This is a genomic window from Silvania confinis (assembly GCF_025564085.1).
GTDB lineage: Bacteria > Pseudomonadota > Gammaproteobacteria > Enterobacterales > Enterobacteriaceae > Enterobacter > Enterobacter confinis.
On the sequence record NZ_JAMGZJ010000078.1, the window covers coordinates 624942 to 738883 of the forward strand.

General features: G+C 56.0%; 112 protein-coding genes, 1 other RNA gene, 3 pseudogenes and 1 other annotated feature (2 of these 117 cut by a window edge). Of the genes and pseudogenes, 66 read left to right on the forward strand and 50 right to left on the reverse strand.

Annotation, left to right across the window (positions count from 1 at the left end):
* From M8013_RS20840 to M8013_RS20865, 6 genes are all read left to right on the forward strand, one after another.
* Positions 1–2082: the 3' portion of a TipJ family phage tail tip protein gene (locus M8013_RS20840; RefSeq protein ID WP_271269675.1), read on the forward strand. Its footprint begins 1302 nt before the window's first position; only the last 2082 of its 3384 coding nucleotides appear in the window; its start codon lies off the left edge, out of view; the stop codon is at positions 2080–2082.
* Positions 2082–2384, forward strand: a complete 303-nt coding sequence (locus M8013_RS20845) for a hypothetical protein (RefSeq protein ID WP_271269676.1) — start codon at positions 2082–2084, stop codon at positions 2382–2384. Before M8013_RS20840 ends, M8013_RS20845 begins: the two co-directional genes overlap by 1 nt.
* The gene (locus M8013_RS20850; RefSeq protein WP_271269677.1) at positions 2384–3052 is read left to right on the forward strand and encodes a hypothetical protein; all 669 of its coding nucleotides are present in this window, start codon (positions 2384–2386) and stop codon (positions 3050–3052) included. The genes M8013_RS20845 and M8013_RS20850 overlap by 1 nt, the downstream gene beginning before the upstream one ends.
* Before the next feature lie 78 nt (positions 3053–3130).
* Entirely contained in the window at positions 3131–5380 is a 2250-nt protein-coding gene (locus M8013_RS20855) for a pyocin knob domain-containing S74 family peptidase (RefSeq protein WP_271269678.1), read from the forward strand.
* Between the two features lie 190 nt (positions 5381–5570).
* Positions 5571–5810 (forward strand): hypothetical protein, encoded by a 240-nt coding sequence (locus tag M8013_RS20860; RefSeq protein ID WP_271269679.1) that lies wholly within the window; start codon positions 5571–5573, stop codon positions 5808–5810.
* Entirely contained in the window at positions 5810–6124 is a 315-nt protein-coding gene (locus M8013_RS20865; protein WP_271269680.1) for a hypothetical protein, read from the forward strand. The genes M8013_RS20860 and M8013_RS20865 overlap by 1 nt, the downstream gene beginning before the upstream one ends.
* A 120-nt stretch (positions 6125–6244) precedes the next feature.
* Here the strand turns inward: M8013_RS20865 and arsC are convergent, their stop codons facing one another.
* From arsC to M8013_RS20880, 3 genes are read right to left on the reverse strand one after another with little or no spacing between them, the layout of a single operon-like run.
* Positions 6245–6670 carry a glutaredoxin-dependent arsenate reductase gene (gene arsC, locus M8013_RS20870; RefSeq protein WP_271269681.1) on the reverse strand — a complete coding sequence of 142 codons (426 nt, stop codon included), beginning with the start codon at positions 6668–6670 and terminating at the stop codon, positions 6245–6247.
* A gap of 12 nt (positions 6671–6682) precedes the next feature.
* The gene (locus M8013_RS20875) at positions 6683–7972 is read right to left on the reverse strand and encodes an arsenic transporter (protein WP_271269682.1); all 1290 of its coding nucleotides are present in this window, start codon (positions 7970–7972) and stop codon (positions 6683–6685) included.
* Positions 7973–8016: 44 nt separating this feature from the next.
* Positions 8017–8337, reverse strand: coding sequence for a transcriptional regulator (locus M8013_RS20880; protein ID WP_271269683.1), 321 nt, complete (start codon positions 8335–8337; stop codon positions 8017–8019).
* An 85-nt stretch (positions 8338–8422) separates the two neighbouring features.
* Between M8013_RS20880 and arsH the strand changes: the two genes are divergently transcribed.
* Positions 8423–9121, forward strand: a complete 699-nt coding sequence (arsH, locus tag M8013_RS20885; RefSeq protein ID WP_271269684.1) for an arsenical resistance protein ArsH — start codon at positions 8423–8425, stop codon at positions 9119–9121.
* A gap of 326 nt (positions 9122–9447) precedes the next feature.
* Positions 9448–9627: pseudogene (locus M8013_RS20890) on the forward strand (isocitrate/isopropylmalate family dehydrogenase); the annotation flags it as partial.
* Between the two features lie 100 nt (positions 9628–9727).
* Here M8013_RS20890 and M8013_RS23705 read toward each other — a convergent pair.
* From M8013_RS23705 to M8013_RS20910, 3 genes and pseudogenes are all read right to left on the reverse strand, one after another.
* Positions 9728–10236, reverse strand: a pseudogene (locus M8013_RS23705) (IS1 family transposase); the annotation flags it as partial.
* 150 nt (positions 10237–10386) lie between these two features.
* Positions 10387–10770, reverse strand: coding sequence for a hypothetical protein (locus M8013_RS20905; RefSeq protein ID WP_271269685.1), 384 nt, complete (start codon positions 10768–10770; stop codon positions 10387–10389).
* A 597-nt stretch (positions 10771–11367) separates the two neighbouring features.
* Positions 11368–11667, reverse strand: coding sequence for a GFA family protein (locus M8013_RS20910; RefSeq protein ID WP_336264406.1), 300 nt, complete (start codon positions 11665–11667; stop codon positions 11368–11370).
* Between the two features lie 78 nt (positions 11668–11745).
* Here M8013_RS20910 and M8013_RS20915 point away from each other — a divergent pair, with 78 nt between their 5' ends.
* Positions 11746–12000, forward strand: a complete 255-nt coding sequence (locus M8013_RS20915; protein WP_271269686.1) for a hypothetical protein — start codon at positions 11746–11748, stop codon at positions 11998–12000.
* A gap of 36 nt (positions 12001–12036) precedes the next feature.
* On the opposite strand, the gene yncL (M8013_RS20920) is transcribed toward M8013_RS20915, so the two are convergent.
* The gene (gene yncL / locus M8013_RS20920; protein WP_271269687.1) at positions 12037–12129 is read right to left on the reverse strand and encodes a stress response membrane protein YncL; all 93 of its coding nucleotides are present in this window, start codon (positions 12127–12129) and stop codon (positions 12037–12039) included.
* A gap of 362 nt (positions 12130–12491) precedes the next feature.
* Here yncL (M8013_RS20920) and M8013_RS20925 point away from each other — a divergent pair, with 362 nt between their 5' ends.
* Entirely contained in the window at positions 12492–12740 is a 249-nt protein-coding gene (locus M8013_RS20925) for a GlsB/YeaQ/YmgE family stress response membrane protein (RefSeq protein ID WP_271269688.1), read from the forward strand.
* Positions 12741–12869: 129 nt separating this feature from the next.
* Here the strand turns inward: M8013_RS20925 and M8013_RS20930 are convergent, their stop codons facing one another.
* Together M8013_RS20930 and M8013_RS20935 are read right to left on the reverse strand one after the other, a co-directional pair.
* A complete protein-coding gene (locus tag M8013_RS20930) occupies positions 12870–12968 on the reverse strand; it encodes a YoaK family small membrane protein (RefSeq protein WP_271269689.1) in 99 nt (32 codons plus the stop codon).
* A gap of 44 nt (positions 12969–13012) precedes the next feature.
* Positions 13013–14041 carry a sensor domain-containing diguanylate cyclase gene (locus M8013_RS20935; RefSeq protein ID WP_271269690.1) on the reverse strand — a complete coding sequence of 343 codons (1029 nt, stop codon included), beginning with the start codon at positions 14039–14041 and terminating at the stop codon, positions 13013–13015.
* 251 nt (positions 14042–14292) lie between these two features.
* Here M8013_RS20935 and M8013_RS20940 point away from each other — a divergent pair, with 251 nt between their 5' ends.
* Positions 14293–14598, forward strand: coding sequence for a hypothetical protein (locus M8013_RS20940; protein ID WP_271269691.1), 306 nt, complete (start codon positions 14293–14295; stop codon positions 14596–14598).
* 1 nt (position 14599) lies between these two features.
* Here M8013_RS20940 and M8013_RS20945 read toward each other — a convergent pair whose 3' ends face one another.
* Together M8013_RS20945 and M8013_RS20950 are read right to left on the reverse strand one after the other, a co-directional pair.
* Entirely contained in the window at positions 14600–14944 is a 345-nt protein-coding gene (locus M8013_RS20945) for a DUF488 domain-containing protein (RefSeq protein ID WP_271269692.1), read from the reverse strand.
* Positions 14919–15434 carry a 2-thiouracil desulfurase family protein gene (locus tag M8013_RS20950; protein WP_271269693.1) on the reverse strand — a complete coding sequence of 172 codons (516 nt, stop codon included), beginning with the start codon at positions 15432–15434 and terminating at the stop codon, positions 14919–14921. The genes M8013_RS20945 and M8013_RS20950 overlap by 26 nt, the downstream gene beginning before the upstream one ends.
* 157 nt (positions 15435–15591) lie before the next feature.
* On the opposite strand from M8013_RS20950, the gene M8013_RS20955 reads away from it, so the two are divergent.
* A complete protein-coding gene (locus M8013_RS20955; protein ID WP_271269694.1) occupies positions 15592–16299 on the forward strand; it encodes a CTP synthase C-terminal region-related (seleno)protein in 708 nt (235 codons plus the stop codon).
* 12 nt (positions 16300–16311) lie between these two features.
* On the opposite strand, the gene M8013_RS20960 is transcribed toward M8013_RS20955, so the two are convergent.
* Entirely contained in the window at positions 16312–17499 is a 1188-nt protein-coding gene (locus M8013_RS20960) for a CynX/NimT family MFS transporter (protein ID WP_271269695.1), read from the reverse strand.
* A 96-nt stretch (positions 17500–17595) separates the two neighbouring features.
* Here M8013_RS20960 and M8013_RS20965 point away from each other — a divergent pair.
* Positions 17596–18387: pseudogene (locus M8013_RS20965) on the forward strand (AraC family transcriptional regulator).
* On the opposite strand, the gene M8013_RS20970 reads toward M8013_RS20965, so the two are convergent.
* Positions 18371–18817: a DUF441 domain-containing protein gene (locus M8013_RS20970; protein ID WP_250589005.1), complete on the reverse strand. Its 447-nt coding sequence runs from the start codon at positions 18815–18817 to the stop codon at positions 18371–18373. The pseudogene M8013_RS20965 and the gene M8013_RS20970 overlap by 17 nt on opposite strands.
* 336 nt (positions 18818–19153) lie before the next feature.
* Here M8013_RS20970 and M8013_RS20975 point away from each other — a divergent pair, with 336 nt between their 5' ends.
* On the forward strand, positions 19154–21181 hold the full coding sequence (locus tag M8013_RS20975; RefSeq protein WP_271269696.1) for a TonB-dependent copper receptor: 2028 nt from the start codon (positions 19154–19156) through the stop codon (positions 21179–21181).
* Between the two features lie 37 nt (positions 21182–21218).
* On the opposite strand, the gene M8013_RS20980 is transcribed toward M8013_RS20975, so the two are convergent.
* Together M8013_RS20980 and yeaG are read right to left on the reverse strand one after the other, a co-directional pair.
* Positions 21219–22502 (reverse strand): YeaH/YhbH family protein, encoded by a 1284-nt coding sequence (locus M8013_RS20980; protein WP_271269697.1) that lies wholly within the window; start codon positions 22500–22502, stop codon positions 21219–21221.
* A 123-nt stretch (positions 22503–22625) separates the two neighbouring features.
* Positions 22626–24560 carry a protein kinase YeaG gene (yeaG, locus tag M8013_RS20985; RefSeq protein WP_271269698.1) on the reverse strand — a complete coding sequence of 645 codons (1935 nt, stop codon included), beginning with the start codon at positions 24558–24560 and terminating at the stop codon, positions 22626–22628.
* Between the two features lie 432 nt (positions 24561–24992).
* On the opposite strand from yeaG, the gene M8013_RS20990 reads away from it, so the two are divergent.
* Complete coding sequence (locus M8013_RS20990; protein WP_271269699.1) at positions 24993–25739, forward strand: MipA/OmpV family protein; 747 nt, start codon at positions 24993–24995, stop codon at positions 25737–25739.
* A 91-nt stretch (positions 25740–25830) separates the two neighbouring features.
* On the forward strand, positions 25831–26685 hold the full coding sequence (locus M8013_RS20995) for an aldo/keto reductase (RefSeq protein ID WP_271269700.1): 855 nt from the start codon (positions 25831–25833) through the stop codon (positions 26683–26685).
* A gap of 47 nt (positions 26686–26732) precedes the next feature.
* Here the strand turns inward: M8013_RS20995 and M8013_RS21000 are convergent, their stop codons facing one another.
* Positions 26733–27617, reverse strand: a complete 885-nt coding sequence (locus M8013_RS21000; RefSeq protein ID WP_271269701.1) for a D-hexose-6-phosphate mutarotase — start codon at positions 27615–27617, stop codon at positions 26733–26735.
* A gap of 77 nt (positions 27618–27694) precedes the next feature.
* Positions 27695–28690 (reverse strand): glyceraldehyde-3-phosphate dehydrogenase, encoded by a 996-nt coding sequence (gene gapA / locus M8013_RS21005; protein ID WP_271269702.1) that lies wholly within the window; start codon positions 28688–28690, stop codon positions 27695–27697.
* Between the two features lie 341 nt (positions 28691–29031).
* Between gapA and msrB the strand changes: the two genes are divergently transcribed.
* Both msrB and M8013_RS21015 read left to right on the forward strand, forming a co-directional pair.
* Positions 29032–29445: a peptide-methionine (R)-S-oxide reductase MsrB gene (gene msrB / locus M8013_RS21010; protein WP_271269703.1), complete on the forward strand. Its 414-nt coding sequence runs from the start codon at positions 29032–29034 to the stop codon at positions 29443–29445.
* Between the two features lie 42 nt (positions 29446–29487).
* Positions 29488–29766 (forward strand): YeaC family protein, encoded by a 279-nt coding sequence (locus tag M8013_RS21015; protein WP_271270173.1) that lies wholly within the window; start codon positions 29488–29490, stop codon positions 29764–29766.
* Positions 29767–29821: 55 nt separating this feature from the next.
* Here M8013_RS21015 and chiD read toward each other — a convergent pair whose 3' ends face one another.
* From chiD to sppA, 4 genes are all read right to left on the reverse strand, one after another.
* Complete coding sequence (chiD, locus tag M8013_RS21020; RefSeq protein WP_271269704.1) at positions 29822–31075, reverse strand: chitinase ChiD; 1254 nt, start codon at positions 31073–31075, stop codon at positions 29822–29824.
* A 222-nt stretch (positions 31076–31297) separates the two neighbouring features.
* Positions 31298–31939: a bifunctional nicotinamidase/pyrazinamidase gene (pncA, locus tag M8013_RS21025; RefSeq protein ID WP_271269705.1), complete on the reverse strand. Its 642-nt coding sequence runs from the start codon at positions 31937–31939 to the stop codon at positions 31298–31300.
* A 9-nt stretch (positions 31940–31948) separates the two neighbouring features.
* On the reverse strand, positions 31949–32965 hold the full coding sequence (gene ansA / locus M8013_RS21030; protein ID WP_271269706.1) for an asparaginase: 1017 nt from the start codon (positions 32963–32965) through the stop codon (positions 31949–31951).
* Between the two features lie 59 nt (positions 32966–33024).
* Positions 33025–34881 (reverse strand): signal peptide peptidase SppA, encoded by a 1857-nt coding sequence (sppA, locus tag M8013_RS21035; protein WP_271269707.1) that lies wholly within the window; start codon positions 34879–34881, stop codon positions 33025–33027.
* Positions 34882–35046: 165 nt separating this feature from the next.
* Here sppA and M8013_RS21040 point away from each other — a divergent pair, with 165 nt between their 5' ends.
* The 3 genes from M8013_RS21040 (at position 35047) to M8013_RS21050 (ending at position 38675) form a co-directional block, all read left to right on the forward strand.
* Positions 35047–35601, forward strand: coding sequence for an NAD(P)H nitroreductase (locus tag M8013_RS21040; RefSeq protein WP_271269708.1), 555 nt, complete (start codon positions 35047–35049; stop codon positions 35599–35601).
* 118 nt (positions 35602–35719) lie between these two features.
* The gene (gene selD, locus M8013_RS21045; protein ID WP_271269709.1) at positions 35720–36763 is read left to right on the forward strand and encodes a selenide, water dikinase SelD; all 1044 of its coding nucleotides are present in this window, start codon (positions 35720–35722) and stop codon (positions 36761–36763) included.
* 4 nt (positions 36764–36767) lie between these two features.
* A complete protein-coding gene (locus M8013_RS21050) occupies positions 36768–38675 on the forward strand; it encodes a DNA topoisomerase III (protein WP_271269710.1) in 1908 nt (635 codons plus the stop codon).
* Positions 38676–38746: 71 nt separating this feature from the next.
* On the opposite strand, the gene gdhA is transcribed toward M8013_RS21050, so the two are convergent.
* Positions 38747–40090, reverse strand: a complete 1344-nt coding sequence (gene gdhA, locus M8013_RS21055; RefSeq protein ID WP_271269711.1) for an NADP-specific glutamate dehydrogenase — start codon at positions 40088–40090, stop codon at positions 38747–38749.
* A 235-nt stretch (positions 40091–40325) separates the two neighbouring features.
* Here gdhA and M8013_RS21060 point away from each other — a divergent pair, with 235 nt between their 5' ends.
* A complete protein-coding gene (locus M8013_RS21060; RefSeq protein WP_271269712.1) occupies positions 40326–40601 on the forward strand; it encodes a YnjH family protein in 276 nt (91 codons plus the stop codon).
* Here the strand turns inward: M8013_RS21060 and M8013_RS21065 are convergent.
* On the reverse strand, positions 40561–40977 hold the full coding sequence (locus tag M8013_RS21065; RefSeq protein WP_271269713.1) for a pyrimidine (deoxy)nucleoside triphosphate diphosphatase: 417 nt from the start codon (positions 40975–40977) through the stop codon (positions 40561–40563). The two genes, M8013_RS21060 and M8013_RS21065, sit on opposite strands and share 41 nt — an antisense overlap.
* Before the next feature lie 69 nt (positions 40978–41046).
* On the opposite strand from M8013_RS21065, the gene M8013_RS21070 reads away from it, so the two are divergent.
* Together M8013_RS21070 and M8013_RS21075 are read left to right on the forward strand one after the other, a co-directional pair.
* On the forward strand, positions 41047–41619 hold the full coding sequence (locus M8013_RS21070; protein ID WP_271269714.1) for a carboxymuconolactone decarboxylase family protein: 573 nt from the start codon (positions 41047–41049) through the stop codon (positions 41617–41619).
* The gene (locus M8013_RS21075; RefSeq protein ID WP_271269715.1) at positions 41612–42229 is read left to right on the forward strand and encodes a CDP-alcohol phosphatidyltransferase family protein; all 618 of its coding nucleotides are present in this window, start codon (positions 41612–41614) and stop codon (positions 42227–42229) included. The genes M8013_RS21070 and M8013_RS21075 overlap by 8 nt, the downstream gene beginning before the upstream one ends.
* Before the next feature lie 11 nt (positions 42230–42240).
* On the opposite strand, the gene M8013_RS21080 is transcribed toward M8013_RS21075, so the two are convergent.
* The 6 genes from M8013_RS21080 to xthA all read right to left on the reverse strand — a co-directional run bounded on the left by M8013_RS21080 (position 42241) and on the right by xthA (position 48456).
* Positions 42241–43548, reverse strand: coding sequence for a sulfurtransferase (locus tag M8013_RS21080; RefSeq protein WP_271269716.1), 1308 nt, complete (start codon positions 43546–43548; stop codon positions 42241–42243).
* A gap of 87 nt (positions 43549–43635) precedes the next feature.
* Positions 43636–44268 carry an ATP-binding cassette domain-containing protein gene (locus M8013_RS21085; RefSeq protein ID WP_271269717.1) on the reverse strand — a complete coding sequence of 211 codons (633 nt, stop codon included), beginning with the start codon at positions 44266–44268 and terminating at the stop codon, positions 43636–43638.
* Positions 44268–45803 (reverse strand): ABC transporter permease family protein, encoded by a 1536-nt coding sequence (locus M8013_RS21090; RefSeq protein ID WP_271269718.1) that lies wholly within the window; start codon positions 45801–45803, stop codon positions 44268–44270. Before M8013_RS21090 ends, M8013_RS21085 begins: the two co-directional genes overlap by 1 nt.
* The gene (locus M8013_RS21095; RefSeq protein ID WP_418939553.1) at positions 45776–46939 is read right to left on the reverse strand and encodes an ABC transporter substrate-binding protein; all 1164 of its coding nucleotides are present in this window, start codon (positions 46937–46939) and stop codon (positions 45776–45778) included. The genes M8013_RS21090 and M8013_RS21095 overlap by 28 nt, the downstream gene beginning before the upstream one ends.
* Positions 46940–46959: 20 nt before the next feature.
* Positions 46960–47646 carry a TVP38/TMEM64 family protein gene (locus tag M8013_RS21100; RefSeq protein WP_271269719.1) on the reverse strand — a complete coding sequence of 229 codons (687 nt, stop codon included), beginning with the start codon at positions 47644–47646 and terminating at the stop codon, positions 46960–46962.
* A 3-nt stretch (positions 47647–47649) separates the two neighbouring features.
* On the reverse strand, positions 47650–48456 hold the full coding sequence (xthA, locus tag M8013_RS21105) for an exodeoxyribonuclease III (RefSeq protein WP_271269720.1): 807 nt from the start codon (positions 48454–48456) through the stop codon (positions 47650–47652).
* A gap of 445 nt (positions 48457–48901) precedes the next feature.
* On the opposite strand from xthA, the gene astC reads away from it, so the two are divergent.
* The 7 genes from astC to ves all read left to right on the forward strand — a co-directional run bounded on the left by astC (position 48902) and on the right by ves (position 56612).
* Positions 48902–50122 carry a succinylornithine/acetylornithine transaminase gene (astC, locus tag M8013_RS21110; RefSeq protein ID WP_271269721.1) on the forward strand — a complete coding sequence of 407 codons (1221 nt, stop codon included), beginning with the start codon at positions 48902–48904 and terminating at the stop codon, positions 50120–50122.
* Positions 50119–51153 (forward strand): arginine N-succinyltransferase, encoded by a 1035-nt coding sequence (astA, locus tag M8013_RS21115; RefSeq protein WP_271269722.1) that lies wholly within the window; start codon positions 50119–50121, stop codon positions 51151–51153. Before astC ends, astA begins: the two co-directional genes overlap by 4 nt.
* Complete coding sequence (gene astD, locus M8013_RS21120; protein ID WP_271269723.1) at positions 51150–52637, forward strand: succinylglutamate-semialdehyde dehydrogenase; 1488 nt, start codon at positions 51150–51152, stop codon at positions 52635–52637. Before astA ends, astD begins: the two co-directional genes overlap by 4 nt.
* On the forward strand, positions 52624–53949 hold the full coding sequence (astB, locus tag M8013_RS21125) for an N-succinylarginine dihydrolase (RefSeq protein WP_271269724.1): 1326 nt from the start codon (positions 52624–52626) through the stop codon (positions 53947–53949). Before astD ends, astB begins: the two co-directional genes overlap by 14 nt.
* A gap of 10 nt (positions 53950–53959) precedes the next feature.
* On the forward strand, positions 53960–54928 hold the full coding sequence (gene astE, locus M8013_RS21130; protein WP_271269725.1) for a succinylglutamate desuccinylase: 969 nt from the start codon (positions 53960–53962) through the stop codon (positions 54926–54928).
* Between the two features lie 335 nt (positions 54929–55263).
* Entirely contained in the window at positions 55264–55755 is a 492-nt protein-coding gene (gene spy, locus M8013_RS21135) for an ATP-independent periplasmic protein-refolding chaperone Spy (protein ID WP_271269726.1), read from the forward strand.
* Between the two features lie 299 nt (positions 55756–56054).
* Entirely contained in the window at positions 56055–56612 is a 558-nt protein-coding gene (ves, locus tag M8013_RS21140) for an environmental stress-induced protein Ves (RefSeq protein WP_271270175.1), read from the forward strand.
* Here the strand turns inward: ves and cho are convergent.
* Positions 56581–57468 carry an excinuclease Cho gene (cho, locus tag M8013_RS21145; RefSeq protein ID WP_271269727.1) on the reverse strand — a complete coding sequence of 296 codons (888 nt, stop codon included), beginning with the start codon at positions 57466–57468 and terminating at the stop codon, positions 56581–56583. The genes ves and cho overlap by 32 nt on opposite strands.
* 85 nt (positions 57469–57553) lie before the next feature.
* On the reverse strand, positions 57554–58381 hold the full coding sequence (nadE, locus tag M8013_RS21150; RefSeq protein WP_271269728.1) for an ammonia-dependent NAD(+) synthetase: 828 nt from the start codon (positions 58379–58381) through the stop codon (positions 57554–57556).
* Positions 58382–58613: 232 nt separating this feature from the next.
* On the opposite strand from nadE, the gene osmE reads away from it, so the two are divergent.
* From osmE to chbG, 7 genes are all read left to right on the forward strand, one after another.
* Positions 58614–58955: an osmotically-inducible lipoprotein OsmE gene (gene osmE / locus M8013_RS21155; protein ID WP_271269729.1), complete on the forward strand. Its 342-nt coding sequence runs from the start codon at positions 58614–58616 to the stop codon at positions 58953–58955.
* A 271-nt stretch (positions 58956–59226) separates the two neighbouring features.
* Positions 59227–59544 carry a PTS N,N'-diacetylchitobiose transporter subunit IIB gene (gene chbB, locus M8013_RS21160; protein WP_271269730.1) on the forward strand — a complete coding sequence of 106 codons (318 nt, stop codon included), beginning with the start codon at positions 59227–59229 and terminating at the stop codon, positions 59542–59544.
* Positions 59545–59627: 83 nt separating this feature from the next.
* Positions 59628–60986 carry a PTS N,N'-diacetylchitobiose transporter subunit IIC gene (chbC, locus tag M8013_RS21165; protein ID WP_271269731.1) on the forward strand — a complete coding sequence of 453 codons (1359 nt, stop codon included), beginning with the start codon at positions 59628–59630 and terminating at the stop codon, positions 60984–60986.
* Between the two features lie 46 nt (positions 60987–61032).
* On the forward strand, positions 61033–61380 hold the full coding sequence (chbA, locus tag M8013_RS21170; RefSeq protein ID WP_271269732.1) for a PTS N,N'-diacetylchitobiose transporter subunit IIA: 348 nt from the start codon (positions 61033–61035) through the stop codon (positions 61378–61380).
* Positions 61381–61406: 26 nt separating this feature from the next.
* A complete protein-coding gene (gene chbR, locus M8013_RS21175) occupies positions 61407–62225 on the forward strand; it encodes a transcriptional regulator ChbR (RefSeq protein WP_271269733.1) in 819 nt (272 codons plus the stop codon).
* Between the two features lie 102 nt (positions 62226–62327).
* Positions 62328–63683: a 6-phospho-beta-glucosidase gene (locus tag M8013_RS21180; protein ID WP_271269734.1), complete on the forward strand. Its 1356-nt coding sequence runs from the start codon at positions 62328–62330 to the stop codon at positions 63681–63683.
* Between the two features lie 11 nt (positions 63684–63694).
* Positions 63695–64450: a chitin disaccharide deacetylase gene (chbG, locus tag M8013_RS21185; RefSeq protein WP_271269735.1), complete on the forward strand. Its 756-nt coding sequence runs from the start codon at positions 63695–63697 to the stop codon at positions 64448–64450.
* An 88-nt stretch (positions 64451–64538) separates the two neighbouring features.
* Here the strand turns inward: chbG and katE are convergent, their stop codons facing one another.
* Positions 64539–66797 (reverse strand): catalase HPII, encoded by a 2259-nt coding sequence (gene katE / locus M8013_RS21190; RefSeq protein WP_271269736.1) that lies wholly within the window; start codon positions 66795–66797, stop codon positions 64539–64541.
* Positions 66798–66995: 198 nt separating this feature from the next.
* Between katE and cedA the strand changes: the two genes are divergently transcribed.
* Positions 66996–67250 carry a cell division activator CedA gene (cedA, locus tag M8013_RS21195; RefSeq protein WP_271269737.1) on the forward strand — a complete coding sequence of 85 codons (255 nt, stop codon included), beginning with the start codon at positions 66996–66998 and terminating at the stop codon, positions 67248–67250.
* 57 nt (positions 67251–67307) lie between these two features.
* Here cedA and M8013_RS21200 read toward each other — a convergent pair whose 3' ends face one another.
* From M8013_RS21200 to hxpB, 4 genes are all read right to left on the reverse strand, one after another.
* The gene (locus M8013_RS21200; RefSeq protein ID WP_271269738.1) at positions 67308–68699 is read right to left on the reverse strand and encodes an L-cystine transporter; all 1392 of its coding nucleotides are present in this window, start codon (positions 68697–68699) and stop codon (positions 67308–67310) included.
* A gap of 129 nt (positions 68700–68828) precedes the next feature.
* Positions 68829–69419 carry a metal-dependent hydrolase gene (locus tag M8013_RS21205; RefSeq protein ID WP_271269739.1) on the reverse strand — a complete coding sequence of 197 codons (591 nt, stop codon included), beginning with the start codon at positions 69417–69419 and terminating at the stop codon, positions 68829–68831.
* A gap of 94 nt (positions 69420–69513) precedes the next feature.
* Positions 69514–70275 (reverse strand): 2-dehydro-3-deoxy-D-gluconate 5-dehydrogenase KduD, encoded by a 762-nt coding sequence (gene kduD, locus M8013_RS21210; protein ID WP_271269740.1) that lies wholly within the window; start codon positions 70273–70275, stop codon positions 69514–69516.
* Between the two features lie 145 nt (positions 70276–70420).
* Positions 70421–71089 (reverse strand): hexitol phosphatase HxpB, encoded by a 669-nt coding sequence (hxpB, locus tag M8013_RS21215; protein ID WP_271269741.1) that lies wholly within the window; start codon positions 71087–71089, stop codon positions 70421–70423.
* Positions 71090–71236: 147 nt separating this feature from the next.
* On the opposite strand from hxpB, the gene M8013_RS21220 reads away from it, so the two are divergent.
* The gene (locus M8013_RS21220) at positions 71237–71773 is read left to right on the forward strand and encodes a YniB family protein (protein WP_271269742.1); all 537 of its coding nucleotides are present in this window, start codon (positions 71237–71239) and stop codon (positions 71771–71773) included.
* 39 nt (positions 71774–71812) lie between these two features.
* On the opposite strand, the gene M8013_RS21225 is transcribed toward M8013_RS21220, so the two are convergent.
* Both M8013_RS21225 and ghoS read right to left on the reverse strand, forming a co-directional pair.
* Positions 71813–72673: a fructosamine kinase family protein gene (locus M8013_RS21225; protein WP_271269743.1), complete on the reverse strand. Its 861-nt coding sequence runs from the start codon at positions 72671–72673 to the stop codon at positions 71813–71815.
* A gap of 105 nt (positions 72674–72778) precedes the next feature.
* Entirely contained in the window at positions 72779–73069 is a 291-nt protein-coding gene (gene ghoS, locus M8013_RS21230) for a type V toxin-antitoxin system endoribonuclease antitoxin GhoS (RefSeq protein WP_271269744.1), read from the reverse strand.
* 468 nt (positions 73070–73537) lie between these two features.
* Between ghoS and M8013_RS21235 the strand changes: the two genes are divergently transcribed.
* A complete protein-coding gene (locus M8013_RS21235) occupies positions 73538–74296 on the forward strand; it encodes a DUF481 domain-containing protein (protein ID WP_271269745.1) in 759 nt (252 codons plus the stop codon).
* A gap of 255 nt (positions 74297–74551) precedes the next feature.
* Positions 74552–74773, forward strand: coding sequence for a hypothetical protein (locus tag M8013_RS21240; RefSeq protein ID WP_271269746.1), 222 nt, complete (start codon positions 74552–74554; stop codon positions 74771–74773).
* Positions 74774–74971: 198 nt separating this feature from the next.
* On the opposite strand, the gene yncL (M8013_RS21245) is transcribed toward M8013_RS21240, so the two are convergent.
* On the reverse strand, positions 74972–75064 hold the full coding sequence (yncL, locus tag M8013_RS21245) for a stress response membrane protein YncL (protein ID WP_271269747.1): 93 nt from the start codon (positions 75062–75064) through the stop codon (positions 74972–74974).
* Between the two features lie 335 nt (positions 75065–75399).
* Between yncL (M8013_RS21245) and thrS the strand changes: the two genes are divergently transcribed.
* From thrS to selO, 14 genes are all read left to right on the forward strand, one after another.
* Positions 75400–77328: a threonine--tRNA ligase gene (thrS, locus tag M8013_RS21250; RefSeq protein WP_271269748.1), complete on the forward strand. Its 1929-nt coding sequence runs from the start codon at positions 75400–75402 to the stop codon at positions 77326–77328.
* A 3-nt stretch (positions 77329–77331) separates the two neighbouring features.
* Positions 77332–77874 (forward strand): translation initiation factor IF-3, encoded by a 543-nt coding sequence (gene infC, locus M8013_RS21255; RefSeq protein WP_106993634.1) that lies wholly within the window; start codon positions 77332–77334, stop codon positions 77872–77874.
* Between the two features lie 96 nt (positions 77875–77970).
* Positions 77971–78168 (forward strand): 50S ribosomal protein L35, encoded by a 198-nt coding sequence (gene rpmI, locus M8013_RS21260; RefSeq protein WP_003030583.1) that lies wholly within the window; start codon positions 77971–77973, stop codon positions 78166–78168.
* Positions 78169–78219: 51 nt separating this feature from the next.
* A complete protein-coding gene (gene rplT, locus M8013_RS21265) occupies positions 78220–78576 on the forward strand; it encodes a 50S ribosomal protein L20 (protein ID WP_012017122.1) in 357 nt (118 codons plus the stop codon).
* Positions 78577–78692: 116 nt separating this feature from the next.
* Positions 78693–78816: a sequence feature (Phe leader region), on the forward strand.
* Positions 78698–78742 (forward strand): pheST operon leader peptide PheM, encoded by a 45-nt coding sequence (gene pheM / locus M8013_RS21270; RefSeq protein WP_001386830.1) that lies wholly within the window; start codon positions 78698–78700, stop codon positions 78740–78742. Its footprint overlaps the feature before it by 45 nt.
* Before the next feature lie 40 nt (positions 78817–78856).
* Complete coding sequence (pheS, locus tag M8013_RS21275; RefSeq protein ID WP_039029074.1) at positions 78857–79840, forward strand: phenylalanine--tRNA ligase subunit alpha; 984 nt, start codon at positions 78857–78859, stop codon at positions 79838–79840.
* Positions 79841–79855: 15 nt separating this feature from the next.
* Complete coding sequence (gene pheT / locus M8013_RS21280; RefSeq protein WP_271269749.1) at positions 79856–82243, forward strand: phenylalanine--tRNA ligase subunit beta; 2388 nt, start codon at positions 79856–79858, stop codon at positions 82241–82243.
* 4 nt (positions 82244–82247) lie between these two features.
* Positions 82248–82547 carry an integration host factor subunit alpha gene (gene ihfA, locus M8013_RS21285; RefSeq protein WP_006820203.1) on the forward strand — a complete coding sequence of 100 codons (300 nt, stop codon included), beginning with the start codon at positions 82248–82250 and terminating at the stop codon, positions 82545–82547.
* A 101-nt stretch (positions 82548–82648) separates the two neighbouring features.
* The gene (btuC, locus tag M8013_RS21290; protein ID WP_271269750.1) at positions 82649–83629 is read left to right on the forward strand and encodes a vitamin B12 ABC transporter permease BtuC; all 981 of its coding nucleotides are present in this window, start codon (positions 82649–82651) and stop codon (positions 83627–83629) included.
* A gap of 35 nt (positions 83630–83664) precedes the next feature.
* Positions 83665–84216, forward strand: coding sequence for a glutathione peroxidase (locus tag M8013_RS21295; protein WP_271269751.1), 552 nt, complete (start codon positions 83665–83667; stop codon positions 84214–84216).
* Entirely contained in the window at positions 84216–84971 is a 756-nt protein-coding gene (btuD, locus tag M8013_RS21300; RefSeq protein WP_271269752.1) for a vitamin B12 ABC transporter ATP-binding protein BtuD, read from the forward strand. Before M8013_RS21295 ends, btuD begins: the two co-directional genes overlap by 1 nt.
* Before the next feature lie 72 nt (positions 84972–85043).
* A complete protein-coding gene (locus M8013_RS21305) occupies positions 85044–85508 on the forward strand; it encodes an NlpC/P60 family protein (protein WP_271269753.1) in 465 nt (154 codons plus the stop codon).
* A 291-nt stretch (positions 85509–85799) separates the two neighbouring features.
* Positions 85800–86513: an EAL domain-containing protein gene (locus tag M8013_RS21310; protein ID WP_271269754.1), complete on the forward strand. Its 714-nt coding sequence runs from the start codon at positions 85800–85802 to the stop codon at positions 86511–86513.
* A 61-nt stretch (positions 86514–86574) separates the two neighbouring features.
* Positions 86575–88017, forward strand: a complete 1443-nt coding sequence (gene selO, locus M8013_RS21315; RefSeq protein WP_271269755.1) for a protein adenylyltransferase SelO — start codon at positions 86575–86577, stop codon at positions 88015–88017.
* Here the strand turns inward: selO and M8013_RS21320 are convergent.
* The 8 genes from M8013_RS21320 to ppsR all read right to left on the reverse strand — a co-directional run bounded on the left by M8013_RS21320 (position 88014) and on the right by ppsR (position 96175).
* On the reverse strand, positions 88014–88793 hold the full coding sequence (locus M8013_RS21320; RefSeq protein WP_271269756.1) for a heme ABC transporter ATP-binding protein: 780 nt from the start codon (positions 88791–88793) through the stop codon (positions 88014–88016). The genes selO and M8013_RS21320 overlap by 4 nt on opposite strands.
* On the reverse strand, positions 88786–89778 hold the full coding sequence (locus M8013_RS21325; RefSeq protein ID WP_271269757.1) for a FecCD family ABC transporter permease: 993 nt from the start codon (positions 89776–89778) through the stop codon (positions 88786–88788). The genes M8013_RS21320 and M8013_RS21325 overlap by 8 nt, the downstream gene beginning before the upstream one ends.
* Positions 89778–90599 carry a heme/hemin ABC transporter substrate-binding protein gene (locus M8013_RS21330; RefSeq protein WP_271269758.1) on the reverse strand — a complete coding sequence of 274 codons (822 nt, stop codon included), beginning with the start codon at positions 90597–90599 and terminating at the stop codon, positions 89778–89780. The genes M8013_RS21325 and M8013_RS21330 overlap by 1 nt, the downstream gene beginning before the upstream one ends.
* Positions 90596–91624, reverse strand: coding sequence for a hematinate-forming heme oxygenase ChuS (chuS, locus tag M8013_RS21335; RefSeq protein ID WP_271269759.1), 1029 nt, complete (start codon positions 91622–91624; stop codon positions 90596–90598). The genes M8013_RS21330 and chuS overlap by 4 nt, the downstream gene beginning before the upstream one ends.
* Before the next feature lie 48 nt (positions 91625–91672).
* A complete protein-coding gene (locus tag M8013_RS21340) occupies positions 91673–93658 on the reverse strand; it encodes a TonB-dependent hemoglobin/transferrin/lactoferrin family receptor (protein WP_271269760.1) in 1986 nt (661 codons plus the stop codon).
* 72 nt (positions 93659–93730) lie between these two features.
* Positions 93731–93967: a hemin uptake protein HemP gene (gene hemP / locus M8013_RS21345; RefSeq protein ID WP_271269761.1), complete on the reverse strand. Its 237-nt coding sequence runs from the start codon at positions 93965–93967 to the stop codon at positions 93731–93733.
* A gap of 176 nt (positions 93968–94143) precedes the next feature.
* The gene (gene aroH / locus M8013_RS21350; RefSeq protein WP_271270176.1) at positions 94144–95190 is read right to left on the reverse strand and encodes a 3-deoxy-7-phosphoheptulonate synthase AroH; all 1047 of its coding nucleotides are present in this window, start codon (positions 95188–95190) and stop codon (positions 94144–94146) included.
* A gap of 151 nt (positions 95191–95341) precedes the next feature.
* The gene (gene ppsR, locus M8013_RS21355; RefSeq protein ID WP_271269762.1) at positions 95342–96175 is read right to left on the reverse strand and encodes a posphoenolpyruvate synthetase regulatory kinase/phosphorylase PpsR; all 834 of its coding nucleotides are present in this window, start codon (positions 96173–96175) and stop codon (positions 95342–95344) included.
* A gap of 338 nt (positions 96176–96513) precedes the next feature.
* Here ppsR and ppsA point away from each other — a divergent pair, with 338 nt between their 5' ends.
* The 3 genes from ppsA (at position 96514) to M8013_RS21370 (ending at position 102898) form a co-directional block, all read left to right on the forward strand.
* On the forward strand, positions 96514–98892 hold the full coding sequence (gene ppsA, locus M8013_RS21360) for a phosphoenolpyruvate synthase (RefSeq protein ID WP_271269763.1): 2379 nt from the start codon (positions 96514–96516) through the stop codon (positions 98890–98892).
* A gap of 238 nt (positions 98893–99130) precedes the next feature.
* On the forward strand, positions 99131–100531 hold the full coding sequence (locus M8013_RS21365; protein ID WP_271269764.1) for an MFS transporter: 1401 nt from the start codon (positions 99131–99133) through the stop codon (positions 100529–100531).
* A gap of 3 nt (positions 100532–100534) precedes the next feature.
* Complete coding sequence (locus M8013_RS21370) at positions 100535–102898, forward strand: glycoside hydrolase family 3 N-terminal domain-containing protein (RefSeq protein ID WP_271269765.1); 2364 nt, start codon at positions 100535–100537, stop codon at positions 102896–102898.
* 48 nt (positions 102899–102946) lie between these two features.
* Here M8013_RS21370 and rprA read toward each other — a convergent pair.
* Together rprA and ydiK are read right to left on the reverse strand one after the other, a co-directional pair.
* An RNA gene (rprA, locus tag M8013_RS21375) (antisense sRNA RprA) lies at positions 102947–103057 on the reverse strand.
* A 189-nt stretch (positions 103058–103246) separates the two neighbouring features.
* Positions 103247–104359: an AI-2E family transporter YdiK gene (gene ydiK / locus M8013_RS21380; protein ID WP_271269766.1), complete on the reverse strand. Its 1113-nt coding sequence runs from the start codon at positions 104357–104359 to the stop codon at positions 103247–103249.
* A 207-nt stretch (positions 104360–104566) separates the two neighbouring features.
* Here ydiK and ydiJ point away from each other — a divergent pair, with 207 nt between their 5' ends.
* Together ydiJ and menI are read left to right on the forward strand one after the other, a co-directional pair.
* A complete protein-coding gene (ydiJ, locus tag M8013_RS21385; RefSeq protein ID WP_271269767.1) occupies positions 104567–107623 on the forward strand; it encodes a D-2-hydroxyglutarate dehydrogenase YdiJ in 3057 nt (1018 codons plus the stop codon).
* Positions 107620–108030, forward strand: a complete 411-nt coding sequence (gene menI / locus M8013_RS21390; RefSeq protein ID WP_271269768.1) for a 1,4-dihydroxy-2-naphthoyl-CoA hydrolase — start codon at positions 107620–107622, stop codon at positions 108028–108030. Before ydiJ ends, menI begins: the two co-directional genes overlap by 4 nt.
* Before the next feature lie 170 nt (positions 108031–108200).
* On the opposite strand, the gene M8013_RS21395 is transcribed toward menI, so the two are convergent.
* Positions 108201–108446 (reverse strand): Lrp/AsnC ligand binding domain-containing protein, encoded by a 246-nt coding sequence (locus M8013_RS21395; RefSeq protein WP_336264455.1) that lies wholly within the window; start codon positions 108444–108446, stop codon positions 108201–108203.
* A gap of 493 nt (positions 108447–108939) precedes the next feature.
* Here M8013_RS21395 and sufA point away from each other — a divergent pair, with 493 nt between their 5' ends.
* The 5 genes in view from sufA to sufS are tightly spaced (at most 16 nt apart) and all read left to right on the forward strand, a layout consistent with a single transcriptional unit that may run on beyond the window.
* Positions 108940–109308 (forward strand): Fe-S cluster assembly scaffold SufA, encoded by a 369-nt coding sequence (gene sufA, locus M8013_RS21400; protein ID WP_271269769.1) that lies wholly within the window; start codon positions 108940–108942, stop codon positions 109306–109308.
* An 8-nt stretch (positions 109309–109316) separates the two neighbouring features.
* Complete coding sequence (gene sufB / locus M8013_RS21405) at positions 109317–110804, forward strand: Fe-S cluster assembly protein SufB (protein WP_271269770.1); 1488 nt, start codon at positions 109317–109319, stop codon at positions 110802–110804.
* A 16-nt stretch (positions 110805–110820) separates the two neighbouring features.
* Positions 110821–111567, forward strand: coding sequence for a Fe-S cluster assembly ATPase SufC (gene sufC, locus M8013_RS21410; protein WP_271269771.1), 747 nt, complete (start codon positions 110821–110823; stop codon positions 111565–111567).
* Entirely contained in the window at positions 111542–112813 is a 1272-nt protein-coding gene (gene sufD / locus M8013_RS21415) for a Fe-S cluster assembly protein SufD (protein WP_271269772.1), read from the forward strand. Before sufC ends, sufD begins: the two co-directional genes overlap by 26 nt.
* A protein-coding gene (gene sufS, locus M8013_RS21420; protein ID WP_271269773.1) for a cysteine desulfurase SufS crosses the window boundary here: on the forward strand, positions 112810–113942 show its 5' portion. 88 nt of this gene lie beyond the right edge of the window; only the first 1133 of its 1221 coding nucleotides appear in the window; the start codon lies at positions 112810–112812; the stop codon falls past the right edge of the window. The genes sufD and sufS overlap by 4 nt, the downstream gene beginning before the upstream one ends.

The window sequence follows — 113942 nt, forward strand, 5'->3', positions numbered from 1 at the left end:
GGGTTTAACCAGCTTGAAATGACAGCCATAGGCTGCACCCGCCAGTCGGAGGCTAATCGTAAAGGCCGCTGGGGCATTCTGACCAACAACAAGGATCGTGTCGTATCGTTTGACGTCGGTCTGGATGGCAACATTCCTCAACCCGGATACATCATCGCCGTTGCTGATGAAATGTTGTCCGGTAAGGTCACCGGCGGGCGCATCAGTGCAGTGAATGGCCGGGTGATCACCCTTGACCGCGCGCCGGATGCGAAGGCAGGTCACCGCCTTATTCTCAACCTCCCGTCTGGCGCATCGCAGGCACGCACAATCCAGGCAGTTAACGGAAAAGCAGTAACTGTCAGCACCGCCTATAGCGAAACGCCGCAGGCGGAAAGCGTGTGGGTTGTGGAATCCAACGAGCTTTATGCCCAGCAATATCGGGTGATCAGCATCAGCGACAATAACGATGGGACGTTCACTGTTACCGGCGCGTCTCACGATCCTGATAAGTATGCCCGCATAGATACGGGAGCCATTGTTGACCAGCGCCCGGTGAGCGTCATACCTCCCGGTAACCAGTCGCCACCGGCTAATATTGTGATCAGCTCGTTTTCAGTGGTTCAGCAGAATATCAGTGTCGAAACCATGCGTGTGAGCTGGGATCAGGTACAGAACGCCATCGCCTATGAAGCCCAGTGGCGACGCAACGATGGGAACTGGGTCAACGTGCCGCGCAGTTCTACCACGTCTTTCGACGTGCCGGGGATTTATACCGGACGATACCTGGTACGTGTTCGCGCCATCAACGCCGCCGAGATTTCATCCGGGTGGGGATATTCAGCAGAGAAAACACTTACGGGCAAAGTGGGCAATCCGCCAAAGCCAGTGGGGTTTGCAGCCTCTGACAACGTTCTTTTCGGGATTGAGCTGAACTGGGGGTTCCCGGCCAATACGGACGATACGCTGAAAACGGAAATCCAGTACAGCCCAACCGGGAGCGCGGATAATGCGCTGTTGTTGGCTGATGTGCCATATCCCCAGCACAGATACCAGCAGATGGGGCTTAAGGCGGGACAGATATTCTGGTACCGCGCGCAGCTGGTTGATCGGACGGGTAACGAATCTGGCTACACCAACTGGGTGCGCGGGATGTCGAGCGATCAGGCCAGCGATTATCTGGACGCCATTAAAGACCAGGTACTACTGGCAGAAGATGGCAAGGCATTAACGGGGCAAATCGACTTCAACATCGCAGGCATTCTGCAGAACACCCTGGCTGGCATTCAGGGGGCGAAAATCACTTTCCAGCAGTTCGGTACAGCGTATGCGGAAATCTCAAACGCACAGATACTAATTGCAGATGCAAACCAGGCGTTTGCGCAGTTCCAGGAGCTGGTTGCTGTTCAGTTTGCTGATAATGCAGCAGAAATTTATGAGGTTAAAACAGCTCAGGCAACGGCTGATCAGGCTTTTGCTGAATATAAAGTTACAGTGGCGGCCGACTTTAAAGGCGTGAACAGCAGCATCACCACCATTCAACAAGCTCAGGCAAGCGCAGACCAGGCTTTCGCGCAGTACCAGCAGCAGGTAACGGCTAAGTTTTCGGATCAGCAGTCAGCTATCAACGAGAAGATGACCGCATACGCTGATGCTAACAGCGCCAATGCAATTTATACCCTGAAGGCTGGGGTGAAATATAACGGCAATTACTATGATGCCGGGATAAGCGTTGCAGTCATTGCGAATGGAAACGCCATTACCACCCGTGTGGCGATTAATGCCAATGAGTTCGTGATGCTGTCCGGCAACGGAACCGCAAATATGTACTCACCGTTCGCTATTGTTGGTGGCCAGGTGTTCCTGAACAGTGCATTCATCCAGGAAGGAACAATCACCAGCGCTATGATTGCGGGCTATATCCAATCAACCAACTACGTTCCCGGCTCGGTTGGCTGGCGACTGGATAAAGGAGGGGTTTTCGAAAACAACGGGGCAGTGGCCGGACAGGGTTCGATGCGGCAGACAAACCAGAAAATCAGCGTGCGTGATGCCAATGGCGTCTTGCGAGTCCAGATCGGTTATCTCGACGGGGTATTCTGATGGCATTCGGTATTCAGACCTGGGGCGCTAATGGTGCCCCTAATAACTACGGCATCAAGCCGGTTTCCGTTGTCGGTCGTATTCCACTGAACGAGGGGCAGACTTCCGGCAACTGGTCGTTCACCATTCCTGCTGGTATGAAAGTTGGATTTGCTGTGTCTCTGGATAAAGGAGCGGTTTCGGTTGGCCGCCGGATTGTTGCGAACGGTAATACCATTACCCTCAGCGCAGCCAGTAGTGTCGGAGTTGGTAACTATCCTGCTTCTGAGTGCGAGCTCATTGTTTTCATGGAGAAAGCGTAATGGCAGGTTTTGGCGCGCTGATTGTTCTGGAGAACGGCAATCCCTTTATCACCCCTAATTCAACCCCGTTCTGCCTGTACCAAAAGGTCACGGTAAATTCGGCCAATACAGGCGGGAACTATCAGGGGGCCAGCGTCGATATCCCCATTGATGCAAGCTACCCGGCGATAGTGTTTTGCAAAACCTCCAACGCGGCGACGGTAGGGGCTACCAGAGTTGGTAACGTAATCAAGGTAGGTTCGAGTAGTCCGAGTGGGCTGGTCCACACGCTCACAGCATATGTGTTCGCTATTTTCCCGCAGAATCTGCCTGCCTGGGGTATGGCGATATGGGACGAGAATAGAAAACTTGTTCTCACCAATGAAAGCCGGGTACTGAGTGACCTCGTTACCATTGGAACACCGGGGAATAATGGGGGGATTAATATAGACCAGACACTATCTGGCTCTTATGCCATTGCCCCGGCCATTCTTGGATCTTCGCTGTATCAGATAATGGTGCAGGGCCAGCCTGTCATAGTTAACGTAACGGCGTACGCCGGTGCTTTGTTTAATGGCTCGATAACACGGATATCACCGGTGGGTAACCAAATCGGGCAGGGCAGTCCTGCTGGAGGAACCAATACCGGTATCGCGATTACCGCCATTAACACCGCAGCATACGATTAAGCCAAAACAGTAATCCTCTCCCGAAATTTATCTGAATTACATAACCCAGCTCAGGCTGGGTTTTTCTATGGAGCAAATATGTCCGCAGGCACAATCAGGCTTACTAACGGCTCTACTGCAGTTGTCGGTACCGGCACTGCATTCACCTCCGATCTGAAATCAGGTGACGTTATTACCGCAACAGTCGGAGGGATATTCTTCACGCTGTTTGTTGACGTCGTGACGAGTAACACAGCTCTCACCTTGTCCGATCCATTCACCGGGCCAACAACTTCCGGGCTGGCCTGGGTTGCCGTTCCGCAACTGGCGCTTAACCGCATTACCGCTGCCCTGGCTGCGCAAACTGCTGAGTCGGTGCGACGGGTGCTGCAGGAGAATGCGAACTGGCAGGCTTTTTATTCTGGCACTGGTGATATTACTGTTACGCTCCCTGACGGTTCGCCAGCGGGGCGTCCGTTAAACGGGCCTTCATGGGCAAAGATTGCTGGGCTTACCACGGCTGCCCAGCAATGGCGTGGGCTTTTGCCTACGGCTGCAAACATCAATAACTATGGGCCAACGGCTGATTATATTGGAAAATGGGGTAAATTTTCATCGGTTAATGCGACGATTGCCTTTGGTTTCCCGGAGGATAGTGCTGTCGGCGACCTTGAGGTAATCCCATACAATCAGTTTGGTGGAGCCCAGCGCTATGTGGTTCGCGGAGGGAGAATGTATCTCCGCAACCTCACTGCCGCCTGGAATGGTGTTGATGGCCCGTGGTCTGATTGGTACGAGATTGGTGGACTGAGTTCTAACAAACCCCTTTCCAGTGCTGTGACGAGCCTGTCAGACCCTGTTGCTTTCGCGCAGAACACAACGTACGTGTTATCCGGCACGCGCACAGATAGCCCGGCAGGGCTGACATCCGGTCAGAACAATGCGATCATTATGTCTGTGCGTCGGGCTGGCGGGACGATCATGGGCCTGCATCAGACGCTCTTCACCACCGTCGGCACTTACGAGCGCTACGGCTCACCTAACACAGCCACAGGATGGACATCAGTAACATGGTATAACGGCGGCGATGCCAATGGCTGGCGCTTAGTCGGTGCTGATGCTATGGCGGCGATTGGGCTGGGGGTGGCAACTCAGGTGACTGCGCCCTCTGCTTTTGACTGGCAACAGGCTGATTTTGTCTCTGGTCAAAACCAGTTGGTAAACGTTACCGGATGGCTTAATCCTCCATCAGGAATGAGCAACCCAGCAGGTGATGTGGTGAGTGTTTTTTGCGTCCTGGCACGAAATACTTCAAATCGATTTGTTGTTCGCGTTACATCTCAATCCACTACGGCAATATATAAATATGATTACACCATTGTCATTGCTGGCGCGAAAGGATCAAGAGTATTCACTCTAACGCAGAACTATACCAGTGACCCTACAACTGTCATCCCCATCAACAATGGCGGCACTGGCGGCAAAACAGCTGCTGAGGCGCGAACCAACATTGGCGTAGCATATGGCGATGTAGCTGGTACAGTGGTTCAGGGTAACGACTCAAGGCTCAATAACCTTGGCCTCTATACCTTTGGAACTAACGTAGCGCAATCGCCTGGAGGATGGTCTGTAAAGGCAACTACTCTCATTGGGTGGGGCGCGCTTCTTAACGCTAAGGGCGCTTATTCCCTTGATGACGTTAACGCTGGAAACACCGGGAGTTTCTACTCTCTTCTTAGTTCAAAATCGAGCAATGGCACACTGGCAACCGCCACTTATCATCTCGGGGTCGCTGGGCCAACTGCCGGGCAGTATGCCGAAATGTACATGGCTGGTATTTCTGACTCCGGTACGATTGCCAGGCTTTCAGTTAAATGTAGCCGCAGTGATGTTTATTTCTACGTTGGAACAAATTCAGCTACTGATACTTACGCTTTAAACAAAACCATCGTTTCAGACCGCGAATTAAAAGACGATATTGTATACACCGAAGATGCAGCAGATGAAGCGCTGAGTAACATTGATGCGATGCTGCCAACCAAATTCGTGTTTAAGACTGACGATCAGAAGCGTGAGCGTCGAGGAGTCATCGCTCAGGATCTGCAAGAAATCAGCGCTGAGTACGTCAAGAAAATGGAGTGGACCGGTGATGATGGTGAGCAGCGTGAGCAGTTGCGACTTGATAACAATGCCCTACTGGTCGATGCTCTGCTGGCTATCCACGCCCTAAGCGCCAGGGTTAAGGAGCTTGAGGCGAAGCTCCCAGATAATTATCCAGAGGCAGCGGGGTCGGAGGCAGTAGAGTCAGGGGTGGAAGATTCCACTCAAGACAGTCATAAGACCGAGTGATAAGAAAGAGCTTAATTAGCCCATTTTTACTCACTCAGTTCGTGGGTGCTCATCTCTTATGGCAGGATTCAACTTGTGAGTCAGAAGATCACCCGGATGTTCAGCCGGAATTATCAATAGGCATAGCCGCCTTGATCTGCACCCCTTTTAAAACTGCTGTATATAAAAACAGTGAAAGGGAGTGCAGATCATGCCCCGCCCATACGAAATACGTGCCGCCTTTGTGGCGGCCATCCAGCTCAACCCGAAAGGGTATCAGTGCTTACACACAGCAGACTTCATCTGCGAACTGGCGAAGGTGAACTGGCACTTCTCCTTGGCAGACGGCAACGAGTGGATCGAGCGTTATCAGCCAGATTTCGTGGACAAGACACCTGATTTCAGCGAGAACCGTTACTGGATGCTACGCAATATGGGGAGGGTCAACTAGTGGGCTTCCCTTCACCGGCAACCGACTATATCGAACAGCGGCTTACACCAGCTAGTATCTGCATGACGCCTGACAGCCGTATCCTTGAGACGTCGGCTGGCTACGCGATCATCGTACCTGTCACCAAGCTGGCGCAGGGTGATGCTCTGCTAATCCTCAGCGGCGGGCGGAAACAGTTCGCAAAGCTCATGGGGCAGTCACTAATTTGCGACGACGGCGAAGCGATCGAGGGCGTGGCGCTGACAGAGGTCGATGTCCTAGGGCGGGTCACGTACTTCATTACTCAGATTTATGATGATGGCAGGGTGGTTTAAGACACGGTGCGCATTAAGTGTAGCTGGTGAGGTTTCCTCTTAAAGTTTAACGTCCGCTGTGAGCGAAAAGCGGACGCCCGCATAGCGTGAACAGGCGTCCGATATTTTGATGTGGGCAGATTACTTAACTCGCTTCCCCGTTTCGTCAATGACCTTCTCGCCATCCTCTTTGGTAAACGCTCCTTTCTGACCTTCCGGTAGAATATCCAACACTATTTCTGAAGGGCGGCAAAGACGAGTGCCAAGCGGCGTAACGACTATCGGCCGATTAATCAGGATCGGATGTTGAAGCATGGAATCAATCAACTGCTCATCACTAAATTTCTCTTCATCAAGACCCAGGTGTTCATAAGGTTCAACATTCTTACGCAGTAACGCACGCACCGTAATTCCCATATCTGAAATAAGTTTAATCAGCTCATTACGGGTCGGTGGCGTATCGAGATAATAAATTATCGTCGGTTCGTTGCCACTGTTACGGATCATCTCCAGCGTGTTGCGAGAAGTGCCGCAGGCAGGGTTGTGATAGATGGTAATGTTGCTCATATCTGTGTCTCATTACAAAGTGATGGAGAGCCGCACTGCCAGCGCGGCCAAAGTGACAAACAGCACGGGCAGAGTCATGATAATGCCGGTGCGGAAGTAATATCCCCAGGTAATCGTTATATTTTTCTGGGCAAGCACATGCAGCCAAAGCAGGGTTGCCAGGCTGCCAATCGGGGTAATTTTCGGGCCTAAATCGCAGCCAATCACGTTGGCGTAAATCATAGCCTCTTTGACGACGCCAGTCGCCGTACTCCCGTCAATCGACAGTGCGCCAATCAGCACCGTCGGCATATTGTTCATCACCGACGAGAGGAACGCGGTCAGGAAGCCGGTGCCGAACGTTGCTGCCCATAACCCCTTTTCTGCCAGTAGGTTCAGCACGTCAGACAGAGACTCCGTGAGTCCTGCATTGCGCAGGCCATAGACCACCAGGTACATGCCCAGCGAGAAAATAACGATCTGCCATGGCGCACCACGCAGGACTTTTCCGGTATTGATGGCATGACCTCTTTTCGCCACTATAAACAGTACTGCTGCGCCTGTAGCCGCTATCGCACTGACCGGGATCCCCAGAGGCTCCAGAACAAAGAAACCGACAAGCAGCAATAACAGAACAATCCAGCCCGCCCTGAACGTTGCCGGATCTTTTATCACACTGACAGGCGTCTTCAGCAGCGAAACGTCATACGTCGCCGGAATGTCCCTGCGGAAGAAGAGATGCAGCATGGCCAGCGTGGCCGCAATCGCTGCCACATCTACGGGGATCATAACGGAGGCATACTGCGTAAAGCCCAGACCGAAAAAGTCCGCCGAGACGATATTCACCAGGTTAGAAACAATGAGCGGCAGGCTGGCCGTATCTGCAATAAATCCTGCGGCCATGACAAAGGCCAGTGTCGTGCTCTGGCTGAATCCCAGTGCGAGCAGCATCGCAATTACAATCGGCGTCAGGATCAGCGCGGCGCCGTCATTGGCAAACAACGCAGCAACAGCGGCACCAAGCAAGACTATCCAGGTAAACAAAAGGCGGCCACGTCCGTTACCCCAGCGGGAGACGTGCAGTGCGGCCCATTCAAAGAACCCGGACTCATCGAGCAGCAGGCTGATGATGATGACCGCAATAAATGCCGCTGTCGCGTTCCAGACGATATTCCAGACAACGGGAATATCAGCGATATGGATGACTCCGGTTCCCAGCGCCAGCGCAGCTCCGATACTCGCGCTCCAGCCAATACTCAGACCTTTGGGTTGCCAAATCACCAGTACCAGCGTCAGTAAAAATATACTCCCTGCCAAAAACATTTCAGACTCCATTATATATGATTATGTGAATGTGTTTTTCTGCCTCAGCAGGAGGTGCAGGCCGACTTTGCCAACCATTCCCGCACATCCTCCCGAAGGCATTGCCAGGACGTCGTGATTGTCTCAGCAGCCCACGCAGGAATATGAGGTGACAGACGATAGTGGATCCATTTGCCTTCCCGACGATCAAGAACAAGCTTAGCCTCGCGCAGAACAGCCATGTGGCGTGATATTTTGGGCTGTGATTCAGCAGTGGCTGCACAGATATCGCACACACACATTTCTCCGGACTCCCGCAGAAGCATGACAATGGCGAGCCGTGTTTCATCCGACAGGATTTTGAAAAGCTGAACAGGTTGTAGCATTTCCCTCTCCGTTCCCTTTAGAATATACATATGGTAAATCATATGCATTGATTTTGAAATCATCTGCTCTCTCTGGAGGATAAAAATGGAACAATTTCCTGCCCTGAATACTGAATGCTTTGATCAACACATCGCTGAACGCCTGCACCTGCAGGAGCCACCACGGATTCTGATCCTGTATGGTTCAGTAAGAGAGCGCTCCTACAGCCGCTTAGCCGCGGAGGAAGCAGATCGCCTGTTGACGGCAATGGGCGCTGAGGTGAAACTCTTTAACCCCTCGGGTTTACCCCTGCCGGATGATGCGCCGGACACGCATCCCAAAGTCACCGAGCTGCGCGGTCTGGTCAGATGGTGTGACGGGATGGTGTGGAGTTCTCCGGAACGGCACGGTGCTATGAGCGCAGTTATGAAGGCGCAGATTGACTGGATACCCTTAAGTGAAGGCGCGGTTCGTCCTTCGCAGGGCAAAACTCTTGCGGTAATGCAGGTCTGCGGCGGTTCACAGTCCTTCAATGCCGTGAACCAGATGCGTATTCTGGGTCGCTGGATGCGGATGTTTACGATCCCCAACCAGTCCTCTGTAGCCAAGGCATGGCAAGAGTTCGACGAAAACGGACGAATGAAACCTTCTTCATGGTATGACCGCATCGTCGATGTAGCGGAGGAGCTGTTTAAAATCACGATGCTGCTTAAGGGACAAACCGGTTATCTTGCAGATCGTTACAGCGAGCGAAAAGAGAGCCATCAGGAGCTTTCATCCCGTGTCAATCAGGACAAAATATAACGTATGTTCTTCGTGAATCCATACTGCATGAGCTTAACAACGTCCGCTATTGGCACAAAGCGGCCTTGAGTGTAAGAGGTGGGGTGCACAAAAGTCTTACAACGAAGCGGTAGTGATTTTGCATAGAGAGATGTGCTGGGTAAAGCATGAGGATGCGTTTCTGTAAGGAGCTACGCAAAAGTTGTAAACCATGATTCAATTCCTGCAAAAGCGGTTATCAAAACTCTAAGCCTATTGCGCAAAAACAAGAGGTTAGAATGATGACCAGCCGAGCCGTTAAAATTGATTCTGTGATATCAATTTGATGCAAAACAAGGCATTGCAGCCTATCCTTGAAACTACTGCTGCGTCACATGGAATGGTTCGAAGCGGCAGACCTGATCGTTAAAGGTATGAGCGGCGCGATTAACGCCAAAACCGTAACTTACGATTTCGAACGCCTGATGGAAGGCGCTAAACTGCTGAAATGTTCAGAGTTTGGTGACGCGATCATCGAAAACATGTAATCCAGATTCTGGGTTGTATGCGAACGGGAGCCGAAGGGTTCCCGTTTTTTATGCCACGTCGAAAATCTTCCCCAAAACGTTTCCCCAAAACCCTCTCAGTTCACTCTGTTTTTGAATCGATAACCACCCAATCCTTACCCCTATCATCGTTATATTTGTCGGTTTGCTTCCTGGTTTCATGTCCCAACAATTTTTGTGTATCTATACCCTGTTCTCTGTATATACGCTCGGAAAGAGAACGCCGTTCATGGAAGGTTGGGGCGGTCCGTTTTTCCCAATCTATCCCGCACTTGTTCCTGGCTTTGTTAAAGATTGTGGTCAAACTGCTCGATGAGACACAGTCATCTCTAGCATGCGCAATAATACGTTTGAGACGAGGTTCCCATGCATACGACAGCCAGCGCTGTTGTTTTTTGTTGCTAACAAATGACCACATTTCATCCACTTCACAGATGAACTTTATTTGCAGGTTATCCAGCGGCAGCATTGTTACGCATTGTGGCAAGAGTTTTTTAGCGTGCCCACAGCGGCATTAATGCTGATATGCAGCGCCCGTGCGGTATCACGGATACCCGCATTGTTCATGACAAGATCAATAATTTGCTCTTTCGAGAGAGCTTACAGCATGATCAACACTTTGAATACTTGACCTGACTTCCCTAAAAGTTAACGGTAGTTTGATTTTGTTAATTGGAGGAAAGGCTCCCGTGCTATTAGGAGCCTTTTTCATAGGTGTAATTATAGTTTTTAGGTTTTTTATTATTTATAAGAAATCAATATTTCGTTCATTAAATCTTGATCATTCATAGTCATTCGAAATCCATTTTCTGTTCTGAATTTCCCGACTATTTTGCTTTTGTTTAATAATATGCCATTATAAAAAGCTGACATTTCAGTCCCTACATTATCTGCGATGGCTGTATTTAATTTTTCAGCGCACTCTTGGTTGTTTTTTACGGCGATATTTAGGACGTATACGTTTGACAGTTCTGATGTTTCGGCACGTATATCTTCAATACATGCCTTGGTTAGATTAAACGAACTATTTTTGAATACGTACGACATCTCATTCTCAGCACTAAAGGATGTGTTTGAAAAAAAGAAAAATGCTGCGAAAAGTATTGTTTTTTTATGTTTTCCCATCTTAATTCTCCATGTAATAAGCTACGGCGTAAATTACAAAGCTCACATACTTCCGTTATATGTTGTTTTTCTGATGCTAATATACCATATTTGCCATGATTTCGTACATTTCTGTAATTGTTTAGCGTAATGGCGACTACATGCTATTGGTTCTGTACAAGTAGCCACGGTATTTAAAATGTTATTTAGCGGGAGCATGCAGAATTAATTTTTCGATGTCATTCTGAATAATGTCATTGGGTTATTATTCAGATGGGAAAATAGTACTGATCCAGCGGAATAAACTAAAAGTGCCGCCTGAGAAAAAGCGGCAGGGTGGATGTTGCGGGTATGTTCAGTAAATTTAAAAGCTTAATTGGGAATAATTTTGGGGGTAAAAATCATGTGGGGCAATGAAATAGCTCATATTGCCCTCCATTGCCCGATAATGAAATTATCTAACTGTTTGATTTAATGATAATTGGCTGAGGTTGTATGACAACGGTAGCCTGATGGTTCCCGTTTTTTTTACTTCTTCGCATCCGGAAATATCCTTCGCCACCACGCAGGCTCCATATCTTCGAAGGAAGGAGAGCCAGGCGCAAAAACAGCCTAAGGCTACTGGTCAAAAAGTCCCGTCAGTAGCGCTACGCTCGGACCGTCATCAATGGCACTCACTAAACTGCCGCATTGTGAACAAAAAAACCGGCTCGAAACGTCTGAAGAACGATACAGCGACGGCTTGCCGCCTTCACCGTTCCACTGCACGTCGCCAGCGGCAAATTCGAGCCAGACGACCCTGTGGCTGCCGGTATGTTTCTGGCAGATATCACAGGAACAGCAGTACGGTCGTTGGGGATTGGCAGCGCTGAAGCAGATGAATCCGCATAAGCATCCCGCAGACAGTTGAGAGATCATTAAATTTCCTTTTTTGAATCGCCACTGACAGTACCGGATGCGCCTGGCGACTATGCTTGCTATTCAGGAGGAACACCGATGATCGACGACACCACCCTTCAACACATTGCCGCAGGCGCGTCTTCAGACGTCCTCCCCGAACAGCTCGCTGCTGAACTCCTTGCCGCCCGCCAGCACATCACGCAGCTAAAACAGCAGTTAGCCACTGAAATCAAACTTCCCTTCACCAGCGCCAGCCCGGTGTGCGATATCGAAGCCGGATACGCCGCAGGCGTTAACGACAGTAAAGAGGCGATTCGTCGCGCAGGATTTTTAATCGAAGGGGATGACTAAAACGTAAAACCCGGCAGGGCGCCGGGTTTGCTCACATCAAAACCAGTTGAATTTGTCAGAAAGAATGACGACCAACGAACTGGCACTCACAAGGTTAATACAAATCACGAATCTGCTGGATACGTTCATGTTATCGAAACCAATACTGCTATGTTGGAATTGTGTTAACAATCCTAATAGCAAATGGCGTATCGATCAAATCGGGCCAGTAAACAGGCAAAAAAAAGCCCACATAAAGTGGGCAAGAAATACTGGAAGCAATGTGAGCAATGTCGTACTGAATACCTGAGTGATTTGCTCAACTATTCAGTAATGAGAAAGATAATATTTCTCATTGAAGGATGCAACCCCATTTTTTATGTGGAACGCATGTTCACGACTTTTTCTGAAAAAATCGATGTGATGCATATCACAAACTTGCTTTTCTGAATCCTGTGCTAAGCTTTGTGTGTACTTGATTTGACGACAAAAACCATACAGAGAGGAAAGCTATGGGAATCATATCCTGGATTATCTTTGGGCTTATTGCGGGGATTCTGGCGAAGTGGATCATGCCGGGCAAAGATGGCGGTGGCTTCTTCATTACGGTTATTCTGGGGATCATCGGTGCCGTGGTCGGTGGCTGGATCAGTACCCTGTTAGGATTTGGTCGGGTGGATGGCTTTAACTTCGGCAGCTTTGCCGTGGCGGTGATTGGTGCGCTGGTGGTGCTGTTTATTTACCGTAAAGTAAGAAGCTAACCCACGCTTTTGTGAAAAAGACCGCCGATACTGGCGGTCTTTTCATTTGGCTTACCACCAGCCTAGCTGGCTGCCGACAACGGCCGCAAGGGCGACAATCAGCATAATTATGGTTGTTTTTCTCATTTATTATCCCCCAGGCGCTGCGTAACCGCCGACAAAAAACCACGTTAAAAAGACGACCGCCGCGATAAAAATGACGATCGGGAACACAATACCAAGCCGCATGCGATCACCTATCCTGAAATAAAAAGCCCGTCGAGTGTACGGGGTTAATCAACGTTGAGAAAGGCAGTTTTGCGTTTGCCTTTTTTCTCGGTGTACATCGCGACGTCTGCGGCCCGCAGTGCGCTGTCGGCATCGTGTTTGGCCGGATCCACTTCCACTATCCCCAGGCTGGCACCAGGGTAAACAATATGTACATCACCCAGCCAGTATTCACCCGCAATCCGCGCACTGAGCTGGGTTTTTAGCAGGGTTAATGGGGCGTCTGTGCCTTTTTGCTGATCCCGACACAGGCTGGCAACCATAAATTCGTCCCCACCCAGTCGGCCAACGATCTCGTCGTCACCCCGTCCGCCATTCAAGCGCCTACCGACCTCGACCAGAAACTGATCGCCGGTTTCATGGCCGAAACGGTCATTGATAAGCTTGAAATCATCCAGATCGATATAAGCAATGATGGCGTTGCGATTGAGGTGGCGCGCCAGTGAAAAGAGGGTGCTGAGATTGTCAAAGATGGCCCGGCGGTTAGGAAGGCCAGTCAGCGCATCGGTATAGGAATAGGCAATCAGCGCTGCATTGGCCTCGCGCAGTTGCTGTACCAGCGACTCTTTCTGAATGTACTGGCCAATGAGCCCAGCGAAAAGTTTCAGCACCTGCTCGCCGCGTTCACTCAGATTCTGTCTGCGGCTGCTGGCGGCGCACAGGGTGCCATACAGGGAACCATCTTCCAGATGAATAGGAATGCTCATATAGCTGGTGATGTTCAGCGCTTTTGCTGCGTCGCAATCTCCCCAGCGTTCGGCCACTTCATTACTGAAGAAGCAATCGGAATCGATCGCGCGTTTGCACAGCGTCTCGCCCCAGGGCACGCTCAACCCTTCCGGGATCTGCATATGCTTGCTGTTACGGGCATACAGGATATGTTGCAGGCGGGCATTGATGTCGACTTTGGTAAGATAGGTCGACTCCATATCGGTGACCAGTTCGAGCATTTCGAGCAGCTGGCGTACCAGACTCTCCAGAGACTGCTCAGTGGCGAGGGTTTCTGAAACACGGGCAAGAATAATATCCGACATGACGCTACGCAACTCCCCTACAGAAGACCTCTGTACCAGACTGTTTTGCTGAAAGATTCAACTCCAGGCGACAGTAAAACATGAATTATGGAAATTTTATATATTCTGGGGGGAGACTGCCCAATATGGCAGGTAAAAAAATCCCCGGCAGGGAGCGGACATGAGCGCCGTCCTGGTGACAGCATTGGTTGGCTGATATACACTTCGCGTTAAGAAAATTCCTGGAATTCAGCGATCCAAAACGAGGAAATATGTTTCAGTTAAATCCGGGCAGTCTGGCGATGATCATCGGTGCCCGCACGCCAGCAGGGCGTCGCAATGTCGGTAAATCCGTCGAGTTGTTTGGCCTCTGCCTGCCTGGGCAGCGTTTTTTGAACCCGGTCAACGGGGTGATGACCGAACTGCCACCCACGGCCGATCGTGCCCTGTGGCTGGTTACCGGCGACGTGTTTGCCTTTGATAGCCAGCACGGTTTTGCGTTTGTCCGCCCGGAACATCTGTTGCCGCTCACACCTGAAGACTCGCCCGAAACCCTCGATGCGCTGATGCTGGAGTGATCTACAGCTGACTCAGCCAGTAGGCTAACACGATGGCGTGATTCTGCTGACGGTCTTTCGCGCCGTACAGCAGCGTCACGGTCTGACGAGCCGCCAGGGTGGCAATGCGCTTTCCCTCGTCCTGATGATGGTTAAGCTCCTCGCGATAAGCGTCGCTGAAGCTGGCGAAATCGAGCACGTCGCTGTGAAAGGCCTGGCGCAGTTCCGTCGAGGGGGTCAGTATTTTGCACCACTCATCGTACCCCAGCGCGCTCTTTTTCATTCCTCGCGGCCACAGGCGATCCACCAGGATCCGGTAGCCATCCTCAAGACTGGCGTCGTCATAGACCCGTTTGCACTGAATCATACTCTTGCTCCTCTATCCAGGCGATTAACGCCGGAAGCTGCGTGTCGGAAAAGACCTGAATCCCGTGCTCGCCCAACAGGGCTGCGGCCACACCCATCCCGCTGCGGCGCTGTCCGCTAAAGCTGCCGTCATAAATCACCAGGCTGCCGCAGGTTGGGCTGCCGTCGGTTAACAACGCCGCGCGGCAACCTGCCTCAAGCGCGGTGCGCAGGGCCAGCCATGCGGCAAGCTGATAATGAGCCGTGACATCGCTGCCGTCACTTTCGAGGATCCGCGCCTTGCCTGCCATCACGTCGTCGCCGTTGGCCTCATAGATTTCGGCGGGTAAACGGGGAACCGGTAGCCCGGCGGCGAGTTCGGGGCAGTGTACGACCAGCCGGTCTTCTTCGCGCCAGCGCCGGAGCTGGGCGGTAAGCTGCGCTTTGGCGCTGGCGTTATAGCGCACCTGATGCCCCATCAGACAGGCGCTTACCAGAATTTTTGTTTTCATTAAGGTTTATACGTTCCGCAATGCAGGGTCACCACGCTATCACACTTTGACCGCGACTTTTTGCCCACGCAATTTAAGGTGTTGTGATATCAACGAAAGATCGGTAGTGTGAGGCGCCTTATGTTATCAGCTATTTCTCTGGCATAAGGATCCTGGTATGGAACTCTCCGCAGTAAAAGATACGCTCCGAATTGCGCTGGTCGGTGACTATAACCCTGACGTTTTAGCTCACCAGGCGATCCCCCTGGCGATTGATGATGCCGCTGCAGTGCTGGACGTCACGGCCGATTACGACTGGCTGGCGACCACTGAACTGACAAGCCCGGAAGATCTGGTCGGCTACGATGCTATCTGGCTGGTTCCGGCCAGTCCGTATAAAAATGTCGATGCCGCCTTTATTGCCGCCCGCTATGCCCGCGAAAACAGCGTGCCGTTTCTCGGCACCTGCGGCGGATTCCAGCACGCGCTGATTGAGTATGCCCGCAACGTGCTGGGCTGGCAGGATGCGGCGCATGCTGAAACCGATACCTCCGGAAGAATGGTGATTGCCCCGCTGACCTGCTCGCTGGTGGAACAATCCGACATGATCGAACTGCGCGCCAATACCCTGATTGCCAAAGCCTACGGGCAGCACGAGATTGAGGAAGGCTACCACTGCAACTACGGTGTCTCGTCGGCGTTTGCGCTTGAGCTGGAAAAGGGCGATATGCGCGTCACCGGCTGGGACAACCAGGGGGAGATCCGCGCAGTTGAGCTGGTCACGCACCCGTTTTTTGTTGCCACGCTGTTCCAGCATGAGCGCGCTGCACTGGCAGGGCGCCCGGCACCGCTGGTCCAGGCGCTGCTGCGCGCCGCGCAGAATTAGTTTGCGGGTGGCTTAGTCTGGCGCGATCTCCCGATCGCGCCCGGCCAGCACGCCGCAGACCGCCATCACCACTGAGGCCAGCGCGCAGGCCAAAAGCGGGATGCGCCAGTCGCCCTGGGCATCGTGGATTTTGCCCATCAGCGGCGGTCCGCAGGCGGCAAGTAAATAGCCGACCGACTGCGCCATCCCGGACAGCGCCGCTGCCTGATGTGCCGAACTGGCGCGCAGGCCAATAAAGGTCAGGCCGAGGATCATTGTTGCTCCTGAGCCGAAGCCAAAAATCAGCGTCCACATTACCGCCTGATCGGGCATAAACCACAGTCCTGCCGTGCTCACTGCACACATCAATGCCGCCAGTCCGGCAATGCCGCGCTGATCCTTCACCCGGAGCATGATCAGCGGCACCACAATGCCCGGTGCCGCCGTTGCCAGCTGCAACAGCCCATGCAGAGAACCCGCCTGGGTTTCGCTGTAGCCGTGACTCTGCAGGATCGCCGGCAGCCAGCCGATAATCACGTAGTAAATTAGCGAGTTAATCCCCAGAAACAGCGTCACCTGCCAGGCCAGGGAGGCGCGCCAGATCCCCCGATTATGCAGCGCACGCGCTCCGCTCAACGATCCGACCGGACGCTGGCGCCACTGCGGCAGCCACAGGATCAACGCCAGCAGCGGGAAGACCATCAGCATCAGCAGCGCCCCGTTCCAGCCTGCGCCGCCAAGGGCGACGGGAACTACCAGCGCAGAACCCAGCGCCGCCGCGGCCCCCATCGTCAGAGAGTAGGCTCCGGTCAGCTTCGCCACCTGGCCGGGAAAATCGCGTTTAATCAGCCCTGGCAACAGCACATTGCCCAGCGCAATGCCGCAGCCAATCACCGCCGTGCCGACAAATAGCAGCGTGGCGTTGGGCACAGAGCGCAGCACAATCCCGGCCATAATCAGCAGCAGGGCGATAAACAGGCTACGCTCCATGCCGATACGGCGGGCAACGCCAGCCGCCAGAGGGGAGATCAGCGCGAAGGCCAGCAGGGGAAGGGTGGTCAACAGCCCGGTTTGCGCCGTGGTTAAGCCATAATCGCTGCGGATGGCGTCGAGCAGCGGCGCAGCGCCGGTAAAGGTCACCCGCAGCGAGGTGGCAATCATCAGGATCCCAGCAATCAGCAGGGCGTGCTGTTTACCGGTGGCAGGGGTGGCAGTGGTCATGGTTTTCTCTTACGTCGAAATGAGCCCACAGGATACGTGTTTTCAGCTTGGATGAAATCAAGCTAAAATGACAGATTATCGCTAATATCGGACAACATGATGATAGGTCTCGGCCTCGAGGGTTACGATCCTGATAGCCAGCACGATCCGGCGGTGGCGTTTCACGTGCGGGTGGTGGCGGACGAACAGCGCATTCCCCGACATCAGCACCGCAAGGGGCAGCTGATCCTGGCGCTGCACGGGGCCATCACCTGCGAAGTGGATAACGCTCTGTGGATGGTGCCCCCGCAATACGCCGTCTGGATCCCCGGACAGCTGGCTCACAGTAACAAAGCTACCCCCAGCGCCCGGCTGTGCTTTTTGTTTATCGAGCCTGGCGCGGTGACATTGCCGACGCAGTGCTGCACGCTCAAAATCTCGCCGCTGGTGCGGGAGCTGATCCTGACGCTGGCCGAGCGCAGCCCGGGTCAGCCGCAGCCTGCCACCGCGCGACTGGTCGAGGTGCTGTTTGATGAATTACCCCGACAGCCCTAGGAGCAGTTGCAGCTTCCGGTATCGCCACACCCTAAAATTCGGCTGATGAGCGAAAAGATGGCTGAGGCACCCGCCACCTGGCAGACGTTGTACCAGTGGGCACAGCATTTTGCGATGAGTGAGCGCAACCTAGCCCGGCTGGTGGTCAGCGAAACCGGGCTCAGTTTTCGGCGCTGGCGGCATCAGTTACAGCTGATCGTGGCGCTGCAGGGGCTGATTAGCGGCCAGTCGGTGCAGCAGGTGGCGCAGGCCCTGGGCTATGACTCCACCACCGCGTTTATCACCATGTTTAAGAAGGGACTCGGACAGACCCCGGCTCGCTATATCGCCAGCCTCGCTACGACTTCCCGATAAACAGCGACACCAGCCCGGCGGCAATCAGCGGCCCGACCGGGACCCCACGGAACAGCGCCACGCCGAGCACGGTTCCCACCAGCAATCCGGCAACCAGCGTCGGCTGAGAACTCATCAGCGTTACCCCGCGTCCACCCAGCCACGAGACAAACACACCAACGGCGATAGCGATCAGGGATTTCCAGTTCATAAAGGCATGGATCAGCGTGGAGGCCGGAAGCGTGCCGCTGGCGATCGGCGCCATCACGCCAATCGTCAGAATGATAATACCGACGGTGAGGCCCTGTTTTTCAATCCACGGGAAAAAGGTGTTGAGCGGCGTCACCCGCACAATGATCAGCACCAGAATGGAAATGGCGACCGTGGTGTTATGGCTGACAAAGCCCAGCGCGGCGAGGCCCAGAAGAATGAGCAGTGTAGGGTCAAACATATTGTATTCCTTGCCAAAAAAGAAAAGTAAGCGTGCTTACTTTACGCCCTCGACCGCCGGGAACAGAGGTATATCCAAAAAATTGTGTTGATTTAGGCGAATGCCCGAGGCGTGGGGCGAAAAAGCACATCTCAGATCATTGGGAATAATCACCGGCAGCGTCTATTTTCAACCCCTTTCAGCACTTCTTATTCTCCTCACTAATCGTTGTTCCCTTTTAATCTCCCCGGAAAAATTTGGCCTGTCACCTGTGCCTGCTCGTTACGGTCATTCTTTGAACTAAGGGATTCGGTCTTTGCAGCGGTACACCACCAAACGTTTAGCCCTGGTACCGTAATGAAAAAAGTCAAATTTGCTCCACATCCGCTGGCATGGTCGCTGCTGGTCGCGATCTCGTGCTCGTCGCTTGCGGCAGAGAAAAATGCCGCTCTGCTCCCCAACGACGATGACGTGATCACCGTCACCGCACCGGTGATGTCACCACTTGAGGTAGTGACGTCGCCAAAAACGCCCCGCCAGCCGGTGCCGGCCAGCGACGGTTCCGATTATCTGAAGACCATTCCGGGGTTTAGCCAAATCCGCAACGGCGGTAGCAACGGTGACCCGGTGTTTCGCGGGATGTTCGGCTCGCGCCTGCGCCTGCTCACCAACGACAGCGAAATGCTCGGTGCCTGTCCGGCGCGAATGGATGCGCCAAGTTCGTACATTTCGCCTGAAAGCTATGACCTGCTGACGGTGACCAAAGGGCCGGAGACCGTGCTCTGGGGCCCCGGCAACTCCGCCGGGACGGTGCGCTTCGATCGCGAACCGCCGCGCTTTGATAAAGCCGGGATCAAAGGTGATGCCAGCTTGCTGGCAGCTTCCAACGATCGCTTTGATGAAAACGCCGACGTCAGCTTTGGTAACGAGTCGGGCTATGTGCGCCTGAACGGCAATAAATCAAAAGCCGGTGATTACAAAGACGGGAATGGCGATCGCGTGGCCTCGAAGTGGGACAAGTGGAACACCGACCTGGCCATCGGCTGGACACCGGATGCCGACACGCTGCTGGAGCTGACCGCCGGGCAGGGCAATGGTGATGCCAGCTACGCCGGACGCGGGATGGACGGTTCCCAGTTCAAACGTGAAAGCCTGGGTCTGCGTTTTAAGAAGCAAAACATCGGCGAGGTTTTCGACTCATTGGATATGAGCGTTTATTACAACTACGCCAACCACATTATGGATAACTACTCCATGCGCTCGCCGGGCACGATGTCGGGTGGGATGCCGATGGGCTCGATGGATATGTCGATGCCGATGGAAAAACAGGTCGATCGGCGCACCGTCGGCGGCAGGATGATGGGTACCTGGCTGTGGTCGGACTATCAGCTGCAAAGCGGCGTGGATATGCAAACCAACACCCATCGCAGTAATGAGGACGCCGAAGATGCCGGCTGGCAGGAAGATGCCCGTTTCCATGATTACGGCGCGTTCAGTGAGATGACGTGGAATGCCACCGACCTGAGTAAAGTGATTGGTGGGGCGCGGCTGGATAAAGTCGAGGTGGATAATTACACCGGCGTTGGCAGCAGCAGCCGCGAAGACACTCTGCCTGCGGGTTTCTTACGCGTGGAACATAACCTTGGCACAGCACCGGCGATGGTCTACGCCGGGCTGGGCTACACCGAACGTTTCCCGGATTACTGGGAACTGTTCTCCCCGACCTACGGACCGGACGGGACCTCGGACGTGTTCGATAACCTGAAACCGGAAAAAACTACCCAGCTGGACATCGGTGCCCAGTATAAAGGCGAGCGCGCCACCAGTTGGATCTCTGCCTATGTTGGACGCATCAACGACTACATTCTCTTTATCTACGATCCGGATGACAGCCACGTCAGCCAGGCCGACAACGTCGATGCCACCATTATGGGCGGCGAAATGGGGACCTCGTATCAGTTGAGCGACCAATGGAAAACCGACGCCACGCTGAATTACTCCTGGGGGCAGAACACCGACGATCATCAGCCGCTGCCGCAGATGCCGCCGCTGGAAGCGCGTCTCGGTCTGACGTGGGAAAAAGACAGCTGGAGTTCGACCGGGTTGCTGCGCATGGTCAGCCCGCAGCATCGTGTAGCGATGAACGAAGGGAACGTGGTGGGGAAAGATTTTGACCAGAGCGCCGGGTTTGCGATCGTCTCGGCCAATGCCGCGTATAAAGTGAATAAGAACCTGAAGCTGAGCAGCGGGGTGGATAACCTGCTGGATAAAGCCTACAGCGAGCACCTTAACCTGGCCGGCAACAGCAGCTTTGGCTACTCATCCGACACCCCGGTTAACGAACCCGGTCGCACCTTCTGGGCGAAGATGAACGTGAACTTCTGACAAAAGTGATGCCGCCGGTCAATGACCGGCGGCGGGATTAGCTGTTGCTGGTGGCAGATTGCTTATGGAACAGCTCTCTGAACACCGGATAGATATCATCCTGGTCGCGAATGTGCTGCATCGCGAAATTATCAAAGGTGGTTTGCAGATGCTCATACTCGCGCCACAGTGTCTGATGGGCGCGGCGGGTGATCTCGATATAGCTGTAATAACGCACGACCGGCAGAAGTTTTTTGGCCAGAATTTCATGACACAGCGGTGAATCATCTGCCCAGTTGTCACCGTCAGAGGCCTGCGCAGCATAGATGTTCCACTGCGCCGGGTCGTAACGCTCTTTCACCACTTCATCCATCAGCTTCAGGGCGCTGGAGACAATCGTTCCCCCGGTTTCCTGCGAGTAGAAGAACTCATGTTCATCCACCTCTTTTGCCTGGGTGTGGTGGCGGATATAGACCACATCGACGTTCTTATAGGTTCTGCTAAGGAACAGATACAGCAGAATATAAAAGCGCTTCGCCATGTCCTTGGTGGCCTGATCCATCGAGCCGGAAACATCCATCAGGCAGAACATCACCGCCTGGCTGGAAGGCTCCGGGCGTTTCTCGTAGTTCTTGTAACGCAGGTCAAAGGTGTCGATAAACGGCACACGTTCAATTTTGGCGCGCAGCTCGGCGATCTCTTTGCGCAGGCGCTCCTCTTCCAGCAGTTGCGCGGGTTCGCTGTGCTCAACGATATCCAGACTGGCTTCCAGCTCGCGAAGTTCGCGCCGTTTGCCCGCCGTCATCGCCGTGCGCCGCGCCAGCGAATTCTGCAATGAACGCACCACGCTGATATTGGCCGGAACGCCGTTGGCCGTATACCCTGCGCGGTGGGTTTTATACTCATTTAACTGCCGGTGCTGGTTTTTCTTCAGATTCGGCAGGGCCAAATCTTCGAACAGCAGATCCAGATACTCATCCTTGGAGATCTGAAACACAAATTCGTCCTGACCTTCGCCATCCTGGCTGGCCTGGCCCTGACCACTTCCGCCTCCGCCACCGCCGCCCTGAGGGCGCTCGATGCGGTCGTTCTGGACAAAGTGGTCATTACCCGGGTGAACGCGATGGCGTAAACCGCCGCGCCCCTGATGAAAAATCGGTTCGCTGATATCGTCCGTCGGAATAGAGACGGACTCCCCACTGTTTACGTCGGTTACCGAACGCTTATTAATGGCCTCGGAGATCGACTGTTTGATTTGCGCTTTATAACGACGCAAGAAGCGCTGGCGATTCACCGTGCTCTTGTTTTTGCCGTTAAGACGCCGGTCAATAAACCAGGTCATATGCCCCCCGTACTGCATTTGCCAACTTGCATTGTCTGTAAGTACCGGATGGCGCTAACGCCTATCCGGCCTACGGAGCATTGTTGTAGGCCCGGTGAGCAACAGTGCCACCGGGCAACAGTGTTAAGACGATTTACGTACCCGCAGATACCATTCGCACAGCAGGCGAACCTGTTTGCGGGTGTACCCTTTTTCCATCATCCGGTCGACAAAATCGTCGTGTTTTTTCTGCTCGTCGGTTGAGGTCTTAGCGTTGAACGAAATGACCGGCAACAGCTCCTCGGTATTAGAGAACATTTTCTTCTCGATAACGGTGCGCAGTTTTTCGTAGCTGGTCCAGTTCGGATTACGTCCGCTGAAATGCGCTCTGGCGCGCAGCACGAAGTTGACGATCTCGTTACGGAAGTCTTTCGGATTACTGATCCCGGCAGGCTTCTCGATTTTTTCCAGTTCGGCATTCAGCGATTCACGGTCAAACAGCTGGCCGGTATCCGGGTCGCGATACTCCTGATCCTGGATCCAGAAATCCGCATAGGTGACATAGCGGTCAAAAATGTTCTGCCCGTACTCGGAGTAAGATTCCAGGTAGGCGGTCTGGATCTCTTTGCCGATGAACTCGGCGTATTTCGGGATCAGATAGCCTTTGAGGAACTCAAGATAGCGTTCAGCCAGCTCTTGCGGGAACTGTTCACGCTCAATTTGCTGCTCCAGCACGTAGAACAGATGCACCGGGTTCGCCGCCACTTCGGCATGGTCAAAGTTGAACACGCGGGAGAGGATTTTGAACGCAAAGCGCGTTGAAAGCCCGTTCATCCCTTCGTCGACTCCGGCGTAATCGCGATACTCCTGATAAGACTTCGCTTTCGGGTCGGTGTCTTTCAGGCTTTCACCGTCATAAACGCGCATCTTAGAGTACATGCTCGAGTTTTCTGGCTCTTTCAGGCGCGACAGGATCGAGAAGCGCGACAGCGTTTCCAGGGTCCCCGGGGCGCAAGGGGCATGCACCAGCTCACTGTGATTCAGCAGTTTTTCGTAAATCTTGATCTCTTCGGAGATCCGCAGGCAATAAGGCACTTTGACGATGTATACGCGGTCAAGGAACGCCTCGTTGTTCTTGTTGTTACGGAAGGTGACCCATTCCGATTCATTCGAGTGGGCAAGGATAATGCCGTTAAACGGCAGGGCAGAAATCCCCTCTGTCCCGTTGTAGTTACCTTCCTGAGTGGCGGTCAGCAGCGGATGCAGCACCTTAATCGGCGCTTTAAACATCTCGACGAATTCCATGACACCCTGGTTGGCACGGCACAGTGCACCGGAATAGCCGTAAGCATCAGGATCGTTTTGCGCGTGGTTTTCCAGTTTACGGATGTCCACTTTACCGACCAGCGCAGAGATATCCTGGTTGTTCTCATCACCTGGTTCTGTTTTGGCAATCGCAATCTGCTCAAGAATCGACGGCCAGACTTTCACCACCCGGAATTTGGTAATATCCCCACCGAAATCGTGCAGGCGCTTCGCGGCCCACGGCGACATGATGGTGCCAAGATAGCGACGCGGGATACCGTACTCTTTATCCAGAATCTGCGCATCTTCCTGCGGGTTAAACAGACACAGCGGGTGATCGTTGACCGGGCTGCGTTCACCGTTAGCGCTCAGCACGTAAATTGGCACGCGCTGCATTAACGATTTCAGCCGCTCCGCCAGCGAGGATTTACCGCCGCCCACCGGACCCAACAGATAGAGGATCTGTTTCTTCTCTTCCAGGCCTTGTGCCGCATGCTTCAGATAGGAAACGATCTGCTCGATGGCATCTTCCATGCCGTAAAATTCTTCAAACGCGGGATATCGGGCAACAACCCGATTCGAAAATAGACGGGAAAGCCGTGGCTCCTGGGCAGTATCAACCATATTCGGCTCACCAATAGCCATCAATAGTCGTTCTGCCGCGTTGGCATAGGCACTGCGATCTTGCCGACAGATGGTAAGAAACTCCTGCAGTGTGAACTCTTCGTCCTTGGCAGCTTCATAGCGCTGGCGATAGTGATCGAATATATTCATGGCATGCCGTCCTTTCGTTTTTTAGCACAGGAAAAGAGCCGTTCATATGAGTAGTAGAGGCTCCCGGAAGCGGGATCCCTTACACCTCACTGCCAGAGCAGCAACCCGTATGCCAGATCGGGCGCTAAAACTGCGGGGTGATCGGGTATTCAGCTTCTTAAATTAAGCGTAGATGGCATTTGCAAAACTTGCCTGTATGCAAAATCTAATTTCAATGACATATCAATAACTCATCCAAAATTTCAGCCTTGTCCTGAAAGTCAAACCTTGAGCCTTCGTGAAACTGTCATCCGGCTGACCGCGCTCCGTCATCTTTTGCGCGCAAAATGACAGGTTGCTCAAATTGATGAGTTAGCAAAAAGTTTTGAGATAAAGGTTAAAGGGCGGTTACACTCCCTTTCGCTGATTATTTGACTACAGGAAAAATGGATTGTGACCAAACTCAAACTTCTGGCATTAGGCGTTCTCGTTGCCGCTTCCGTGGGGACCGTTCACGCGGAGAACAATTGGTCCGTTGGCGCGGGCGTTGGGGTGATTAACAGCCCGTATAAACAATACGATCGCGACGTGTACCCGGTTCCGGTTATCACCTATGAAGGGGATGACTTCTGGTTCCGTGGGCTGGGTGGCGGCTACTACCTGTGGAATGACCAGACCGATAAACTGTCGATCATGGCCTATTACTCGCCATTGCACTTCAAGCCGGGCGACAGCGACAACTCTCAGCTGCGTCAGCTCGACAAACGTAAGAGCACCATGATGGCGGGTCTCTCTTATGTACATAACACCGAGTACGGCTTCCTGCGCACTGCGCTGGCGGGCGATACCCTCGATAACAGCAACGGCTTCATCTGGGATCTGGCGTGGCTGTACCGTTATACCCACGGCGGGTTGACTCTGACGCCGGGGATCGGTGTGGAATACACCAGCGAAAACTATAACGACTACTATTACGGCGTGTCGCAGAGGGAAGCCAATCGCAGCGGTCTGAACAGTTATAACGCCGACGATGGCTGGAACCCGTACCTCGAGCTGACGGCAAGCTATAAATTTGCCACCGACTGGAACGTATACGGAACGGGCCGTTATTCACACCTGAGCGATGAAGTGAAAGACAGCCCAATGGTCGATAAATCATGGGCCGGGCTGCTGTCTGTGGGCGTAACTTACAGTTTCTGATTGTGCATTTTTATAATGCATTCTGTGCATCACAACGGGGCGCTTGCGCCCCGTTTGCATTACGGTGGGGCAGATAAACCAGGAGAAGATTATGAGCGAAAAAACCGTCACCTTTGGCGACAGCGTTGTGCTTCCGGCTATCGGTCAGGGCACGTGGTATATGGGTGAACAGGCGGGCCAGCGCCGCCAGGAAGTGGCCGCCCTGCGGGCAGGCATCGATCTCGGACTGACGCTTATCGATACCGCAGAAATGTACGCCGACGGTGGGGCCGAAGAGGTGGTTGGCGAAGCAATCAAAGGCCAACGCGATAAGGTTTATCTGGTCTCCAAAGTTTACCCCTGGAATGCGGGCGGGCAAAAAGGCATTGCCGCCTGTGAGGCGAGCCTGCGCCGGCTGGGCACCGATCGTATTGACCTCTATCTGCTGCACTGGCGCGGGAATTATCCGCTGGCGGAAACCGTCAGGCTGATGGAAAAGCTGCAACAGCAGGGCAAGATAGGTCGCTGGGGCGTGTCAAATCTGGATTATGCGGATATGCAGGAACTGGTGCAGGTGCCGGGCGGCAAGCTGTGTGCCACCAATCAGGTGCTATACCACCTGGCCTCACGCGGCATTGAGTATGATCTTCTGCCGTGGTGCCAGCAGCAACAGATGCCGGTCATGGCCTATTGCCCGCTGGCGCAGGCAGGGCGTTTGCGCTCCGGGCTGATGAATCACCCGGTCGTAAAGGCGATTGCACACGACTATAACGCCAGTGCGGCGCAGGTGCTGTTGGCGTGGGTTATCCATCACCGTGGAACGATCGCCATTCCAAAAGCATCCTCGATTGAGCATGTGGCAGAAAACGCAGGTGCTCTGGAGATGTCCTTGTCCGCCGATGCGTTATTACAACTGGATCAGGCCTTCCCGGCTCCGGGACAGAAAACGACGTTAGACATGGTGTGAATTCATGTTGATGCCCTCTCCGGGAGGAAAGGGCAATCGCGTGGGGTTTAACGCTTCACAATGTGAATGGCCTGTCCCAGACGTGAAGGCTGTGCTTCACGTGTGATTTGCGGCTCGCTGACGCAGGCCGTTTCTACACAGACGAAGGTTTTGTATCCCTCATCGGGTACGTCACCCATGCTTACCGACAGCGCCGGGCCTGGGTTCCAGCCGACCACATTGCTGTGATGCTGGTGGATGACTTCGATGCTGCGGTTAAGCGCCGCATCATGGATCACGCTGCAGGCTTCCGGGTTCAGATATACGCGGTCGGTACGATCCGGGAAGGTCTGGCTGCCGTCGCTCAGATTGCCTTCTTTGGCGTTATTCACTTTATCGATAAAGGTATCGCCCAGGCCGCTCACCGTCACAGCCGCAATATCACCCACGTTGAAATAGGTGTGCAGGGCAGAGGTGGTCTCGAATTCGCCGTGTGCTTCCAGTTCAATTTCGCAGGTTTTGCCCAGCGTAAAGTGCGCATAGAGGGTGAAGTCGTGTGGCCAGAGCTGACGCGTCTCGTCGTTGCTTTGCAGTTCAAAGGTCAACGCCACGCCGGAATTATCTTCGCGATGGGTTTTCAGCGTCCACGGCAGGTTGCGGGCAAAACCATGGGACGGTAAACCCTGTTCCGTTGCCGGGCCAAACCACGGCCAGCAGATGGGCACGCCGCCGCGAATGGCTGCGCCTTTCTTAAAGGAGGAGATGTCGCTCAGCCACAGGGCTTCGACTTCGCCTTCTGGCTGCCAGGAGAGCAGATGCGCGCCATGCAGGGCCACGGAGGCTTTTACCTGTGGGTGATCGACAACAATCACGTCCACTTCATCAATCTGACGGCGGGAGAGCACAGGGGTAAGTTGTTCGACTACCGGAAGTGCAAAAATTTTATTAATCATTACGCAATCCTCTGTCTTTTAAAGCCATAAAAAAAGGCGACCGAGGTCGCCTTTTTGGATCAGATTCTCATCTCAACTTATTTGGAGATGTGAGCGATCAGGTCCAGTACTTTGTTAGAGTAACCAGTTTCGTTGTCGTACCAGGAAACCAGTTTCACGAAGTTGTCGTTCAGTGCGATACCTGCTTTAGCATCGAACACGGAAGTGCAAACTTCGCCGTTGAAATCGGTAGAAACAACGTCATCTTCGGTGTAACCCAGAACGCCTTTCATTGGGCCTTCAGAAGCCGCTTTGATTGCTTTCTTGATTTCTTCGTAAGACGCTGCTTTTTCCAGACGAACGGTCAGGTCAACTACAGACACGTTTGGAGTTGGAACGCGGAACGCCATACCAGTGATTTTACCGTTCAGCTCTGGCAGTACAACGCCTACTGCTTTAGCAGCACCGGTAGAAGAAGGGATGATGTTCTGAGCTGCGCCGCGGCCGCCGCGCCAGTCTTTGTGAGACGGGCCATCAACAGTTTTCTGAGTTGCGGTAGTTGCGTGAACAGTGGTCATCAGGCCTTCAACGATACCGAAGTTGTCGTTGATAACTTTAGCCAGTGGTGCCAAGCAGTTAGTGGTGCAAGATGCGTTAGAAACGATATCCTGGCCAGCATACTTCTCGAAGTTTGCGCCTTTAACGAACATCGGGGTGTTGTCTTTGGAAGGACCAGTCAGAACAACTTTCTTCGCACCAGCGGTGATGTGTTTACGCGCAGTTTCGTCGGTCAGGAAGAGGCCCGTTGCTTCAGCAACGATGTCAACACCGATTTCGTTCCACTTCAGGTTAGCTGGATCTCTTTCAGCGGTAACACGGATGGTTTTGCCATTAACAACCAGGTGGCCGTCTTTCACTTCAACGGTGCCGTTGAAACGACCATGAGTTGAGTCGTACTTCAGCATGTACGCCATGTAGTCAGCATCCAACAGATCGTTGATACCAACGATTTCGATGTCAGAACGTTCCTGAGCAGCACGGAAAACAATACGGCCGATACGGCCAAAACCGTTGATACCTACTTTGATAGTCATATATTCCACCAGCTATTTGTTAGTGAATAAAAGGTTGCGTGTAAAATTACAAAAACCTTACGCAGCGTCAAGCGGAATCGTGTCAATCATTGCGACAAATCAATCCTTCGCATTACCTGTGTTCGACTGACTCGCCTCACATTCCCTTTGAGCTTGCACACATATTGGGGCTGCGCCCGGAATTTTAAAGGGCTCCCCAGATAAAAATGTGGAGTAGATCACATTTCACTGTGTGCCTGCACGCGACGAGTAAGTTTAGAACAAAAGTTCATACTCCAGTGTTAATGTTTTGTTAGAATCGACGTTAAAAGTTGTCAGTTTCAACGGTGAGATGTCAGCCTATGTCGAATCAACAAAACCCAGAAGAACTCAAAAAAAACCTTACAGAAATGCAGTTCTACGTAACCCAAAATCGCGGCACCGAACCGCCGTTTACCGGCCGTCTGCTGCATAACAAGCGGGATGGCGTATACCATTGCCTGGTGTGCGATGCCGCTTTATTTAACGCCCAGAGCAAATACGATTCCGGCTGCGGCTGGCCGAGTTTCTACGAGCCGGTCAGCGAAGAGGCGGTTCGTTACCTGGACGACAGCACCCACGGTATGCAGCGCATCGAGATCCGCTGCGGAAACTGTGACGCCCATCTCGGCCACGTCTTCCCGGATGGTCCTCAGCCGACCGGCGAGCGTTTCTGCGTCAATTCTGCCTCATTAAGCTTCACTGATGACCAGAATGGCGACCAGACTAAAGGTTGAAAAATCGATTCAGCAAATTATTCCTTCGGAGCCCGGGTGAGCATGAATATTGATGAGATGATGAACGGCATGACGCCGGAGGTTTATCAGCGGCTGGTGACGGCAGTTGAACTCGGCAAATGGGCAGATGGTGTGGCCCTGACGCCGGAACAGAAAGAGAATTGCCTGCAACTGGTGATGCTGTGGCAAGCGCGCCACAACACTGAGGCGCAGCACATGACCATCGACACCCAGGGTCAGATGGTAATGAAGAGTAAGCGGGAGCTGAAAGAAGATTTCGGTATTACCCCGAAGCCTATCGCAACGTTAAAAATGCAGTAACTTGCTGATTTTTTAATAAAAAACGGCAACCTGTGGTTGCCGTTTCGCTCTTGCATTAGTGCTTAATCCCCAGCGACTCTGCCAGCTGCTTCGCCAACTGGTTGTTGTCATCTGCCCCGTACTCCCAGAACATCGCCCCAGCCAGTCCTTTGGCTTTGATGTACTCCGCTTTAATGGCGACCGAACGAGGGTTCTCGTAAGACAGCGCAAACAGCGCCTTGCCCTCGGCAGATGTAACGGACAGCCACGGCACCTGAGCCTGATCGTCCCAGTGCTCGGTAAAGCGTTTCTGCGGATCGTTTATCAGCGTCTTCACAATATCGTTGTACTTCACATAGGTATCTTTGGTCAGGTCGTAGCCCAGCGATTTGAACAGGCCGATCTCCTGTGGGCCAAAGTAGGGCTGTGTCACCGGATTTTTTTGTGCATCCGGTTTACTCCAGTCAATACCGGGCTCAACAGAGCGCTTCGGTACGCGACCATAGAACCCGATGCCCAGGTTCATCTGCTGCGGCTTGAGTCCGGCGGCCAGATAGTTGTTAACCACAAAGTCGACGCTGTATTTATCTGCCGCGGCAACAGTTGGCCAGGCGCTGGAGTCATACAGGTTGGCGTTAAAATATTGCGTCCCGTAAGCCATGTCGTAGGTCATCAGGTTGATGTAATCCAGCAGCGGTGCAACGGCCTTCACATCGACCCAGCTTTTCGGGCTTTCTGCGTTGGCACCGACGGCAATGGTGACCAGTTTTTTCTGGCCGAACGCCTCACGCAAGCCTTTCAGCAGGGCCGTGAAGTTATCCCGATCCTCTGGCTTGCTGGCGACCAGGCCCCATGCACCATTCACCGGGAACTCCCAGTCGAGATCAATGCCGTCCAGACCGTATTTTGCAACGATGTCCTGTGCTGAACGGATGAACACGGCACGGGTCTCAGCGGTTGATGCTGCGCCCGAAAAGCCACGCGCGCCCCAGCCGCCCACGGAGAGCAGCACCTTCAGATTCGGGTTTTGTTTGCGCAGGGTAGGGATTAACGCTAAATCGGCGGCGACCTTCGGCGAAAGCCAGATTTGATGCAGCTTGCTCGGATCTTTTAGCGCGGCGTTGGTCTCATCCTTCTCGTCGTTAAAGACCAGACCAAACGAGTAGTTCAGGTGGGTTATCTGGCGCACATCCAGGGTGTTGATATCTCCTCCTGGCCCGGCGGTGACATCGCCGCCTCCGTTAAAATAGCCGACGGACATCAGGGTGCTGGCGGACGCAACGGAGGCGCAGAGCAGGGGCAAGGCTGCCAGTAATGGCAAACGTTTCATAGCGGTTCCTCTTTGACTTTGACGTTAAAAAACAAACACGCCACGTAATGGCGTGGCAAAAAAGTGCCAAAAAAGAGTAGCATTGCCGCTTCGTTGGGAGTGCGAGGGAGTTCACTTTATGGGACTTATGGGAATTTTGCCCGGCGGCGCTGCGCTTGCGCGGGCCTACCTTCGCGTTTTTTGTAGGCCGGGTAAGGCGAAGCCGCCACCCGGCAAAAGCGATCAGGCCTGCGTTTCCAGCCAGTCCGCCAGCGTATACAGGGTAGCGCCTGCTGCCGCCATCTCCATAAACGCATGGTTGCTGTCCGTAGGCTGAATATTCACTCCGCGACAGCCGTCGGTGATGACATTCACCGTATAGCCCAACTGTAGCGCATCCAGCACGGTAAACTTCACGCAGTAATCGGTCGCCAGCCCCATCACGATAAGCGCGTCGATTTCATGGTGGCGCAGCCACTGATCCAGCCCGGTTTTCTGCCGGTGGCCGTTATCAAAAAAGGCGCTATAGCTGTCGATCTCCGGGTTTTCACCTTTTTGGAAGACCGCGTCAACGGCACGGCTATTCAGCAGCGGATGCAGTTCGGCACCTTCGCTGTGCTGCACGCAGTGATCGGGCCAGAAGGTTTGCGGCAAGCCGTCCAGCTCACCCAGGGTAAACGGCTCGACATTGTGCTGACTGGCAAAGCTGCCATGATCCACCGGATGCCAGTCCTGGCTGGCCACCACCGCCTCGTCGCGCGCTTTACACCACGCAATCAGGGTATTCGCCACGTCGACGGTACTGTCGCCTTCGGCAACCGCCAGCGCGCCGCCGGCACAAAAGTCATTCTGCAGATCGACCAGTAACAGGGCCCGCTGTTTCATGCTGCCTCCTTATTCGTCTGGTGTCAGTTCGCCGCGCAGGTTTTGCATCATCGCCGTGCGAATCGACTGCACATCCAGATCCTGACTGAGTAAGTAGTGAAGTTTAGTCAGCGTGGCCTCTACCGTCATATCGAAGCCGCTGATCACCCCAGCATGCGCCAGCGCGTTACCGGTGGCGTAGCCGCCCATGTTGACCTTGCCGGACATGCACTGCGTCAGGTTTACCACCACGATCCCACGGCTGCTCGCCTCCTGCAGTTCTTTCAGGAACTCGCCGTTCTGTGGCGCATTGCCCACGCCATAAGAGCGCAGGATCAGCGCTTTGACCGGCTGGCGCAGGAAATTACGCACCACGTCTGCGGAGATGCCTGGATAAATCGTCACCACGCCAATCGGCTGCGGGGTGATCGGATGCACCACCAGTTCGCCAGCGGTGTGGGGAGCCGGCGGGGTGCCCAGGCGACGGATATGGATCCCGGCCTCCAGCAGCGGCGCCAGGTTAGGGGAGGCAAACGCATCAAAGCCGTCAGCGTGGGCTTTGGTGGTACGGTTCCCGCGATACAGCCGGTTGTTGAAGAACAAGCTGACTTCGTTGATCGGAAAGTTCGCCGCCACGTACAGGGAATTAAGCAGATTAATCTGCCCGTCAGAGCGCAGCTCCGCCAGCGGGATCTGCGAGCCGGTGACGATCACCGGTTTACCCAGATTCTCCAGCATGAAGGAGAGCGCCGAGGCGGTAAACGCCATGGTGTCGGTGCCATGCAGGATCACAAAGCCATCATAGTCGTCGTAATGGGCCTGAATATCCTCGGCAATATGCAGCCAGTCTTCCGGCGTCATATCGGACGAGTCCATCAGCGGGGCATATTCATGGATGGTGAAGTCCGGCATCTCAGGGCGATGGAATTCTGGCATCAACGCCAGCTGGCGTTGCAGGTGGCCGGAGACTGGAATATAGCCATTTTCAGAACGCTGCATACCGATCGTACCGCCGGTATAGGCCACATAAATTGATTTCTTCTGCATGATGTAATGTTCTTGGGCTTCAAAGAAAAATCCCCTCTTCATGGAAGAGGGGATGGGGATTAACGCACGTTAGCGCAGGTGAGGCAGAACGCGTAGCGGTTTTGCGGATCGTTAAAGGCGGCCAGTTTATCGCCTTCGGCTTTCACCGCTTTCGCGGCTACCGCCACCGGGGCAGGCAAGTATGCCTGAATGGCTTCTGGCAGCATGGCGCGCACAGAACCGCTGAAGCTGTCCATCACTCTGTCCACGAACGATGGCTCGTCCTGATAGAAGTCGATATGCCACTGCTTCAGTTTTGCCAGCTCAGCGGCTTTGGCCACGGCGTCATCGAAATCGCCAAGGTTATCCACCAGACCGTTGTTCTTCGCGTCCTGGCCCGTCCAGACGTGGCCCTGCGCAATCTCGTCGATCTGCTCAGGCGTTTTCTTGCGGGAATCGGCAACCAGGTTGATAAAGCGCTTATAGCCGTTCTCGATGCTGAGCTGCATCATCTGCGACACTTCCGGCGGTAACGCTTTGGTGACAGCGACATCCGCCAGCGGCGAGGTCGCCACCCCATCGGTATGCACGCCCAGATAATCGAGGCTGTTTTCGACCGTATTAATGACTCCGAAGATGCCGATGGATCCGGTCAGGGTGCTCGGGTTCGCCACGATGTAGTTTGCCGGGGTCGAGATCCAGTAGCCGCCCGATGCCGCCATACCGCCCATCGACACCACTACCGGTTTTCCTGCCGCGCGGGCAGCGGACAGTTCGGCGCGGATCACTTCTGATGCGCTGACGCTGCCGCCCGGGCTGTTCACCCGCAGCACGATCGCTTTCACTTTTGGATCGAGGCGCGCGTCGCGGATCTGCGCAGCAGTGGTATCACCGCCGACGTTACCCGGCGTCTCTTCGCCATCCATGATCGCCCCGTTGGCGAACACCACGGCGATGCTGTCACCGACATCGGACGGTTTCTGTGCCTGATAGTCGTAGAAGCTGACCGCGCTGTAGTTTTTATCCTCTTTGCTCCAGCCGAATTCCTTGGTCAGGGATTTTTCAATCTCGGCGCTGGAACCCAGGGCATCGACCAGTTTGTTATCGAGAGCATACTTCGCGGTATCGCCATCGGCTTTACGCAATCCGTCGAGCATCGCCTGCGCGCCAGGGAAAACCTGGGCCGGGGTGATCTGACGGTTAGCGGCCACGGTGCCGAGATAGTTTTGCCACAGCTCGCCAATCCAGCGGCTGTCCGCTTCGCGGGCAGCAGGGGACATATCGTCACGGATAAACGGCTCAACTGCGGATTTATAGGTGCCGACGCGGAACACGTGGGTGGTCACTTTCAGCTTGTCGAGCAGGGATTTGTAATAGAGGCCATTGGTGGCGAAGCCGTGCAGATCGACGGTGCCCTGCGGCGAGAGCCACACTTTATTGGCAAAGCTCGCCAGATAGTATTGCCCCTGGCTGTAGTTGTCGCCCACTGCAATCACCGGTTTACCGCTGTCACGGAATTCGCGCAGCGCCTTACCGATATACTGCATGGATGGCTGGTCTGCCCCGGCGAAGTTTTTCAGATCCAGCACGATGCCGGTAATGTTGCGATCATCTTTCGCCTGACGAATGGCATCGACGATATCAAACAGTGAGTTTTCCTGCAGGCGGTCACCGCTCGCGCCAAACAGCTGGCGGCCAATCACCCCGATCCGGTTGCTGGTCGACGGTTTATCCACCACAACCCCGGCGATATCCAGCAGCAGTGCGCCGCGCCCGGCATGCTGCGACGACGTGCCGCTGCTGAGCTGCATCCAGACGCCCACGCACACCATCACTAACAGGATGAAAAAGAGGTTCATCACCAGATTACGGACGAAATTCAGTAGTCGCCACGTCCATTTAAAAAAGCCGGCAATAATTCGCCAAAGGGTTCGCATGTATTCTCCCTGTCCAGGTTATGACCTTTCCCGTCGCCAAGGGACGGTATTGTCGGGCTATCGTAATGACCCAACCGCCACTTGTCAGCAGGAATCGCCCGCTACGCTGTAACAAAATCTGCGGTCGTGTTAATTTCGGGTAAATTTTAAGACAGGAGCTCACCCATGGATGCACTCGAACTGCTTGTTAACCGCCGTAGCGCGTCGCGTCTGGCGGAGCCCGCACCGGCGGGCGAACAGCTGGATAACATCCTGCGCGCCGCAATGCGTGCCCCTGATCATGGCACGCTACAGCCATGGCATTTCTTTATTATTCAGGATGACGGCCGCGAGCGTTTCAGCGCCCTGCTGGAAAAGGGGGCGACAGCCGCCGATCCGCAGGATGAGAAGGCGATTGAAAAAGCGCGCAGCGCCCCGTTCCGGGCGCCGATGATTATCGCTGTCGTGGCTAAATGCCAGCCGCAGCACAAGGTGCCGGTGTGGGAGCAGGAAATGTCCGCAGGTTGCGCGGTGATGGCAATGCAGATGGCCGCCGTCGCCCAGGGCTTTAACGGCATCTGGCGCAGCGGCGCGTTAACCGACAGCCCGATTGTCCGCGACGGCCTCAACTGCGGCGCAGACGATAAAATCGTCGGTTTCCTCTATCTCGGTACCCCGCAGCTGAAAGCCTCGACCACCGTCTCCGTGCCTGATACCTCTCCTTTCGTCACCCATTTCTGATGTGACGTCGCAAAACTGTCTGGATCCTGAGCAACTACCACAGAATTCAGACAGTCATACTTACCACGTAATGGAATGAGCGTTACCATAACGTCATTGCTATAAAAGGAGATTGTCTATGAGCGAGCAAACCATTCGTTTAACGCAATACAGCCACGGAGCCGGTTGCGGTTGTAAAATTTCCCCCAAAGTGCTCGAAACCATTCTGCACAGCGAACAGGCGAAGTTTGTCGACCCGAACCTGCTTGTGGGCAACGAAACGCGCGACGACGCAGCAGTGTACGATTTGGGTAACGGCACCAGCGTTATTAGTACCACCGATTTCTTCATGCCGATTGTCGACAATCCGTATGACTTTGGCCGCATTGCTGCCACTAACGCCATCAGCGACATCTTTGCAATGGGCGGTAAGCCGATCATGGCGATTGCGATCCTCGGCTGGCCGATTAACACCCTCGCGCCTGAAATTGCCCGCGAAGTGATTGAAGGCGGACGTTTTGCCTGTCAGCAGGCGGGTATTGCCCTGGCGGGCGGGCACTCGATTGATGCCCCGGAACCGATCTTTGGCCTCGCGGTCACCGGCGTGGTGCCGACCGAGCGCGTTAAACGCAACAGTACCGCCGAGGCGGGCTGCAAGCTGTTCCTCACTAAGCCACTGGGCATTGGCGTGCTCACCACGGCGGAGAAAAAATCGCTGTTGCAACCGGAGCACGTTGGGCTGGCGACAGAGGTGATGTGCCAGATGAACCTGGCCGGTGCCGCGTTTGCCAATATCGACGGCGTGAAGGCGATGACCGATGTCACGGGCTTTGGCCTGCTGGGACACCTCAGCGAAGTGTGCCAGGGCGCAGGCGTGCAGGCGCAGGTCTGCTATCAGGACGTGCCGAAGCTGCCGGGCGTCGAAGCCTATATTGCCCAGGGCGCGGTCCCGGGCGGAACGCAGCGTAACTTTGCCAGCTATGGTCATTTGATGGGCGATATGCCAGCCGAGTGGCGCGATCTGCTGTGCGATCCGCAAACCTCCGGCGGCCTGCTGCTGGCGGTCACGCCGGAGGCCGAAGCCGAAACGCAGGCCACTGCCGCCGAGTTTGGCATCACCCTGACCGCCATTGGCGAGCTGGTGACCGCCAGGGGTGGTCGTCCGATGATTGAGATCCGTTAATTCAATGCGGTTATTTATTGCCGAAAAACCGAGCCTCGCTCGCGCCATCGCCGAAGTGCTGCCTAAACCGCACCGCAAGGGCGATGGCTATATCGAATGTGGCAACGGGCAGGTGGTGACCTGGTGTATCGGCCACCTGTTAGAGCAGGCCCAGCCGGATGCTTACGACAGCCGCTACGCGCGCTGGAATCTTAACGATCTGCCCATCGTGCCGGAAAAGTGGCAGCTGCAGCCGCGCCCGTCGGTGACCAAACAGCTGAACGTGATTAAGCGTCTGCTGCACGATGCCGCCGAAGTGATCCACGCCGGTGACCCGGACAGAGAAGGGCAACTGCTGGTCGATGAGGTGCTGGATTACCTGAGCCTGGCGCCCGAAAAACGCAAGCTGGTGCAGCGCTGCCTGATAAACGACCTCAATCCGCAGGCGGTTGAACGCGCCATTTCACGTTTGCGCTCAAACAGCGAGTTTGTCCCGCTGTGCGTGTCAGCGCTGGCGCGCGCCCGCGCTGACTGGCTGTACGGCATCAACATGACCCGCGCCTATACCATTCTTGGGCGAAACGCAGGCTATCAAGGGGTACTGTCTGTCGGACGCGTGCAGACCCCGGTGCTGGGGCTGGTGGTGCGCCGCGATGAAGAGATCGAGAACTTTGTCGCCAAAGACTTCTTTGAAGTCAAAGCCCATATCGTCACCCCGAAAGACGAACGCTTCACCGCCCTCTGGCAGCCGAGCGACGCTTGCGAACCCCATCAGGACGAAGAAGGCCGTTTGCTCAACCGAACGCTGGCCGAGCACGTCGTTAAGCGCATTGATGGCCAGCCAGCCATCGTCACCAGCTATAACGATAAACGGGAATCAGAACCCGCACCGCTGCCGTTTTCCCTGTCGGCGCTGCAGATCGAGGCGGCGAAACGCTACGGCATGAGCGCGCAGAACGTGCTGGATATCTGCCAGAAACTGTATGAAACCCACAAGCTCATTACCTATCCACGTTCCGACAGTCGCTATTTGCCGGAAGAGCATTTTGCGGGGCGGCACGCGGTTTTGAACGCCATTGCCGCCCATGCGCCCGATCTGATGCCGCAGCCGATGGTCAACCCGGATACCCGCAACCGCTGCTGGGACGATAAAAAGGTGGATGCCCACCATGCCATCATCCCAACCGCACGCAGCAGTTCCGTCAACCTGACTGACAACGAATCGAAGGTTTATCACCTTGTCGCGCGTCAGTATCTGATGCAGTTCTGCCCGGACGCACTGTTTCGCAAGTGCGTCATTGAGCTGGAGATCGCTAAAGGCAAATTTGTTGCCAAGGCGCGCTTCCTGGCTGAGGCAGGCTGGCGCACGCTGCTGGGCAATAAAGAGCGTGACGAAGAGAACGACGGCACTCCGTTACCGGTAGTGAAAAAAGAGGACGAACTGCTGTGCGAGAAGGGCGAAGTGGTGGAGCGTCAGACCCAGCCGCCGCGTCACTTCACCGACGCCACGCTGCTGTCGGCGATGACCGGGATTGCCCGCTTCGTACAGGATAAAGATCTGAAGAAGATCCTGCGCGCCACCGACGGTCTGGGAACCGAAGCGACCCGCGCCGGGATCATCGAGCTGCTGTTCAAGCGCGGTTTTCTGCATAAGAAGGGGCGGTCTATCCTCTCGTCGGATGCCGGAAGAGCGTTGATCCACTCTCTGCCGGAGATGGCGGCCAGGCCGGACATGACCGCGCACTGGGAATCGATCCTCACCCAAATCAGCGAAAAACAGTGCCGCTACCAGGACTTTATGCAGCCGCTGGTGGGGACGTTATTCGATCTGATTAACCAGGCGCGCACGACGCCAGTGAGGGATTTTCGCGGTATCGTCGCGCCAGGCGGCGGCGACAAGAAGAAAAAGTTTAAGAAGAAGAGTGCGGCGTAAAAAAACGGTTTTCTCCCTCTCCCGGTGGGAGAGGGTCGGGGTGAAGGTCCCCGACCGCACTGGACTCAACCTTAAATCACACCCTGACCCATCATCGCATCGGCCACCTTCACGAACCCGGCAATGTTTGCCCCGCGCACGTAGTTGGTTTGCTTGTCTTCCCCGCCGTACTCGACGCAAGCGTGGTGGATATCCAGCATGATGTGATGCAGACGCGCATCCACTTTCTCTGCCTTCCAGCCCATACGCGCCGCATTCTGCGCCATCTCCAGACCGGAAGTCGCGACACCGCCGGCGTTAGCCGCTTTACCCGGTGCAAACAGTACGCCCGCCTGCAGGAACAGGTCGGTGGCTTCAATGGTGGTTGGCATGTTGGCGCCTTCAGCAACCGCTTTCACACCGTTGGCGATAAGCATGTGTGCCGCATCAACGTCGAGTTCGTTCTGGGTAGCGCACGGCAGCGCGATGTCTACCGGCACAGACCATGGCTGCTTGCCTTCCAGATAGGTCAGACCGAACTCACGGGCGTAATCCGCCACGCGACCATCGCGGCTGGCTTTTATTTCGCACAGGCGCGCCAGTTTTTCAGCAGTGAAGCCCGCTTCATCGACCACGGTGCCGCTGGAGTCAGAGGCGGTAATGACGCGCGCGCCAAACTGCATCGCTTTTTCGATAGCGTACTGGGCGACGTTGCCGGAGCCAGAAACCGCCACGCGCATCCCTTCAAAGCTCAGGCCGTGACGCTTGAGCATGGCTTCGGTGAAATAGACCAGACCGTAACCGGTGGCTTCCGGGCGGATCAGGCTGCCGCCGAAGGAGAGGCCTTTCCCGGTAAAGACACAGGCGCTGTTGTTGGAGAGTTTTTTCATCATCCCGGCCATAAAGCCTACTTCACGACCGCCCACGCCGATATCCCCGGCCGGTACGTCGGTATCCGCACCCAGGTGACGGTACAGTTCGGTCATCAGCGACTGACAGAAACGCATCACTTCGCCTTCGCTTTTCCCTTTTGGATCAAAATCGCTCCCGCCTTTGCCGCCGCCCATAGGCAGGGTGGTGAGGGCGTTTTTAAAGGTCTGTTCAAAGCCAAGGAACTTGAGGATCGACAGGTTCACCGACGGGTGGAAACGCATGCCGCCCTTGAACGGGCCGATGGCGGAGTTGAACTGCACGCGCCAGGCACGGTTAACTTGCACCTGATTGCGGTCATCAACCCACACCACGCGGAACTGGATCACGCGCTCGGGTTCAACCAGGCGTTCAAGCAGCGACATCTGACGGTAGCGGGGGTTTTGTTCCAGGAATGGCCACAGAGTGGTCATGACTTCCCGTACTGCCTGAGCAAACTCGCTCTGATGTGGGTCACGCTGTTGAACGCGGTTCAGGAAGGATTCAAGAGAGTAAGCCTGGTCCATAACTATAAGTTCCTCTAATATATTGGGATTATTTTATTTGTAACAAAAATGTGCGTGATGTTGTGTTTTTCGACTATACCACCCGTTGCGCTTTGACACGCAAGCAAAATTTCGGCGTCAAGATAAATTCATTAAACGGGTCGCGTCATAACAAAAAGCGATGACAGAAGGGATTAAAGCTTCGCGGGATATTTACCGTTATAGTCATTATCAGGACACAACAGGAAGAGCAAAGATGAACCGTTTGGTGATGATTGTTGTATTAGGGCTTTTCTCTGCGGGCAGCCAGGCCGACTCGCGATTTGGCTCGAACGTGGATGTCAGCGTGCCGCCAGAGGTCTTTAGCTCCGGCGGTCAGCGCGCGCAGCCCTGTAATCAGTGCTGCATCTATCAGGATCAGAACTATTCAGAAGGGGCGGTGGTAAAAGCCGAGGGCGTGTTGTTGCAGTGCCAGCGCGACCCCCAGGCGATCAGCACCAATCCGCTGGTGTGGCGGCGGGTAAAAGAATAAAGGCCTCCAGCAGCGGGATGTCCGCCGGGGCTAAATCGTAGGTCAACGCCTCCTGCGGCGAACACCACACCAGCTGGCTGTGGTAGTACGCCACCGGCGTGCCGACAACGTGCGCGACGTGCCAGGCGTGAAGAGCGATCACGCGCCCGGAGACCTCGCGCTGATGGCTGGCGACGTAGCGGGTAGGCTGCACGTCGATGCCCAGCTCCTCGCGCAGCTCGCGGATCAGCGCCTCGGACTGCGTTTCACCGCTTTCCACTTTGCCCCCGGCAAATTCCCACATCCCCGGCTGATCGGCGTGAGCCGGGCGCTGCGCCAGTAAAATTTTGCCATCCCGTTCGAGAATAGCGCAGACAACATCGAGTGTTTTTAGCATGGTCATCAATAATGGTTGTCAGAAAAAGAGATAATATTTGCGGACTTAACCGCTACCCGTGAGGTTCCTGTGAACGAAACGCCCCCCGCCTGGGTTAAACCCATCGAATCGATACCCGCCAGTTTAACGCCGATTGCCAGGATGCAGAAAAAACATTACGGCGCGGTGCTCAATCCGCTGCGCTGGTGGGGAAGAATGCCCCGGCTGTTCTGGCTGGTGGCGCTATTTGTCGGTTTTCTGGAACGCAAAAAATCGCCTCTCAACCCGGTACTGCGATCGCTGCTGATGACCCGCATCTCGCAGGTCTGCCACTGCGCGTTTTGTATTGATGCCAATTCGTTGCGGCTGGCGGAACGCTGCGGGGCGCTGGATAAGGTTCAGGCCGTGCAGCACTGGCGCGACAGCGCGCTGTTTAGCGAGGAAGAGCGCGCCGCGCTGGCCTACGCCGAGGCGGTCACCGCCACGCCGCCCGCCGTGGACGACGCCATCAAGACCCAGCTGTGCCGCTACTTTGATGCCAATGCCATCACCGAGATGACCGCGCTTATCGCCTTTCAGAATCTGTCGGCACGCTTCAATGCGGCGCTGGATATCCCTTCCCAGGGGCTGTGTTCGCTCGCGGGAGAAAAAAGCGATGCTTGATCGTCACCTTCATCCCCGTCTCAAGCCGCTGCTCAATCAGCTGGGGGCGAGACTCGATAAACCCGGTATCACCCCCGATGGGATCACCCTGATCGGCTTTGCGGTTGGGGTGCTGGCGCTGCCGTTTCTGGCGCTGGGCTGGACTCTGGCGGCGCTGGTGGCTGTGCTGCTCAACCGCCTGCTGGACGGACTGGATGGCGCGCTGGCGCGACGGCGCGGGCTAACCGATGCCGGTGGCTTTCTCGATATCGCCCTCGATTTCCTGTTTTATGCGCTGGTGCCGTTTGGTTTTGCGCTGGCCGATCCTGACAACAACGCGCTGCCGGCGGCCTGGCTGCTGTTTGCCTTTATCGGCACCGGCAGCAGTTTTCTGGCCTTTGCCGCGCTGGCGGCAAAACACGATATCGACAATCCAGGCTATGCCCATAAGTCGTTTTACTATCTTGGCGGGCTGACGGAAGGAACGGAAACGCTGCTGCTTTTTGCGCTGTGCTGCCTGTTTCCGGCGCACTTTGCGTGGCTGGCGTGGGGTTTTGGCGCGCTGTGCTGGCTGACCACCACAACGCGCATCTGGAGCGGGTATCTGACGCTGAAAAACACGCAGCGTTAGTAAGGGACGGGTTACAGGGAACTGTCTGGACCACGCTCGCCGGTTGAGACCGGGTTCTGTGGGTGACTGCTCCATTCGTACCAGCCGCCGTCGTAGACGCCGACATTTTTCCAGCCCATTGCCCGGGCATACATAAAGGTTTCGGAGGCACGCCAGCCGGTACCGCAGTAGAACGCGACCTGCTGATCCGGCAGAATGTTCCACTGCTTCCACATGGCGGCGATGTCTGCCGCGCTGCGCATGGTGCCGTCCGGGTTGTGGAAATCTTCCATGTGGGTGGCGTCGCTGCCCGCATGGCCCCAGCGTGCGCCCTGGATCTCACCCTTTGGCTTGATATAGCTGTAGCCGCTGGTGACGCCGGTAAATTCAGGCCACGAGCGGATACTCACCAGCGACGCGTCTTTACGATGCAGCAGGCCGCGAGCTTGTTCCATATCCAGCATCAGCTGCGGTTGACCGGGGATCGGCGCGCCAAAGTCGGGTGCGGGCTGCACCTTATCTGGCGTGCCGCGTTCGACCGGGAGTTTCGCATCGTCCCAGGCTTTCCAGCCGCCATCCAGCAGACGCACGTCCTTCACCCCGGCATACAGCATGATTTGCGCCACGCGCGCGGCGGCATACACGTCGCGTCCGTAGAGGATCACCGTGGTGTCATGGCGGATCCCATGTTTCGCCAGCATCGCTTTCAGATCCGCATCGGACACTTTGTTCCACAGCGGCTCGCTTTCGACTTCGTTGGTGTCGATGTAACCCGCGCCGGGAATATGGTTCAGCAGATAAAACTTAGGCGCGCCCCAGGCGGCTTCAATCACTTTCCACTCCCCGGCCGGGGCAGCGGCAACCGATTTACCCTGCTGCAGCTGATGCAGCCACTGGGGATAAACCAGCTGTTCGAAATGGGCAAGACGCTGGAGGCGATCCGGCGTTTGCAGGGCATCGCTGAGCAGTGTGACGTGGGTAAAGCCCGCCTGCTCCAGCCGCGTTTTTACCGCCTGATTATCAGCAATGTTGCCGTATAACGCGACCGGGGTAGTGGGCGTCAGCTGGTGCTGTGTAGCCCAGGCGCTAAGCTGCGTTGCGTTCATCGCGCCCAGCCAGCTGGCGGAGAGATTCAGGGCGGCAGGTTCATGCCCGGAAGGGCCGTTCAGCGCCTGCGGCCAGCCGTTGTAAAAGGCGCTGGCGCGGGTATCAACGATTGCGCCCTGCTGCTGTTGCAGTTGTGCGAGGGTCAGGGAATGCGCCATGTCAGCGGCGAAAGTACAGAAAGAGGCGAGACCTAAAGCGGTGGTCAGCGCGGTCAGGTGAGAAACACGTTTCATCGAAATGCCCGTACGGAAAGAAATGAGCGCTGATTGTGGCAACCTGCGCCACAGAAAACGTTGCGTTTGCGCAGGTTGCAGGACGATTCATTGCCAGTTTGCGATTGGCAGGAGGCAACCGTCGGCGGGAACGTCGGCCTCGTCGTGTGTCACCTGCACCACGGGGATCCCGCGCGCGCGCGCTTCGGCGAACACCCAGCGGCGAAACTGCGCCCGCAGGTGTTGATCCAGACGGCTGAAGGGCTCATCAAGCAACAGCGCCTGCGGCTGTGCCAGCAGGGCGCGCAGCAGGCTGACTCTGGCGCGTTGGCCGCCGGAAAGGGTGGCAGGATCGCGATGAAAAAAGCCCTCCAGCTCGGCGGCGTTCAGGGCATCCAGCACCTGTGCTTTACGCCGATCGCCCTTGATCGTCGCGGGCAGCGCCAGCAGTAAATTTTGCCCGACGCTAAAGTGCTCAAACAGGAGCGGATCCTGAAACAGCAGCCCCAGCCCGCGCTGTTCCGTCGGCAGGTTATCGCAGCGGCGGGCGTTGATCCAGAGCTCCCCCTCGGCGCGAAAATCACCGGCCAGCGCCCCGGCCATCCAGGCGAACAGTGACGATTTGCCGCTGCCGGACGGGCCCATCAGGGTGAGGATCTCGCCGGGCTGCACGCTGAAACTGACCTGATGCAGCAGCGTAGTCTGGCGCAGAGACAGCGAAAAATCGGTGACCATCAGCATTAACGTAACCCCTGTCGGAAGCGGCCAATTAGCCGGGATAAAGCCACGCAGGCGGCAAACACCAGCGCGGGTAGCAGCAGTTGCCACAGCGCCTGCGCCGCCAGGACCGCGCTACTGCCACCGCTGCTGAGCGTTACCGCCTCGGTGGTGAAGGTGCCAAAGCGTCCACTGCCGAGCCAGAGGGTAGGCAGGTATTGCGCCATACTCACTGAAAACCCGACCGCAAACGCCGTGAGGGCCGGGCGGATCATCTGCGGGCATTTGACCAGCCAGAAGATTTTGCCCGCCCCCCAGCCGAGCGTGCGGGCGATAAGGAGCAGGCGCGGATCGAGCCTGCGCCACGCTGGCTGCATTACCAGCAGCATCCACGGCAGCACCCACAGCAGATGCCCCCACAGCACGGCGATAAACTGGCCATCGAGATGCAACTGCAACGCCAGCTGATACTGCCCGGCGACCAGCGGCAGGGCGGGCAGCGCCAGCGGCAGCCAGACCCAGAAGGCCCCGCGCTGCGGTCCCCACTCCAGCCACAGCAGAATGACCCCCAGCGCAATGGCCGCAGAGCAAACGCCCAGCGCCAGGCTGGTTGCCGCGTTGTCGCGGGAAAACGTGCTGTCGCGCGCCACCACCGCCAGCACCACTACGCTGAGCAGCCCAATGAGCGGCAGCAGCAGGCCGACGGCGCGACCCATCCTCAGCGGACGCGGAGCAGAACGCACGCCTGAGACGCCGGGTATCCCGCGCTGCCAGCGTCGCCAGCCGAAAAACAGCGCAACGGCGATGATTTCCAGCAGCACCAGCAGGATCACGCACAGCAGCATCCCTTTAGCCTGCTGGCTGGCATCCCCCTGCGAGAGCCACTGCCAGGCCAGCACCGCCAGCGTGGGCGGGTTACCCGGTCCGAGGATCAGCGCCACATCCACCACCGACAGCGACCAGGCGATCGTTGCCAGCATCACCGCTCCCAGCGCCGGGGCGATAGCGGGCAGGATCAGCCAGCGCAGCGCCTGCCAGCGGCCGTAGCCCAGCGAACGCAACACAGTGACCTTGTTTGCCAGCTCTTTTTCCGGCAGTGAGGCATAAATCGCCCAGATCACAAAGGCGCTCTCTTTAACCGCCAGAGTCAGCCCCAGGCCGATGCCGTAGCGATCGGCTACCGGCGAGCAGAAGCTGCAGACGCGGTACAGGGCACCGCCTTCGGCGAAAATCAGCAGCACGCTGACCGCAAAGGCTACATGGGGGATCGCCAGCAGCCACGGCAGATGTGAACAGAGCCGTCGCCAACGGCTGCCGGGCCACAGGGCGGCAACCACCGTCAGCGCCAGCAGCAGCGCCCCGGCGGCGGCGATAAGCGTCGAGACCAGGGTGGCGACAAGCGCCTGCACAAGCTGGCTATCTGCAGCCAGCGCCCGCCAGGTTTCTATCGAGAAGACGGGCGGCAGCAGCAGGGCGAACGCGGGCAGCAGCGGCAGGTAGATGGCAAGCAGCAGCAGCCAGGCCAGCCAGCTTAGTGGGTGCCGTATCGGCGCAGCCATTCCTGCTCCAGTGCATTCACCCAGGCAGCATGCGGCTCACCGAGCGTGGTGGGTAACCCGGTTGGCATAAACTGACGCAGCGCTGCGGCCTCAGCGGCGGGCAGTGTGTTGGGTTCGAGCACGCTCGGATCCCCCCAGTGGGCTGGATCCGACTTGCGGATCTGCGCCGGTGGAGAGAGCAAAAAGTTAGCGACCACTTTCGCGCCCGCCGTGGCAGAAGCATTGGCCGGGATCGTCACAAAATGGACGTTGCCGATCATTCCCTGCTGAAAACCAAAGCTATAGCTGTCCGGCGGCAGCTCTTTGCTGCTGACTTTTTGCCGGGCGTGAGCCGGGTTAAAGGTGAGGGAGAGGTTCAGGCTTTTAGCGGCCAGCAGGGCATCCATCCGCGCGGGCGACGGGGGGAAGTCTTTGCCATTGCGCCACAGGAACGGATGCAGTTTATCCAGATACGCCCACAGCGGGGCCGTCACAGCGGCGAAAGTGGCGTCGTCAGGGGGCTGTTTCAGCGCGTCGGGTTGCGTGGTTTGCGTCAGCAGGATCTGCTGCAAAAACGCGGTACCGGTAAAATCCGGCGGGCGCGGGTAGGTCACGGTGCCGGGGTGCTGGCGGGCGTAATCAAACAGCGCTTGTGAGTCGGCCAGCGGTGCAGGCAGTTGCTGGCGGCTGGCGATAAAGGTCAACTGCGCGCTGCCCCACGGGGATTCGGCCCCCTCGGTCGGGATTGCAAAATCTTCGGTGACCGGTTTGGTGGTATCGACATAGCGCCAGTTGGGGAGCGTCTGCGCCCAGCCGGTCTGTACCAGCCCGGCGCTTTTCAGGGTACGAAAGTTTTCGCCGTTCACCCACAGCAGATCGACAGAACCGTTGGTTTTGCGCCCGGCACTGGCCTCGGTCTGGATACGCTTCACCGCGTCGGCGGCATCCGCCAGGCGGACAATTTTCAGGTTGATGGCGTAATGGCTTTTCATCTCGCCGCTGACCCAGTCGAGATAGCGGTTTACCGCGGTATCGCCGCCCCAGGCGTTAAACCAGACGGTCTGGCCGTGGGCTTCTTCTTTGATTTTTTGCCAGCTGTCATCAGCCAGCGCCGGGCCTGCAAGCAGCAGACCGGTCAGTAACATGCAAAAACGCACACGGCGCATGATGCCCCCTGTTATGGAGAAGGTCGGGAAACGCGGGCCAACAGCCAGCGGGTAATGAGCGGCAGCACGCCCAGCAGCGTGAAGGCAAAAACCACGCCGGGCGAAAGGATATCACGCAGCGACGCTACCTGCCCCAACTGGTGCCCGGCATTGAGGTAGACAACGGCGCCAGGCAGCATCCCGGCCTGGCTGACCCACCAGTAGCGGCGCACGCCAAGGGTGGTCACGCCCGCCAGCAGGTTCACCAGGAAAAACGGAAACAGCGGCATCAGGCGCAGGGCAAACAGATAAAACGCCCCGCTGCGCGCCACCCCGTCATTAACGGTGTGCATCGGCCCGGCAAAGCGGCGCTGGACCCAGTCGCGCAGCAGATAGCGGCTGGCCAGCATCGCCAGCGTCGCCCCAAGCGTGGAGGCGAACGACACCAGCAGGATCCCCGGCCACAGCCCGAACAGTGCCCCGCCGAGCAAGGTGAGCACGGCGGCGCCCGGCACGGACAGGGCGGTCACCAGCACGTAGGCCGCGAAAAAGAGGGCCGCGCTTTGCAGCGGTGCCTGCTGGCAATAATCCAGCAACGCCTGATGATGGACCTGCAGAGAACCAAGCGTCAGCAAGCCGGGCGGTAATTGCGTCACGATAATGACAAATGCGCCCAGAAGGGCGCACAGAAAAGTGATTTTACGGCCGTACGCGGTCATTCATTACACGCTGAACTTGGCCCACACCGGGGCGTGATCGGACGGTTTTTCCATGCTGCGAATGTCATAGTCGATCCCGGTTTCGATGCAGCGCTCGGCCAGCACCGGGCTTGCCAGCAGCAGGTCGATACGCAGACCACGGTTGTCATCGAAGCCTTTGGAGCGGTAATCAAACCAGGAGAAACGGTCCAGCGTCTGTGGGTTAGCGTGGCGGAAGGTATCCACCAGACCCCAGTCCAGTAGACGTGCCATCCACTCGCGCTCTTCCGGCAGGAAGGAACATTTTCCGGTACGCAGCCAGCGCTTGCGGCTGTCTTCCCCGATGCCGATATCCAGATCGGTATGGCTGATATTCATGTCACCCATGATCAGCACCGGATTCTCTTTTTTCAGCTCGGTTTCGAGGAATGACTGCAGGTCCTGGTAGAACTTCTCTTTGGCCGGGAACTTCAGCGGGTGGTCGCGGCTCTCGCCCTGCGGGAAGTAACCATTGATGACGGTAATGTTTCCCAGCGGCGAGGGGATTTCCGCCATGATGATGCGGCGCTGAGACTCTTCGTTATCGCCCGGAAAACCACGACGCACGGAAACAGGCGTCTCTTTGGTCAGCAGGGCCACGCCGTAATGGCCTTTCTGGCCGTGGTAAAAGACGTTGTAACCGAGCTTCGCCACCTCTTCGAGAGGGAACATATCATCGTGAACTTTTGTCTCCTGCAGGCCAATAACGTCGGGCTGGTGCTGTTCGACGATGGCTTGCAGTTGGTGAGGGCGGGCGCGCAGGCCGTTGATATTAAAAGAGACAAATTTCATAGTCGCTGCCAGTGCAAGGTGAATAGTGCAAGGATGGTAGCAGAATTTCGCTGGGCTGACTGCCGCAGGCAGGCGGGAATCATCAATTACTGCAACAGATTTCGCCGACAGTGCAATTTTTGCACCGTTGTGGCGCGTGATGCCCTCGAATGGCGCGTAAAGGGTCCACAAATTTCGCGAGCGATCACAATTCCAGAATTATATTTGGCTTCTGAATAATATTTCTGTTTTTCCTCCGGCAAAGCCGCGCTTACTGCAAAAATATTCACTTTCCATGCAATAACAGTGAATAACAATAGGTCGTAACCTGTTGATATTTCGTCTCACCTCCTCGTTTATGCATTTTTTTCGCTGGCTGGCACGATCGCTGCAATCTACATTTACAGCGCAAACACATAAATATTTAACATTTAATCAACCTTTTATTTACCCGGATGAGGTCGCTATGTCTCTGTCAATTACGCGTGAAAACTTTGATGAATGGATGATGCCGGTTTACGCTCCGGCGACTTTTATTCCGGTACGGGGAGAGGGCTCACGCCTGTGGGATCAGCAGGGTAAAGAGTATATCGACTTTGCCGGGGGAATTGCGGTCAACGCGCTGGGGCACGCCCATCCGGCGCTGCGTCAGGCGCTGAATGACCAGGCGGCGAAGTTCTGGCATACCGGTAACGGTTTTACCAACGAGCCGGTTCTGCGGCTGGCCAAACGCCTGATCGACGCCACCTTTGCTGAAAAAGTGTTCTTCTGTAACTCCGGGGCTGAAGCCAACGAAGCGGCGCTGAAGCTGGCGCGGAAATATGCCCACGATAACTTTGGCACCCAGAAAAGCGGGATTGTCGCTTTCAAGAATGCCTTCCACGGCCGCACCCTGTTTACCGTCAGCGCGGGCGGTCAGCCCGCGTATTCCCAGGACTTTGCCCCGCTGCCGCCGGACATTCGTCACGCGGTATTTAACGACCTTCAGTCCGCCAGTGCGCTGATTGACGACACCACCTGCGCGGTGATTGTCGAGCCGATGCAGGGCGAGGGCGGTGTGCTGCCGGCGGATAAATCTTTCCTGCAGGGCTTGCGCGACCTGTGCGACCGCCACAACGCGGTGCTGATTTTTGATGAAGTCCAAACCGGCGTAGGGCGCACTGGTGAGCTGTATGCCTATATGCACTACGGCGTGACCCCGGACGTGCTTTCTACTGCCAAAGCGCTCGGCGGCGGCTTCCCGGTGGGGGCGATGCTGACCACCGACAAATTTGCCCGGGTGATGACTGTGGGTACCCACGGCACCACGTACGGCGGCAACCCGCTGGCGTCGGCGGTGGCAGGCAAGGTGCTGGATATCATCAATACCCCAGAAGTGCTGAACGGCGTGAAGCAGCGCCACGACTGGTTTGTCGAGCGTCTGGACGCCATCAACAGCAAAACGGGCATGTTTAAAGAAATTCGCGGTCTGGGCCTGCTGATTGGCTGCGTTCTCACGGACGAATTCGCCGGAAAAGCTAAACTTATTTCACAGGAAGCGGCAAAAGCGGGCGTGATGGTATTGATCGCCGGGGCTAACGTGGTGCGGTTTGCGCCGGCGCTGATTGTCAGCGAAGAAGAGGTGCAGACCGGGTTAGATCGCTTTGCGCTGGCCTGTGAACAGGTGAAATCCGGGGTGTTATCATGATGGTCATCCGTCCCGTTGAGCGTGGCGATCTTCCCGCCCTCATGCAGCTTGCCGGTAAAACGGGAGGCGGGCTGACTTCGCTTCCCGTCGATGAACAGACGCTTTCGGCGCGCATTGAACGCGCCCTGCAGACCTGGCAAGGGACGCTGCCGAAAGGCGAGCAAGGCTATGTGTTTGTGCTGGAAGAATCCGATACCGGCACCGTGGCGGGGATCTGCGCCATTGAAGTGGCGGTAGGGCTTAACGATCCCTGGTACAACTACCGCGTCGGCACGCTGGTGCACGCCTCGAAAGAGCTGAATGTCTATAACGCGCTGCCGACACTGTTTCTCAGTAACGATCACACCGGCAGCAGCGAGCTATGCACCCTGTTTCTCGACCCGGAATGGCGCAAAGAGGGCAACGGCTACCTGCTGTCGAAATCCCGCTTTCTGTTTATGGCCGCCTTCCGCGATCGTTTTAACGAAAAAGTGGTGGCCGAGATGCGCGGCATGATCGACGAAACCGGCTACTCGCCATTCTGGGAAAGCCTTGGCGAGCGCTTCTTCTCAATGGAATTCAGCCACGCTGACTATCTGTGCGGCACCGGGCAAAAAGCCTTTATTGCCGAACTGATGCCCAAACACCCCATCTATACCCACTTCCTGAGCAAAGAAGCCCAGGCGGTGATTGGCGAAGTCCATCCGCAAACCGCCCCGGCGCGTGCGGTGCTGGAGAAAGAGGGCTTTCGCTACCGCAACTATGTCGACATTTTTGACGGCGGCCCGACGCTGGAGTGCGATATCGACCGGGTGCGGGCGATCCGCAAAAGCCGTCTGGTGGAGGTGGCCGAAGGCCAGCCCGCACCGGGCGAGTGGCCAGCCTGCCTGGTCGCCAATGAACAGTATGACCATTTCCGCGCCACGCTGATCCGTGTGGACCCTGATTGTGAACGTCTGGTGCTGACCCCCGCGCAGCTGGATGCCCTGAAATGCAGCGCAGGCGATCGTATTCGCATGGTACGCCTGTGCCCCGAGGAGAAAACGGTATGAACTTATGGATTAACGGTGACTGGGTAACGGGTGAAGGTGAGGCACGAACCAAACACAATCCGGTGGGGCAGGAGGTGCTCTGGCAGGGCGCTGACGCCAGTCCCGCGCAGGTTGAACAGGCCTGTCGTGCAGCGCGTGGCGCATTCCCTGGCTGGGCCCGACTGCCCTTTACCGCGCGTCAGACGGTTGTGGAGAAATTTGCTGCCCTGCTGGAGGCCAACAAGCAGGAGCTGACTCGCGTTATCGCCCTCGAAACCGGTAAACCCCGCTGGGAGGCAGCCACCGAAATCACGGCGATGATCAATAAAATCACCATTTCGGTAAAGGCATATCACACCCGTACCGGCGAGCAACATACCGAAATGGCCGACGGTGCCGCCACCCTGCGTCATCGCCCGCACGGCGTGCTGGCGGTCTTCGGGCCGTATAACTTCCCTGGCCATCTGCCGAACGGCCACATCGTGCCAGCGCTGCTGGCGGGTAACACCGTGCTCTTCAAACCGAGCGAGCTGACGCCGTGGAGCGGTGAAGCGGTGGTGAAACTGTGGGAGCAGGCCGGGCTGCCGCCGGGCGTGTTCAATCTGCTGCAGGGCGGGCGTGAAACCGGGCAGGCGCTGAGCGCGCTGGCCGATATCGACGGGCTGCTGTTCACCGGCAGCGCCGGAACCGGTTATCAACTGCACCGCCAGCTGGCCGGGCAGCCGGAAAAAATTCTGGCGCTGGAGATGGGCGGCAATAACGCGCTGATCGTTGACGATCCGGCCGACATCGACGCGGCGGTGCATTTGACCATTCAGTCAGCGTTTATCACCGCCGGACAGCGCTGCACCTGCGCACGTCGCCTGCTGGTGAAGCGTGGCGCAGAGGGCGATGCGTTTCTTGCCCGACTGGTGGAGGCGACTGCGCAGCTGGTGCCCGGTGCATGGGATGCCAACGAACAGCCGTTTATCGGCGGTTTGATTTCAGAGCAGGCGGCGAAAAATGTCTATCACGTGTGGCGTGAGCACGTCGCGCGTGGCGGCCAGTCGCTGCTTGACCCGCGTCTGGTGAAAGCCGGAACCTCACTGCTGACCCCGGGTATTGTCGAGATGACCGGCGTTTCTGCTGTGCCGGACGAGGAGGTCTTTGGCCCGCTGCTGTGCGTCTGGCGTTATGACGACTTTGAGCAGGCTATCGCGATGGCTAATGCCACCCGCTATGGCCTGTCGTGCGGGTTGATATCGCCGGATCGCGCGCGCTTCGACCAACTGCTGCTGGAAGCGCGGGCTGGGATCGTTAACTGGAACAAACCTTTGACCGGTGCGGCCAGCACGGCACCTTTTGGTGGCGTCGGCGCGTCCGGCAACCATCGCGCCAGCGCCTGGTATGCGGCGGATTACTGTGCCTGGCCGATGGCGAGCCTCGAAACCCCGGCGATTGTCCTGCCGGAACAGCTGAGTCCGGGCCTTGAATGCGTACGGGGGAAGCGTCATGAAAGCGCGTGAAGTGAACTTTGATGGTCTGGTGGGGCTCACGCACCACTATGCCGGGCTGTCGTTCGGCAACGAGGCCTCCACGAAACACCGTTTTCAGGTCTCTAACCCGAAGCTGGCGGCAAAGCAGGGGCTGCTAAAGATGAAAACGCTGGCGGATGCGGGTTTTCCTCAGGCGGTGATCCCTCCGCAGGAGCGGCCAAACGTCGGCGTTCTGCGCCAGCTGGGTTTTACCGGTACCGATGAGCAGGTGGTGGAAAAAGCCGGAACCCAGGTGCCACAGCTGCTCTCCGCTGCCAGTTCGGCTTCATCTATGTGGGTAGCGAATGCCGCGACCGTGGCGCCTTCGGCCGATACGCTGGATGGCAAAGTGCATCTGACGGTTGCCAACCTGAATAACAAATTCCACCGTGCCAGCGAAGCGGTGACCACCGAACAGGTACTGCGGGCGATTTTCCGCGATGAGACTCGCTTTAGCGTGCATACCGCGCTGCCGCAGGTGGCAATGTTCGGTGACGAAGGGGCTGCCAACCATAATCGCCTTGGCGGGGATTATGGCGAGCCGGGCCTGCAGCTGTTTGTGTTTGGCCGTGACGAAGGGGTCCATGCCGCACCGGCCCGCTATCCTGCGCGCCAGACCCTGGCCGCGAGCCAGGCGGTGGCAAGACTGAATCAGGTTAATCCCGGGCAGATCCTGTTTGCTCAGCAGAACCCGCAGGTGATCGATAAAGGCGTATTCCATAACGACGTGATCGCCGTGTCGAATCGCCAGGTACTGTTCTGCCATGAGCAGGCGTTCGTTGGCCAACAGGCGTTGTTCCAGACCCTGAGCGTGCGGGTACCGGGCTTTACGCCCATTCAGGTGCCGAGCGGGGCGGTTTCCGTTGACGACGCCGTGGCAACCTATCTGTTTAACAGCCAACTGCTGAGTCGGGACGACGGCAGCATGATGCTGGTCCTGCCGCAGGAGTCACAGGATCATGCGGGCGTCTGGCGCTATCTCAGCGAGCTGGTGGCGGACGATAACCCGATCAGCGAGCTTAAGGTATTCGATCTGCGTGAAAGCATGGCCAACGGTGGCGGCCCGGCGTGTCTGCGCCTGCGCGTGGTGCTGACGGCAGACGAGCAGCGAGCGGTGAATCCGGCGGTGATGATGAACGACACCCTGTTTACCACGCTGAATGACTGGGTGGATCGTTACTATCGCGATCGACTGACCCAGGCCGATCTGATTGATCCGCAGCTGCTGCACGAAGGGCGCGAGGCACTGGATGAACTGACCCGGATCCTGCAGCTGGGTTCGGTTTACCCGTTCCAGCAATAGAGGAGGCGTGATGGAAAACTTTCTGGCGCTGACGCTGGCAGATGCAACGCCTGCACAGCGAGAAGGTGCGGGACCCTCGTTTCACTGGTGCTGGCGGGCAGCCGGTGTGCTCGAGTTAACCCCGGAGGTGACCAGCGCGCGCGCGCTGGTGCTCTCTACCGGGATCCACGGCAATGAAACCGCCCCGGTTGAAATTGTCGACAGGCTGGTGGGCGCGCTGTTTTGCGGTGAGCTGACCCTGCGCTGTCGGGTGCTGATTATCTTTGGCAATCCTCCGGCGCTGGCCGCCAACAAACGCTATTTGACTTGCGATCTCAATCGCCTGTTCGGCGGTCGCGGGGCGCAGTTCCCGGCCTGTGCGGAGACGGCGCGGGTGACGCTGCTGGAAGACGCGGTTGCGGCGTTTTATCAGCAGGCCAGCGATGAGCGCTGGCACCTCGATTTGCATACCGCTATCCGCGCTTCCTACCACGAGCGTTTTGGCGTACTGCCACAGCGCAGCCAGCCGTGGGATGAACCCTTTTTACAGTGGCTGGGGGATGCCGGGCTGGAAGCGCTGGTGTTCCATCAGGCGCCGGGCGGGACCTTTACCCATTTCAGCAGCGAGCGCTTTGGCGCGCTGGCCTGCACTCTGGAACTGGGAAAGGCGCTGCCGTTTGGTCACAACGACCTGACGCGCTTTACCGCCACCTACCAGGCGCTGCACGCGCTGCTGGGTGGAGAAGCTCCGCAGACGCACAGCGGAACCGTTGAGCGCTATCAGGTGGTGCAGCAGATCACCCGGCGGAGCGAGGCTTTTCGCCTGCATATGGCAGCCCATACGCTGAACTTCACGCCGTTTCGTCACGGCGTATTGCTGGCGGAAGACGGAGAGGATCGCTATGAAGTGCAAAAACAGACGGAGTATGTCCTGTTTCCTAATCCCGGCGTGGCGTTTGGCCTGCGAGCCGGGCTGATGCTGGAAAAAGTCACCTGTTGATTATTCGACCCCGGTCAGCGTAACGGCCGGGGTTCATTATTTTGCTAACCATTTCTTGCGGCTATCGATTTATTGCGGATTATTCCTGGATGTTTGCTTTATTATTAGTCGCCTTGCCGTTATACTCCTTCATAATCTCTTTAAAATCATCGCTTTGAATATTTTTGTTGCAACTCTCCACTCTTTTTCCTTATTTTCTCCACATTTGGCGATAAAGTGTTTTTTACACTTTCATTGTTTTACCGTTGCTCTGACTTATTGACGATAAACCCCGTAAAGTTAATCCCGTCAACACGGCATAGCGCCGAAGAATAACTGAAAGGAAGAACAAAATTATGCGTAAATTAACTGCACTGTTTGTTGCCTCTACCCTGGCTCTGGGCGCTACCAGCGCGGCGTTCGCCGCAGATATCGCGACCACGACCACTGCTGCACCGACCGAAAGCAAAATGATGCATCATAAAGGTAAGCCGGGTATGCATCATGAGATGATGTTTAAAGACCTCAACCTGACCGATGCGCAGAAACAGCAGGTCCGCGACATTATGAAAGCGCAGCGCGACCAGATGAAACGTCCGCCGCTGGAAGAGCGCCGCGCAATGCATGACATTGTTGCCAGCGACAGCTTCGATAAAGCAAAAGCCCAGGCGCAGGTCGATAAGATGGCCGAGCAGCATAAAACCCGCATGCTGGCGCACATGGAAACCCAGAACAAGCTTTACAACATTCTGACTCCCGATCAGAAAAAACAGTTTAATGCCAATTTTGAGAAGCGTCTGACAGAACGTCATGCGCCGGAAGGTAAAATGGACGCGCCTGCTGAATAAGCCGTTAAACATTCAAGACCGCCGGATCCTGTTCACGAAAGCGAATTCGCTGTGGACAGGTCCGGCGGTTTTTTCTTTCTGCCCCTCTTGCCAGCCGCCGCCAGCGCGGTATTCTCCTGTAGTCGGTTTTCTGAATGTGCTTAATAGTTATGATGTTAGCGATTTTTATTGATCATCATACTAAGGCCTTTCTGCACACCTGCCGATAATGCATCTGGACTGATCTAATGATAACAATCGAAAAGCGACTCGCCCTGCGCGAGCCGCTCTGGCGCGTATTGCGCCCTTCAGGAGTGATGATGGAGTTCTTTGATATTCGCAAAATGCCGGTCAACCTCTGGCGAAATGGGGCCGGCGAGACACGAGAAATATGTTGTTTTCCTCCTGCAACCCGGGACTTTACCTGGCGAGCCAGTATTGCGTCCATCGCCAGCAACGGCGAGTTTTCGACCTTTCCGGGCGTTGACCGGGTGATCACCCTGCTTGAGGGAGGAGAAGTGAGCCTGGACGGCGGGGGCGCATTTAAACATACGCTCAGGCGTCATCAGCCTTTTAGCTTTGCCGGAGACCTGCCGGTCAAAGCGCAGCTGACGGAAGGGCGCATGTCGATGGATTTAAATATTTTGACCCGCCGGGATCGCTGTCAGGCGAAAGTCCGGGTGGCGGATCGCACTTTTACCACGTTTGCCTCGCGCGGTGGGGTGGTGTTTGTGCTGAGCGGTGCGTGGCAGTTGGGTGAAAAGCTGCTCACCGCCGATCAGGGCGCTTACTGGCACGAGGGCGAACATACGCTGCGCCTGCTGAAAGCGGAAGGTGAGCTGCTGTTCAGCGAGATCGTTTGGCTGCCAGGTCACTGAGCGGAATGATTTCGTAGTTGCCCGTCAGCAACGGCTTGCAGAGAATTTTATAGCCATCCTGATCAAAACCAGAGGGCGCGCGGAGCAGTTCCGTCGCCTCGTCCAGGGTTTCTACTGCGCCCAGCCATAGCCAGTTATGAATGATGTGAAAATGGGTCATCTCCGCGCGCGACTCTTTCAACGCAACGGCGCTGTCCCACGGCCAACAGGTGATGCCAATCGCCTGTAGCCCCTCGACTAAACGCTGCTGATGATCCTCAACGCTCTCTTTCCCGCAGCAGGCACCGGCGCAGCGCTTCAGGGCTGAACGGAAGCAGGCCCGGCCCCGGCTCACCGACTCCAGACCCAGCAGGCCGTAGCAGAGCTGACGTTCGTCAGCGAGCGTCTGGAGTGTTTGCAGCGCCGCCCGACGGTTGGCGAAAAGGCCAAACAGGTTCGGGGTGTGCGAAAAATCCACCTCGCGGGCATACACCACCTGCGGTTTCCCCTCACTGATGTGCAATGAGCACAGCTGCCGGTTGCGGCGCAGACGCTTATTGAACAGCGGCTGCTGTTCCTTGATTAAGCGGGCTTCCAGCAGCAATGCGCCCAGCTCACCGGCGGTTTGCGTCCAGCTGATGCGTCGGGACTGGCGCAGCATGGCCGCTTCGTCAGGGGTGCGCAGATGCGACAGCACCCGGCTGCGAATATTGACGCTTTTGCCGATATACAGCGGCATGGCGTCACTGTCGCCATGGAAAAAATAGACGCCGGGCTGTTTGGGCAGCGCTTCAAGCCAGGGTCGTAGATGTTCGGGATATTCATAGATGGCGGCGGCTTCAAACTCTAGCCGCGGTGCCGATTGACGCCTGCTCACAACGTACTCCTGATACTGTTCAGGCATACAGTGTAGCAGCTGTGCGGTGGTTAAAAAAGAGGCGACGGGTGCCGCCTCAGCAGAATTAACGTTTCCAGAAATCGTCGAACACCGTAATCGGCGGGCGGCGTTTGTGTTCAGTCTTCAGATACCAGCCTTCGATAATACGTTCGGTGCCTTCATCCAGCCGCTTACCTTCCAGATAATCATCGATATTTTCATAAGTGACCCCCAGTGCGGCTTCATCAGGCAGGGAAGGACGATCGTCTTCCAGATCGGCAGTAGGGGCTTTCTTATACAAATGCTCCGGGCAGTTCAGCACGGCCAGCAACTGCTTGCCCTGACGCTTGTTCAAACGGAACAGCGGATTAATGTCGGTGCCGCCGTCGCCGTACTTGGTGAAGAAGCCGGTCAGCGCTTCCGCCGCATGGTCGGTGCCGACCACTACGCCGCTGGTCATCCCGGCAATGCTGTACTGGGCTTTCATGCGCTCGCGGGCTTTTTCGTTGCCGCGTACAAAATCGCTCAGCTCAAGGCCCGCCTCGCGTAATGCCTGCTCGCTGGCCAGCACGGCGCTCTTAATATTGACCGTCAGCACCCGATCCGGCTGAATAAAGCCGATGGCGTCCTGACAGTCCTGTTCGTCGGCCTGTACGCCATAGGGCAGGCGGACGGCAATAAACTGCAGCGCTTCATTACCCGTCTCTTCGCGCAGCTCAGCGATGGCCAACTGGCAGAGCTTTCCGGCGAGGGTGGAATCCTGGCCCCCGCTGATGCCGAGGATCAGGGATTTCAGAAACGGGTAGGTTTGTAGATAGGACTTCAAAAAATCAACGCTGCGGCGGATCTCGTCTTCCGCATTGATGGCGGGTTTGACACCCAGCGCCTGAATAATCTCTTGTTGCAGAGCCATAAAGCCCCTCCCTGTACGCAAATTTGCCTGATGAATGTTCCGTTAAAGCTAACCCGTCAGGCGTGAAACGACAAGGATCACATTTCTATGAAAGGCGAAATGCGTCGATTCAGCAGCTTATCGTTCTGTGATTAGAATTTTCCGAAAAACTTCTGCCGCTGCGCTGGAGGTTGAAAAAAGTGATTTTCTATTCCAGGCTTACATAACACGCTGATAAACAAGAGGACGGAATATGAACAAAAATATCGCAGGAATGGTGGGTGCAGCGGCAGTATTGACTTTGCTGGCAGGGTGTACCGCTTACGATCGTACTACCGATCAATTTAAAGAGCCCGTCGTAAAAGACGTTAAAAAAGGCATGAGCCGTGCCCAGGTGATGCAGGTTGCCGGTAAACCGTCATCCGAAGTGACGATGGTTCACGCGCGTGGTACCTGCCAGACTTACATCCTCGGTCAACGGGATGGTAAAGCACAAACCTACTTTGTGGCACTCGATGATACGGGCCACGTGATTAACTCGGGCTACCAGACCTGTGCGGAATACGATACAGATCCGCAGGCGCCAAAAGCCTGATAACACCCTTTCCTGAGCACACAGACAAACCGGCCAACTGGCCGGTTTTTTTATTGCCCTCAACAATCTTATTTCTTTGCGCGAATTATTTACCTAAAATGTGAAGGGAGTCATAACCGCAGGTCAATGAGAGACAATTGCAAATTGTCAGGGATTATCGGTGGCAAATCGGTTGCCGTATACTGAATCCATCAGATACGCCAGCGATGACACCGACAGGAGAGCGCTGGTATCGCGGCGAAAGCGGTGAGCATATAAGAGGGAAGCGACTATGGAAAAGAAACATATCTATCTGTTCTGCTCGGCGGGCATGTCAACGTCACTGCTGGTGTCGAAGATGCGTGCGCAGGCTGAAAAGTACGAAGTTCCCGTTGTAATTGAAGCGTTCCCTGAAACGCTGGCAGGTGAAAAAGGTCCCCGTGCCGATGTGGTTCTGCTGGGACCGCAAATTGCCTATATGCTGCCTGAGATTCAGCGTTTGTTGCCGAATAAACCGGTTGAAGTGATCGATTCTGCGCTGTACGGCAAAATTGATGGTTTGGGTGTTCTTAAAGCTGCTGTTGCAGCGATTAAAAAAGCTGCTAATTAATTTATTTTTATTTTTCCCGTCAAAGAGCTATTTCACACACACTTACGCCGCAATATTATTGCGGCATTTAAGGGTATTATTCTATGAGTGGATTCATTGGTGCACTTGAAAAGGTACTCCTTCCTTTTGCAGTTAAAATAGGAAAGCAACCGCATGTCAACGCCATTAAAAACGGTTTTATTAAGGTTATGCCGTTAACCCTGGCGGGGGCAATGTTCGTTTTAATTAATAACGTTTTTCTGAGCTTCGGTGATGGTTCTTTTTTCTACTCATTAGGTATCCGTTTAGATCCCTCGACTATTGAAACGCTTAATGGTTTCAAGGCTATCGGCGGCAATGTGTACAACGGTACACTGGGTATTATGTCGCTGATGGCCCCTTTCTTTATTGGGATGGCGCTGGCCGAAGAGCGTAAAGTCGATCCGCTGGCTGCCGGTTTATTATCCGTCGCTGCCTTTATGACCGTGACGCCATACAGCGTGGGTGAAGCCTATGCCGTGGGGGCGAACTGGCTGGGCGGGGCGAACATTATTTCGGGTATTGTGATTGGTCTGGTCGTGGCGGAGATGTTTACCTTTATCATTCGTCGCAACTGGGTGATCCGCTTACCGAACAGCGTGCCTGAGTCGGTATCGCGTTCCTTCTCGGCGCTGATCCCTGGCTTTATTATCCTCTCCATCATGGGGACGGTTGCCTGGGCGCTGTCGCATTGGGGCACCAACTTCCACCAGATTATCATGGACACCATCTCTACGCCGCTGGCGTCGATGGGTGGCGTGGTGGGCTGGGCCTACGTTATCTTTACCTCCCTGCTGTGGTTCTTTGGTGTGCACGGTTCCCTGGCGCTGGCGGCGCTGGACAGCGGCATCATGACCCCGTGGGCGCTGGAAAACGTGGCGCTTTATCAGCAGTACGGCTCCGTAGATGCGGCGCTGGCGGCAGGTAAAACCTTCCACGTCTGGGCGAAACCGATGCTCGACTCCTACATCTTCCTGGGCGGTACCGGGGCGACGCTGGGTCTGATTATCGCGGTATTTATCACCTCCCGCCGTGCCGATCACCGTCAGGTGGCCAAGCTGGCACTGCCGTCAGGCATCTTCCAGATTAACGAGCCGATCCTGTTTGGTCTGCCGATTATCATGAACCCGGTGATGTTTATTCCGTTCGTACTGGTGCAGCCGCTGCTGGCAGCCATTACCCTGACGGCCTACTATCTGGGCATTATTCCACCGGTAACCAACATTGCACCGTGGACGATGCCACCGGGTCTGGGCGCGTTCTTCAACACCAACGGCAGCGTAGCGGCCTTCCTGGTGGCGATGTTCAACCTCGGTGTCGCTACCCTGCTGTACATGCCATTCGTGGTTATCGCCAACAAAGCGCAGACCACCATTGATGAAGAGCAAAGCGAAGAAGAGATCGCTCTGGCCCTTAAGTTCTAATATCACCCGGCGCGGGGCAACCCGCGCCATCACAGGAGTGAAAGAGATGTTTGATTTAGAGAATGCGGTTGCAGAAGACGTTGTCGAAAACGACCTGGAAGAAGTGGTGATGGGTCTTATTATTAACTCAGGGCAGGCGCGCAGCCTGGCGTATGCCGCCCTGAAAAAGGCCAAGCTGGGCGACTTTGATGCCGCAAAAGCGATGATGGCTGAATCCCGCACCGCGCTGAACGAAGCGCACCTGGTACAAACAAAACTGATCGAAAGCGATCAAGGTGAGGGTAAAATGAAGGTGAGCCTGGTGCTGGTACACGCACAGGACCATCTGATGACCTCGATGCTGGCGCGTGAGCTGGTGGCGGAACTCATCGAACTTCACGAGAAAATTCAATAAGTCAGGTTTAGCAGGAGGTCAGCGCGATGGAAATCAATACCGCCCAGGAACTGCAGTTGTTCAATGGTAAAAATTTTCATGTGTTTATCTACAACAAGGTGGAAAGCATCAGTGGTCTGCATCAGCATGACTATTATGAGTTCACCATTGTGCTGACTGGCCGCTATTTCCAGGAGATCAACGGCAAGCGCGTACTGCTGGAGCGGGGCGATTTTGTCTTTATCCCGCTGGGTTCGCATCATCAGAGCCTGTATGAATTTGGTGCCACCCGCATTCTGAACGTGGGCGTCAGCAAGCGCTTTTTCGAGACCCATTACTCCCCGCTGGTGCCGTTCTGCTTTGTCGCGTCGCAGGTTTATCACATTAAAAGTGAATTCCTGACCTGGATTGAGACCGTTATTGCCTCGCTTAACTTTCGCGACAATGAGTTTGACGAATTCATCGAAACGGTGACCTTCTACGTCATCAACCGCTTACGCCATTATCGCGAAGAGCAGCAGGAGACGGACGATGTCCCTCAGTGGTTGCGCAGCACCGTAGAGGGAATGCACGACAAACTGTGCTTTGGTGATAACGCGCTGGAGAATATGGTTTCGCTGTCCGGTAAGTCGCAGGAGTATCTGACGCGCGCCACCCAGCGTTATTACCAGAAAACACCGGTGCAAATTATTAATGAAATTCGGATTAATTTTGCGAAGAAACAGCTGGAGATCACCAATTATTCGGTGACGGATATTGCTTATGAGTCCGGTTATAGCAGCCCGAGTCTGTTTATTAAAACCTTCAAGAAATTAACCTCATTTACCCCTAACAGCTACCGGAAGAACCTGACGGTTATAAATTAACGCCCGGCGACTTATCGTCGGGAATATCGATTTCAATGCTTACCCTCATCGCGAGGGAAGGGATCGCTATACATAAATAGCGCATCTCCCAGGGAGAATAGTATGCAAAAAAAACTGAAAGTAGTGACCATCGGCGGCGGAAGCAGTTATACCCCAGAATTACTGGAAGGATTCCTCAAGCGTTATCATGAATTACCGGTCAGCGAATTATGGCTGGTGGATGTCAAAGAAGGGCAGGAGAAGCTCGATATTATTTTTGACCTCTGTCAGCGGATGGTGAATAAAGCGGGCGTGCCGTTAACCGTGCATAAAACGCTGGATCGCCGTGAGGCGCTCAAAGATGCCGATTTCGTCACCACTCAGCTGCGCGTCGGCCAGCTTAAAGCCCGCGAGCTGGATGAGCGGATCCCCCTCAGCCACGGCTACCTCGGTCAGGAGACCAACGGCGCAGGCGGTTTGTTTAAAGGGCTGCGTACTATTCCGGTGATTTTCGACATCATTAAAGATGTTGAAGAAATTTGCCCGCAGGCGTGGGTGATCAACTTTACCAACCCGGCCGGGATGGTGACTGAAGCGGTCTATCGCCATACCGGCTTCAAACGCTTTATCGGCGTGTGCAACATTCCGATTGGCATGAAGATGTTTATCCGCGACGTGCTGGCGCTGACCGACAACGACGATCTCTCTATTGACCTGTTTGGCCTTAACCACATGGTCTTTATCAAAGACGTATTGGTCAACGGCCAGTCACGCTTTGCTGAACTGCTGGATGGCGTTGCCAGCGGCAGCCTGAAAGCCAGCACGGTAAAAAACATCTTCGACCTGCCGTTTAGCGAAGGGCTGATCCGCTCGCTCAATCTGCTGCCGTGCTCCTACCTGCTGTATTACTTCAAGCTGAAAGAGATGCTGGCGATTGAGATGGGCGAGTACTATAAAGGCGGTGCCCGTGCGCAGGTGGTGCAGAAGGTCGAGAAGCAGCTGTTCGAGCTGTATAAAAATCCTGACCTCAACGTCAAACCGAAAGAGCTGGAGCAGCGTGGGGGAGCGTACTACTCCGATGCGGCCTGCGAAGTGATCAACGCCATCTACAATGACAAGCAGGCCGAGCATTACGTCAACGTGCCGCACCACGGCCACATCGACAACATCCCGGCAGACTGGGCGGTCGAGATGACCTGCATTCTGGGCCGTGACGGGGCGAAACCGCATCCACGTCTGACCCATTTCGATGACAAAGTAATGGGCCTGATCCACACCATCAAGGGTTTTGAAGTGGCAGCGAGTAATGCAGCACTCAGCGGCGAGCTAAACGACGTCCTGCTGGCGCTGAACCTGAGCCCGCTGGTGCAATCCGATCGCGATGCCGAACTGCTGGCACGGGAGCTGATTCTGGCCCATGAGAAATGGCTGCCGAACTTTGCGGCCGCCGTCGATAAACTGAAAAGCGAGCAGCGCTGAGAGGGATCGCGATGGAATATCTGCTGATCGTTAATGCCGATGACTTTGGCCTGTCGAAGGGGCAAAACTACGGCATCGCGGAGGCCTGTCGGCACGGGGTAGTGACCTCGGCAACGGCACTGGTCAACGGCGACGCCATTGACCATGCCGTCGCGCTCAGCCGGGATCTGCCTGCGCTCGGCGTCGGGATGCACTTTGTCCTGACCCTCGGCATTCCGCTGACCTCGATGCCGTCCCTGACGCGGGACGGCATGCTGGGGAAATGGATCTGGAGCATGGCAGAACAGGGCACGCTGCCGCTGGATGAAATTGCCCGCGAGCTGGACTGCCAGTTTAATCGCTTTGTCGATCTGTTTGGCCGCGAACCGACGCACATTGATAGCCATCACCACGTGCATATGATCCCGGCGATCTTCCCGCTGGTGGCTGAGTTTGCCCGGCGTAAGGGGATCGCGCTGCGGGTAGTGCGTGATGAAGACGTGCTTAACGAGATGACCGATCTGCCGCCTTCTACCGAGGGATTCAGCAGCGGTTTCTACGGCGATGAGATCAGCGAAGCGCTGTTTTTAAGCGTGCTGGACAGTTCGGTACATAATGGAGAACGTTCGCTGGAGGTGATGGCGCATCCGGCCTTTATCGATAACACGATCCGTAAAAGTGCTTACTGCTGGCCGCGGCTGGCGGAGGTCGATGTTCTAACCTCGGCGTCGCTGAAATATGCGATTGCTGAGCGCGGGTATCGTCTGGGAACGTTCAGGGATCTGTAAGAAATGCCGGGTGGCGGCTTCGCCTTACCCGGCCAGCAATATCCAATATAAACCAAGCCGGGTAAGCGCAAGCGCCACCCGGTTTTTTTTATGCCGGGATGGCGGCGATTTTACTGCTGCGCGACCAGACGCGGTGCGCGGCGAGCAGTGACAGCAGATCGTTCATAAACGCCTTGTCGGCGCTATCACCCTCGATAATCCCTTCTTCGCCTTTATCGGCCACGTTCAACCGCGCTTTAAACTGTCGGGCGTCACCGGCCAGCGCAATCGGCTTAAGGTGCTTATAGGCTTCGAGCAGGTAATAGACCGCATCGCCGTTACTGAGCAGACTGTTAATATCTCCGCCCGGCACGATCACCGCGTCCACCGTCAACGACGGCGATCCGGCAAAGGTCGCGGCAACCGGCAGAACCGAACCATCGTCAGCGGTCACATCGCCCATCCGCGAGTAGAGCAGTTTGGCGTGTACGCCTTTGGCTTTCAGCGCCTTCAGCACCGCTAACACGTCTGCAGCCCGGACGCTGTCGTTCAGCAGTACCGCCACCACCCGGCCCTTAATATTGCCGCCGGGAACGGCATACAGGCTGAGCGACGGATCTTTTTTCACCCCGTTGACCGCTTTTGGCGGTGCGATGTTGCACTGCTCGTCGCTGAGGGTAAGCCCTAAGTTATCCGCCACGCCCTGCGCAAGGGTGACGTCAATATGCGCTAGCTGATCGACCACCCGCTCGCGAATATAGGCCCGCACCACTTTGCTCAGCTCAAAACTGAATGCGCCAATAATATGCTCCTGCTCCACGGGCGTCTGGCTCTGCCAGAACAGTCGCGGATGGGCATAATACTCGCCAAAGGAGGGGCTACGTTCACGGATTTTTGTCCCTTCGACACGCTCCTGATACGACTCAAATCCACCGCGTTTCGGGCCAGGAGGTGTTTCTCGCGGCCAGTTATCGTTGATCGAGTTCGGCTCGTAGTTCGCCGGGTTAGTGTCAATCTCCATGCGGTGCATCCCGTCCCGCTGGAAATTATGGTACGGGCAGGTCGGGCGGTTAATCGGGATTTCGTGGAAATTAGGCCCGCCCAGGCGGCTGATTTGCGTGTCGGTATAGGAGAACAGACGCCCCTGTAACAGCGGGTCGTTGGTGAAGTCCATTCCCGGCACGATATGGCCTGGGTGGAACGCCACCTGTTCGTTCTCGGCAAAAAAACTGTCCGGGTTACGGTTGAGCACCATTTTACCCACCAGTTGGACCGGCACCAGTTCCTCGGGGATCAGCTTGGTCGGGTCGAGGATATCAAAATCAAATTTGAATTCGTCCTCTTCCGGGATCAGCTGGAAGCCCAGTTCATATTCCGGGTAATCACCCGCTTCGATGGCTTCCCACAGCTCGCGGCGGTGGAAGTCCGGGTCTCGTCCGGTCAGCTTTTGCGACTCGTCCCACACCATCGAGGCTTTGCCTGCCACTGGCTTCCAGTGGAAACGCACGAACGTCGCTTTCCCGTCGGCGTTAATCAGCCGGAAGGTGTGAATACCAAATCCTTCCATGGTGCGATAGCTGCGCGGAATGCCGCGGTCGGACATTGCCCACATCACGTTATGCAGGGTTTCCGGCTGGAGCGAGACGTAATCCCAAAAGGTGTCGTGGGCGCTCTGGCCTTGCGGGATCGCCCAGTGAGGCTCAGGTTTTACCGCATGAACAAAGTCGGGGAACTTGTGCGCGTCCTGAATAAAGAAGATCGGCGTATTGTTGCCGACGAGGTCAAAAATCCCCTCTTCGGTATAAAACTTGGTGGCAAAACCGCGGATATCCCGCACCGTATCGGCGGAACCCGCTCCGCCCTGAACCGTGGAAAAGCGTACGAAAACGGGGGTGGTCTTCTTCGGGTCGGAGAGAAAATCGGCTTTGGTCAATGCGCTCAGATTCTTATACGGCTGGAAATAGCCGTGGGCGGCGGAACCGCGCGCGTGGACGATACGTTCCGGGATGCGCTCATGGTCAAAATGGGTGATCTTCTCGCGCAGGATAAAGTCTTCCAGCAGGGTCGGGCCACGTGAACCGGCTCGAAGCGAGTTTTGATCGTCCGCGATGCGCACTCCCTGGTTGGTGGTGAGCGGAAAGTTCTCTCCGCCTTTGCGCACGTCCTCCAGCGACGTGAGCTTATCATTGTCGACGTCCGGCGCCTTCAGGCTGCCCGGCGCCGTTGGCTCCTGACCGGGGGGCGTAGGGGTCGGCGTCGCGCGGTGGGAACCATCCTCAGGGGCCAGCGAGTCCAGGCCGGGTTTTGATTCGGTATCATCATGAACCGGTGATTGCTGTGGCTTATGGGTCTTATCTTTTTGCGACATTGCACTCGTCTCCTGTTTTCATTGCTGAAACGCGGTCGTTATTGCGTCAAAACTCAATAACTATAGAACAATGACGGCGGCCGGCCGGGGGATCCCCCGATTTCTTCCTGCCGCTGACTCCGCGCAAGGCACGCAGGGCGCGACGCCGGGGGGCCAATCCGCTATCATAGGAATTTACTGAATTTTGAGTTTGCTTTAGTGAACCCGTCGCTTATGAAACCTCATCGCCAACAAAATCGTGTTGTTATTAGTTATCGACCCCGCGTGGAACCCGCGCCACCTGAACACGCCACCAAGCTGGATGGGTTTCGTGACGTCTGGCTGCTGCGCGGCAAGTATGTTGCGTTTGTGCTGATGGGAGAGCGTTTCCGCCGTTCGCCGACGTTTAACGTGCCGGAGGCGGCCCAGCGCTGGGCGGCACAGGTCCGCCAGGAAGAAGAGGTTGATGAATAACAGCCAATAAAAAACCGCCTTCATTGCTGAAGGCGGTTTTTTTAACGCTACGGGCGATTAACGGTGCGCGAGATCCGCATGTTCTTCGCTGTCCATAATCGTTTTGTCGGTCTGCTTCAGCCACTGGCTGGTCAGCGTACCTGCGGTCATGGAGCCATTCACGTTCAGGGCGGTACGGCCCATGTCAATCAGTGGCTCAACGGAGATCAGCAGGGCCACCAGCGTCACCGGCAGGCCGAGCGCAGGCAGGACGATCAGTGCTGCGAAGGTCGCGCCACCACCGACACCGGCTACCCCGGCAGAGCTCACGGTTACAATCCCGACCAGCGTCGCAATCCACACCGGATCCAGCGGGTTAATACCGACCGTTGGGGCTACCATCACCGCCAGCATTGCCGGGTAGAGACCCGCACAGCCGTTCTGACCGATGGTCGCGCCAAACGAGGCGGAGAAGCTGGCGATAGATTCTGGCACGCCCAGACGACGGGTCTGCGCTTCCACGTTCAATGGAATCGAGGCGGCGCTGGAGCGGCTGGTAAAGGCAAAGGTCAGTACCGGCCAGACTTTACGGAAGAATTTCAGCGGGCTGACACCATTCACGCCGAGCAGAATGCCGTGTACCACAAACATGATGCCCAGACCGAGGTAGGAGGCGACCACGAAGCTGCCCAGCTTGATGATGTCCTGCAGGTTAGAACCGGCAACCACTTTGGTCATCAGCGCCAGCACGCCGTACGGGGTCAGCTGCATCACCAGACGCACCAGTTTCATTACCCAGCTCTGCAGGGTATCGATGGCGGTCAGGACGCGCTCGCCTTTCGGGGCATCGTCTTTCAGTAGCTTCAGCGCGGCCACGCCGAGGAAGGCAGCGAAAATCACCACGCTAATGATTGACGTTGGATTAGCACCGGTCAGATCGGCAAACGGGTTTTTCGGGATAAAGGAGAGCACCATCTGCGGCACGGACAGGTCCGCAACTTTGCCCACATAGTTGGTTTCAATGGCGGTCAGACGCGCCGTCTCAGCGGTACCCTGAACCAGACCTTCTGCGGTCAGGCCAAACAGGTTTGTGACCAGCACACCGACCAGCGCGGAAATCAACGTGGTAAACAGCAGAGTGCCGATGGTCAGGAAGCTGATTTTACCCAACTGGGAAGCGTTATGCAGACGGGCCACTGCACTCAGAATAGAGGCAAACACCAGCGGCATCACAATCATCTGCAGCAGCTGAACATAGCCGTTACCGACAATGTTAAACCACTGAATAGAGTCTTTCAGTACCGGATTGCTGGAGCCGTAAATAGCCTGCAATGCCAGGCCAAAGACCACGCCCATCGCCAGACCGACCAGCACCTTTTTAGCCAGGCTCCACTGCTTGTGACGCGTCTGCGCCAGCAAAAATAGCAAAGCCACGAACACCACAATGTTCGCGATTAATGGAAAATTCATCCCCGTTCTCCTGATTTATTATCAGATCGGTATTGAGTCCGATCGTGTTGGCGCAAGGTTATCAGAAGTGAGAAAACACGCTTATATCCAAATGGAATGGTTTATGCAAAATCAGCCAGCTTCGTCCAATTACTGCTCAATCTGATGATGAATGAAGCGGTTGAACTGAAATTGCAGCGAATTAATCATGTGCGAGGACCAGCGCACTGCACCATTTTCGGGCAGCGTCTGCGGCATCCACACAGCCCAGGCGAACAGCGCCATGCACAGCGCACGCTCGAGCTGGTTGCCTTTTTGCGGCCGCAGGATCGGCAGGCGAAAACGCCAGCGGCAGGGCCACAACAAGGGAACGCCTGCCGGGGTCAGCATGTCGGCAAGAATATGGCTCAGGTAACCTAACACCATCCCCTGGATAGCATCGGCCGGGATCAGCCAGCTGTCCGGCACTTTTAAATAGAAGAGGGTGAGGGCGGCAAACACCGCCAACAGGCTATGGGTAAAACCGCGATGACCGCAGGCGCGCGCAATGGGTTTAGAGATCCACTTCAGCCGCTGCCCGAGCAGCGACTTAGGATGATCAATATCCGGCAGCAGACAGGTAAGGACCGCCGAAGGCACGATATGCCACCAGTCACCTTGCGCCAGCACAGGCGTAAGCTCAGCGTTTTTGGCAAACACTGCGCAGGCAAGAGAAAAGAGCAGATGACCTTCCGCCGTCATGATAAAACCCACTAAACTGTCAATTCATCCAGTATAGGGATTTTATACAGTAGACGGAAGAGGTGACGGTGTAACTCTTTGTCACAAATCGGCGTTAGCGCGCCAGCCAGCCACCGTCCACGGCGAGGGTATAGCCGTTGATGTAGTCGGATGCCGAAGAGGCCAGAAACACCGCCGGGCCTTGCAGATCGTTCGGGGTGCCCCAGCGTCCTGCCGGAATGCGGTCGAGAATGGCTTTGCTGCGCTCTTCGTCATCACGCAACTGCTGGGTATTATTGGTCGCCATGTATCCTGGCGCAATGGCGTTAACGTTAATCCCATGGTGGGCCCACTCGTTCGCCAGCAGGCGGGTGATGCCTAACACGCCACTTTTGGACGCGGTGTAAGAGGGAACGCGGATCCCGCCCTGGAAGGAGAGCATCGAGGCAATATTGATAATCTTGCCGCCTTGCCCCTGCTGGATAAACTGGCGAGCTACCGCCTGTGACAGGAAAAAGACCGATTTCAGGTTCAGGTTCATCACGTCATCCCAGTCTTTTTCGCTGAACGTCAGCACGTCATCCCGACGGATGGTGCCGGCGTTATTGACCAGAATATCGACCCGGCCCATCTCGGCAACGGCCTGCGCGACAATGCTGTCGATTGCCGTTTGCTGACTGAGGTCGGCCCGGATGGCGAAAAACCGACGCCCCAGCGCGTTGACCCCGGCGGCGGTCTCTTCGGGAATTCGACGGTTCACGCTCACAATGTCGCAGCCGGCCTCGGCCAGGCCCAGCGCCATGCCCTGTCCCAGCCCGGTATCACACCCGGTTACGATGGCAACTTTTCCAGAGAGATTAAAGGCGTCCAGTATCATATCGACCTCAGAATGTAGGGTTATTGTCGTTCTGAGGTAAGCATAGAAGCAGCACTTGAGAAATTCAAATAAAAATGAAATGATGTTTCAAAAATATTAAATGGATCATGTTTGCGGGCAATATTGCACTGCCCGCAAACAAAAATTACCCGCGCAGATGGGCGACAGTAAGGCCCTGCAGGGAGTGCAGTTTAACGTCAGCCAGCGCAAAACGGGCGTCATGTTGGTTTTCTTCTGCCGGGACGACAATCGATCGCATGCGGGCGGCTTTGCTGGCGATCATGCCGTTGACCGAATCTTCCAGCGCGACGCAGGCAGTTGGGTCAACGCCGAGTCTGGCGGCGCAATCCATATACACCTGCGGGTGCGGCTTGCTGTACGGCAGTTTTTCGGCCGAGGCCAGCGCATCAAAGCTGTCGCGCAGATCGAACATCGCCAGCACTTTCTCCAGCATATGCAGCGGCGAGGCGGAGGCGAGCCCGACTTTAAGCCCCTGCGCTTTGCACAGCGCTATGGCCTCACGCGCTCCGGCGAGCAGCGGGCGGTTCTCTTCAACCAGCGTAATTGCCCGGTTGATGATGCGATCCGTTACTTCTTCACGGCTCGGGCCGTTCCACGGCTGGTGGGCAAACCACAGCTCGACCACCATATCAATACGCAGTCCCAGCGTATCGGGCAGTTCGCTGCGGCGACTGATATCCACGCCAAGGCTTGCCATGATGTCCAGCTCAGCACGATCCCACAGCGGCTCGGAATCGATCAGTAATCCATCCATATCAAAAATGGCTGCAACAATTTGACGCGGCGTCGACATCGCAACTTCTCCTTTCATTGGTTTTTAGCAGGGGTAAGTTCTGTTTATTTCGGGCAATTTACCATATCACCTGTAAAGAGCGGGCGAAAATGATATCCAGCAGGTAGACTTAGCCACAAAGGAAGCATCCTGATTGATGAGGAACAGATGACATATCAACAAGCTGGACGTGTAGCGTTATTAAAACAGATTGCGGGCTGGATAATTTTTATCCCGGCGGTGATCTCGACCATTATTTCTGTATTGAAATTCATTTTCGAACACAGCGAGAAACAAGCTGGCATTAATGCTGTGATGCTCGATTTTGCCCACGTCATGATCGAGATGGCGCGCTTTAACACGCCGTTTTTGAACTTTTTCTGGTTTAACTCGCCGACGCCCGACTTTCAACACGGGGCCAATATCGGGTTCTGGATTATTTATGCGCTGATCTTTATTGCCCTGGCCCTGCAGGCGTCGGGTGCACGTATGCGCCGTCAGACGCGCTTCCTGCGCGAAGGGATTGAGAATCAACTCATTCTTGAGAAGGCGAAAGGTGAAGAGGGCTTGAGTCGTGAGCAGCTTGAAGCGCGCATCGTGGTGCCGAAGCACACTATTTTCCTGCAAATATCCTCGCTGTATGTTCTGCCCGTGCTGATGATCGTTGCCGGGTATTTCCTGTTTTCTTTGCTTGGGTTGCTGTAAGTCGCTGTTGCCGGGCAATGACTGCCCGGCAACAACGTGTTATGCCGCCAGCACGCGTTCCAGCGCTTTCTGCGCGATCATAAGATGCTCACCACCAAACAGAATGGCACGGTTCATCAGCGTATAGAGCTGATAGACCGGTTGACGTTGTAAAAAATCGACCGGGAGCGGCGATACCGACTGGTAGCCGTCGTAAATCTGCGTTGGCTGCTCAGGATGCAGCGGCAGCATGGCGAGATCGCACTCGCGATCGCCCCAGTAGCATGCCGGATCGAAAATGTAAGGGCCATCCGGCCCCAGCGCGCAGTTATCGGACCATAAATCGCCGTGCAGCAGCGAGGGCTGCGGCTGATGCGAGGCCAGCCGTTGCTGAATGTGCTCGACAATGGCGTCGATATTGCCAAACTCCAGCCCTTTTTCTGCCGCCAGCTCCAGCTGCCATCCAATACGCTGTTCCGCAAAGAAAGTCGACCAGCGTCGTTGCCAGGCGTTGGGCTGTGGGGTGGTGGAGAGGTCGTTATCGAAATCCAGTCCGAACTGCGGCTGATCGCTCCACTGATGCAGGCGGGCAAGCTGTTGCCCAAGAATGAAGGCGTTGTGCGCATCGAGGGGACGGGTTGGAAGGAAATCCATCACCAGGAAGCTGTAGTCACGATCGCTGCCGACCGCCCAGACCTGGGGCACTCTGACGGTTTTGCTGCGGGAGAGCAGTTCCAACTGGTCGGCTTCCGCAGTGAAGATGGGTAACAGTTCGCGTTCATCACATTTAACGAAAAGATCACGTCCCGCATAGCGCAGATGCCATGCGGCATGGATCTCGCCACCGGGCAGTTCGTTACGCAGTTCAATTTCACCTTCGCCCAGTTGTTCACGTAAAAGATGACTGATAGCCTGCCACATGCTCTCTCTCCCATGTTGTCTGCCAGATCATAAAGTTAGCGTAAAACGATGGTCAAAAAACACGAACTAACGCACATCTGCGCCGTTTGGATACGTTCCTGGTCTTTATTGCTGTTGTTTTTGCCAGTCTTCCCATGTCGTGATATCGATGTTGGGCTCTTTTCCGGTGGCGCTTTCAACAAGGCCACTGGCCAACGCCTTGACCTCTTCTTCACTTAAGGGGCTGAGTAAACCAAAAGTATGGGGCCCCAGCTCATGCAGATTGCCGTCGTCATCCGTCAGGGTCATTAAAAACCCGCCTCGGGTGAGATGGTTATTGATTTCATTGAGTTCGGTCAGCGAGTCTTCATGAATGTTGACGGTTACTACGTAACGAGTGATGTCTCCACTGCTCATAATTCACCTCGTTGTTATCACGAAAGTTTTTTTAGCATAGTCGATTACGGCTATTTGTCGCCCTGTACGGCTAAGCATAAAGAGCGATCGTCACGTTTTTGCCAGGTACGCGATATTTTTCTGCTTAAGGCCAGACATACCGTAGCGTAACTTTCCTGCAGGGCAAAGCTGAGGCGTTAGGATGAGGTAATTCAACTTAGGGGTAGCCATCAGTCTGGCCCCGAACCAAGGTAAAGCGAATAACAATATGATTTTAGGAATAAATCCACTTCAAGGATGCGGCTTTTATTTATGATAAATCGGCAGGTTTGAGATCGTTCTTATTCCAAAAATGAAACAAGAAATCATTGCTATGTTATTTGAGCCTTTTTATAATTTGTAACCTTTCAGCTGATCTCATGGCATTGATCCTCTGGAAAGTTTCCGGGACCGTAATGGTCTCTTTTTTTGTTGTTGGACTCTTTATAAATGAAGCTTTTAAAGACAGTACCCGCTGCAATGATTCTGGCGGGAGGCGTGTTTGCGTCAATGAACGCATCCGCCGATGATTCCGTTTTTACTGTCATGGATGATCCCTCCACTGCACAGAAACCCTTTGAAGGTAACCTGAACGCAGGCTATCTGGCGCAATCCGGTAACACGAAAAGCTCCTCGTTGACCGCAGACACCACCTTGACCTGGTACGGTACTTCTACCGCATGGTCCCTGTGGGGTAACGCCAGCAACACCTCTTCTAACGACGAGCGCTCTTCCGAGAAATATGCGGTGGGCGGACGTAGCCGTTACAACATGACCGATTTTGACTACCTGTTCGGCCAGGCAAGCTGGTTGACCGATCGCTACAACGGTTACCGTCAGCGTGATGTTGCTACGGCCGGTTACGGTCGCCAGTTCCTGAACGGTCCGGTACACAGCTTCCGTTTTGAATTCGGTCCAGGTGTGCGTTATGACGAGTACACCGATGGTAATAATGAAACGCAGCCGTTAGGCTATGCGTCCGGTACCTATGCATGGCAAGTTTCGGATAACACCAAATTTACCCAGGGTGTTTCAGTCTTTGGTGCTGACGACACGACGGTGAACTCTGAGACCGCCCTGAACGTGGCGATTAACGCCCATTTCGGCCTGAAAGTGGCGTACAACGTCACCTGGAACTCCGAGCCGCCAGCGTCGGCTCCCGAACATACCGATCGTCGAACGACCTTATCTCTCGGCTACAAAATGTAATCGCGTCGGGCCAATCTATATTGGCCCTTTTTATTTCTTGTGCTGATAAATAATAAACAGTGTTTTAAAATAACCGGGTAGCCGATATCTCCATATTCTCTCCATAATCCCTCTTTTTGTTAATTAATCAGTTTATTTGACACGAATTGATAAATATTTTGACTAGGCAAAAGTGTGATCCAGATCTACACTATCATCACAGGCTAAATATCGCCTTAAGTGAGTCTGTATTAATTCAGTAAGAGAATAAACGTTATGAATAAAATCACAACTGCTACTGCAGCAATAGTGCTGTCTGCACTATCATTCGGCGTCTTTGCCGCTGATTCAATCGATAATACGACTGGCCAGGTCGGTATTACCCAGGCCTCTGACGTAGAAGCTGGCTCGAACATCGCACCAGGCTCGCAGTCTACCGGGCAATCGATGGATGATGCATTCGACGTGCATAAACTGGTCGCCGGTGAATGGTCCTGATTGACCCGTTAAAGAACAATGAACCACCTTCGGGCAGAATATTGCCACTAAAAACCGGATTCTGATGTACCGGTTTTTTTATTTTATTTTTTCGCATTAATATATTTAAAACGTAAGTTTATATCTAAATAAATTTACATAAAAATAAACCCACAGCGCTGGAGGGTTTAAGATTCAACTGATTTGCGATGAATCCATTCAAAACCACTGAAATTTATCAGCCAGAATGATGATCAACGCGGTGGCAGAAACAATGTTCAGGACGACAACGGTCCGACTGGATACGTTCATGTTATTACTCCTCATTCTGGGTTTATTTAACAACCTGTTCAAGAATAGCTCAGCGAAAAAGGATTGCGAGTCGCTGTCAACCATTCCTGGTCAAACTCATACAAAAGTGCCAGAGCCTTTCATCTGCTCGTAAAGGGTTTTTTCACCCTTTTGTTAGTGTTACCATTGGCAGGCTGATCGTAAATTGTCATTTATCTGATTTTCGATCCTGTGCCTGATTGCGCGCCAATTTGACGATTGTTGGTTAGATGGTTCTGCAATCTATTGTAAATCAAAGATTATTTTCTTTGTATGTGCTCTTACGTGTGGGGCACCACTGCAAATAAGGATATAAAATGCCTGTTATTACTCTTCCTGATGGCAGCCAACGCCATTTTGACCGCGCTGTTAGCCCAATGGACGTCGCGTTGGATATCGGTCCGGGTCTGGCGAAAGCCACTATCGCTGGCCGTGTCAATGGTGAGCTGGTTGATGCTTCCGATCTGATCGAAAACGACGCTAAGCTGTCTATCATCACCGCGAAGGACGAAGATGGTCTGGAGATCATTCGTCACTCTTGCGCGCACCTGTTAGGTCATGCGATCAAACAGCTGTGGCCTAATACCAAAATGGCCATCGGCCCGGTTATCGACAACGGCTTCTACTATGACGTTGACCTCGATCACACGCTGACCCAGGAAGATATCGAAGCGCTTGAAAAACGGATGCACGAGCTTGCCGAGAGCAATTACGACGTCATCAAGAAGAAAGTGAGCTGGCACGAAGCGCGTGAAACCTTCGTGAAGCGTGGCGAAAGCTACAAAGTCTCTATTCTTGATGAAAATATCGCGCATGATGACAAGCCTGGCTTGTATCATCACGAAGAATACATCGACATGTGCCGTGGACCGCACGTGCCGAACATGCGTTTCTGCCATCACTTTAAGCTGATGAAAATCGCAGGCGCTTACTGGCGCGGCGACAGCAACAACAAGATGCTGCAGCGTATTTACGGTACCGCATGGGCCGATAAAAAAGCTCTCAGCGCTTACCTGCTGCGTCTTGAAGAAGCGGCGAAACGCGACCACCGTAAAATTGGTAAGCAGCTTGACCTGTATCACATGCAGGAAGAGGCGCCGGGTATGGTCTTCTGGCATAACGACGGTTGGACTATCTTCCGCGAGCTGGAAACCTTCGTGCGCTCCAAGCTGAAAGCGTATCAGTATCAGGAAGTCAAAGGCCCATTCATGATGGACCGTGTGCTGTGGGAAAAAACCGGCCACTGGGACAACTACAAAGATGCGATGTTCACCACCTCTTCTGAGAACCGTGAATACTGCATTAAGCCGATGAACTGCCCTGGTCACGTTCAGATCTTTAACCAAGGTCTAAAATCCTATCGCGATCTGCCGCTGCGTATGGCAGAGTTCGGTAGTTGCCATCGTAACGAACCGTCAGGTGCGCTACATGGCCTGATGCGTGTACGTGGCTTTACTCAGGATGACGCCCATATCTTCTGTACAGAAGAGCAGGTGCGTGATGAAGTAAACGCCTGTATTCGTATGGTCTACGATATGTACAGCACGTTTGGCTTCGAGAAAATCGTCGTCAAACTCTCAACTCGTCCGGAAAAACGTATCGGCAGTGACGAGACCTGGGATCGTGCTGAGGCGGATCTGGCAGTCGCGCTGGAAGAGAACAACATCCCGTTTGAGTATCAAGTGGGTGAAGGCGCGTTCTACGGTCCGAAAATTGAATTTACCCTGTATGACTGTCTCGATCGTGCATGGCAGTGCGGTACAGTACAGCTGGACTTCTCCCTGCCTCAGCGTCTGAGCGCCTCTTATGTAGGCGAAGACAACGAGCGTCAGGTACCGGTAATGATTCACCGCGCAATTCTGGGGTCACTGGAGCGCTTCATCGGCATCCTGACCGAAGAATTCGCTGGCTTCTTCCCAACCTGGCTGGCGCCAGTGCAGGTCGTGGTCATGAATATTACTGATTCTCAGGCCGATTACGTTAAAGAATTGACGCAGAAACTACAAAATGCGGGCATTCGCGTAAAAGCGGACTTGAGAAATGAGAAGATTGGCTTTAAAATCCGCGAGCACACTTTACGTCGGGTCCCGTATATGCTGGTCTGTGGTGATAAAGAGGTGGAATCAGGCAAAGTTGCCGTTCGCACCCGCCGCGGTAAAGACCTGGGCAGCCTGGACGTAAACGAAGTGATTGAGAAGCTGCAACAAGAGATTCGCAGCCGCAGTCTTCAACAACTGGAGGAATAAGGTATTAAAGGCGGAAAACGAGTTCAAACGGCACGTCCGAATCGTATCAATGGCGAGATTCGCGCCCAGGAAGTTCGCTTAACAGATCTGGAAGGTGAGCCACTGGGTATTGTGAGTCTGAGAGAAGCTATCGAAAAAGCTGAAGAAGCTGGAGTAGATTTAGTTGAAATCAGCCCTAACGCCGAACCGCCAGTTTGTCGTATCATGGACTACGGCAAGTTCCTTTATGAAAAGAGTAAATCTTCTAAGGAACAGAAGAAGAAGCAAAAAGTTATCCAGGTTAAGGAAATCAAATTCCGTCCTGGTACCGACGATGGCGATTATCAGGTAAAACTCCGCAGCCTGATACGCTTTCTGGAAGAGGGCGATAAGGCCAAGATCACACTGCGTTTCCGCGGTCGTGAGATGGCCCACCAACAGATCGGTATGGAAGTGCTTAATCGCGTCCGTGACGATCTGAGTGAACTGGCAGTAGTCGAATCCTTCCCTACGAAGATCGAAGGCCGTCAGATGATCATGGTGCTCGCACCTAAGAAGAAACAGTAAGGCCTTCAAGTAGCAATTCCTGTGGAGCCTACAGGCTTCACAGGTTTTGTTCGCCTATGTTTCGTTTATTAACAATGCGAAGTGGAAGTTATTAAGATGCCAAAAATTAAGACCGTACGCGGTGCTGCTAAGCGCTTCAAAAAAACCGGTGGTGGTGGATTTAAGCGTAAGCACGCAAACCTGCGTCATATTCTGACCAAAAAATCTACTAAGCGTAAACGTCACCTGCGTCCAAAAGGCCTTGTTTCTAAAGGCGATCTGGGTCTGGTAATCGCGTGCCTTCCGTACGCATAAGTCGTTAACGTTTTTTAACTTTTTAATTAGAATAGATACAGGAGAGCACATATGGCTCGCGTAAAACGTGGTGTAGTTGCCCGCGCACGTCACAAGAAAATTTTGAAACAAGCCAAAGGCTACTACGGTGCGCGTTCACGCGTATACCGCGTTGCCTTCCAGGCAGTTATCAAAGCTGGTCAGTACGCTTACCGTGACCGTCGTCAACGTAAGCGTCAGTTCCGTCAACTGTGGATTGCGCGTATCAACGCAGCAGCACGTCAGAACGGTATTTCTTACAGCAAATTCATCAACGGCCTGAAAAAAGCCTCTGTTGAAATCGACCGTAAGATCCTGGCTGACATCGCAGTATTCGACAAGTTAGCGTTCACCGCGCTGGTCGAAAAAGCGAAAGCAGCTCTGGCATAAGCCAGTTAAAGAGGGAGCTCTGCTCCCTCTTTTCGTTTTAACTGTATCAATAGATTGACAATTTCACGGCGAGCCTTTTCAATAAGGTCTTACGTCCCTTACCGCACAAGGTAACGCAAGCATGAATGCTGCTATTTTCCGCTTCTTCTTTTACTTTAGCACCTGATTTCAGGAGGCTAGCGCGTGAAAGACGAAACGGAAAACAGCGCCAGAAAGCCTCCTGATGGAGGCTTTTTTTGTATCTGCCGCGTGTAAATATCGCTACATAACGAGGAAAACCATGTCACATCTCGCAGAGCTGGTTGCCAGTGCAACGGCTGCCATTAATCAGGCCTCAGATGTTGCCGCGTTAGACAACGTCCGCGTCGAATATCTGGGCAAGAAAGGGCATTTGACCCTGCAAATGACTACCCTGCGTGAGCTGCCGCCAGAAGAGCGTCCAGCCGCAGGTGCGGTAATTAACGAAGCCAAAGAACAGGTTCAGCAAGTACTTAATGAGCGTAAAAATGCGCTGGAAAGCGCCGCGCTGAATGCCCGTCTTGCCGCAGAAACCATCGATGTCTCCCTGCCGGGCCGCCGCATTGAAAACGGCGGTCTGCATCCGGTAACGCGCACCATTGACCGTATTGAAAGCTTCTTTGGTGAACTGGGCTTTACCGTTGCGACGGGGCCGGAAATCGAAGATGACTACCATAACTTTGATGCCCTGAACATTCCTGGCCACCACCCGGCGCGCGCCGACCACGACACCTTCTGGTTTGACGCGACCCGCCTGTTGCGTACCCAGACGTCGGGCGTGCAGATCCGCACCATGAAAGAAAAGCAGCCGCCGATCCGCATCATTGCGCCGGGCCGCGTCTACCGTAACGATTACGACCAGACTCACACCCCAATGTTCCATCAGATGGAAGGCCTGATTGTTGATAAAAACATCAGCTTTACCAATCTGAAAGGCACCCTGCACGACTTCCTGAGCAACTTCTTTGAAGAAGATTTGCAGATCCGTTTCCGTCCGTCCTACTTCCCGTTCACCGAACCGTCTGCAGAAGTTGACGTAATGGGTAAAAACGGCAAGTGGCTGGAAGTGCTGGGCTGCGGCATGGTTCACCCGAACGTGCTGCGCAACGTCGGCATCGACCCGGAAGTGTACTCCGGCTTCGCGTTTGGTATGGGCATGGAGCGTCTGACCATGCTGCGCTATGGCGTGACCGATTTACGCGCTTTCTTCGAAAACGATCTGCGTTTCCTCAAACAGTTTAAATAAGGGCAGGACAGAACAATGAAATTCAGTGAACTGTGGTTACGCGAATGGGTGAACACCGCGCTTGATAGCGAGGCACTCTCTAACCAGATCACCATGGCTGGCCTGGAAGTCGACGGCGTTGATCCTGTTGCCGGCGCCTTCAACGGCGTGGTGGTGGGCGAAGTGGTGGAGTGCGGTCAGCACCCGAACGCAGACAAACTGCGGGTGACCAAAATTAACGTCGGTGGCGAACGCCTGCTGGATATCGTCTGCGGCGCGCCAAACTGCCGCCAGGGCTTGAAAGTGGCCGTAGCCACCGTCGGCGCAGTGCTGCCGGGCGATTTCAAAATCAAAGCGGCAAAACTGCGTGGTGAGCCGTCGGAAGGGATGCTGTGCTCTTTCTCTGAGCTGGGTATTTCCGACGATCATAACGGCATCATTGAGCTGCCGGCTGATGCGCCAATCGGTACCGACATCCGCGAATACCTGAAACTCGATGACAACACCATCGAAATCAGCGTGACGCCGAACCGTGCCGACTGCTTAGGGATTATCGGCGTTGCTCGTGATGTGGCGGTGCTGAACCAGACCGAACTGAACGCACCGGAGATTACCCCGGTTGCCGCTACCATCAACGACACCCTGCCAATCCAGGTTGATGCCGCTGATGCCTGCCCACGCTACCTCGGTCGCGTAGTGAAAGGGATCAACGTTAAAGCCCCTACACCACTGTGGATGAAAGAGAAGCTGCGTCGCTGCGGCATCCGTTCAATCGATGCGGTGGTTGACGTGACCAACTACGTTCTGCTGGAGCTGGGTCAGCCGATGCACGCGTTCGATAAAGATCGAATCGAAGGCGGGATCGTGGTGCGCATGGCGAAAGAGGGCGAAACGCTGGTACTGCTGGACGGTAGCGAAGCGAAGCTGAATGCCGATACGCTGGTGATTGCCGATCACGGCAAAGCGCTGGCGATGGGCGGCATCTTTGGCGGCGACCACTCTGGCGTCAATGATGAAACACAAAACGTGCTGCTGGAGTGTGCATTCTTCAGCCCGCTGTCCATCACCGGTCGCGCGCGCCGTCATGGCCTGCATACCGATGCCTCCCACCGCTACGAGCGCGGCGTGGATCCTGCGCTGCAGCACAACGCGATGGAGCGTGCAACGCGCCTGCTGATCGATATCTGCGGTGGCGAAGCCGGTCCGGTTATTGATGTCACCAGCGTTGAACATCTGCCGAAATGTGCAACCATCACCCTGCGTCGCAGCAAGCTGGACCGCCTGATTGGCCATCACATTGCCGATGCGCAGGTGAGCGATATTCTGCGTCGTCTGGGCTGCGAAGTGACCGACGGTCAGGACCAGTGGACAGCCGTTGCGCCAAGCTGGCGTTTCGATATCTCGATCGAAGAAGATCTGGTCGAAGAAGTGGCCCGCGTATACGGCTACAACAACATCCCTGATGAGCCGGTGCAGGCCGGTCTGGTGATGGGTTCACACCGCGAAGCGGATCTCTCGCTGAAGCGTGTGAAAACCCTGCTTAACGACAAAGGCTTCCAGGAAGTGATCACCTACAGTTTCGTTGATCCGAAAGTGCAGCAACTGATCCACCCAGGCCAGGAAGCGTTGATCCTGCCAAGCCCGATTTCCAGCGAAATGTCCGCAATGCGCCTGTCGCTGCTGACCGGTTTGCTCAGCACTATCGTCTATAACCAGAATCGCCAGCAGAACCGCGTGCGTATCTTCGAGACCGGCCTGCGCTTTGTCCCGGATACTCAGGCCAATCTGGGCATTCGTCAGGACCTGATGCTGGCGGGCGCAATGTGCGGCAACCGCTATGAAGAGCACTGGGATCTGATTAAAAACAGTGTCGATTTTTACGATTTGAAAGGCGACCTCGAGTCTGTTCTCGAACTGACCGGTAAATTGTCTGAAATTGAGTTCCGTGCTGAGGCCATTCCAGCCCTGCATCCGGGGCAAAGTGCGGCGATTTATCTGCACGGTGAACGCGTTGGTTTCATTGGCGTTGTCCACCCTGAACTGGAGCGTAAACTCGACCTGAACGGCCGTACGCTGGCGTTTGAGCTGGAGTGGAACAAGGTCGCAGACCGCGTCATTCCTCAGGCTCAGGAGGTTTCTCGCTTCCCTGCAAACCGTCGTGATATCGCTGTTGTGGTGGCCGAAAACGTGCCTGCCGCAGATGTTTTGGCCGAATGTAAGAAAGTTGGCGTAAATCAGGTAGTTGGCGTAAACTTATTTGACGTGTACCGCGGCAAGGGCGTAGCAGAGGGCTTTAAGAGCCTGGCTATCAGCCTTATCCTTCAGGATACCAGCCGTACACTCGAAGAAGAGGAGATTGCCGCTACCGTCGCCAAATGTGTAGAGGCATTAAAAGAGCGATTCCAGGCATCATTGAGGGATTGAACCTATGGCGCTTACAAAAGCTGAAATGTCCGAATATCTGTTTGATAAGCTTGGGCTTAGCAAACGGGATGCCAAAGAGCTGGTTGAGCTGTTTTTCGAAGAGATCCGTCGCGCTCTGGAAAACGGTGAGCAGGTAAAACTCTCCGGCTTTGGTAACTTTGATTTGCGCGACAAGAATCAACGTCCGGGCCGCAACCCTAAAACGGGTGAGGATATTCCCATTACAGCTCGCCGCGTGGTGACCTTCAGACCCGGCCAGAAGTTAAAAAGCCGTGTCGAAAATGCTTCACCCAAAGCAGAGTGATACTATCTAACTAAAAAGGCCGCTGATGCGGCCTTTTTTCTTTGCGCTCCCGTAAACCCACCGTAAAATCAATTACATCATTCATCCGCAAAATGACTCACATGCCCGAATTTGCCCGCCAGCAATACCGTTCCGACCTGCGTAAGGTGCTATTGCTGCTGGTTGCGCTGGTGCTTGCGCTGGGGTTCAGCCTCTGCGCCGGTGAACAATGGATCGGTCCCGAGGCGTGGTTTGGCCCGCAGGGTAAGCTATTCATCTGGCAAATCCGTTTGCCGCGCACCCTGGCCGTGGTGCTGGTGGGGGCTGCGCTGGCCCTGAGCGGGACAATCATGCAGGCCCTGTTCGATAACCCGCTGGCGGAACCCGGGCTGTTAGGGGTATCGAACGGTGCCGGAGTGGGGCTCATCGCCGCTGTAATGCTGGGCGGCGGCGCACTTTCAGGCTGGGGATTAAGCCTCTGCGCTATCGCCGGGGCACTCTTCATCACGGTTATCCTGCTGCGTTTCGCCCGCCGTCATCTCTCCTCCAGCCGCCTGCTCCTTGCCGGGGTGGCGCTGGGGATCATCTGTAGCGCCCTGATGACCTGGGCGGTCTATTTCTCCACCTCATTCGATCTGCGCCAGCTGATGTACTGGATGATGGGCGGTTTTGGCGGCGTGGACTGGGGGCAGGGCTGGCTGATGCTGCTGCTGGTCCCGGCCATCGTCTGGGCCTGTTTCCAGTCCTCACCGCTCAATATCCTGGTGTTGGGTGAGATATCCGCCCGTCAGCTGGGATTGCCGCTGGCGTTCTGGCGTAATACGCTGGTGATCGCCATCGGCTGGATGGTAGGGGTGAGCGTCGCATTGGCCGGGGCGATTAGTTTTATCGGCCTTATTATCCCCCACATGCTGCGTTTGTGCGGGATCACCGATCATCGGCTGCTGTTACCCGCTGCGGCGGTGACAGGCGGCGCGACGCTGCTGATTGCCGATATTATTGCGCGCCTGGCGCTGACTGCCGCTGAACTGCCAATTGGCGTTGTGACGGCCACGCTGGGCGCGCCTGTGTTTATCTGGCTACTCTTAAAAGCCGGACGTTAGTGCAGCCAATCTGATCTACAACCTGAGGGAAAGCTATGCCGAACGATATTCTGAACACCGAAGTGACGACCATTGATGGAGAAAAAACCACCCTGGAAGGCTATAAAGGCCAGGTTCTGCTGGTGGTGAACGTGGCCTCGAAATGCGGCCTGACGCCGCAGTACGAGCAGCTCGAAAACATCCACAAAGCATGGGAAAAGGACGGTTTTACCGTACTCGGTTTCCCGTGCAACCAGTTTCTCGGCCAGGAGCCAGGTAGCGAAGAGGAGATCAAAACTTTCTGCAGCACCACCTATGGCATCACCTTCCCGATGTTCAGCAAAGTCGAGGTCAATGGCGACGCGCGTCATCCGCTGTATCAAAAATTGATTGCCGCCGCACCGGTAGCCGTCGCCCCTGAAAGCAGCGGTTTTTATGAGCGTCTGGCGAGTAAAGGCCGTGCGCCGCTCTATCCTGATGACATTTTATGGAATTTCGAAAAATTCCTGATTGGCCGTGACGGTGAAGTGGTCCAGCGTTTTGCGCCGGATATGACCCCTGAGGATCCGATCCTGATGGAAGCTATCAAGCTGGCACTCGCGAAATAATGTCGATGCTGATGCAGCTCGATGGGGTAACGGAACCCGGGCGTCTGCAGCCGCTTACCGGCCAGGTCAATGCGGGGGAGATCCTGCACCTCGTCGGGCCGAACGGTGCCGGAAAAAGCACGCTGCTGGCCCGGATGGCGGGGTTAACTGTCGGCGAAGGGGAGGTCGTGTTTCACGGCCAACCGCTGGCGGCCTGGACCTCCGCTTCGCTGGCCTGCCGTCGGGCCTATCTGGCCCAGCAGCAAACCCCGCCGTTCGCCATGCCCGTCTGGCACTATCTGACGCTGCATCAGTACGACAGTCAGCAAAAAGCGCTGTTGAGCGAAGTCGCTGCGGCGCTGGGCGTCGAGGACAAGCTGTCGCGCCACACCAGCCAGCTCTCCGGGGGTGAATGGCAGCGCGTGCGCCTCGCGGCCGTCATTTTGCAGATCCATCCTGGCGGCAACCCGCATGGTCAGCTGTTGTTACTGGATGAGCCGATGAACAGCCTCGATGTCGCCCAACAGGTTGCCCTCGACAGGGTGCTCAGCGCACTGGCGCGTCAGGGGATTGCCATTGTGATGAGCAGCCACGATCTGAACCATACCCTACGCCATGCGCACCGCGTCTGGCTGCTGAAGCGCGGTCAACTGATTGCCAGCGGTGCGCGCGACAGCGTGCTGACGCCGCCGAATCTGGCCCGTGCTTATGATATGTCGTTCCGACGTCTGGATATAGAAGGTCACAGAATGATCATCTCGACGTCCCAGGAATAATCGACAGTTGCGAAGCGGCACAGACACAGGCTAAATTACGGAAATCGATAAAAACCAGGGGTTTCGTCTGAAATGCGATACTGTTTTCTTTTGCTGATCGCGCTATTGCTTGCAGGATGCAGTAGCCACCGTGCCCCACCGCCCAACGCGCGGCTGTCCGATTCTATTGCGGTGATAGCCAGCCTCAACGATCAGTTGCATAACTGGGGCGGGACGCCGTATCGCTACGGGGGTATGAGCCGCCGCGGAGTCGACTGTTCGGGCTTTGTGCTGATGACCTTCCGCGATCGCTTTGCCTTGCAGCTGCCGCGCGAAACCCGTCAGCAGGCGAATATCGGCACTGAAATTAACAAAGACGATCTCCTGCCCGGCGACCTGGTGTTTTTCAAAACCGGATCCGGAGAAAGTGGCCTGCATGTGGGTATTTACGATACCGACAATCAATTTATTCACGCCTCTACCAGTCGGGGCGTAATGCGATCTTCACTCGATAATGTTTACTGGCGTAAAAACTTCTGGCAGGCCAGACGCATCTAACCCTTGTCGCGCCGTTCGGCGCGGCACCTTCCGTTAACAGTTAAATCCGCGCATTCCGGGCTATACTTTCAATGTAATTATTAGCGGATGAATTAATCAGACGCTCTTTTTGGTGGGGGAGGGAAAACTGGCTATTAATAGATATCCAGGATAAGATTATTTTCGGGACTAAGGAAAATCCGATATTCAAATGGAACGAATGAAATCATTCTTATTACACGTCATAACGCTAAATTGCTCTCGCTTAAGTTTCAGGATGTTTTGTATTGTCTTTAATGTGGGGCGGACACCATGATTGTCACGCTGGATAATGCTTATCAATCGGAACTTTTATTCCTCCCTGCGCGCCATGATTCAGGGGTACTTAAAGGTATTGAAATAGTCGTCAACTTTGTCGGTGTCCACTCTCGGGTGCGTATTCCGACGGAACTGGTGCTGGCGTATCTGTCGCCCGTGCAAGAGTTGGCGCTGTTTCACGAAAAGCTGGCCTTACTCGAGACCTGCAAACTGTTTTTTATTCAGCAACAACTTAATGCGTGGATAAATATTTCGCCAGCCATTGTTGAGTATCTAATAATGGATGGGAAGGGTGTTTCAATATGTGAGCGTTACCCGTGGCTGGAGTTTTCGATAAATGAGAATTATCCCGATCTGAATAAAGGCAATATGAATACGGTGCTGATGAACTTCGCGCTGCGCTTTCCGCTGGTGCTCGCCAATTTTGGTGCCGGTGATGCCTCGACCAAAGCCATTTTCAATGGCCTGTTTAATCGGGTGGCGCTGGATAAAAACTTCATCCAGCAGCATTTGACCGATAATACTTTTGATCCCTTTTTACGGGCGATCGTCAGCCAGGTCACACCCTATTGTCAGGCGGTGATGGTGGGCGGCGTAGATGATGCCAGCATCTTGCAGCGCTTATCCCCTTATCAGTTCAGCGCAATGCAGGGAAATCTCTGGCCCCCGGTAACCGTCGACAAAATTACCAGCCTGGTACAGGGATAACCCTTGTAATACCCGGTGTTTAACCCTCGCTAAACCCACTACACTAAAGGCAGGAGGACCTATGACCCTGTCTTTTACCGCACGCTGGCACGATGAACTGCCGGGCTTTTATACCGCACTGAACCCTACGCCATTGAGCAACGCTCGCCTTGTCTGGCATAACGCGTCGCTGGCCGAAGAACTTGCCGTTCCCGCCGCACTGTTTACGCCTGAGCAGGGCGCGGGCGTCTGGGGAGGCGAAACATTACTGCCGGGGATGCAGCCGCTGGCGCAGGTTTATAGCGGGCATCAGTTTGGCGTCTGGGCCGGGCAGCTCGGCGACGGGCGCGGCATCCTGCTCGGTGAGCAGCAACTCGCCAACGGGCAGACCGTCGACTGGCACCTGAAAGGCGCAGGCCTAACGCCTTACTCACGGATGGGTGACGGGCGCGCGGTGCTGCGCTCGACGATCCGTGAAAGCCTGGCCTCGGAAGCGATGCATGCACTCGGGATCCCGACCTCGCGCGCGCTGTCGATTGTCACCAGCGACACAATGGTGGCGCGCGAAACCATGGAGCAGGGCGCGATGCTGATGCGCATTGCGCAAAGCCACGTCCGCTTCGGCCATTTCGAACACTTTTATTATCGCCGCGAGCCGGACAAAGTCCGCCAGCTGGCAGATTTTGTGATTAACCATCACTGGCCGCAGTTCAAAGACGACGCCGATAAATATCTGCTCTGGTTCCGTGACGTGGTCGCGCGTACCGCCTCGTTGATGGCCTGCTGGCAAACTGTCGGCTTTGCCCACGGGGTAATGAACACCGATAACATGTCGATCCTCGGCCTGACCATCGACTACGGCCCTTATGGCTTTCTCGATGACTACCAGCCGGGCTTTATCTGCAACCACTCTGACTATCAGGGTCGTTACAGCTTTGATAATCAGCCTTCTGTTGGCCTGTGGAATCTACAGCGTCTGGCGCAGTCGCTGTCGCCGTTTATCGACGTTGAGGCACTGAACGACGCGCTGGACAGCTATCAGGAAGTGCTGTTGCAGCAGTTCGGCAAGCTGATGCGCCGCAAGCTGGGGCTGATGACGCAGGAGAAGGGCGATAACGACATCCTTAATGCCCTGTTTGCGCTGATGGCGCGGGAAGGCAGCGACTTTACCCGCACCTTCCGCATGCTGGGACAGACCGAGCAGCACAGTGCCGCCTCGCCGTTGCGCGATGAGTTTATCGACCGTCAGGCCTTTGATGACTGGTTTGCCAGTTACCGCGCGCGTCTGGCGCAGGAGAACGTGGCCGATGACGTGCGTCAGGCGCAGATGAATGCGGTCAACCCGGCGATGGTATTGCGCAACTGGCTGGCCCAGCGGGCCATCGATCAGGCTGAAAAAGGCGATTACGCCGAGCTGCACCGCTTACATGAAGCGTTGCGCACGCCGTTTGTCGATCGCGATGATGACTATGTCTGCCGCCCACCCGACTGGGGTAAGCGGCTGGAAGTGAGTTGCTCGAGCTAAGGGGCGAGAAAAACCTGCGGGGTGGCGTTCAGCGGATGCTGGCCAACGTGAACCTGAGCGCCATACCAGCGTGCAAGGTCATCGGCCTGCAGCACCGTTTGTGGCGCCCCCTGCGAGACAATTTGGCCCGCGTGCAGCAGCACGATCCGGTCGGCCCATAATGCGGCAAGATTAAGATCGTGCAGCACCACGCAGACGTGCAAGTTTCCCTGAGCGGTTAACGCTTTCAGCAGGCGCAGCAGATGCTGCTGATGGTAGAGATCCAGCGCCGAGGTCGGCTCATCCAGAAACAGCCAGCCGCGCGGCGTACCGTCGCTCCACAGCTGCGCCAGCGCGCGGGCCAGCTGCACTCGCTGCTGTTCCCCGCCCGACAGCGCCGCGTATTGCCGTCCGGCAAGCGGCAGACAGCCGGTAATGTGCATGACTTCGCGGACAATCTGCGGCTCGGGCTGTTGCGTCCAGGGTGAACGCCCCATCCCGATCACCGCTTCCACCGGCCAGTCAAATCCCAGCTGGGCGTGCTGGCGCATCACCGCACGCTGTCGCGACAGGGCCTGCGTATTCCAGGCATTCAGCGTTTTTCCGCCCAGCCAACAGCGCCCGGCGTCCGGTTTAAGATAGCCGGTCAGCAGGCGCAGCAGGGTGGATTTCCCCGCACCGTTGGGGCCGATCAGCGCCACCAGTTCACCCTGGGCAAGCGAGAGCGATACGTCGCGCAGTACCGCCCGACCGGCCACGTTGTAAGTCAATTCTTCGGCAAGAAAGGGTTCAGCCATGCTGACCTCCACGGCGGAAAATGAGCCACAGGAACCACGGCGCGCCGAGAATGCTGGTCAGCAGGCCGACCGGCATCTCCGCCGGGGCCACCAGCGTGCGCGCGGCGGTGTCGGCAATCAGCAGCAGAAACGCCCCTGCAAGCACCGAGCCGGGGATCACCGCCCGGTGATCCGAGCCCAGCCACATGCGCATCAGGTGCGGCACCACCAGCCCGATAAAACCAATCACCCCGCTGACTGCCACCGCGGCGGCCACCAGCAGAGCGCTGCACAACAGCAAAATGCGCTGGACGATCCGCACATCCACGCCCAGATAGTGCGCCTCTTCCTCGCCAAGCTGCAGCAGGTTCAGCGCCGCCGCCAGCCGCCAGATAATGAACACCGTCGGGATCATCAGCGAGGCGACCGCCAGCAGCGTGGACCACTGGGCCTGGCCGAGGCTGCCCATTCCCCACAGCGAAAGCTGACGCAGTTGGGCATCGTTACTCACCCACGACAGCACGCCAACCGCCGCACCGCACAGGGCATTGATGGCGATCCCCACCAGCAGCAGGCGCGACAACGAGCTATCGCGCTGCTGGCTGAGCAGGAAAATCACCACGGTGGCCGCCAGCGCGCCGAGAAAGGCCGCCAGCATTGGGGCGTACAGCATCAGAAGCGCAGGCAGGGTGATTGGCAGCACCACCCACAGGGCGACGGCGCAGGCCGCGCCGCTGCTGATCCCCAGCAAGCCGGGGTCGGCCAGCGGATTGCGAAACAGCCCCTGCATCACGCAGCCCGCCAGCGCCAGCGACGCGCCTATCACCAGCGCCAGCAGCACGCGCGGCAGGCGAATGGTGAACCAGATCTGGCGCAGCGCCTCGTCACTGCTGTTCCACAGCAGGCTCACAGGCAGACGCAACGCGCCAAAACCGGTGGCCAGCAGGGTCATCAGCGACAGCAATACCGCCAGCCCCCACAGTGAGCAGTGGATACGCCGGGGCATCAGGGCAACTGCTCCGCCCGGGCGCGCAGTTGGCCAATGGCCTCCGGCGTGCGCACGCTAAAGCCGAGCAGCGCCATGTCGTCAATCTGCAGCACCTGTTTATTGCGACCCGCCGGGGTTTGCGCCAGACCTGGCAGCTTCCACAGATTGGCTTCCCCGCCCAGGGCTTTAACCCCGTCCTTAGAAATCAGCACCAGATCCGGCTGGCTGGCGATCACCCCTTCCTGGGACAGCGGCTGATAGCGGGAGAATCCCTGCATCGCATTGTGTAAACCCGCCGCGCGGATCGCCGCATCAGCGCCGGTGTCCTGACCTGCCGCCATCGCGGTCATTCCGCCGTGGTTGAGGATAAACAGCACCCGCTTATTAAGCGACGTTGTGGGCAGGGCGGCCAGCTGTTGACGCAGGCTGCTGCGCAGGGCTTCACCTTCGGTTTCCCGGTGCGTGGCTTGCGCCACGACGCGAACCTTCTCGTCAATCACGCTCAGGGTGTTGCTGGCCGGAACTGTCACCACGTTGACCTGACTCTGGCCGACCTGCTTCAGCGCCAGCGAGGGCTGCGCCTGGGCGCTGGCTAACACCAGCGTCGGGCGCATCGCGAGGATCCCCTCGGCATTCAGCTGGCGCAGGTAGCCCACGTCCGGCAGCGAAACGGCCTGCGCGGGCCACTGGCTGGTGCTGTCACGCGCTACCAGCGACGTTTCCGCCCCCAGCGCGTAGACAATCTCAGTCACGTCGCCCCCCAGGGTGACGATCTTCTGTTGGCTGGCGGCAAAGGCCGCCAGCGGGAGCGCGGCAATCAGAACCAGCAGTTTTCTCATGCGGCCAGCCCTTTTACCGTCAGGGCATCAATCTGCGCCCGCCACTGGTTTTGTTCGGGTTCGCCTTCGGTACGCTGACCGTACAGCTGGGCGATTTGGGTGCCGTCGGCGGCAAACAGCTCGAGGCTGGTCACGTGGCCATCGGCGGTCGGCTTACGCGTTACCCAGGTCTCGGCGATGGTCTCTTCCAGCAGGTGCAGGGTAAATGCCGGGTTGAAGATGTTCAGCCAGCCTTTCATCGGTACCACTTTCTCAATGGTGCCGGTGAAGATCTGCACGCAGCCGCGGTTGCCGACGAAGATCATGATTTCGTTAGCATCCTGACGGGCAGTCGCCAGCAGCTGGGCCAGGGCGCTGTTATCGACCTGACAGGCGAGATCATCACCCACCAGACGGAACGCCTGCTGGCGCGTCAGGCTGTGGCGTTTCAGTAAGCCGAAGAACTGGTGCACGTCGGTCATTGCGCGCCACTCGCTGTCGACCGCTGCGGCGTCTGCATTGGCAACATTCACTGCAGCATCGGCGGCTTTGTGCTCCAGTGGCGCGTTATCAGCGACGGTAAAGCGGGCCAGTACTTCGCCCCAGGCGGACAGGTCGGTATTGTCGGTGGTGTACACCTTCAGCAGCGCATCGCCCTGATGGTCGAAGAACTGAATGCTCTGACGTACGCCACGGGCGCTGGTTTCTCGGATCGTAAACACGCTCGCCCATTGATTGAGGAACAGGCGCAGATCCAGCGCGCGCGGGTTCAGCACCAGCCCGGCGTGGCCGTTAAGGTGTTGATGGGTGAACGTCCCGACCTGCTCATGCACCGCGTATTCGTTGCGGCAGATGCATTTGGTTTCGCCAACGGCTTCCAGTGCGCCGATGATCTCGCGGATCTCGCCGTGCAGGCGCGCGGCATCGTGGCCCACGCGCGCCCAGCTCAGCTCGGCTTCGCTGATGTTCATCAGACCGGCGATATCGCGCGCGTATTTGCCCGGATTCTCTTCTTTCAGCTCAAGCCAGCGTGTGTAGTGATTCATTGTCTCTTCCTTCCAGATAAAAGCCCCGGAAGAACCGGGGCAGGGTAATTACCACTGATAACTGACGAAAATCTTGCCGTTGCGACCGTCCTGCGGGATGCCCTGCGGCGACCAGTACTCTTTGTCGAAGGCATTACCCAGCACCAGGGTGGTGGTGACGCCCTTCAGCGCCTGCTGGCCCTGATAGCTAACGTAGAAATCATTCACCGCGTAGCCAGGCTGTTTGCTGGTGCCGCTGCTCACGTGGGTTGAACGATCGGCGAAGGTGCCGATCCAGCCGACGTTAAAGCCGCTCTGCGCCACCGGGATGTCCAGCTTGCTGGAGACGGTATCCGGGCTGATGCTGGAGATGTACTCCCCGGTGTCGGTATCTTTGCCACGGGTGCGGTTATAGGCCACGTCGAGGCTGAACAGGCTGGCGGAGTATTTCGCCATCACGTCCCAGCCCCAGATTTTGGCGTTCGGTACGTTGTACGACATGGTGGTAGCGGCGGCGAAATCGACGGTGGTGGAGATGTAATCTTTGGCGTTGGTATCAAAGTAGCTGGCTTTGAACTCCAGCGCGTCATTAGCCAGCATCAGATCGTCGAAGCGCAGGCCAAAGCCGTACTCCTGGGTTTCGTTGGTTTCCGGACGCAGATTCGGGTTCGGCACCCAGTAGTTAGTGTAGAAGCGGCCAATCGAGAAGTGTTTGGCGTCGTTGTACATTTCGCCCATTGTCGGCGCGCGGAACGCCTGCGCGTAGGATCCGAACAGCATCAGCCACTCGGCCGGGGTTACGGTGATCCCGGCGCGGGAGGACCATTTATCGGCATCCACATCGTCATAGCCGTCGCTGCTGCCGCTGTAGTTATCGTAGCGGGTGCCGCCGAGCAGGGTGATCGGCAGATCGCGCAGGGTAATCTCATCCTGGATCCAGCCGGAGCTGAAATCGATGTTGGCATCCGGGAAGCCGGTGGTGGCGCCAGCCGGTTCTTGCTCCTGACGGTAATACTCGCCGCCGTAGGTCAGCAGGTGTGAAGCAAAGGAGTCGGCAAACAGGCGGGTGCGGTTTTCGACCTTCGCGCCTTTGGTGGTCTGCTGACGGAATTCGCCGGAGCCATCGACGTTCTGGGCATTAATGCGCGCTTCTGACCAGTAGACTTTCGCATCGGCATTCAGCCAGTCGTTACCTTCCGGGGCGATGTGATAGCCCAGTTGCGCATCGCGCTGAATGGTAGAGCGGTCGGTCATCGGGTTAGAGGCGTCATCCGCGTCAATGGTCTGCGGGTTTTTCGGCTCCTGCGCGGCGTTGTTGTAATAGCGCAGCGAGCCGTTCAGGGACTGGGCGCTGTCCAGCTGCCAGCTACCTTTGGCCAGCATGTTGTTGATCGACTCGTCATTCGGTGCCGTCCCGCCGCCGCCCTGGCGGATATCGCCGCGATCGCGGCTGGACCAGGCGACCAGTCCGTCGAGGGTATCGGTGCGGCCAAAGGCGCTGGCACCCATCCCGAGGCTGTGATCGCCGGTGGCGGCGGTGCTGAACACGCGGAATCCGCTGTCCTGGCCAGGCTGCAGCAGATCTTTGGCATCGGCAGTGTCATAGGCGATCACCCCGCCCATCGCACCGCTGCCGTACAGCAGAGCAGACGGACCGCGCACAATCTCGATGCGTTTGATCAGCGCCGGGTCGAGGAAGGTGCTGTTCAGGTGCCCGGTATCGGTGCCCTGACGAACGCCATCCACCAGCACCAGCACGCCGCGACGATCGTAGCCGCGCAGATTTACATCCTGGCCGTTGGTGCGGCCGGTGCCGTCGAGCGTCAGGCCCGGAACGTGGCGCAGCAGATCGGCGGCGGAGCTGGCGGTTTGATTTTCCGGGGCGGTGGCGTCAATGACGCTCACCATCATCGGCGCTTCAAAGGCGCTGCGGGCGTTGCCGGTGGCGGTAACGGTCATCTCTTCGGAAGCCGCAACAGCGGCACCCGGCAGGGCACTGAGGATCGCCAGCGCCAACAGCGACGGGCGTAAAGACGCGGTATTCAGGTATGGCATTAGCCACTCTCCATTAAAAAAAAGTGAAAAGCGCTGGCTGCCTGGGGATTACCTGGGTGGCTGGCGAGGTGCTTATTTTGTGAGGATCAATTTTCCGGCATGTGTCTGGCGCAGCAGATAGTGCTGACCGTCATGCTCGATAATGACGCGCCCTTCGTTGCCCAACAGCTCTTTGCTGTTGATGCGGCGATCGGTCGCGACGGGTACTGGCTGTGTGGTCTTTTCTGGATGAGGAAGCGTTGCGGCGATGTTATCCATACGTGACATAATGTTTTTCAAAATAATTATCAATGTAACAATGATAATCATTATCAACAAATCGATTTTAACGGCAAGTTTTTTTATGTAAAAACAGTCAAAGGATCAAATTTCGAATAAAAGAGGGGAAAAGCAGCGGGTTAGGTGAGATGCGCCCCGGCAAAAAGTACCGGGGCGGGCGGTCAGTCACCGTAGCCCGGTAAGCGAAGCGCCACCGGGTAGAGGATTTAGAAACGGGCGTCTACCGCCGAGGCGAGTTTTTCCAGCAGCAGTTCGGTGTCTTCCCAGCTCAGGCAAGGGTCGGTAATCGACTGGCCGTAGGTGATCGGCTGACCAACCACCACTTTTTGCGTGCCTTCCCGCAAGAAGCTTTCTGCCATTATCCCGGCAATGGCGGTGGAGCCGTTGCGGATCTGCTGGCAAACCTCATCGCAGACGTCCAGCTGGCGACGATGCTGTTTCTGGCAGTTGCCGTGGCTGAAATCTATCACCAGCTGTTCGGGCAGGTCGAACTCGCGCAGGGTGTCGCAGGCTTCAGCGATATCCTGCGGGTGATAGTTCGGCTGCTTGCCGCCGCGCATAATGATATGGCCGTACGGGTTGCCGCTGGTCTGATAGATGGTCATCTGGCCGGTTTTATCCGGGGAGAGGAACATATGGCTGGCGCGGGCGGCACGAATGGCATCCACCGCAATGCGCGTGTTGCCGTCGGTGCCGTTTTTAAAGCCGACCGGGCAAGAGAGCGCCGAGGCCATTTCCCGGTGGATCTGGCTTTCGGTGGTGCGTGCGCCAATGGCGCCCCAGCTGATCAGATCGGCGATAAACTGTCCGGTCACCATATCGAGGAATTCGGTGGCGGTCGGGACGCCCAGCGCGTTCACCTGCAGCAGCAGCTTGCGGGCCAGCTCAATGCCGTGGTTAACGCGGTAACTGCCGTTCAGATCGGGGTCAGAAATCAGGCCTTTCCAGCCCACCACGGTGCGCGGTTTTTCAAAGTAGGTGCGCATCACGATTTCCAGCCGCGCGGCGTGCTTGTCGCGCAGCCCTTTCAGGCGCTGGGCATAATCCATCGCCGCATCAAGGTCGTGAATAGAGCAAGGGCCAACAATGACCAGCAGGCGACGATCTTCGCCATTCAGGATTTTTTCAATACGTTTGCGTGACGTTGTCACATTTTCTGCCACTGCCGCACAGACGGGATGCCGTTGGGCCAGTTCGGCTGGCGTCACCAGGCTATCGATACGCGCCGTGCGCAGTTCATCGGTTTTGTTCATGGTATTTCTCAGAATGTAGTGCTTCATCGGTAACTTACCGGGAAGTGATGGGCATCACCTTAAACCAATCCCCGCTGATTTCAAGTGCAGGGCATCACTGCCCTGGCATGGGGTGGGAGTATACCTGAACGTGAACTTTCGTACTAGTCTGTTAGTACATGCGGCGGTTAAGGCCCATGATATCAAGGATCTTGGTGGCGATTTCTTCTACGGAATAGTTGGTGCTGTTCAGCCACGGAATATTGTTTTTCCGGTACAGGGCTTCGACTTCCGCCACCTCAAGGCGACACTGGCGCATCGACGCGTAGCGGCTGTTCTCCCGGCGCTCTTCACGGATCGCCGCCAGCCTTTCCGGGTTAATGGTCAGGCCAAACAGCTTGTGCTGCAGCGGTTTCAGCGCGGCGGGAAGCACCAGGTTATCCATGTCGTCGGCAATAAAGGGGTAGTTGGCGGCACGGATACCAAACTGCAGGGCCAGATAGAGGCTGGTGGGGGTTTTGCCGCAGCGCGAGACGCCGAGCAAAATCACCTGCGCCTGGTCGAGATTACGCATCGAAATGCCGTCATCATGGGCAAGGGTGTAGTCAATCGCGGCGATACGCGCGTCGTACTTGATGATATTTGCCGGGTTCAGGCCATGGGTGCGGTGGGCTACCGGGGTCGGTTCCAGCTTCAGTTCCTGCTGCAGCGGAGCCACCAGCGCCTGCACGATGTCCTGACAAAAGCCTTCGCTCTGCAAAATGATGGTGCGTATTTCCGGGATTACAATCGAATAAAATACCAGCGGGCGCTCGCCGGTTTGCTGGAAGAGGGCATCGATTTGATCTTTAACCGCTCTGGCGCGGCTTTCGTTTTCGACAAACGGCAGGGTGATGCTGTTGATGGCGACCGGGAATTGCGACATCACCGCGTGGCCCAGCACTTCGGCGGTGATCGCCGTACCATCGGAAATATAAAAAACGTGGCGATCGACAGCATTATCCATTTTGCGCACCTTATCTATCAGCGGTAATTGCCTGAAAGCATAAATTAAAAAAGTAAAATACAACAGCCAACGGGGTGCGGAAATTAAAAGTGAAACAGTATTTTTATTTTTAATGAAAGGGGTGTTTCATTTTTAAAAATCACCTTAAAGTCTGATATTTTTTGTGGGAATCTATATTAATCATCAGGTTATGATTTAAGCGGGAACTGTCTTAAAAGCTAAAAAATAAAAGTGCTTACACGATTCACCGTTTTTTTAGCGCGGATAAATATGCCAGTATAAATACGCAGTAAGGAGTTTCTTAAAACCCGTTCATATATCATAAAAGGATTGTTTCGATGTCCAACAATGGCTCGTCACCGCTGGTGCTTTGGTATAACCAACTCGGCATGAATGATGTAGACAGAGTTGGAGGCAAAAATGCCTCCCTGGGTGAAATGATTACCAATCTGTCCAGTATGGGTGTCTCCGTACCGAATGGATTTGCCACCTCCGCCGATGCGTTTAACGACTTTTTAGACCAAAGCGGCGTAAACCAGCGCATTTACGAACTACTGGATCACACGGACATTGATGATGTTTCTGAGCTTGCGAAAGCCGGGGCACAGATCCGCCAGTGGATCATCGATACACCTTTCCAGCCTGAACTGGAACACGCTATTCACGACGCCTATAACCAGCTCTCCGCTGATGATGCCCAGGCCTCTTTCGCCGTGCGCTCCTCCGCCACCGCCGAAGATATGCCGGACGCCTCGTTTGCCGGCCAGCAGGAGACCTTCCTCAACGTGCAGGGCTATGATGCCGTGCTGGTGGCGGTCAAACATGTTTTTGCCTCCCTGTTTAATGACCGCGCCATCTCCTATCGCGTGCATCAGGGTTACGACCACCGCGGCGTCGCGCTGTCGGCGGGCGTGCAGCGCATGGTGCGTTCGGATCTGGCTTCCTCAGGCGTGATGTTCTCTATTGATACTGAATCGGGTTTCGATCAGGTGGTCTTTATCACTTCTGCCTGGGGTCTGGGCGAGATGGTGGTGCAGGGCGCGGTCAACCCGGACGAGTTCTACGTACACAAACCGACGCTGGCTGCGGATCGTCCGGCCATCGTGCGTCGCACCATGGGATCGAAAAAGATCCGCATGATTTACGCTCCGTCGCAGGAGCACGGCAAGCAGGTTCGCATTGAGGATGTGCCGCAGGAGCAGTGCGACCGCTTCTCGTTGACCGATGCCGAAGTGCAGGAGCTGGCGAAGCAGGCAGTGCAGATTGAAAAACACTACGGCCGCCCGATGGATATCGAGTGGGCGAAAGACGGCAACACCGGCAAACTGTTTATTGTGCAGGCGCGCCCGGAAACCGTGCGCTCGCGCGGCCAGGTGATGGAGCGTTATACGCTGCATGCGCAGGGCAATATTATCGCCGAGGGCCGCGCTATCGGTCACCGCATCGGCGCGGGCCCGGTGAAAGTGATCCACGACATCAGCGAGATGAACCGCATCCAGCCGGGCGACGTGCTGGTCACCGACATGACCGACCCGGACTGGGAACCGATCATGAAAAAGGCCGCGGCGATTGTCACCAACCGTGGCGGGCGTACCTGTCACGCGGCGATTATCGCCCGTGAGCTGGGTATTCCGGCAGTAGTCGGCTGCGGCGACGCCACCGAGCGCATGAAGGACGATGAGAACGTCACCGTCTCCTGCGCCGAAGGCGACACCGGCTACGTTTACGCCGAGCTGCTGGACTTTAGCGTGAAAAGCTCCAGCGTCGATACTATGCCGGATCTGCCGCTGAAGATCATGATGAACGTCGGCAACCCGGACCGGGCATTTGACTTTGCCTGTCTGCCAAACGAAGGGGTCGGCCTGGCGCGCCTGGAGTTCATCATCAACCGCATGATCGGGGTTCACCCGCGTGCGCTGCTGGAGTTTGACGACCAGGATCCAAAGCTGCAGAAAGAAATCCGCGAGATGATGAAGGGCTACGACTCGCCGAAAGCGTTCTATGTGGGTCGTCTGAGCGAGGGGATTGCCACCCTCGGAGCGGCGTTCTACCCGAAACGGGTGATCGTGCGTCTGTCCGACTTCAAATCCAACGAATACGCCAACCTGGTGGGCGGCAAACGCTACGAGCCGGAAGAAGAGAACCCAATGCTCGGCTTCCGCGGGGCCGGTCGTTACGTCTCCGACAGCTTCCGCGACTGCTTTGCGCTGGAGTGCGACGCGGTGAAATACGTGCGTAACGAGATGGGGCTGACCAACGTCGAGATCATGGTGCCGTTCGTGCGTACCGTCGATCAGGCGAAGGCGGTGGTGGAAGAGCTGGCGCGTCAGGGTCTGAAGCGCGGCGAGAACGGGCTCAAAATCATTATGATGTGCGAGATCCCGTCCAACGCCCTGCTGGCAGAGCAGTTCCTCGAACACTTCGACGGCTTCTCGATCGGCTCCAACGACATGACGCAGCTGGCGCTGGGTCTGGATCGTGACTCCGGCGTAGTCTCTGCGCTGTTTGATGAACGTAACGAGGCGGTCAAAGCGCTGCTGTCGATGTCCATCCGCGCGGCGAAGAAGCAGGGCAAGTACGTCGGCATTTGTGGTCAGGGTCCGTCGGATCATGAAGACTTTGCCGCCTGGCTGATGGAAGAGGGGATTGATAGCCTGTCCCTGAACCCGGACACCGTGGTGCAAACCTGGCTGAGTCTGGCTGAACTGAACAAGTAATTTGGCGGTCACATCGCATAAAAGGTGAGGATAATATCCTCACCTTTTTTTATTTCCGCACGCTTATTTGCACCCCATCACATATAAGATAAAAAACCAAATATCATAATTTGTCTGTGCATTTAGACAATTGTTAGCCTGCAAAGCATTGCTAATACTTGAGCCTTCACTGCGCATTACCCTACAGCGTGCGCATCTGGTTGAAATACATTTTAACCTGACAAAAAGGCTCATTAAAATGACACTCTCCTCTGTTTTGCGTACCAAAGATAAAATAGGCTACGGCTTAGGTGATATGGCCAGCGCGCTGGTCTGGCAGACGGCAACATTATTTTTAGCTTACTTTTATACCGATGTTTTTGGCCTACCGGCAGCCATTATGGGCACCATGTTTTTAGTCGTACGAATAGTGGATGCCTTTGTTGATCCCTGCATTGGCGCGCTGGTCGAACGCACCCAAACGCGCCACGGTCGCTTTCGCCCCTGGCTGCTGTGGTTTGCCATTCCGTTTGGTGCCAGCTGCCTGATCACCTTCTACGTGCCCGAGGTTGGACCGACGGCAAAAATCCTGTATGCCTGCGTGACCTATACCCTGTTAAGCCTGATCTACTCTGCCATTAACGTGCCGTACTGCGCGATGCCCGGTGCCCTGACGCTCGACCCGCGTGAGCGTCACTCCCTGCAGTCCTGGCGCTTTGGCCTGTCGTTTATTGGCGGGCTGATCGTCACGGTCATCGCCCTGCCGCTGGTCTCGCATTTGGGCCAGGGCAACGTACAGAAAGGTTACTTCTATGCCATGAGTCTGATGGGATTACTGGGGATTGTTTTATTCTTCTGCTGTTTCTTTATGACCCGCGAACGTTATTCGCCGCGCAATGACACCTCCGGCTCGATGCTGTCAGATTTAAAACTGCTGGGCGGTAACAGCCAGTGGCGGATTGTTTTCCTGTTCAATATTTTGCTGTTAACCGCGGTAGTGACACGTGGGTCGGCAACGATGTATTACGTGAAATATGTTCTGCTGCGTCCTGAGCTGGTATTTGCGTTTATTGTCTCGGGAATGGTGGCCTCATTAACGGGGGCGTTATTATCCGAACGGCTACTGGGGAAATTTGACCGCGTTCGTGCCTATCAGTGGACCATTATTTCGTTCGTAATATTTGGCGCGCTGATTTTCTTCATTTCCCCTTCACAGGTATGGCTGATTATGGGCCTGAACATTATTTTTAGCTTTATTCAAAACCTGACCACGCCGCTGCAGTGGACCATGTTCTCGGACGTGGTCGATTACGAAGAACATCGCAGTGGCCGTCGGCTGGATGGGTTGGTGTTCTCCACTGCGCTGTTTGCCATCAAGTTTGGTCTGGCGCTGGGCGGCGCGGTGGTGGGCTGGGTGCTGGGAATGATGGATTACGTCCCCGGCCTCGAGACTCAGGCACCTGCGGTGCTCTCGACCATCAATGCGCTGTTTACCCTCATTCCCTGCGTGCTGTTTATCGCCATGGTAGCGCTGCTCTCTCGCTACACGCTCAACAGCCAACGGGTGGATGCCATTGCGCGTGAGCTTGCCAGCAAACGCGAAACCCGTACCGATGCCGGAATGCTCAACCCGGCCATTCATTCTGCCACTCAGGAGTAACTGATGACTGCTATCTACAAGGACGCGGGCCGTCCCGTGCATGAACGCGTTGCCGATTTACTGGCGCGTATGACCCCGGAAGAGAAATTTGCCCAGATGCATGCTTACTGGCTCATTCTTGATGAACAGGGCAATCACCGCGAGCGCAGCGATCTGAGCGATGAGTTTGCCGGCGTCAGCGAACAGGCCGCGCTGAACGAGCGCCTGAAGCTGGGCGTCGGACAGATCACCCGCCCGCTGGGCACCCACATTGTCGAAGCCAAAAAAGGGGTGCGCGCCGCTAACCGCCTGCAACGCACGATGATGGAGGAGACGCGGCTCGGTATCCCGGCGCTGTTCCATGAGGAGTGTCTGGTGGGATTGCTGTGTAAAGACGCGACGCTGTTCCCGTCGTCGCTCAACTACGGATCCACCTGGGATCCCGAGCTGGTAAAACGCGCGGCGCAGCAGATTGGCAAAGAGGCGCGATCGGTTGGCTGCCAGCAGGGGCTGGCTCCGGTGCTGGACGTCTCCCGCGACGTGCGATGGGGGCGTACGGAAGAGACATTCGGTGAGGACCCGTGGCTGGTGGGGGTGATGGCAACTGCTTATGTCAACGGGCTGCAGGGTGACAAGCGCGATCTGCTGGCGACCCTCAAACACTATGTCGGCCACTCGTTCAGCGAAGGCGCGCGCAACCATGCCCCGGTGCATCTGGGCTTTAGCGAACTCAACGATACCTTCCTGCTGCCGTTTGAGATGGCGGTCAAGCTGGCGAATGCCGGATCGGTGATGCCTGCCTATCACGATATCGATAATCAGCCCGGCCACAGCGATCGCTTCCTGCTGACCACCGTCCTGCGCGAGCAGTGGGGCTTTGACGGGATCGTGGTTGCCGATTACGGCGGCGTCAGTTTATTGCATCAGCACCACGGTATTGCCCATGATGCCGCCGAATCGGCGGCGCTGGCGTTCAACGCCGGGCTCGACGTTGAACTGCCGAAAGATGATTGTGCTCGCCATCTGGCAGATGCGGTGGCGCGCGGGCTGATCCCGATGAGCCAAATCGACGCCATTGTCACCCGTGTGCTGCGGGAGAAATTCCGCCTCGGGCTGTTTGAACAGCCTTATGTCGATGAAAACGGCATTGATTTGCAGAGCGATGAAACGCGCGAGGTGGCCAGCCGTTCCATCACCCTGCTGGAAAATAACGGCATTTTGCCGTTGTCCGGCAAACCCCGCCTGGCGGTGGTGGGGCCAACGGCAGACGATCCGCTGGCGCTGCTGAGCGGTTACAGCTTCCCGGTACATTTGATCATCAGCGACATGCTGGAACAGACTGACCAGGTCACCACACCGCTGCAGGCGCTGACCCACTACCTGGGCGAGAGCCACGTTCAATACGCCAAAGGGTGCCAGATCATCGAAAAACGGATGGCGGGCGCGCCGGTCTTTCCGGGGGACAGCAGCGGCAAACCGATGCAGCAGTCCCCGGTGTCTGACGATATCCGTCTGATCCCGCATGCGGTGCGGGTGGCGAACGACAGCGATCTGGTGGTGGCCTGCGTGGGCGACCTGGCGGGTTTGTTCCAGAGCGGCACCGTTGGAGAGGGTTCGGATACCGACAGCCTTAATCTGCCCGGCGTACAGCAGCAACTGCTGGAAGCGCTGGTCGCCACCGGCAAACCGGTTGTGGTGGTAATGACCGGCGGTCGTCCTTACAACCTGCAGGGGCTGGAAGATCGCGTGGCGGCCCTGATGATGGCGTGGGCACCGGGGCAGGAGGGCGGCTGGGCTATTGCCGATGTCCTGACCGGGCGGGCTGAGCCGCAGGGCAGGCTGGTGGTCAGTGTGCCGAAAAGTGCCGGAGCGATGCCGTTTTATTACAACCATAAACTCAAAAGTGGCGGGACACCGTTCGCGTTCCACTTCGGGGCTCGTTACCCCTTTGGCTTCGGTCTGGGCTGGACCACCTTCAACTGGGGCAAGGCGCGCGTGGCGCAAAACACCGTGTCGATCGACGGGGAAGTAACCCTGAGTATCGAGGTGAAAAACAGCGGCGAACGCAGCGGCAGCGAAGTGGTACAGGTCTACGTCCGGGACAAGGTTGCCAGCCAGGTCAGGCCGTTGCAGGAGTTAAAGGCGTTCCAGCGCGTCACCCTCTCACCGGGGGAAAGCGCTACGCTCACCTTCACGCTGCCGGTTGATCTGTTCAACTTCACCCGTCGGGACGGTAAACGCATCGTCGAGCCGGGCGAGTTTGAGCTGCAGGTGGGTGCATCGTCAGCGGACATTCGCGATGTGGTCACCGTCGAAGCGACGGGCGAGACCCGGGTACTGCCTGGCGATTGGCGGATGCTGAGCCAGTGTGTGGTGCATAAGGCGTAACGGTAAGTCACTGTGATGGCGGGTTTTAATGGACTCGCCGATTTCAGGATAAAAAAAAGCCCATCGTGGGAGATGGGCAAAGACTACACACAGCAATTCATTGTTTCACTCAGGGGATTTCCATGCTTATAAATCAAGGTGTTGTTGATTCATAACCGTGACCTAATAGTAGGCATGGTGAATTTTTGCGTCGATCAGATTCGTCTCAATCGTTTAACAGAAGTGAAGGTTTTGTGAGGTGAATGAGGCAATTACGCGGGGAAGTCAGTTCAGGAGCGGTTAAATAAAAAGCGAATGTTAAGTAACGCTTAACTTTCTGGTGGGCGAACCCACCAGAATGCGGGGACATTACTTCGGCAACTCTTCTTTGTCGTTAAGGGTGGCCAGCAGAACGTCGGGATCGGTCTGCGGCATCGGCACTTCGTGCACCCAGGCAGAGAACAATCGCCAGGAGACCGCCAGCAGCACCGGGCCGATAAACAGACCAATCATCCCGAAGGCGATCAGGCCGCCGATCACGCCGGAGAGGATCAGGATCAAAGGCAAATCGGCACCCATACGGATCAGCATCGGACGGATCACGTTATCCATGGTGCCCACCACGCAACTCCAGACCAGCAGCACCGTGCCCCAGGTGGTGTCACCGCTCCAGTACAGCCAGATGATGGCCGGGACCAGCACCACTAACGGCCCAAGCTGCATCAGACAGGTTAACAGCATCAGCACCGTAAACAGCGTAGCGTAAGGCACGCCAGCAATCGCCAGGCCAATCCCGCCCAGCACCGACTGCACCAGCGCTGTCACCACCACACCCAGAGCAACCGCCCGGACAGCCTGCGCCGCCAGCAGCATCGCGGCATCACCGCGCGCCGAGGCGAGGCGCGTCGCAAAATGACGTACCCCAAGTGCCACCTGCTCACCGCGCCAGTACAGCAGGGCGCTGAACAGCAACATTAGCACGCAGTGAACCACAAAGCGGCCAAGATGCGCGGCGGTACCCACAAACCAGGTGGTCGTCGCGCCAATGTAAGGCCGGACCTTGGCCATAATTGCGCTGCCGCCCATTTCCAGCAGGTTGTGCCAGCCGGCATACAGCTTATCGCCGATCAGCGGAATGTCGTTCAGCCACGCCAGATCCGGTAGCGACATATCGCCGCTGGAAAAACTGGTGATCAGCGGACCGCTGCCGTCCACCAGGCTGTTGACCAGCAGGGCAATCGGGATCACAAACAGCAGAACCAGCAGCAGAGTCATCACCAGCACCGCCAGCGAACGGCGACCAAACAGCAGGCGCTCAAGGCGGATAAACAGCGGCCAGGTAGCGATCACCACGGTTCCTGCCCATGCGAAGCCCAGCACGAAGGGTTGAACAATCCACAGACACGCAATAATCATGATTGCCAGAAACAGCACCGACAGCAAAACTTGCGCAACGTCCCTGGGCTGATGTCGATTGACCATAGTTAGAATTTACCTTTGAAGGACACCAGCATGGCTGGTGAGAACATGAAACCACGTGACTCTAATGATTAGTGATTTCAGCGATTTTTAACAGGCAGATTCTGCCTGTAATTCTGGCGGGCGCATAAGAAAAAAATGTGATACAAACTGAGAGACACAACGCAAACGATTATCTACAACAATTTAGATGGGGCAGGGTCGACAGTAATGATCCCACAAATTTCTCAAGCACCGGGCGTCGTTCAGCTGGTGCTCAATTTTTTGCAGGCTTTGGAGCAACAGGGTTTTACCGGCGATACCGCCACACGTTACGCCGACAGGCTGACGATGGCGACCGACAACAGTATCTACCAGCTACTTCCCGATGCCGTCGTTTTCCCCCGTTCGACCGCTGATGTGGCATTAATTGCCCGTCTGGCGTCACAGGAACTTTTCACTTCGCTGATCTTCACCCCTCGCGGCGGCGGCACCGGTACCAACGGTCAGGCGCTGAACCAGGGGATCATCGTCGATATGTCTCGCTACATGAACCGCATTATTGAGATCAACCCTGAAGAGGGCTGGGTGCGCGTCGAGGCGGGGGTGATTAAAGATCAGCTGAATCAGTATCTCAAGCCATACGGCTATTTCTTTGCCCCGGAGCTTTCTACCAGCAACCGCGCGACGCTCGGTGGGATGATCAACACCGACGCCTCCGGGCAGGGCTCGCTGGTGTATGGCAAAACCTCCGATCACGTGCTCGGCGTGCGGGCGGTATTGCTGGGCGGCGATATTCTTGATACCCAGCCGATGCCGGTTGAGCTTGCCGAAACGCTCGGCAACGACACCACCACCAGCGGGCGGATCTACCGCACCGTGCTGGACAGCTGCCGCGATAACCGTCAGCTCATTATTGATAAATTTCCAAAACTGAACCGCTTTCTTACCGGCTACGATCTGCGCCATGTGTTTAATGACGATCTGAGCCAGTTCGACCTGACCCGCATCCTGACCGGTTCAGAAGGGACGCTGGCGATGATCACCGAGGCGCGCCTCGACATCACCCGGCTGCCGAAAGTGCGTCGGCTGGTGAACGTGAAGTACAACTCCTTTGACTCTGCCCTGCGCAACGCACCGTTTATGGTCGATGCCCGTGCGCTGTCGGTGGAAACCGTCGACTCAAAAGTGCTGAATCTGGCGCGGGAAGATATCGTCTGGCACTCGGTCAGCGAGCTGATTACCGACGTGCCCGATAAAGAGATGCTGGGCCTGAACATCGTTGAGTTTGCCGGCGATGACGGCGAACTGATCGACAGTCAGGTGACCAGTTTGTGTCAGCGTCTGGATGAGCTGATGGCGCTCGGTGAGGGCGGGGTGATTGGCTGGCAGCTGTGCCAGGAGCTTTCCGGCATCGAGCGTATCTACGCGATGCGCAAAAAAGCGGTCGGGCTGCTGGGCAACGCCAAAGGCGCGGCCAAACCGATCCCATTTGCCGAGGACACCTGCGTGCCGCCGGAACATCTGGCGGACTATATTGTGGAGTTCCGCGCGCTGCTCGACAGCCACGGCCTGAGCTACGGCATGTTCGGCCATGTGGATGCCGGGGTGCTGCACGTTCGCCCGGCGCTGGACATGTGCGATCCGCAGCAGGAGATCCTGATGAAAAAGATCTCCGATGACGTGGTTACGCTCACCGCAAAATACGGCGGCCTGCTATGGGGTGAACATGGCAAAGGCTTCCGCGCCGAGTACAGCCCGGCCTTCTTTGGCGAGCAACTGTACGCCGAGCTGCGCAAAATCAAAGCCGCCTTCGACCCGAATAACCGCCTTAACCCAGGCAAGATCTGCCCGCCTGCGGGCGTTGACGTGCCGATGATGCAGGTGGATGCAGTCAAACGCGGCACCTATGATCGCCAGATCCCAATTGCGGTGCGCTCATCCTGGCGCGGGGCGATGGAGTGTAACGGCAACGGCCTGTGCTTTAACTTTGATGCCAAAAGCCCGATGTGTCCGTCGATGAAGATTACCAGCAATCGCATCCACTCCCCGAAAGGCCGAGCGACGCTGGTACGCGAGTGGCTGCGTCTGCTGGCCGACCGCGGCGTGGATCCGCTGGCGCTGGAAAAAGATCTGCCAGAAAAACGCGCCAGCCTGCGTACTCTCGTTGAGCGGACCCGCAACAGCTGGCATGCGCGCAAAGGGGAGTACGATTTTTCCCACGAAGTGAAAGAGGCCATGTCCGGCTGTCTGGCCTGTAAAGCCTGTTCTACCCAGTGCCCGATCAAGATCGACGTACCGGAGTTCCGCTCGCGCTTCCTGCAGCTCTATCACACCCGCTACCTGCGCCCGGTGCGCGATCATCTGGTGGCAACGGTCGAAAGCTATGCCCCGCTGATGGCGCGTGCGCCGAAAACCTTCAACTTCTTTATTAACCAGCCGCTGGTGCGCAAGCTGTCCGGGAAGCATATCGGTATGATTGACCTGCCGCTGCTCTCCACCCCGTCGTTGCAGCGTCAGATGGTTGGCCATCGCTCGGCCAACCTGACCCTCGAGCAACTCGAAACCTTAAGCCCGGAACAAAAGGCAAAAACGGTGCTGGTGGTGCAGGATCCGTTTACCAGCTATTACGACGCGCAGGTGGTGGCCGATTTTATCCGCCTGGTGGAGCGCTTAGGCTACCAGCCGGTGCTGCTGCCGTTCTCGCCGAACGGCAAGGCCCAGCACATTAAAGGCTTCCTCAATCGCTTTGCCAAAACGGCGCAAAAAACCTCTGACTTCCTTAACCGGGTCGCGCTGCTGGGGATGCCGATGGTTGGCGTCGATCCGGCGCTGGTGCTCTGCTATCGCGATGAATATAAGCAGACGCTCGGTGATAAGCGTGGCGATTTCAACGTCATGCTGGTGCACGAATGGCTCCCGGCGATTGTGAATGCTCTGGTCACCCGAGAAACCAGCGGTGAAGCCTGGTATCTGTTCGGACACTGCACGGAAGTGACCGCGCTGCCGGGCGCACCTGCACAGTGGTCGTCGATCTTTGCCCGCTTTGGCGCAAAGCTCGAAAGCGTCAGCGTTGGCTGCTGCGGCATGGCCGGGACTTACGGGCATGAGGTGGTGAATCACGCCAACTCGCTGGGGATCTACGAACTCAGCTGGCAACAGGCGATGCAGCGACTGCCGCGCAATCGCTGCCTGGCGACGGGCTACTCCTGTCGCAGCCAGGTGAAACGCGTCGAGGGCAGCGGCGTCCGCCATCCATTGCAGGCTTTACTGGAGATTATGGGATGATCTGGAAACGTGCGGTCACGCTACAGGCGTTAAACGCCATGAGCGAAGGCAATATGGTCGGTCTGCTGGATATCCAGTTTACCCGCATCGGTGATAACGAACTGGAAGCGACCATGCCGGTGGACAGCCGCACCCATCAGCCGTTTGGGCTGCTGCACGGCGGCGCGTCAGTGGTGCTGGCCGAAACGCTGGGCTCGGTGGCAGGCTATCTCTGCACCGAAGGCGACCAGAAGGTGGTGGGGGTGGAGGTTAACGCCAACCATCTGCGCTCGGTGCGCAGCGGGCGAGTGCGCGGCGTCTGTCGCGCCCTGCACACCGGTAGCCGTCATCAGGTGTGGCAGATTGACATTCTTGATGAGCAGGAACGCCTGTGCTGCTCCTCGCGCTTGACTACCGCTGTGGTATAAAAGGCTGCCCGGCGGCGCTTCGCTTGCACGGGCCTACGAACACGGCGTAAATGTAGGCCGGGCAAGCGCAGCGCCGCCCGGCAATTCCAGAAGGCCTGCTGGTCGGAACCGCCCTTTATGTGAAAGCCGCGCCCCGTATTTATGAGACTATTCCGATGCTCCTTCAAGAGCTAAGCCATGAAGAGTGCCGGAGATAAGCGCCGGATGGAGTAAGGAACCCTTAAGATTGCCTTCGGTAGTCTTAAGGGTTTTCTTTTTTGGGCGTTACGCTGAATGCGTATCGCTGTCAGGAAATTCTCTAACGACTCCGTGTCATTTGCCCGCACTTTGATCAATACGCACCCATCCCCGGCAACGGTATGCAGTTCTTCCCCTTCGGGCCGACGGGTAAATTTCAGTCCCCTAATGGAGTTTATTTGCCACTTGCTTTACTCGCCCTCGCCACCGGTGCAATCGTCCTCTGGCTGGCCATTCTGGCGCAGCTTAGCGCCAGAAATGAGCACGCTCAGCACGCGATGGAGTAAATAATCGGGGCCGGATGATGACATCCGGCCCAATTGTTGTGCGGCAAGCCCATGATTATGCTGGAGCCCGCAATATAACTGTTTGATTTGGTTGTTATTGCCTACGGCTAAAATTTTTTTTACCCCTATCTCAAAAATAGGCATTCCCTATACATCTTTTCCTTTGTTACCGTTTTCGTCGATTAGCCTTTCTAAATTGATTAATAATCAAAGCATTGCAGAAAAAAATCGAACCCTGATAACCCTTCGCGCAGGGTCTATGCTTAATAAAAGTCACCAAAAAGGGCGATTACGGCGAAAGTCCCTGCTGTCAGGGGGTTGAAGTGATAATCGTTATCACTAACATGGTGTTATGCCCTGATGGCGCAATACATAAGGTGGACCTATGGAACTGCATTCAGAAACGTTCAATCCGGCTGATTTCACGTGGCGCGGACTGTCATTAACGCCCACGGCGGCGAAGCATATTTGCGAGCTGGTGAGTAAACAACCCGGCCTGATCGGGGTGCGCTTAAGTGTCAAAACCACTGGCTGTGCCGGTTTTGGCTATGTGCTGGGTACCGTCACGGAGCCGGAGAACGACGATCTGGTCTTCGAGCGTGACGGCGCAAGGCTGTACGTGCCCCTGCAGGCGATGCCGTTTATTGACGGCACGGAAGTGGATTACGTGCGCGAAGGCTTAAACCAGTTATTCAAATTCAATAACCCGAAAGCCCAGAACGAATGCGGCTGCGGCGAAAGTTTTGGGGTATAGGCGGTATTATGTCTCGACAAACTGAAGCAACTGACGATGTCAACACCTGGTCCGGCGGCCATCTGAATTATAAAGAAGGCTTCTTTACCCATTTGCAGACCGATGAGCTGGCAAAAGGGATCAACGAAGAGGTCATTCGCGCCATCTCTGCGAAGCGCAACGAACCCGAGTGGATGCTCGAATTCCGCCTGAATGCGTTTAAAGCGTGGCTGGAGATGGAAGAGCCGCACTGGCTGAAGGCGCACTACGACAAGCTTAACTATCAGGATTACAGCTACTACTCCGCACCGTCCTGCGGTAACTGCGACGACACCTGCGCCTCGGAGCCCGGTGCGGTGCAGCAGACCGGAGCGAATGCCTTCCTGAGCAAAGAGGTGGAAGATGCCTTCGAGCAGCTCGGCGTGCCGGTGCGCGAAGGGCGAGAGGTGGCGGTCGATGCCATCTTCGACTCCGTCTCCGTCGCCACTACCTACCGGGAAAAGCTCGGTGAGCAGGGGATCATCTTCTGTTCGTTTGGCGAAGCCATTCACGATCACCCGGAGCTTATCAAGAAATACCTCGGCACTGTGGTGCCCGGCAACGACAACTTCTTTGCCGCCCTCAACGCGGCGGTAGCCTCCGACGGCACCTTTATCTACGTGCCGAAAGGCGTGCGTTGCCCGATGGAGCTTTCAACCTATTTCCGTATCAACGCCGAGAAAACCGGCCAGTTTGAGCGCACGATCCTCGTGGCGGATGAAGGCAGCTACGTCAGCTATATCGAGGGGTGTTCCGCCCCGGTTCGCGACAGCTATCAGCTGCACGCGGCGGTGGTGGAAGTGATCATCCACAAAGACGCCGAAGTGAAATACTCGACGGTGCAGAACTGGTTCCCGGGGGATGGCAATACCGGCGGCATTCTGAACTTCGTCACCAAACGCGCCCTGTGTGAAGGTGAGAACAGTAAAATGTCGTGGACCCAGTCGGAAACCGGTTCGGCCATCACCTGGAAATACCCGAGCTGCATTCTGCGCGGCGACAACTCGATCGGTGAGTTTTACTCCGTGGCGCTGACCAGCGGACATCAGCAGGCCGACACCGGCACCAAGATGATCCACATTGGTAAAAACACCAAATCCACCATCATCTCGAAAGGGATCTCGGCGGGTAAAAGCCAGAACAGCTATCGCGGGCTGGTCAAAATCATGCCGACCGCCACCAACGCGCGTAACTTTACCCAGTGTGACTCGATGCTGATCGGCCCGGACTGCGGGGCACATACCTTCCCGTACGTCGAGTGCCGTAACAACAGCGCCCAGCTGGAACATGAAGCCACCACCTCGCGCATTGGCGAAGATCAGCTGTTCTACTGCCTGCAGCGCGGCATCAGCGAAGAAGATGCCATCTCGATGATCGTAAACGGCTTCTGTAAGGACGTCTTCTCTGAACTGCCGCTGGAATTTGCCGTGGAAGCACAGAAATTACTGGCGATTAGCCTTGAACACAGCGTCGGTTAAGCATTAAGGAAAGCACATGTTAAGCATTAAAGATTTACAGGTCAGTGTGGAAGATAAAGCGATCCTGCGCGGTCTGAGCCTTGAGGTGCGCCCGGGCGAAGTCCACGCCATTATGGGGCCGAACGGCTCGGGGAAAAGTACGCTCTCAGCCACGCTGGCCGGGCGTGAGGATTACGAAGTCGTCGGGGGTTCCGTCGATTTTAAAGGTAAAGATCTGCTTGAGCTGTCGCCCGAAGATCGCGCGGGCGAAGGCATCTTTATGGCCTTCCAGTACCCGGTAGAAATCCCCGGCGTCAGCAATCAGTTCTTTTTGCAGACCGCACTGAATGCGGTGCGTAAGTACCGCGGCGAAGAGGCGCTGGATCGCTTCGATTTTCAGGATCTGATGGAAGAGAAAATCCAGCTGCTGAAAATGCCGGAAGACCTGCTGACCCGCTCGGTCAACGTCGGTTTCTCTGGTGGCGAGAAGAAACGCAACGACATTCTGCAGATGGCAGTGCTGGAGCCAGAGCTGTGCATCCTCGATGAAACCGACTCCGGGCTGGACATCGACGCCCTGAAAATCGTCGCCGATGGTGTCAACGCTCTGCGCGACGGCAAGCGCTCGTTCATCATCGTCACCCACTATCAGCGTATTCTTGACTACATCAAGCCGGACTTTGTGCACGTGTTGTATCAGGGACGGATTGTGAAATCCGGTGATTTCTCGCTGGTGAAACAGCTGGAGGAGCAGGGCTATGGCTGGCTTAGCGAACAGCAGTAACGCGCTGCAACAGTGGCACCGTCTGTTTGAGGCGCAGGGTGAAATCCGCTCTGAGCAGGCGCAACAGCACCTGCAGCAGATGCTGCGCTTGGGCTTGCCGACGCGCAAACACGAAGACTGGAAATACACCCCGCTGGAGGGGCTGACCAACGGCCAGTTTGTCTCCCGACTCGCCGAGGTCGATGCGGCCGGACGCGACGCGCTGGCGCTTCAGCTTGATGCCACGCGGCTGGTGTTCGTTGACGGGCGCTTTAGCCCGGCGCTGAGCGACAGCACCGACGATTGCGGGTTTGAGATTACGCTCAACGACGAGCGTCAGGATTTAACCGCCCCGATTCAGCCTGAGCTGTTTTTACATCTCACTGAAAGCCTGGCGCAAAGCGTCACCCATATCAGCGTGAAGCGTAACCAACGGCCGGCTAAGCCGCTGCTGTTGCTGCACATTACCCAGGGGCTGGAGGGCGAGGAGATCAATACCGCTCACTACCGCCACCACCTGACGCTGGCCGAAGGGGCCGAAGCGACGATCGTTGAGCATTACGTCAGTCTGACCCCGGCGCGGCATTTTACCGGCGCGCGCCTGACGATGAACGTGGCGGCCAACGCTCGCCTGCATCACATCAAGCTGGCGTTTGAAAATGCCGCGAGCCACCACTTTGCCCACAACGACATTCAGCTTGCGGCCGACGCCTCGGCGTTCAGCCACAGCTTCCTGCTCGGCGGGGCGGTGCTGCGTCACAACACCAGCACCCAGCTTAACGGCGAGAACACCACGCTGCGCATTAACAGCCTGGCGATGCCGGTGAAAAATGAAGTGTGCGACACCCGTACCTGGCTCGAGCACAACAAAGGCTACTGCAACAGCCGTCAGCTGCATAAAACCATCGTCAGCGATAAAGGCAGGGCGGTGTTTAACGGGCTGATTAACGTCGCCCAGCACGCCATTAAAACCGATGGCCAGATGACCAACAACAACCTGCTGCTGGGGCGTCTGGCAGAGGTGGACACCAAACCGCAGCTGGTGATTTATGCCGATGACGTGAAGTGCAGCCACGGCGCGACGGTCGGGCGAATTGATGATGAACAGATGTTCTATCTGCGCTCGCGCGGGATCGATCAGCAAGCGGCACAGAAGATGATCATTTATGCGTTTGCCGCTGAGCTGACCGAAGCGCTCGGCGATGAAACGCTAAGACAGCAGGTGCTGGAGCGTATCGGCCAGCGTCTGCCTGGAGGTAGCGCATGAGTTTCCCCGTAGAGAAAGTGCGGGCGGATTTTCCCGTCCTGACCCGTGAAGTGAACGGTCTGCCGCTTGCCTATCTCGACAGCGCCGCCAGCGCACAAAAGCCTGCGCAGGTGATCGATGCCGAAGCGGAATTTTATCGCCACGGTTACGCGGCGGTGCACCGGGGGATCCATACCCTCAGCGCGGAAGCCACGCAGCGGATGGAGAATGTCCGTACCCAGATTGGCGCGTTTCTCAATACCCGCTCGCCGGAAGAGCTGGTGTTTGTGCGCGGCACCACGGAAGGGATCAACCTGGTGGCCAACAGCTGGGGCAGCGATCAGGTGCACGCCGGGGAGAATATCCTCATAAGCCAGATGGAGCACCACGCGAATATCGTCCCCTGGCAGATGCTGTGCGAGCGCGTGGGCGCAGAGCTGAGGGTGATCCCACTGAACGACGACGGCACCCTGCAGCTTGAGCAACTGGATACTCTGCTGGATGAACGCACCCGGCTGGTCGCCATCACGCAGGTTTCGAACGTGCTAGGCACCGAAAACCCGGTGGCGGAGATCATCGCCAAAGCCCATCAGGTCGGTGCAAAAGTGCTGGTGGATGGTGCCCAGGCGGTGATGCACCATCAGGTGGACGTGCAGGCGCTGGACTGCGATTTCTACGTTTTCTCCGGGCATAAGCTGTACGGGCCAACTGGGATCGGCGTGCTGTACGTTAAAGACGAAATTCTGCAGGCGATGCCGCCGTGGGAAGGGGGCGGATCGATGATCGCCACCGTCAGCCTGAGCGAAGGCACTACCTACGCCCGCGCACCCTGGCGTTTTGAGGCCGGGACCCCCAATACCGGGGGTATTATCGGGCTCGGGGCTGCCATTGAGTACGTTTCTGCTATTGGCCTTGAGGCCATTGCGGAGTACGAGCAGGTGCTGATGCAGTATGCGTTGGCAGAGCTTGCCAGCGTGCCGGATCTCAAGCTGTATGGCCCCGCTAACCGATTGGGGGTGATTGCCTTTAACCTCGGCAAACATCATGCTTACGACGTCGGCAGCTTCCTCGATAACTACGGGGTGGCGGTGCGAACCGGGCACCACTGCGCTATGCCGCTGATGGCGTTCTATCAGGTGCCGGCGATGTG

Coding starts and splice junctions, on each gene's coding strand:
- M8013_RS20960 (WP_271269695.1), bottom strand. CDS start 17,499: ATGACCACTGCCACCCCTGCCACCGGTAAACAGCACGCCCTGCTGATT.
- chbR (WP_271269733.1), top strand. CDS start 61,407: ATGGAAATCAATACCGCCCAGGAACTGCAGTTGTTCAATGGTAAAAAT.
- yncL (WP_271269687.1), bottom strand. CDS start 12,129: ATGAACGTATCCAGCAGATTCGTGATTTGTATTAACCTTGTGAGTGCC.
- astC (WP_271269721.1), top strand. CDS start 48,902: ATGTCTCTGTCAATTACGCGTGAAAACTTTGATGAATGGATGATGCCG.
- aroH (WP_271270176.1), bottom strand. CDS start 95,190: ATGAACAAAACCGATGAACTGCGCACGGCGCGTATCGATAGCCTGGTG.
- M8013_RS21295 (WP_271269751.1), top strand. CDS start 83,665: ATGCCGAACGATATTCTGAACACCGAAGTGACGACCATTGATGGAGAA.
- M8013_RS21330 (WP_271269758.1), bottom strand. CDS start 90,599: ATGAGAAAACTGCTGGTTCTGATTGCCGCGCTCCCGCTGGCGGCCTTT.
- osmE (WP_271269729.1), top strand. CDS start 58,614: ATGAACAAAAATATCGCAGGAATGGTGGGTGCAGCGGCAGTATTGACT.
- M8013_RS21220 (WP_271269742.1), top strand. CDS start 71,237: ATGACATATCAACAAGCTGGACGTGTAGCGTTATTAAAACAGATTGCG.
- pncA (WP_271269705.1), bottom strand. CDS start 31,939: ATGAAACAGCGGGCCCTGTTACTGGTCGATCTGCAGAATGACTTTTGT.
- M8013_RS21240 (WP_271269746.1), top strand. CDS start 74,552: ATGAATAAAATCACAACTGCTACTGCAGCAATAGTGCTGTCTGCACTA.
- M8013_RS21000 (WP_271269701.1), bottom strand. CDS start 27,617: ATGATTAATAAAATTTTTGCACTTCCGGTAGTCGAACAACTTACCCCT.
- chiD (WP_271269704.1), bottom strand. CDS start 31,075: ATGAAACGTTTGCCATTACTGGCAGCCTTGCCCCTGCTCTGCGCCTCC.
- M8013_RS20855 (WP_271269678.1), top strand. CDS start 3,131: ATGTCCGCAGGCACAATCAGGCTTACTAACGGCTCTACTGCAGTTGTC.
- ydiK (WP_271269766.1), bottom strand. CDS start 104,359: ATGGTCAATCGACATCAGCCCAGGGACGTTGCGCAAGTTTTGCTGTCG.
- gdhA (WP_271269711.1), bottom strand. CDS start 40,090: ATGGACCAGGCTTACTCTCTTGAATCCTTCCTGAACCGCGTTCAACAG.
- M8013_RS20860 (WP_271269679.1), top strand. CDS start 5,571: ATGCCCCGCCCATACGAAATACGTGCCGCCTTTGTGGCGGCCATCCAG.
- M8013_RS21050 (WP_271269710.1), top strand. CDS start 36,768: ATGCGGTTATTTATTGCCGAAAAACCGAGCCTCGCTCGCGCCATCGCC.
- btuC (WP_271269750.1), top strand. CDS start 82,649: ATGCCCGAATTTGCCCGCCAGCAATACCGTTCCGACCTGCGTAAGGTG.
- arsC (WP_271269681.1), bottom strand. CDS start 6,670: ATGAGCAACATTACCATCTATCACAACCCTGCCTGCGGCACTTCTCGC.
- ppsA (WP_271269763.1), top strand. CDS start 96,514: ATGTCCAACAATGGCTCGTCACCGCTGGTGCTTTGGTATAACCAACTC.
- sufA (WP_271269769.1), top strand. CDS start 108,940: ATGGAACTGCATTCAGAAACGTTCAATCCGGCTGATTTCACGTGGCGC.
- M8013_RS20980 (WP_271269697.1), bottom strand. CDS start 22,502: ATGACCTGGTTTATTGACCGGCGTCTTAACGGCAAAAACAAGAGCACG.
- M8013_RS21100 (WP_271269719.1), bottom strand. CDS start 47,646: ATGACCGCGTACGGCCGTAAAATCACTTTTCTGTGCGCCCTTCTGGGC.
- spy (WP_271269726.1), top strand. CDS start 55,264: ATGCGTAAATTAACTGCACTGTTTGTTGCCTCTACCCTGGCTCTGGGC.
- chuS (WP_271269759.1), bottom strand. CDS start 91,624: ATGAATCACTACACACGCTGGCTTGAGCTGAAAGAAGAGAATCCGGGC.
- hemP (WP_271269761.1), bottom strand. CDS start 93,967: ATGATTATCATTGTTACATTGATAATTATTTTGAAAAACATTATGTCA.
- kduD (WP_271269740.1), bottom strand. CDS start 70,275: ATGATACTGGACGCCTTTAATCTCTCTGGAAAAGTTGCCATCGTAACC.
- sufC (WP_271269771.1), top strand. CDS start 110,821: ATGTTAAGCATTAAAGATTTACAGGTCAGTGTGGAAGATAAAGCGATC.
- M8013_RS20970 (WP_250589005.1), bottom strand. CDS start 18,817: ATGTTTGACCCTACACTGCTCATTCTTCTGGGCCTCGCCGCGCTGGGC.
- gapA (WP_271269702.1), bottom strand. CDS start 28,690: ATGACTATCAAAGTAGGTATCAACGGTTTTGGCCGTATCGGCCGTATT.
- xthA (WP_271269720.1), bottom strand. CDS start 48,456: ATGAAATTTGTCTCTTTTAATATCAACGGCCTGCGCGCCCGCCCTCAC.
- ydiJ (WP_271269767.1), top strand. CDS start 104,567: ATGATCCCACAAATTTCTCAAGCACCGGGCGTCGTTCAGCTGGTGCTC.
- M8013_RS21090 (WP_271269718.1), bottom strand. CDS start 45,803: ATGGCTGCGCCGATACGGCACCCACTAAGCTGGCTGGCCTGGCTGCTG.
- M8013_RS21235 (WP_271269745.1), top strand. CDS start 73,538: ATGAAGCTTTTAAAGACAGTACCCGCTGCAATGATTCTGGCGGGAGGC.
- astE (WP_271269725.1), top strand. CDS start 53,960: ATGGAAAACTTTCTGGCGCTGACGCTGGCAGATGCAACGCCTGCACAG.
- M8013_RS21225 (WP_271269743.1), bottom strand. CDS start 72,673: ATGTGGCAGGCTATCAGTCATCTTTTACGTGAACAACTGGGCGAAGGT.
- M8013_RS21325 (WP_271269757.1), bottom strand. CDS start 89,778: ATGCCCCGGCGTATCCACTGCTCACTGTGGGGGCTGGCGGTATTGCTG.
- katE (WP_271269736.1), bottom strand. CDS start 66,797: ATGTCGCAAAAAGATAAGACCCATAAGCCACAGCAATCACCGGTTCAT.
- sufB (WP_271269770.1), top strand. CDS start 109,317: ATGTCTCGACAAACTGAAGCAACTGACGATGTCAACACCTGGTCCGGC.
- M8013_RS21015 (WP_271270173.1), top strand. CDS start 29,488: ATGAATATTGATGAGATGATGAACGGCATGACGCCGGAGGTTTATCAG.
- pheT (WP_271269749.1), top strand. CDS start 79,856: ATGAAATTCAGTGAACTGTGGTTACGCGAATGGGTGAACACCGCGCTT.
- ppsR (WP_271269762.1), bottom strand. CDS start 96,175: ATGGATAATGCTGTCGATCGCCACGTTTTTTATATTTCCGATGGTACG.
- ves (WP_271270175.1), top strand. CDS start 56,055: ATGGAGTTCTTTGATATTCGCAAAATGCCGGTCAACCTCTGGCGAAAT.
- sppA (WP_271269707.1), bottom strand. CDS start 34,881: ATGCGAACCCTTTGGCGAATTATTGCCGGCTTTTTTAAATGGACGTGG.
- selD (WP_271269709.1), top strand. CDS start 35,720: ATGAGCGAGCAAACCATTCGTTTAACGCAATACAGCCACGGAGCCGGT.
- M8013_RS20915 (WP_271269686.1), top strand. CDS start 11,746: ATGATCGACGACACCACCCTTCAACACATTGCCGCAGGCGCGTCTTCA.
- thrS (WP_271269748.1), top strand. CDS start 75,400: ATGCCTGTTATTACTCTTCCTGATGGCAGCCAACGCCATTTTGACCGC.
- M8013_RS20910 (WP_336264406.1), bottom strand. CDS start 11,667: ATGATCTCTCAACTGTCTGCGGGATGCTTATGCGGATTCATCTGCTTC.
- M8013_RS21305 (WP_271269753.1), top strand. CDS start 85,044: ATGCGATACTGTTTTCTTTTGCTGATCGCGCTATTGCTTGCAGGATGC.
- M8013_RS20995 (WP_271269700.1), top strand. CDS start 25,831: ATGAGCGAAAAAACCGTCACCTTTGGCGACAGCGTTGTGCTTCCGGCT.
- yncL (WP_271269747.1), bottom strand. CDS start 75,064: ATGAACGTATCCAGTCGGACCGTTGTCGTCCTGAACATTGTTTCTGCC.
- rplT (WP_012017122.1), top strand. CDS start 78,220: ATGGCTCGCGTAAAACGTGGTGTAGTTGCCCGCGCACGTCACAAGAAA.
- M8013_RS20875 (WP_271269682.1), bottom strand. CDS start 7,972: ATGTTTTTGGCAGGGAGTATATTTTTACTGACGCTGGTACTGGTGATT.
- ihfA (WP_006820203.1), top strand. CDS start 82,248: ATGGCGCTTACAAAAGCTGAAATGTCCGAATATCTGTTTGATAAGCTT.
- arsH (WP_271269684.1), top strand. CDS start 8,423: ATGGAACAATTTCCTGCCCTGAATACTGAATGCTTTGATCAACACATC.
- M8013_RS21370 (WP_271269765.1), top strand. CDS start 100,535: ATGACTGCTATCTACAAGGACGCGGGCCGTCCCGTGCATGAACGCGTT.
- msrB (WP_271269703.1), top strand. CDS start 29,032: ATGTCGAATCAACAAAACCCAGAAGAACTCAAAAAAAACCTTACAGAA.
- chbC (WP_271269731.1), top strand. CDS start 59,628: ATGAGTGGATTCATTGGTGCACTTGAAAAGGTACTCCTTCCTTTTGCA.
- M8013_RS20950 (WP_271269693.1), bottom strand. CDS start 15,434: ATGAAAACAAAAATTCTGGTAAGCGCCTGTCTGATGGGGCATCAGGTG.
- pheS (WP_039029074.1), top strand. CDS start 78,857: ATGTCACATCTCGCAGAGCTGGTTGCCAGTGCAACGGCTGCCATTAAT.
- M8013_RS20945 (WP_271269692.1), bottom strand. CDS start 14,944: ATGATTCAGTGCAAACGGGTCTATGACGACGCCAGTCTTGAGGATGGC.
- M8013_RS21085 (WP_271269717.1), bottom strand. CDS start 44,268: ATGCTGATGGTCACCGATTTTTCGCTGTCTCTGCGCCAGACTACGCTG.
- astD (WP_271269723.1), top strand. CDS start 51,150: ATGAACTTATGGATTAACGGTGACTGGGTAACGGGTGAAGGTGAGGCA.
- nadE (WP_271269728.1), bottom strand. CDS start 58,381: ATGGCTCTGCAACAAGAGATTATTCAGGCGCTGGGTGTCAAACCCGCC.
- menI (WP_271269768.1), top strand. CDS start 107,620: ATGATCTGGAAACGTGCGGTCACGCTACAGGCGTTAAACGCCATGAGC.
- M8013_RS21060 (WP_271269712.1), top strand. CDS start 40,326: ATGAACCGTTTGGTGATGATTGTTGTATTAGGGCTTTTCTCTGCGGGC.
- M8013_RS21205 (WP_271269739.1), bottom strand. CDS start 69,419: ATGACGGCGGAAGGTCATCTGCTCTTTTCTCTTGCCTGCGCAGTGTTT.
- yeaG (WP_271269698.1), bottom strand. CDS start 24,560: ATGAATATATTCGATCACTATCGCCAGCGCTATGAAGCTGCCAAGGAC.
- M8013_RS21365 (WP_271269764.1), top strand. CDS start 99,131: ATGACACTCTCCTCTGTTTTGCGTACCAAAGATAAAATAGGCTACGGC.
- M8013_RS20845 (WP_271269676.1), top strand. CDS start 2,082: ATGGCATTCGGTATTCAGACCTGGGGCGCTAATGGTGCCCCTAATAAC.
- rpmI (WP_003030583.1), top strand. CDS start 77,971: ATGCCAAAAATTAAGACCGTACGCGGTGCTGCTAAGCGCTTCAAAAAA.
- M8013_RS21040 (WP_271269708.1), top strand. CDS start 35,047: ATGGATGCACTCGAACTGCTTGTTAACCGCCGTAGCGCGTCGCGTCTG.
- ghoS (WP_271269744.1), bottom strand. CDS start 73,069: ATGAGCAGTGGAGACATCACTCGTTACGTAGTAACCGTCAACATTCAT.
- sufD (WP_271269772.1), top strand. CDS start 111,542: ATGGCTGGCTTAGCGAACAGCAGTAACGCGCTGCAACAGTGGCACCGT.
- M8013_RS21320 (WP_271269756.1), bottom strand. CDS start 88,793: ATGGCTGAACCCTTTCTTGCCGAAGAATTGACTTACAACGTGGCCGGT.
- M8013_RS20935 (WP_271269690.1), bottom strand. CDS start 14,041: ATGTCGGATATTATTCTTGCCCGTGTTTCAGAAACCCTCGCCACTGAG.
- M8013_RS21065 (WP_271269713.1), bottom strand. CDS start 40,977: ATGCTAAAAACACTCGATGTTGTCTGCGCTATTCTCGAACGGGATGGC.
- hxpB (WP_271269741.1), bottom strand. CDS start 71,089: ATGTCGACGCCGCGTCAAATTGTTGCAGCCATTTTTGATATGGATGGA.
- selO (WP_271269755.1), top strand. CDS start 86,575: ATGACCCTGTCTTTTACCGCACGCTGGCACGATGAACTGCCGGGCTTT.
- M8013_RS21080 (WP_271269716.1), bottom strand. CDS start 43,548: ATGAAACGTGTTTCTCACCTGACCGCGCTGACCACCGCTTTAGGTCTC.
- M8013_RS20975 (WP_271269696.1), top strand. CDS start 19,154: ATGAAAAAAGTCAAATTTGCTCCACATCCGCTGGCATGGTCGCTGCTG.
- chbA (WP_271269732.1), top strand. CDS start 61,033: ATGTTTGATTTAGAGAATGCGGTTGCAGAAGACGTTGTCGAAAACGAC.
- M8013_RS21340 (WP_271269760.1), bottom strand. CDS start 93,658: ATGCCATACCTGAATACCGCGTCTTTACGCCCGTCGCTGTTGGCGCTG.
- astA (WP_271269722.1), top strand. CDS start 50,119: ATGATGGTCATCCGTCCCGTTGAGCGTGGCGATCTTCCCGCCCTCATG.
- M8013_RS20850 (WP_271269677.1), top strand. CDS start 2,384: ATGGCAGGTTTTGGCGCGCTGATTGTTCTGGAGAACGGCAATCCCTTT.
- ansA (WP_271269706.1), bottom strand. CDS start 32,965: ATGCAGAAGAAATCAATTTATGTGGCCTATACCGGCGGTACGATCGGT.
- M8013_RS20905 (WP_271269685.1), bottom strand. CDS start 10,770: ATGGGAAAACATAAAAAAACAATACTTTTCGCAGCATTTTTCTTTTTT.
- M8013_RS21200 (WP_271269738.1), bottom strand. CDS start 68,699: ATGAATTTTCCATTAATCGCGAACATTGTGGTGTTCGTGGCTTTGCTA.
- M8013_RS20880 (WP_271269683.1), bottom strand. CDS start 8,337: ATGCTACAACCTGTTCAGCTTTTCAAAATCCTGTCGGATGAAACACGG.
- M8013_RS20955 (WP_271269694.1), top strand. CDS start 15,592: ATGGAACTCTCCGCAGTAAAAGATACGCTCCGAATTGCGCTGGTCGGT.
- btuD (WP_271269752.1), top strand. CDS start 84,216: ATGTCGATGCTGATGCAGCTCGATGGGGTAACGGAACCCGGGCGTCTG.
- astB (WP_271269724.1), top strand. CDS start 52,624: ATGAAAGCGCGTGAAGTGAACTTTGATGGTCTGGTGGGGCTCACGCAC.
- M8013_RS20940 (WP_271269691.1), top strand. CDS start 14,293: ATGTTTCAGTTAAATCCGGGCAGTCTGGCGATGATCATCGGTGCCCGC.
- M8013_RS21075 (WP_271269715.1), top strand. CDS start 41,612: ATGCTTGATCGTCACCTTCATCCCCGTCTCAAGCCGCTGCTCAATCAG.
- chbG (WP_271269735.1), top strand. CDS start 63,695: ATGGAATATCTGCTGATCGTTAATGCCGATGACTTTGGCCTGTCGAAG.
- chbB (WP_271269730.1), top strand. CDS start 59,227: ATGGAAAAGAAACATATCTATCTGTTCTGCTCGGCGGGCATGTCAACG.
- M8013_RS20930 (WP_271269689.1), bottom strand. CDS start 12,968: ATGCGGCTTGGTATTGTGTTCCCGATCGTCATTTTTATCGCGGCGGTC.
- M8013_RS21310 (WP_271269754.1), top strand. CDS start 85,800: ATGATTGTCACGCTGGATAATGCTTATCAATCGGAACTTTTATTCCTC.
- M8013_RS20925 (WP_271269688.1), top strand. CDS start 12,492: ATGGGAATCATATCCTGGATTATCTTTGGGCTTATTGCGGGGATTCTG.
- M8013_RS21180 (WP_271269734.1), top strand. CDS start 62,328: ATGCAAAAAAAACTGAAAGTAGTGACCATCGGCGGCGGAAGCAGTTAT.